This is a genomic window from Kitasatospora sp. NPDC050463 (genome assembly GCF_040655255.1).
GTDB lineage: Bacteria > Actinomycetota > Actinomycetes > Streptomycetales > Streptomycetaceae > Kitasatospora.
The window spans coordinates 1-115,343 of the sequence record NZ_JBFAJO010000004.1; the positions used below are offsets into that span (position 1 = coordinate 1).

A 115,343-nucleotide genomic window follows, 5' to 3' on the forward strand; every position below is an offset into this window, starting at 1 on the left:
AACAACCCGGCCGGCCCCGCCGCACACAGTGCGTCGGGCCCGGCCTTGTTGTGTAGTAGCGGGGACAGGATTTGAACCTGCGACCTCTGGGTTATGAGCCCAGCGAGCTACCGAGCTGCTCCACCCCGCGTCGGTGACACCGACCCTACGGCACAGCTCGCGCAGAACGAAATCTCCTTTCCGCCGCCGCCGAGAAAGCGCCTGCAGCAGGTGGCTGCGGCGGCCCAGGAATCAACGTCCGGGCCCCCGCCGAAGCGGACCATGTGATGTGGGGCCATGCGCGCCGCAGTCGGCCGGGAGCGTGCCCGCCGTGCCGCCCGCATTCGGGTTACCGAGTGGCCTCGGCCTCGTGCTTGAGGTTGGTGACCCAGTGGTGCAGGGAGTTGTCGAGGGCGGCCTGGAGCACGGCCTGGTTGGCGGTGACCGGCTCACCGGTCCAGGATTCCTCGGTGTGGACGAGGACGCCGTCGGGGGTGGGGGTGAAGGTCCAGACGTGGACGGCGGTGATGCCCTGGGCGGGGCCGCCCCAGACGAGGCGCCTGCCGGGATCGACCTGCTTGACGGTGGAGGTGATGTCGAGGCCTTCGGTGCTCCAGCGGAACACCGAGCCGGGGCGCAGGCGGCCGGGGGTGTCCTTGGCCATGCTCTCGACGTTCGGCTGCCAGGTGGGCCAGTTCTCGAGGTCGGTCTGGATCTTCCAGATGGTGTGCAGCGGGGCGTGGATGAGGATGCCGGTACGGGTGATGACCGGGGCCCGTTCGTCGATCCGCACGTCCGCCGGATGCTTCGCGGCCGCCTCGGCCACCGTGCTGGGGCGCTCTGCGGTGAGGGCGGAGGCGGCGGTGGGGGTGGTGAGGAGGAGTGCGAAGGTGACGGCCGCGGTCTTGGCTGCGGTGAGCGTACGCATGGCAGTGCTCTTTCTCGGAGGAGTGGGTCTGCTGGAGGTCCCGGGGGCGGCAGGCCGTTCCCGCGGGGGTTCGTCAGAGGGCGCTGTCGGGGATCCAGGAGCCGTGGATGCCGGCGGTGACCCGGCGGGGCAGGTGGACGGTGGCGATCCGGTCGAGGCCGGAGGCGTCGAGTACCAGCAGGTGGGAGGCGTCCTGCTTGAGGTCGGAGACGACGGTGAGGAGGTAGCCGTCGTCCTCGCGGGTGGCACCGGCCGCCGGGACGAAGACGGCTTCGCTGGGCAACCGGGCGTCGCCCGCCTGGTGGATGCGGCGCTCGCCGGTGCTGCGGTCGTACTTGACGACGCCGTAGCCGCCGACGCCGTGCTGGTCGGGGAAGGAGATTGCGTACTGGTAGCGGTTCTCGACGCCGAGGAAGTCCTCGTTGAGCGTGGGGAACTCGATGGCCAGGTCGTCGATGACGCGCTCGTCGACGCGGCCGGCGGCCAGGTCGATGACCCAGCGGCGGTTGTAGGAGCGGGTGTTGGGCTCGCTGCCGCGGCCGGGAGCACCGACCCACCAGTTCCAGGAGAGCTGGAAACCCTCGCGGTCGACGGTCGGGCCTTCCAGGACGATGCGGCCTGCGGCGTCCTCGTGGGCGTTGGCGGCGTGCAGCATGTTGCCCGGCTCGATGGGGAACCAGCGGATGTTTCCGGCACCGTCGGCGCCGCGCGGCATGACACCGATCCGGGCCGGCTGCGAGTCCTGCCAGGAGTAGGGGATACCGGAGTGCTCGGTGGGGTCGAAGGTCACGGTGCCCTCGATGAAGACCACGTGGTTGCGGGTGAGCGCGAAGTCGTGCTTCAGGGAGGCGGTGGCGCCGGGGATCTCGGCGCTGTGGGTGACGTGCCCGTGCGCGTCGGCGATGTAGTACGTCAGGAACGGCGGGAAGGGTGAGGAGCTGAAGAAGTGCAGCTCGCCGGTGACCGGGTCGCTCTTGGGGTGGGCGGTCATCGCGCTGCGCAGCTTGCCGTCGAAGTCGAAGGGGCCGACGGTGTCGAGGTCCCTGGTGAGTTCGAAGGGGAGGTTCGCCTCGCAGAGGGCGAGCAGCCGGCCGGCGTGCTCGATGACGTGGGTGCCGGCGGTGGAGGCGGTCAGGTCCGGGCCGTTGTCGGTCATGTAGGGCGCGCCGTCCAGGGCGGGCGTGCGCACCCAGCGGTTGCGGTACCACTCGGCGCGGCCCTCGCGCAGCCGGATGCCGTGCACCATGCCGCTGCCCTTGAACCAGTGGGTGGGGGTGACGCCGGGCTTGGGGTTGTGGCTGTTGCGGATCAGGCGGCCGGTCAGTTCCGGCGGCAGGGTGCCGTCGACGGTGAGTTCGGTGGCGGTCAGTTCGTCGGCGGCCGGTTCGTAGTGGCCGGTCAGGAAAGGCTTGGCGGTCATGGTTGGTTCCTTGCGGTCTCGGTGCGGGGGCGCAGGGGCGGTGTGGGGCGGGGGTGGGCCGGGCGTGGGCGTCTGGTCGTCAGGAGCGCTTCTCCGCACGGTTCTTGAGGCAGGTGAGCCAGTCCTCCAGGGAGGTGCGCAGGGCGTCGCGGAGCTGGTCGGCCGCGGCCTCGACGGGTGCGCCGCTCCAGGACTCCTCGGTGCGGACGAGCACGCGGTCGCCGCTCTGCTCGAAGGTCCACACGTGGATGCCCTCGATGCCGTTGGCCGGGCCGCCCCAGACGATCCGGGCGCCTGGCACGAGCTCGTGGACGGTGGAGGTGATGTCCAGTCCGTGGGTGCGCCAGGTGAACGAGGCGCCTTCGGCGAGCGGTCCCTCCAGCCGGGCCTGGTCGATGTCGGTGTTCCAGACCGGCCAGTCGTCGATGCGGGTGTGCAGGGACCAGACGGTCTCCAGCGGGGCGTCGATCTCGCTGGACAGGCGGACGATGACGGGCGCGGTCTTGTCGATGGTGAGCACGGGTGGTTCCTCTCGATAGGTGTGCTGGTGGAGTGCGGGTGGGTCGGGTGGTCAGTGCCGGGCGCGGGCAGCGGGTCGCGCAGCCGGGGCCCGGGTAGCCGCGGGGCCGGGGGGTGTGCGCCGGGCCAGGCGGGCCGCGAGCAGGGCGGTGCCGGCCAGGACGGCGGCGCAGAGGCCGAAGGCGGTGCGGTAGCCGGCGGTCAGTGCCTCCGGGTGGGTCTGGTGCCCGGTGGCGTGAGCGGTGACGGTTCCCGCGACGGTCGCCAGGACCGCGAGCCCGATGGCGCCACCGACCTGCCGGGTGGTGTTGACCAGGCCGCCCGCCAGACCCGCGTCCGCTCCGGTGGCGCCTTCGACGGACAGGGCGGTCAGCTGCACGAACGCGATGCTCAGACCGAGTCCCACGAGGACGCTGGGGCCGAGGATGTCGGTCAGAAAGCTTCCGTCGGCGCTGATCCGGGACAACCACAGCGTCCCGGCCGCCTCGGTCAGCAGGGCCCCGACCACCGCGGCCCGGTTGCCCACCCTCCGGGTGAGGGCTGGGGCGAGGGCGGCGCCGAGCATGTTCGCCCCGGCGAGCGGGAGTTGGCCGAGTCCGGTCGTCAGCGGGTCTTCGCCGAGGACCTGCTGCTGGTAGAGCGGCAGGAAGAAGAACAGTGCGATCCACGTCGAGCCGAACAGGCCCATCAGCAGGTTTCCGGCCGCCACACCACCGCCGGCGAACAGGCGTGGTGGCACCAGCGGGGCCGGGTTGCCGCGCTCGACCCGCAGGAAGAGCAGCGCGAGTGCGGTGGCGGCGGCGAACGCGGCGAGGACGCGGGTGTCGGTCCAGCCGAAGTGGCGGGCCGTGGTCAGGCCCCACACCAGGGCGGTCAGGGACAGGGCGCTGGCGGCGGTGCCGGCGAGGTCGAACCTGGCCGCCTCTCCGCGAGCGGTGGCCGGGACGAACGCGACCGTCGCCGCCAGGACCGCGAACGTCCCGATCGCCACGGTGTGGAAGATCCACGGCCAACCCCAGGCCTGGGTCAGGAGCCCTCCGAGGATCACTCCCGCCGCGCCTCCCGCACCGGACACCGCACCCCAGACCGCGAGCGCCTTGGTCCGGCCGGGGCCCGGTGGGTGGAGACCCATGGCCAGGGCGAGTGCGGCGGGGGCGACGGCCGCCGCGCCGGCGCCCTGGACGGCGCGGGCGGCGATGAGGACGCCGGGCGAGGTGGCCAGTGCGGCGGTGGCGGAGGCGATCCCGAACGTGCCCAGTCCGACGAGCAGCACGCGGCGCCGGCCCAGCAGGTCGGCGGCGCGCCCGCCGGCGAGCAGCAGCGCGCCGAAGGCCAGACCGTAGGCGTTGACCACCCAGGTGGTGGCGGTGTCGGAGAGCCCGACACCGTCGCGGATCTGCGGCAGCGCGACGTTCACGATCGAGGTGGCGAGCATGACGGTGAACTGGGCGGCGGCCAGTACCGCGAGGACGGCACCGTGAGGTGGTTTGCGCATGGGGGCTCCTGGCGGTCCGGTGGGCAATGAGAGCGGGCGGCGGAGTTCAGCGCGTGCTGCGCTCGGCGGCGGACTTCAGGTGGAGGAGCCACTGGAGCAGGGACTGGTCGAGTGCCTGCCTGATGCCGTCGGGGTCGGTCCGCACGGGCGCGCCGTCCCAGGACTCCTCCGTGACGACGAGGGTCGCTCCTGTCGAGGGCGTGAACGTCCACTGGTGGATCGCGTTGATGCCCTGGGACGGGCCGCCCCACAGGATCAGGCGGGGTGCGTCGACCGCGTACACGGTGGAGGTGATGTCCAGTCCGGCGGTCTGCCAGTGGAACTCCGCCCCCGGTGTCAGCGGGGTCAGCGCCCGGGCCTCGGCGATGTCCGGCTGCCAGCACGGCCAGTCGGGCACACAGGTCAGCAGATCCCAGACGGCAGTGGCCGGGGCGCTGATCGGCAGTTCACGACGGGCGACGACGGGAGCGGCCCGGTCGATGCCCGAGGGCGTGTTGTCCATGGGGTTGAGTCTCGTCCGGCGGCCCTTGGCCCCTCTTCGGTGAAAGTCGCCTAGACGGTTGCCTAAGTCACTCGGTGACGGGTGCCGAGGGCTCAGGGCGATGCTGCGCCGGAGGGCCGTGAGCCGTGCCGGGCTCGGTGCTCACATCGGACCGCCGAGGCCAAGACGGTGCTCGGGGCCTGAGCGGAGACGGTGCTCGGGGCTTGAGGAGCCGGACGGGCCCGGGCTCACGGGTCGTGCGATCCCGCCGCGGAGGATCGGCCACCGCCTCGCGTCCGATCCCTGCGGCACTGCTCGGTGTGCGGGGCGTCGGAGGGACAGCGCAGAGGGGAGAACGGCCGGGGCGCTAGGCCGCCCGGCCGAGGACGTCGGCGAGCTGGCGGCGGGAGGTGATGCCGAGCTTCTTGAAGACGCTCCGCAGATGGGCATCGATGGTGCGGGGGCTGAGGAACAGCCGGTCCGCGACCTCCCGGGAGGTCGCTCCGGTCGCCACGAGCCTGGCGATGTTCAACTCCTGGCCCGTCAGCATCTCCATGACACCGAGCGTGGAGGACCTGGCTTGTTCACCCGCGGCAGCCAGCTCGACCCGCGCCCGTTCAGCGAATCCCTCCGCCCCCATCGCGGTGAACAACTCGTGAGCCGCGCGCAGCGCGTCACGTGCCTCCAGGCGGCGGCCGTCACGGCGCAGCCACGCCCCTTGGTGCAGAAGGGCCCGGCCGTGCCACGCCCGCAGGCCGGCGGCGCCCAGTCTGGTCACCGCCTCGGCGTGGAGCGGCTCCGGGTCGTCCGACAGCAGAGCGGCGAGGCCCGCACGCATGCCCAGCGCCCAGTCGGTGCCTGCCGCGGACGCGTGGTCCGACAGTCGGGCGAACGCCTCGCGGGCAGCGTCGGCCTCGCCGCACCGGACGGCCGCCTCGATCAGTTCGGGCAGTGCGAGGCTGGAGACTCCCAGGTCGCCGTCGGTGAGAGCCAACCGGGCTGATGCCAGCGCCGCCCGGTGGTCGGCGACGCCGTTGGCGTAGAGCGCCGCTGCCGCATGGGCGGTCGCCGTCAGCATGCCCTTGTGCCGCGCGTGCGACTCGGCCAGGACCCGGTCGATCAGGGGTTCCGCCTCGGCGGCCTTTCCGCGTAGGGCGGCGGCGTAGAGACGGCCGTACCAGTGAGGCGGGACTCCGGTCGCCTCGGCTATGCCGTCGGCTTCGCTGTTCAGGGCCGAGGCTGCGACCAGGTCACCGCGTTGGACGGCCGCCAGGGCCTGCATCCAGAGTCCGACCGGGAGGATCATCAGTGCTCCGGCGAGGCGGGCGGACTCAACGGCCCGGGTGGCGAGCTGCTCCTCGAGGGTGACGTCCCACAGTTCGACGGCGAGGAGGGCCGCGAGCGACAGACGGTGCGCCCAGAGCGGATCGGTGACGTCCGACAGCAACTCCAACAGCCCCGGCACTGCCGCGAGGTCACCGTCGAGGTAGGCGACGAGCGCGTCCAGCAGGTCGTCGGCGGTGGAGCCGTCCCCCACCGCGGCGGGTGCCCGTCGGGCCGCTTCGAGTGCCTCGCGTGCGGCGGGGGAGGAGCGGCCGACGACGAGTCCCGCCTGCAGGGCGTCCAGCAGATGGAGTCGGGCCCGGTGAGGGTCGAGGCCGGCGGCCTTGACGAGATGACCGACCGCGTCGGCCGCGCCGTCGCGGAAGAACGCCGCTTGGCCGCGCACGAGTTCGGCCTCCACCCGGCCCGGGCCGTCGATCGGACCGCTGTCGGCCGCCTCGACCAGGGTGACCGCGTTCTCGAAGGAACCGGCCTCCAGCGCGGCCCGCGCCGCGGCGAGGCTGCGTCCGGCCCGTAGCCGAGGATCGGCCGTGAGGGCCGCGGCCTGTTCCAGGAACGCGGCCCCGGCCGCGGCACCGCCCCTGCTCCGTGCGCGCTCCGCGCAGCGCAGCAGATCGGCCGCGACCTCCTCGTCGGGGCGGGATGCGGCCTGCGCCCGGTGCCACGAACGCCGGTCGGGCGCCGCCAGCGGATCGGTGACGTCAGCGAGTGCTCCGTGAACACGGCGTCGCTCGGCCGACGACGCGGAGGTGTACACCGCCGAGCGCACCAGCGGGTGCCGGAACCGGGACTGCCCGCCCAGCTCGATCAGGTCCGTCGCTTCGGCCTCGGGTCCGGCTTCCGGTCCCACACCCAGCAAGTCGGCCGCCCGCCACAGCAGACCCGGATCACCAGTCGGCTCCGCGGCCGCGACGAGAAGCAGAGTGCGTGCGCTACCCGAGAGTTGGGAGAGCCGCTCCTGGTAGCTCCGCTCGATGCGGTTGGCCGGCGAGACCGGAGTCGGCAGCCCGAACCCGCCGGCCAGACCGGCGGGACCGAGCCGGCGCGGCAGCTCCAGCAACGCGAGCGGATTTCCGCGGGCCTCGGCGAGGATCCGTTCGCGGACCCGCTCGTCCAAGGGGCCCGGGAGGCTGGAGGAGAGCAGGACCCGGGCCGCCTGGTCGGGCAACCTCGACAGCGTCAGCGCCGTCAGCCCTTCGAGTTCCCCGACGGCGTGCGGGTCACGGACTCCGAAAACGATCGCGATCGGCTCGTCCGCGATCCGCCGGGCCACGAACGCCAGCACCTGCGCCGATGCCCTATCCAGCCAATGCGCGTCGTCCACGACGCACACCACGGGCTCCTCGCCCGCGGCGTCGGACAGCAGACCCAACAGGCCGAGTCCGACGGTGAAGCGGCTCGGCGCGCCACCATCCCGCAGCCCCATGGCCACGGCGAGATCCTCCCGGTGGGCGGAGGGCAGCCGCTCGATCCGGTCGTGCAACGAGCGGGTGAGCTGGTGTACCGCGGCGTAGGCGAAGTCCGCTTCGAACTCGGCCCCGTTCACCCACAGCAGTCGTACACCCTCCAGCCCTTCGGTGACGTGGCGCAGCAATGTGGTCTTGCCGATACCCGCTTCGCCGCGAACGACTGTCGCCCCGCCCCGCCCCACTCGCGCGCCGGCGAACAGTTCGGAAAGAGCGACGCGGTCGGCGGGCGGAAAGTACTCAGAGCCAGTCACAAGAGCCACGCCGGAATCATGTCACGCCCTCTGAGCTCGACGGATACGGGAGACCGGGAGCCGTGGAGAAGTGTTCCGCGCCCGTAGCTCTCGACAACACGCTCTTCATACGACTCGTCGAGACCGGCGTGATCGGCACCCCTGGCGCAATCACCGAGCTTCTCCGGCACCAGATCCATCAGGGCTTCGAGCACGGCCGCCTGCTGACCCGAGACATCGAGCGGGTCCGGCAGTTCGGTGAGGCAAACAACTACCCCGTCCTGCCGTGGCCGGGCTTCAACTACCCCCCGGAGCTCGTCGCTGAGCACGGATGCTCACCGCATCAGTGCTCGACGCCGAGGGGCGGTGGGCTGACTTGGCAGACGACCTTCAACTCCACTTTCTGGTCGACGACTTGGAGCTCGTCACTGAATCCCGGTGACGCTCGCCCCGCGCTCAGGCTGCCGTATCCGGTCGCCGGACGATAAACGTCAAGCTAAGCCTTGAGTGGTGCGGCGGACCGGGCGGCCTGCTCGATCTTCGCGCAGTGGGCTGCACGAGCTTCCTCGTCGATCTGCTTCTCGTATTCGGCGCGCAGCCCGGTCCGGCCGTCGATTCCCTCGCGCAGGATGTCGGCGTGCCCGGCATGCCGGATGGACTCGCCGAGGACATGGACCATGACGGCGAACAGGTTCGTGTTGGGAGAAGGCTCCGGCCACCACGGCACGTGGCCGGGGGCGTCGAGGGGAAGCTCGTTGATCGTCGCGTCCGCGTGTTCCCATGTGCGCCGGTAGAACCCGATGATCTGATCGCGGGTCTCGTCCTCGGTCGCCCACTGGTCACTGCCGTCGGAGTCCTGCCACCGGGGCAGCGGTTCCGGGGAAGGGCGCTCGAAGACCTCGCCGAAGTACCTGGCCTCGACGGTGGCCACGTGTTTGACCAGGCCGAGGAGGTTGGTCCCGGTCGCCGTCAAAGGTCGGCGGGCGTCGTACTCGGACAAGCCGTCGAGTTTCCAGAGCAGCGCCTCGCGGTCCCGCCGCAGTCTCCCGTGCAGGTTGGCCTTCGCGAATTCATCGATCATGCGGCATGAACCTTCCTTGGCTGTTCGTGGTCTCAAGGTCCCGTACGTGGTCCGCAACGGCCGGCAGAGCCGAGGCTTAGGACTTCTTGCACAATGAGCCACCGGGATGACTGCCGGTCAGAGCAACGTGGGGGGTGCGTGGCGGCTCGCGGCCGACCCGACCTGCCACGGTTACTGCGCAGGAGAATCTGGACGCATGCTGTTCGGTGCCGTTCTCTGCTCCCGTTGAGCAGTTCGGGACGGGGACCGGGGAGGTGGGCGGGTGCCAGCTGAGAATCCAGCCGGCGGTAAGCGCCGTCGCGCCGCCTGCCAGGGCGATTGCGCCGCCCGTTCCGATGCCCGCGGCCACCGAGCCGAAGCAGGCCGGCCCGACGCCCTGCAGCGTCATGCTGCCGGAGCCGAGCAGACCGAAGGCCTGGCCTTGGCCATCCTGCGGCAGGGCGTCCAGGAAGGGCCGTTGCAGGCCGAGACAGTAGGCGAATCCGAACCCGCAGAGCAGCAGCAGACAGGACGAGACACCCACTCCGGGCTCGGCGGCGAAGCCGACCAGCGGCAGCCCCATCAGTGCGATCAACGGGACCACCAGTCGCTCCCGGGCGGGTGGCCGTAGCAGTCGGCCCACCAGGAGGTCACCGACAAGCATGCCGACCGGCAGACAGCCCATCAGCACCGCGTACCAGCCGGGCGCGAAGTGGCGTCCTCCGGCGTAGGCGACGATCAGGCCTTCCGCGCCCGCTACGAACGCGGGCGGTAGCCACTGCGCCAGCATCAGTCGTCGTACCGTGTGTCCGCGCAGCAGCAGGCCGGCACCGTGCAGGCTCGCCCGGACGGCCCCGCCGTCGCCCCGAGCGCCGCCGGGTGCGCCGCCGAACTCTCGCAGCTCCAGCCGGGGTAGCCGGATGCGGACGGCGAGCGCGCAGCCGAGGTAGAGGGCGGCGCTTACCGTGAGCGCCCGGTGCGGGCCGAGTACCGCGACGACCGCACCTCCCAGCGCCAGACCGAACAATTGCGCGCCGGAGGAGGCGATGTTGTTCAGTGAACGGCCCAGGACATAGGCGTCGCCCTCCAGCCACTGCGCGACCAGCCGACTCGACGCGCCGCCGAACACCGGTGTGGCGAGGGCGACCAGCGCCACGACACCGAGGCTTGCCGCGATCGGCATCCGCACCAGGGCGAGCAGCAGGGCGGCGGCGCACTCCAAGGCGTAGCCGCAGGCGATGAGCGCGCGGGGCGGCAGTCGGTCGGCCAGTGAGCCCAGCAGCAGCGAGCCGAACAGCTGCGGGAGAAAGCCGATGCCGAAGGCCAGTGCGCTCAACAGCGCGGAGCCGGTGGCCGCGAAGACCAGCACCGAGAACGTGGTGATCCGCAGCGAGCCCGCAGTGATCGCGACGGCGCGGGTCGAGAAGAGCAGCCGGAATCGCGGCTCGGCCAGCACCTCCCGGTAGGTGGCACGGTGGTCGCCCTGCGCGGGTCCGGCGGTTGGGGTCATGACGCCCAGCCTCGCCGTGCGTCCACGCCACTCACCAATGATTCGTCGCTGGACGAATCGGAACTGACGTCCGGCGGTAGCATCGCAGGGTGCTCCGCTTCGAAGTCTCCGTCGAGGACCTGCTGCGCAGCCGGTTCGCACTGTCGCCCGCGATGGACCTCTGCTTGCTGCTACGCTCGCTCGCCGGCCAGAACCGGCCGCTGCCGCGAGCCTGGGCCACCCGGCTCGTGCCGGCCTTTGAACGGCTTCGCCGCGAGACCGAACTGGACGCCGCACTCGCCCTGCAGGCCCCGCGAGGCGGACCGAACTTCGTCGCCCCGCCTCCGCGCGGCCTCAACCAGACCTGGGCAGACGACCTGGCCATGATCCGGGCCACACCGCTGGAAGCGGCCCGCCACGAATTCGCCGCCACCGCGACCGGCCCGTCCGCCCGTGATCCCCGCGTACGCGCAGTGCTGGACTCCACGGATGCCGTCTCCAGGATCGCCGAGGCGATGGACCAGGCGTGGCACGAGCTGCTCGCCGCGGACTGGCCGCACCTGCGCGCGATCTGTGAGCGCGATGTCGTGCACCGGGTGGGTGTGATCGGCGAACACGGATGGGCCACGGCCATCGAGAGCCTGCACCCGAGTATCGCCTGGCGCGCCGGCGGTATCGAGATCGCCTACTTCCCCCCAGTCGGGAACGTCCGCCTCGCCGGCGACGGGCTACTGCTGATCCCTTCGGTCTTCGTCGGGAACATCGCCGCCCACCTGGAAGACCCCTGGCCCAGGACCTTGGTCTATCCTGCCCGCGGCACCGCCGCCCTGTGGGGCGAACAGGAGACCGTCCCCCGACCGGACGCGCTGACCGCTCTGGTGGGCCGGGCCCGGGCCCGGCTGCTGTTGGCGCTGGACGCCCCGGCCAGTACCAGCCAGCTCGCCCGAAGCCTGGCCATGGCACCCGGCGCGGTGGGAGACCACCTCGCCATCCTGCGAGGCGCGGGGCTGCTCGTCCGCGCCCGGTCCGGACGGTCGGTGCTCTACCGGCGCACCCCGCTCGGCGAGGCACTGGTCGGCGGTACGGGCTGAGGGCTCGGAGTCGTAGCCGGTCGGCGTGGCATCCGCCAACTGCCCCAGCCCCATTGACCCGCCTTGGAGAACGCCGGCAGCAGGAGCACCAGCCCCGCACCCAGCCCGCACGCCCCGAGCAGGTCGAAGCGCCCCGAGCGCGAGCAGCAGCATCCGCCGAGGCGGGCATGGTCTGGCGTCCGCTCCCACCCGACGCACCGCACGAACGCTCGTCCTGGCCGCACCGGCCGACAGCCGGTGGGCCGGTCTGCTCCGTACCCGGCCCGACCGGCCCTGACCGCCGCAGGCCTCAGCGCACGAGAGTCCGCACGATCGCCGCTCGGCCCCCGACCTGGATCCGGCGCTCCAGGCCGTCGTGGTGGACGGCCGCCGTGACGGTCGACGGACGGCCGAGGTGGTCGCCCATGTCGACGACGAGGCGGTCCATACCCGATCCGACCGTGTGCGCGGCCAGGCAGGCCGTGCTGTTGGCGTTGGCGATGTCCTCGGGGACGCCGATCGACGGTGCGAACATCCGGGCTGCCGTCCGGCCGTGCCGGTCCGGGGGCGAGTAGGCGTAGCAGCCGAGCAGGCCGTAGCGGTCACAGGCCGCGCGCAGCAGGGGGAAGTCCGGGGTGAGTCCGGCGAGCACGGCCCGGGACCGGACGGCCAGCAGAAGTCTCGGCCGCCCGTTCGACGCCACGCAGGCGTCCCCGGCGACTGCCTCCGGGGTCAGTCCGAGGCCCTGTGCGACCGCTTCCAGTTCGGGGCCTCGGACCTCGCGCAGGCTGACCGGGCCCGGGTCGAAGGAGGCTGTCAGGCCGTCACCGTTGCGGGTGGCCCGGCCGTCGAAGCTGCCGTGGGTCGTCCGCAGGACGGCGTGGTAGGCGTCGTCGCCGGCACGGTGGGCGAGCAGCGCGAGGGCGGCGACGGTGCCGTGGCCGCAGGCGGGCAGTTCGCCCGCGGCGGTGAAGAACCGGAGGGTGTACGAGGGGCGGGCGCGCTCGACTCCGGTCGCGCGGAGGAAGACGGCGTGCGACGTTCCCAGCTCCGTCGGAATGCGGCGTCGTTCCTCGCCGGTCAACGGCGCGTCGTCCAGAACGGCGGTCGGGCTGCCACCCCCGCGCCGTCGCTGGCACGCGTCGACGATCGCTACCTCGGGCACGGCACCGGACCGGTGGTCAGCAGCATCGTCAGGTCGAGTGCGGGCGCGCTGTGGGTCAACGCCCCGACCGAGATGAGGTCCACGCCCGTCCCGGCGATGGCGCGGACACTGTCCAGGCGGACGGTGCCCGACGCCTCCAGCAGGATCCGGGGAGCGTCGGCCCGTCCGGCCCGGGCGCTCACCACCTGCGCGATGTCGGCCGGCGGCATGTTGTCGAGCATGATCCAGCGGGCCCCGGCATCCAGCGCCTCGACTGCCTCTGCCACGGTCCGCACCTCGACATCGACCTCCACCGTCCGCCCGGTACGCGCCATCCCGAGGTGGACCGCCTCGATCGCCGCGGTCACCCCGCCCGCCGCGGCGATGTGGTTCTCCTTGAGCAGGACCATCGCCGCGAGGTCCAGCCGGTGGTTGTGGCCACCACCGACGGTCACCGCGTACTTGTCGAGGGCGCGCAGGCCCGGCGCCGTCTTGCGGGTGTCCAGAACGCGAGTCCCGGTCCCGGTTGCGGCCACGGCCTGGACGTAGCGGTCGGTCAGTGTCGCGATGCCGCAGAGGCGTTGCAGGAAGTTCAGTGCCGTGCGCTCTCCGGTGATCAGGCTGCGCGCCGGGCCGGACAGGCGCACCAGGAGGTCGCCGTCGGCCAGCCGGGTGCCGTCGGTGACGCTCGCCTCGATCCTGACCTCGGGATCGACCTGCGCGAAGACCTCGGCGACCACAGGGAGTCCGGCGGCGATGCCGCTCTGCCGGGTGCGGATCTCGGCCGTGGCCGCCAGGTCTTCGGGAACGCTCCACGCGGTGGTGATGTCGTTCTCCGCGGCGTCCTCGGCCAGGGCGGCGGCGACGGCGGTCCGTCCCGGCGCCGAGGGGAACTGGGTCGACGGGAACTGGGTCGACGGGGACTGTGTCGTCGTCATCCGGTCTCCACCTCTGAGTGGGCGCCCTGCCGGGCACTGATTCGTTTTCCGAAGCGATCGCCGATGGTAGCGTTTCGGAATCCGAAGCATCAACCTTGGAGGCTGGACTCCACGCCATGCCAACACCCAAGCCGGGCGAGCCAGTTCGCGGTTCGACCACCGGCCGTCCCCTCATGGCCGCACTCGACCTGTTCGGGCGGCGGTGGAGCCTGCGCATCCTCTGGGAGCTGAGCGGCGGCCCCCTCGGGTTCCGTCCGCTGCAGAAGCAGTGCGACGACATGTCCTCCAGCGTGATGCGCCAGCGCCTGGCCGAACTGCAGGATGCCCACGTGGTTCAGCAGCTGCCCGACAGCCGGTACGAGCTCACTCCGCTCGGGCGGGAAGCCTGCCTCTCGCTCGGCCCCCTCGCCCAGTGGTCGGAACGCTGGGCGGCGGCGCTCGAGAGCGGTGCCACGGGCTGACGTCCACGCGGGCCCGGGTGTTGACGGGGCGTTCGGACCTTCCGCCGGCACCTAGCGCTTCGGATTTCGAAGCGCTAGCATCTCGGACTGCGACAGTGCTTCGATATTCGAAGCGATTCGGCTCGGCCGTTCGACCCGAGGGGGCGGCATGACTCGGCAGGAAAGCGCCACAGAACGTTCCACGGTGCTCGGTTGGAGGGAGCCGGGCCCGCTCTTCGCCGCCAGGCCGGAGCAGAGCGGCCTGCAGTACCTGCGGGGCCTCGCGGACGGCGAGATCGTTCCACCACCCGTCATCCAGGTGCTCGGCATCACCGTGGAGAGTGCCGAACCCGGCCGGGTGCGGTTCACCATGCCGGCACCCGGATTCCTCGCCAACCACCTCGGCGTTCTCGCCGGCGGCATCCTGGCCACCGTCATCGACGCGGCCCTCGCTAGCGCCGTGCTGTCGGCCGTCGCCGCGGATCAGGACATCGTCACCCTCGACCTCGGCGTCGACTTCTTGCGCCCGGTGACGGCGCCCGGCGGCCCGGTGACGGTCGACGCGGAGGTGGTCCACCTCGGCCGCAATCGCGGACTGGCGACCTGCCGCGCGCTCGACGCGGACCAGCGACTGTGCGCCGTCGGCAGGAGCACCTGCCTGATCCGTCCCAAGCGATGACGGCCGGTGGGAGCGGATCGAGCCGCTGTTGCCGCAGGGGTGCGCTCGCTGGCAGCAGTGAATCCGGCGTCAGACGTGCACCTTCCGACGTGCATTCTCGGACGCGCACTTTCCGAACACTGGAGGTTCTCGTGGCCAAGGGCTACTGGGTCAGCGCCTACCGCACCATTTCCGACCCCGAGAAGCTGGCTGCCTACGACAAGCTGGCCGGTCCGGCCGTCAGGGCCGGAGGCGGACGGCTGCTCGCCCGCGACGGGCGGGTCGTCCCCCACGACGACGGCGTCGCCGAGCGCGTCGTCCTGATCGAGTTCGACAGCTTCGAACAGGCCGTCGCAGCTCACGCGAGTGAGGCCTACCAGCAGGCGCTGCTCGCCCTGTCCGACGGCGTCGAGCGCGACTTCCGCATCATCGAAAGCGTTTAGGACTCGGGGATGAGGATCAGCGGTCCTCCCGTCGAGGTGGGGCGGCGTTCACAGTGCTCTCCAAGGCTCGCCAACCGGACGCGACATCACCACCACGGGCTGCTCGGCCTGCGGATCGCTGCGCACCGGCGCCGCTGAGGGCTCGGGGGCCCACTTGGCGAGCAGAGTGAGAGCGCGCAGGGTCCGCGCGCAGCGGGCGGCGTCGGTAGGGGCGGCGAGCCCTCGAAGACGCCGCCCGCCTCGTTCAGGGCTGTCCCGACATGAGGCCTGCTCGCGGTGATTCCGTAGGCCCACGGCGCCTTGACGTGGTCGAGAGATGTCGTCCAGCCGGGGCGGTGTCCGCGATGACCGCGGGTACCGGGTTCGGTACCACGAAGAGGGCGTGTGACGTGGGCCCGGTAGGTCCACAGCAGACATTTCCCGCTGTTGGGGGGCGAGCTTCGCCCGGGGAGATCACCCGTTCGGCCGTGCAGGCGATCGCGGCCTCGGAATGGTTCACGCGAGGGATATATGCAACGCTTTTGTCAGCTTATCGTCGATTACGTCATAGGGCGGTCTGCTGGTGGACGAACGAGGTGAAGCTTCCCCCGGTGGCGGGTCGCCCCGGCAGGTCGCGGACAGCGCGGGCACGGCGGAGTGCATCGTCGACGCCCGAGGGTGTGTCACGCGCTGGAGCGAGGGTGCGCAGAGTCTGCTCGGCTACTCGGCCTCAGAGGTCCTGGGACGGCCCGCCGTGCTGCTGCTGGCCGAGTCCGTCTCGTCGGCGGAGGTGCGCGCGGTGGTCGCCGGTCGGCAACGGTGGAGTGGCGAGTTCGCGCTGCGGCACCGTGACGGCCAACGTGTGGAAGTGACCGCCGTCGCGCACCACAACGCGCCGGGATGCGGACCGGACACCTGGCGCGTCGTCTGCCCGTTGGGCGGTCGGCAGCCGCGGCGCGAGGACGACGACCTGGTGCGCTGGGCCTTCGACCAGCTGCCCGGCTGTTCCATCTCGATCTACGACGCAGACCTCGGCTACCGCCGCTCGAACCAGGCCATGGTGCCCGTCGTCGGCTTGTCGGACGATGCCATCCGGGGCCTTCACGTCCAGGACATCACCACGCAGCCGCAGACGGGGGATTTGGCCGACGGGTTGCGCAATGCGGTCGACAGCGGTGAGCCGAGCCACCTGGAGAGCTTCCAGCGCACTGGGGGCCAGCGACGTGTCCACGCGTGGTCTGTCGATTTCGTACCGCTGAGAGAACCGGGCGGGCGGGTGCGCGGGGTCGCGCTCGTCGCCCACGACATTACCGAGCAGCATTACGCACGCAAACGCCTCCTCCTGCTCAACGAGGCCGCCAGCCGCATCGGCAGCACGCTTGACCTCGCGCAGACCGCGCGGGAACTGATGGAGGTGACGGTTCCGGAGTTGGCGGACTTCGCGAGCGTCGACCTGCTCACCGCTTTGGAGACGGATGCCGAACTGGGTGAGGAGCCCTTGCACGGCACCGTGACCTTGCGACGGGTCGCGCACCGTTTCGCCCCCGGCAGCAGCCCTCGCCTGAAGACCGTGCTCGACATCGGCGTGGCGGACAGCTATCCGGATTTCACACCGCCCGCGCGTGCCCTCGCCACTGGGGCGGGTGTCCTCAGCAACGCCGAGGACACCGAATTCATCCAGTGGATGCGCGCCGACGCGGTACGTGCCTCACGGATCCGTGAGCAGGGCTACCACTCGATGATGGCGGTGCCTCTGCGCGCCCGAGGGGCGACTTTGGGAGTGGCGGTGTTCTACCGTCGCAGCCGTCCGGACCGGATGGAGCGCTTCGATCACGACGACCTGCTTCTCGCCGAGGAACTGACCGCCAGAGCGGCCGTGGCGATCGACAACGCCCGCAGATTCACGCGCGAACGCGACACCGCCCTTTCCCTGCAACGCAGCCTCCTGCCGCAGCGTATGCCGGAACAGAACGCGGTCGAGGTTGCCACCCGCTATCTCCCGGCGCGGACGCGGTCGGGACTCGGGGGCGACTGGTTCGACGTGATCCCGCTGTCCGGAGCCCGCGTCGCGCTGGTCGTCGGCGACGTCGTCGGCCACGGCATTCATGCCGCGGCGACGATGGGACGCCTGCGCACCGCGGTGCGCACCTTGGCCGACGTCGACCTGCCTCCCGATGAGCTTCTGACTCATCTCGACGACCTGGTCGTCCGCCTGTCCGCCGAGGTCGAGGCCGATCAGCCCGGCAGCGAGGCCGGCGCCACCTGCTGCTACACCGTGTACGACCCGCTGTCACGCACGCTCACCGCCGCCAGCGCCGGACATCCACCCCCGGTCATCGCGCCGCCGGCCGGCACCGCCACGGCGTTGCCGATCTCGGTCGGCCCGCCGCTCGGCATCGGCGGCCTGCCCTTCGAGGCGACCGTCGTGAAACTGCCGGAGCACAGCCTGCTGGCCCTGTATTCCGACGGCTTGATCGAAACCAGAGAGCGCGACGTCGACGAGGGGTTGGCGCAGTTGTGCGAGCTTCTCGGCGATGCCGACGCGTCGCTGGACGGCATCTGCGACGCCGTCCTGGGTGAGCTGATCAACGGCCGGGCGCAGGACGACGTCGCCCTCCTGCTCGCACGCACCCGGGCGCTGGACGCTGGACGTGTCGCCACGTGGTCTGTCCCATCCGATTCGATCGCGGTCACCCAGGCCCGTAAGGACGCTGCCGAACGCCTGTCCGCATGGGGACTGGCGCACTTGACCTACGCCACCGAGCTGATCGTCAGCGAACTCGTCACCAACGCGATCCGCTACGGGGCTCCCCCGATCATCCTGCGCTTGATCCAGGACCGCACGCTGATCTGCGAGGTGTCCGACAGCAGCGGCACCGCTCCGCACCTGCGTCGCGCGCGCGTCTTCGACGAGGGTGGCCGAGGCCTGATGCTCGTCGCCCAGATGGCCCAACGCTGGGGCACCCGTCACACGCCGGCCGGAAAGACCATCTGGGCCGAGCAGAGCCTTGTCCCCGGGAAGTGAACGACTTCGCGGGCTCTGCCACAGGGCCCTCGCCCATCAGCGGGAGCTGGTGCGCCGACCGCGAGCCCGTACCCGCCTGACCGCGATGTGACGATCCGTCAGGGTGACGGCCCGCGTCGCCGACCATCGGGACGGTCGGCGACGCGGCGGTCACCGGGAGGTGCTTTCGGCATCCGCACCACGGCACCCCGTGCCCAACCGGTTCCGCCAACTGCCGGCCCGGCCGGGCGGGCGGTGGTCCGCCGGTCGGCCGGGGCCGGCTGGCCGACCGGCGGGGCCGATACCGACGCCTGCCGGATGGTGGGCACGGCCACGGTTCGGCGAGATTCTCCTCATGAACCAGACCGATTCCCCGCAGGGAACGTCACCGCCGCAGACCGGCCTCCCGTCCGATCCCACCGTGCCGGTCGGCCCCGGTTCGTCGGTGGGACGGCTGGTCGGAGTGGACCTGGCCCGCGCGCTGGCCGTGTTCGGCATGTACGCCGTGCACCTCGGCCCCCCGCCGGCCTCCGCGAGCGGTGTCGAAGGCTGGCTGCTGGGGCTCGCGGAGGGCCGGTCGTCGGTGCTCTTCGCCACTCTCGCCGGGTTCTCCCTGATGCTGATCGCCGGGCGCCGGGAGCCGAAGACCGGCCTGGCGGGCCGTCAGGCGAGGGCCCGGATCGTGATCCGCGCCGTGGTCCTGGTGGCGCTGGGTACCGCGTTGGCGGCGGCCGGCGCCGGGTCCGTGGTGATCCTCGCCTACTACGGCGTGTACTTCCTGCTGGCGCTGCCCCTGCTGCGGCTGCGGGCCGGGACGCTCGCGGTCGTCGCGGCCGGGCTCGCGGTCGTCACACCGCTGGCGCAGGACGCTCTGCGGGCGCTGGTGAGCGGGCAGTTGGAGGAGACCCTCAACGCGTACGACCCGCTCAAGAAGCTCAGCGACGTGGGCGTACTCGACATCCTGCTGACCGGCTTCTACCCGACCATCACCTGGATGACGTACGTGGTCACCGGCATGGCGCTGGGCCGCCTGGACCTGTCCGCCGTCACGGTGCAGCGGCGACTGGCCGCGCTCGGCGCCGCGCTCATCACGGTCGGGTACGGTACGCCCTGGCTGCTGACGCGGCTGTTCGACGGCCTTCGAGCGGTCGCCCAGGAGCCCTGGGGCCGTGCCGCCGAGAAGGCCACGTCGGCGGCCGTCGAATCCGGCGTCGGCGACAAGTCGTCGCCGGCCCCCGGTGGAGCGGGGTGGGAGCTGCTGCTGGCCCGGCCGCACAGCGGCACCACCTTCGACATGCTCGGCAGTCTGGGTGTCGCCATCACTGTCCTGGTGGCCGCGACGGTAGCGATGACCCAACTGCCCTGGCTGCGGCGGCTGCTGACTCCGGTGATCGCCGTGGGCACCATGTCGCTGACGGCCTACGTCGGGCACTTCGTGGTGTCCATGATGCTGGGTGCGCCGATCGGAGACACCGCCGCTTCCAGCACACCACTGCTCGGATTCATCGTCGGGGCCGTCCTGTTCGCCGCGATCTGGTCTCGCTTCTTCCGGCGCGGGCCACTGGAGCACCTGCTCAACACCGCCACCAAGCCCGCGAGATTCGTCCGGTGAGGACCAGCGGATCCGTCCGTTGCCCGATCGTAGGAGAGGAAGTTCCATGAGTGAGACCCTGCGCAAGGGCGGCAACCTGTCGCTGAGCAAGAAGGCTCCGGGTGCCACGGCCGTACGGGTGGGGCTCGGCTGGCAGGTCGGCAGCGGCGGGTACGACCTCGACGCCAGCGCCCTGATGTGCGACGGATCGGGCCAGGTCGTCTCCGACCAGCACTTCGTCTTCTTCAACAACCTCGCCAGCCCGGACGACTCCGTACGGCACACGGGCGCTGCGAGCAGCCCCGACAGCGAACAGGTCCTGGTCGACCTGGAGCGGGTGCCGGCCACCGTCGAGAAGATCGTCTTCACCGTGGCGATCTACGAGGCCAGGCAGCGGGGCCAGCATTTCGGGCAGGTCCGCGCCGCTCACATCCGCGTGGTCGACGACGGGACGGGAGCCGAGTTGGCCCGGTACGACCTGGACGCGGACGCCGGGGCGACCGAGACCGCGATGGTCTTCGGCGAGCTCTATCGGCACGGTGCGGACTGGAAGTTCCGGGCCGTCGGACAGGGCTACGTCGCCGGGCTCGCCGGTATCGCGCGGGACTACGGGGTGTCCGTGCTGCAGGAAGCCACGCCCGCCCCACTGCCGGCACCCGCCGCAGTTCCTTCCGCTCCGCCGGTCGTGCGGGTTGCACCGGCGGCCTTCGATTCCAACCGGAAGGTATCGACGGCGAAGGCCGCGGTACCGCATTCACCAGGGAGTTCTTCCATGACGTGCTTCTTCGACGCCAACCACGGAGCCGGTGTGGCAACCGTGCTGTGGTACCCGCAGTGGGGCGTACCGCGACAGATCCAGGCCTGCGGCGGGTGCGCGCAGCGGGTGCAGACCACGCAGCCGCCGTTCTACCCGCCCGCGCAGCAGCAGGACTACCCGCCGGCCGGCTATCCCCAGCAGGGTTACCCGCAGCAGCAGGGGTACCAGCAGCAGGCTCCTCAGCACGACTACGGGTACCAGCCGGACCACGGGCAGGGCGGCGGCCGCCGGTTCGGCACAGGTGCGATGATCGGCGCGGGCGCGGCCGGACTCGTCGGCGGGGTCCTGCTGAACGAGGCTTTGGGCGACGACGACTGATCTGACGCATCGTCAACTCACCTGTCCGGTTGACCTCCGGGGCCGCGGCGCCCACCACGGCGGCGGCCCCGGTCTGCGCGCGGTCGGGCGGCTCCACGGGTCGCCGCTCACGGCTCGCACCAGCCGGTCGGCGGGGGTGCCACCACCGACCGGCTGGTCTGGAACGTCCCGGCCGGGTGACCGGTTCTGATCCTCCTCGCGATGATCGACCTCAACCACCTGACACCGAGTCGGGGATGAAAAGCCCGGAGAGGTCGCTGCGGCTGCTGGTCTAATACGAGGATGGAGAACATCCCGAACGCGGAAGCCCCGCTCTCCGACCCATGGCTTGTGCACTTCGCGGGCCGCGGGCACACGGGTGTCCGCCGTATCGGCGCCGGTGTCGAGGGTGTGGTCTACGGGCTGGGCGGGGGCCGGGTCGCCAAGGTGTGGAGCGGTCGGCCGCCAGCCGATCTCGGTCTCACCCGCCAGGTGTACGCGGACATCGCGCGGCACCCTCTGCCGTTCTCCACACCGGAGATCTTCGACATCGAGGACCACGAGGGCGTCCTGCTGACGTACGAGCGCGAGTTGCCCGGCGTCTCGATGCACGTCGACTCCGCCCACCCGGACCATGGTCGCGAAGTGCCAACCCAGCACCGTGAAGTGCTACTTGCCGTCCTGCGTGGCCTGTCCTCCGTGCCCGGAACCGACGCCATGCGCCAGTTGACCGTCCAGGGCGACGACCGTCCGCTGTGGCGGGATCACGACCGCTTCCGCAACGCGCTCGCAGCCCTGGTCACCCGCGCCGCAGCCCGGCACGGTGCCGCCTTGGCCGCCCACGTGCCGGACTTCAACGCGGGAGTCGAACGCACGCAGAAGGCACTGCGCTCGCTCCCCGACGCCCCGGTGACCGCGATCCACGGCGACCTCGTCCCGCCCAACATCCACCTCGACGCGGCCGGCAGGCCGGTCGCGGTGCTCGACTTCGGCTTCTACACGACCGCAGGCGACCCGGCCTTCGAGGCCGCCGTCACCGCTGCCATCTGGGACATGTACGGTCCGTACGCCGAGGAGCACACCGCGGAACTCACCGGGCTCTTCGCCCACGAGCTCGGGTACGCGCCGGCTACCCTCACCGCCTATCAGGCCGCGTACGCCCTCACCACCTACGACCTCTTCGGCCTGGACGACGGCGACTGGCACTTCCGGTGGTGCGCGGAACAGCTGCGCCGCAATGCCGTGTTCAATGCCTGAAGCGGACGTCCTTCACAACCACTCGTCGGCGGTGGCGGTGTCGACCACCGCGACAACCCCGGGGGCGCGGGGCACCGAGCGCGGCGGCCGGCTCCGGCCGGCGCAGTGCCCCGGCCCGGCCCGGGCCTCCGGGATGGCGGCTACGCGCATCATGCGGGTCGACGTGGCCGGATCCCGGGCATGCGCGGTCACGATGCGCGTCCGGGCCAGTGCTCTCAGCTCAGCTCTGTTCAGCGCGGTGACGCGGCGCGGTGGTGACCGACCGCCGGGACTGACAAGCTGGGAACAGGGCACGATGCCGTCGTCGTCCGTGGCCGCCGGGAGGGTCGCAAGCCGGGCATCTCACGCAGGGCGGTAGAGCGGACACGGCAGGGTTCGGCTTCCGGCAGCCCGCGGTCCGCGCAGGCTGGGCCGGCCGGGCATGCGGAGCCCGGAACGGAGGGTGCCGTCATGGCCGCCGCGGTCAACCGCGCGGAGATCGAGGCCGATATCAAGGACACACTGGGTCTCGTCCCGCACTTCTTCAGCAGGATTCCCACCGAGCTGCTGGGCCCGGAGTGGGAGATCTTCAAGCGGATCGAGCTTGGGGAGACGCTGATCCCGAACAAGTACAAGGAACTGATAGGCGTCGGGCTGCACTCGGAGACCAAGTGCCACTACTGCAGCCTGTTCCACACCGAGGCCGCGAAGCTCTTCGGAGCGACGGACGAGGAGATCCAGGAGGCCGTCCACTACGCCAAGGCCAGCCTCGGCTGGAGTGCCTACATCAACGGCATGCAGGAGGACTACGACCAGTTCAAGGCCGAGCTGGAGCAGGTCACCGACTACGTCCGGTCCAAGGCGACGTGATGCACCTGGAGCGGGTGCGGCCCATGGTGCTGCGAGGCACCTTTCACGCCTACGAGCTGGCTGCCCTGGCCGCAGCCGCCCGCTACGTGGTCGAGACCGCACCCACCGACATCCCCGCCGAGTCCCTCGACCAGCTGAAGCAGCTGCTGTCCGAGTACGACGAGCAGGTACGGAACCTGCCGAATCCCGCGCCGCGAAAGGACCCGTGACAGGATCACCCCGTCGAGACCGGCCAGTGGTCGTCGCTCCGGGCTGAGGACGGCGACCACGATCCGGTCAGCCCGATCCGGGTGGCCAACCGTCCCGACGGCCACCCCTGCACGGTTGTGCCCGGCGCGGGAAGCCGCCGGGCGGACCTGCCCGTGAGCCGACTCAGCCTGACCAGCCGCATGACCTCGCATTCAGGACGAACGTCTCCCAGGAGATGGGTTCCGAACCCATAACAGAAGACTGCGGCCCCGCTTGCCGACGGTGCGCTACCGGCTGCGCTGCGGCGGGTTCCAGGCCAGCCTCGACCAGCAGTAGTGCTCCAGCCCACCGGAGTCCTCAGGGCGCAAAAGGCCGGCAGCTCAACTTCTGGGTCGTGCGAAGATCACGGGCCATGGAGAACTGGGACGACCTGACCGTCACCGAGCAGGTGCTGATGCGCCGCGCGGTCGCGGGACACCGGCTTGCGGGCACCCCGCAGCACATCGCGGCGGTACTGCGCTGGTCGGGCTCGCCGGACGTTCCGGCGCTGCGCGGTGCGACTGTCCAGGAGCAGCGGGCGCGGGTGCCCGAGCTGGCTGCGGCGACCCTGCGGCTGGTCGGGGCCGGGTGGTTGACGGTCTGTCGCGGCCGGCCGATGTCGCTGGCGGACGACGATCCGGCCGTGTCCGGGCGGGAGTTGGAGCAGGTGGTGGCCGACGCGGCGACGTGGCTCCACGGGCCGGTCGGCGAGACGGTGCTGACCGTGCGGGCGTCCGGCGAGGGTCGGGCCCGCTGGGAGGCCCGGGCGTACCCGTCCGGCGGACCGGACGCCCTGGTCCGGGAAGTGCTCACCGAGGCCGAGGAGGCCGTCCGGCTCTGTGCCCTGGAGGCCAGCGGCTGGCTGACCGGCCCGTTCGGTATCTTCGCCGACCTGCCGCCGGAGCTGGCGGGCGATGAGCGGCGGGCCTACGTGGAGGCGGAGCTCGCTCCGTTGATCCGGTTCGTCCGTGACGGCTCGATCGAGGTGCACCACATCGCGCAACCGGGTTCTGCGGACCTCACGGTAGTCCCGCTGGATCGTCTGGTGGAGGCCTTCTGCGACCGGGAGTCGCGCTGCGACGACAGCGACGAGTGGGGCATCGGCTTCACCTGCGTCCTGACCCGGTCGCTGGCGACCGCGCTGCGGTAGGTCGTGCCCCGCGGCCCCGTCGTTGGCGTCGATCTGCGCCGGCCCCTCGCCTCTCGCGCGCGCCGCCGTCCCCGGCGTGGAGGGCGTTGGGGCGCGCCCGCCGGGCGGGGACCGGATGCTCGGGGTCGGACGGCTACCGGGTGACGGTCTACTTCTGGCCGGCCCGGGCCTGGACGTCGGCGACGTACCGCTTGGTGAACAACATCGGCACGACGAAGCCGGCGATCTGGACGAGGGTGGCGGCGGTGGAGTGGCCCTGGCCGGCGTGGGCCAGCACGGCCAGGACGGCGGCGGTCGCCGCGAAGGCGAGCGTCCAGGCGGCGGTGATGACGGTGTTGGTGCGGACGAATACCGGCTGGGCCCAGATCTCCGGCGGCGTGGACTGCTTGGCGATGCCGAGGGTGAACGGCCGGCCGAGTGCCAGCGAGGCCCCGGCGATCAGGGTGAGCACGCCGGAGGAGACGGCTGCTGAGTAGGGGTGCAGGGCCGAGTCGGGGTCGGTGAAGGCCAGGGCCGCGAGGGCGGCGAAGAAGAGGGCAGAACCGTACTCGATGATCAGCGCGTCCGGGCGGCACCCGGCGGCACGCTGCTTGACGATCACCCCGACCGCCACGAGCAGACCGGCGAGCGCCGCCCACTGCCAGTGGGCGGACGGCAGTACCGCGTAGACGATCCAGGGCAGGAAGGTGAGGACGTAGGTCATGGTGTGGTTCCCCCCGTTGGCGTCGCTAACTGACATGTCAAAACTAGAATGTCATAATCGACGTGTCAATACTGGAATGTAAGCTGGAGGGCATGAGCCTTCGACACGCACTGCTGGGACTCCTCTCGGACGGCCCCGCCAGCGGATACGACCTGCTGAAGCTGTTCGACACATCGCTCGCCAACGCCTGGCCCGCCACCCAGAGCCAGGTCTACACCGAGCTGGCCAGGCTGGCCGAGAGCGGGCTGATCACGGTCGCGGCCCAGGGTCCGCGCGGCCGCAAGGAGTACACGCTGACCGACACGGGACTGGCCGAGCTCCGGCACTGGCTCACCGAGACCACACCGGTGCTGCACGCCCGCAGCGACCTCCTGCTGCGCGTCTTCTTCCTCGGCGTCCTCACCACCGACCAGGCCCGGCAGTACCTGCGATGGCTGGCCGACATCTCCGCACAGGGCCACGACCGGCTGCGAGCCGTCCAGGAGTCCGTCGACTGGGACGACGACAACCTGTCCGCGCACGGCCGGATCGCCCTTGAGTACGGGCTCCGCTTCAACGCCATGCGCCGAGAGTGGGCCGAATGGGCGGCAGAACAGATCTAGCCCCGGGCCAATCGGCCCATCGACCCACCACAGCGCAGGCGGGAACCGCGAGCTGCCGGCAGGGCAGCTCCACCGTGATGGCAGCGGCCACGGTCCTCCCTGACGGGGGGAGGGGACGGAAAGTGCGGTGCTCCCGCGTCGAGCCGGGAGCACCGCACGGATGACCTGCGGGTCAGGCCCGGATCAGAGGGGTGTCGGCCAGATGGCCCGCCAGGAACCAGACCTGGGCCTCGCCGGTGCGGATGACCTGGGAGACCAACAGGTCGTTGGTCCCGTCGTCACCGAGTTCGGCGGCCCGGGCGGCCGCGTCGTGCGCATCGACAAGGATCGATTCGTGCGCCTTCAGCAGCCGTGCGAGCATCGCCGGAACCTCCTCGACGCCGTCCGGCGGACGGGGCACGGAGGTCAGTTCGGCGACGTGCCGCGGATCCCCGACGGCCACTCCTCCGAGGCTCTGGACTCGTTCGGCCAGCGCGTCCACCAGTGCCAGCTGCTCCGCCGCGTGCTCGTCGAACAGCTGGTGCAGCTGGAAGAAGGTCACGCCGCGCACCGTCCAGTGGTGCTTCTTGTAGAGCGAGTAAAGGATCTGGGTGTCCGCCAGGACCTGGTTCAGTCGCTGGCAGGAGTACATCCGGGCATCGTAGGAGAGACCCAGCGGGAGCTGCTTGACGGTACCGAAGCGCTGGATCTCGCCGCCGTTCTGATGCAGCAGCGGCCGGCTGCTGTGTTCGTTGGAGGGCTTGGTGGAGGTTTTCGAGGTCATGGGGGTCCTCACTGTCAGGTGGTGGGGGCGGCCGGCATTCCGCGATGCGGGAGCGGAGGGGTGAGCAGCAACCCGCTGCCCGAGCCGACGGCCCGGCTTAGCGACAGTCACCAAGCGGCTTGGGACGTGAGGCCGAAGGCGGTTTCCAGCCCGTTCCCGCCAGGATGGAGCGGCGGGAACGGGCGCACAGGCGGCTACTTGGCGAGGAAGGCCAGCAGGGCGTCGGTGACTTCCTGGGCGTGGGTCCACAGCAGGCCGTGCGGGGCGCCGTCTACGACGACGTAGTCGGCCTGCGGGAGGGCCTGGTGGAAGAGGTCACCGGTGGCCTCGATGGGCAGGATGCGGTCGGCGGTGCCGTGCAGGATCAGCGCGGGGACGTCGATCTTGGCGATGTCGGCGCGGAAGTCGGTGGTCCAGGTCGCCACGCATGCCAGGGAGGCATACCAGGAGGCGCCGGCGGCGACGTTCCAGCCGTTGCGGACGGCGTCCTCGCTGATGCGGGTGCCGAGGTTCTCGTCGAGGTTGTAGAAGTCCTGGTAGAAGGCGGTGAAGTAGGCGTAGCGGTCGGTGGTGACGGCCTGCTCGATGCCCTCGAAGACGGCACCGTCCACGCCGTTGGGGTTGTCGTCGGTCTTGAGCAGGAACGGCTCCAGGGAGGCGAGGAAGGCGGCCCTGGCGATGCGTGCGGAGCCGTAGGTGCCCAGGTAGCGGCCGACTTCGCCGGTGCCCATCGAGAAGCCGACGAGTACGGCGTCGGTGAGGTCGAGGGTGGTCAGGACGGTGTCGAGGTCGGCGGCGAAGGTGTCGTAGTCGTAGCCGGTGGTGGGCTGGCTGGAGCGGCCGAAGCCACGCCGGTCGTAGGTGATGACGCGGTAGCCGGCCTTGAGCAGGGCGGCGGACTGCTTCTCCCAGGAGTGGCCGTCGAGCGGGTAGCCGTGGATCAGCACGACCGGCTGTCCGGTGCCGTGGTCCTCGTAGTACAGCTCGATGTCGGTGGTGTTCTCCTGGCCGACGGTGATGAACGCCATGGTGGCTGCTGCCTTTCGGTGCGGGGTGTGGTGAGAGGAGGAGGTCTGAGGTGGGGTCAGCGGACGGTTCGGGCGGCGTCCTCCACGATGTGGGTGACGGCGTCGGGGCGGGACACCGGCACCGCGTGCGACGCGTTGATGACCGTGGTGCGGGCCCCGGCACGGGCGGACATGTAACGCTGGGCGGCCACGGGGATGTTGAGGTCCTCGGTGGTGACCAGGGACCAGGAGGGGATCGTCTTCCAGGCGGCCTGCGTGGACTTCTCCTCCAGTGCGGCGGCGGCGATCGGACGCTGTCCTGCCGCCATGAGCCTGGCCTTGCCCGCCGGTACGTCCGCGGCGAACTGGCCGCGGAACTTCTCCGCCTTGATGTACACGTCTGCGCCCTGGCTGCCGTCCGGCAGTGTGTGGTTGACGGACTCGATCGCCTGGCCGAGGGTGCTGCCGGGGAACTTGTCCGTCAGCCCGAGCGAGCTCTCGCCGGTGTCGGGCAGGAACGCGGCGATGTAGACCAGCGCCTTCACCTTGCCCTCCAGGCCCGCGGCGGCCTGGCTGATCACGGTGCCGCCGTAGGAGTGGCCGACCAGGACCACGGGCCCGTCGATGTGGTCGACGACGCTGCGCAGGTAGGCGGCATCGGTCGCCGGACCGCGCAGCGGGTTGGCGGCGGACACCACGGGGTAGCCCGCACGCTGCAGCCGCGTGACGACACCGTCCCAGCTCGCGCCGTCGGCGAACGCCCCGTGCTCCAGCACGATCGTCGGTCGTTCCGGGCGGACGGGCGCCGCACCGGCCGCCGCACCGGGCAGGGTGACGGCGGCCACGGACAGCCCTACGGCCGCTGTGACACCGAGCAGGGCGGATCGGCGGCTGAGATGGGTGGTGCGCATGCGTGAACGTCCTTCTTCCTTGGCCGTCGGCCCTGACCGGGCCCGGCGAAATGGGGCCGGTGCGTTCGAGAGACGAAGCACCGAGTTTCTTTGTCGACAACTGAGTTGGTGGGTTCGGTCCGCGTCGAGTGGCCGGCGCGGATCGGCGAGGGGTGGGGTGACGCGTCGCGACGGCTAGAAGGGCGGCTGTCCGGCCACGGCCCCACCTGGGCCTGGAGCACCACCGGCCCCGGCCGCCGGGGTGGGGTGTCCTGCGTCCTGTCCTACGACCGTAGGACCGACTCGGTTCACCCCGAGATCGGCGTTGTTCCCTCGCGGGCGTCGCACGGTGGTGCGGGGCGGCGACGTCCGGGCCGCCTCCCGATGTGATCGAGCCCCTGGTCGCGGGCAGGACGCGGTTCTCGAAGCGTCCTCCAGGGCGGACCGGCCAGCCCTCGGCCCGTGCTCGGTCCGCGCTCAGTCCGTGGCGTCCAGGACCTCGTAGACCTGCCTCAGGTAGCTGTGGGTGCGCTCCGAGCCGAGGATGCCGTCGCCCAGGCGGTTCATCGTGTACGAGAACGTGACGCGCCGGTCAAGGTCCATCATGACGATCGATCCGCCCCGGCCGACCCAGAAGCAGACCCTCCCGGTGGGCATGTGCGGCATCGTCCTCGGGTCGGCGAGCGCGAAGCCGATGCCCCAGCGCACGGGAACACCCAGAAACAGGTCGACTCCGTCGGACTGCACGTCGAGGACCTTGTCCACCGTGTCCGCGGAGAGGAGCCGGCGGCCGTTCACCTGGCCGCGTCGGGAGATCACGGAGAGGGCGCGGGCCATACCCCGTGCGTTGCCGTGTCCGTTGACGGCTCCGAGTTCGGCGCGGCGCCACTGCGGGGTGTCGACGTGCTCGTCCCGGGCGGGGCTGCCGAGCAGCGTCCTGGTGAAGATCCCCTCGGGATCCAGGCCGTCGGGTATCCCGGAGAGCTGCGACGGGGCCACCAGTTCGGCGATACGCGGCCAGTCGGCCTGCCGCGCACCGATCTGGACGTCGGCCTGTGACGGCTTGGCGATCTCGGTGTCGACGAACTCGGTCAGGGTCCGGCCGCTGACCCGCCGGACGAGCTCTCCGATCAGCTGCCCCTGTGTCTGCACGTGGTAGCCCGAGGCACTGCCCGGCTCCCACCAGGGTGCCTGCGCGGCCAGCCGGGCGCTCGCGGTCGGCCAGTCGTACAGGTCGTCCATGGTGAAGGGCTGCTGCCAGCCCGAGAGCCCCGAGGTGTGGGCCAGGACATGCCGCACCTCGATGTCCTGCTTGCCCTGGGCGGCGAACTCGGGCCAGTAGTGCGCGACCGGGCGGTGAAGATCGAGTGCGCCCCGGTCGACGAGGACGAGGGCTGCCAGACTGCTGAGGGTCTTGGTGGTCGACCACAGGCTGACCAACGTGTCCCGGCGCCACCGAACGGTCCGCGCCGCGTCGGTGTGCCCACCCCACAGATCGACTTCCATGACTCCGTCGACGTCGACGGCGATCGACGCCCCCAGCTCCTCGCCGGAATCCAGGTGCGCTGCCAGCGCCGCTCGGACCGGTTCGAACCGTGCGGTGCTCGTTCCTTCGACGGTGACCATGACTTTTCCCTACTCGTGACGACGACCGTTCGGTCACCCAACGGCAGGGGCCTCACGCCGGTTCACACCGCGTCGCGGGCGGGCGGGCCGCTGTCCGGCGCAGGGTTTTCTCGCCGCACGGAGCCACCTGCGACGTCATCGCGAATGCCTCCTGCTAGCATCCTGTCCGGTATGCGGGCAGCGGACGACGAGGTCCTCACCGCTCCGGACACCCGCACCGGCCACCCCCTTGTCCCGGCGGACAGCTCACCGCGGCGAAGATCGCGCGGAGGTCCGGGTGGGTCGGCGCCCGGTTTCCGTCACCGCGGGAGCGGTCGGCACATGTCCGCGGGCCATGGTCATGGGTGTGCCCCCGATGGTGGCGCGTCGAGCGGGATTCCGGGTGGATGCGATGACAGCTGTGGGGCAGGGGCTCGACTTCGGGCTGCTGGGTCCGCTGGTGGTACGGCGGGCGGGCGCGGTACTCGATCCGGGTCGGCGCAGGCAGCGGCTGCTGCTGATCCGCCTGCTGCTCGCCGACGGCCGGGCGGTCGCGCCCCAGACGCTGTGCGAGGAACTGTGGCCGCAGCAGCCGGGACGGACCCCGGGCGGAGCGATGAACTCCCTGCACGCCCACGTCAGCAAGCTGCGCGCGGTCCTGGAACCCCAGCACCTGCGTCGGCACGGCACTTTCGAATTGCTGGTCACCGAGCCTCTGGGCTACGCCCTGCGGGTGCCGCCCGAGAGCCGTGACACCGTACGCTTCGAGCGGTCCCTCGCCCAGGCGCTCCTGTTCATGGACCAGGGCCGGCCCGAACGCGTCGTCGAAGAGGCCAGACACGCCCTGGAGCTGTGGCGCGGCCCCGCGTTCGCCGACGCGGCACACCACCTCTTCGCCACCCACGAGACGGCCCGTCTGGAAGAACTGCGGCAGACCGCACGCGAGATCCGCACCACCGCACTGCTCATGCAAGGGCGGATCACCGAAGCCCTGGACGCGGCGCAGGAGTTGACCACGGAACACCCCCTGCGGGAAACCGGCTGGGCCCTGCTGCTGCGTGCCCTGTACCTCGCCGGCCGGCACCCCGAAGCGCTTCAGCGCTACACCGAACTGCGCCGGCTCCTCGCCGAGGAACTCGGCCTCGAACCCGGCCCGTCCCTGCGCGCCCTGCACCAGGGCATCCTCCACCACGACCTGCCACCCCTCCAGTCAGCCGGTGCGCTGAACGGATTCGGCGCGGCATCCGTCCCCGGCAGGGCCACCGAGCAGGGCTGCGATCCGATCGGGCCGGCCAGGTCCGGGGGGCCGGACGAGGGCGAGGCAGCTGCGCCCGCCGGCCCGGCCGCCGACGCGGCCGACCGGTCCGACCCACATCGCGCCCCGGCCGTGGAGGAGGAAACCACGCCGTCGCCCCTGGCACGTCCGGCTCAACTACCGGGGAGCCTCCCGGTGTTCGCGGGACGGGCCGCCGAAGGTGCGTGGCTGTCGGCGGTGAGCGGTGCACCGGACCGGCCCGGACCGACGACTGCCTCCGTCGTCGTCATCAGCGGCACTCCCGGTGTCGGCAAGACCACCTTCGCCGTCCACCACGCCCACCGCATCGCCCCGTCCTTCCCCGACGGACAGCTTTTCGTCAACCTCTGCGGATTCCACCCCCACGCACCCGCCATGGACCCCGGCGCCGTCCTGCACGGCTTCCTCACGGCCCTCGGCGTTCCCGCGCAGCGCATCCCGGAAGACACCCCGGGCCGCAGCACGCTCTTCCGCAGCCTCCTCGCCGACCGGCGGATCCTCCTGGTCCTGGACAACGCCCGTGACGAGCAGCAGGTACGCCCCCTGCTCCCGGCGGGAGCAGGCTGTCTCACCCTGATCACGAGCCGCAACCAGCTACCCGGCCTGATCACCAGCGACGGCGCCAAACCCCTCACGCTTCCGCTGCCCTCACCGACCGAGGCCCGCCAAGCCCTCGAACGACGTCTGGGAAGCGAGAGACTGGCCGCCGAGCCCACCGCCACAACCGAGATCATCCGTCTGTGCGGACGACTCCCACTGGCCATGGCCGTGGTCGCCGCCCGCGCCGAACTCGACCCGTCCTTCCCCCTTCAGGCCCTGGTCGACGACCTGCGGCAAACCCACGGCGACCTCGACGCGTTCACCGGCTTCGACAGCAGTACCGACGTGCGCACCGTCTTCTCCTGGTCCTACCGGTCCCTGGACGAGCACGCCGCCCGGCTCTTCCGCTTCCTGGCCCTGCACCCCGGCCCCCACATCACGGCCCCCGCCGCCGCCGGACTCGTCGGCCTCCCCCTCGCCCAGACCCGCCGCGCACTCGCCGCCCTGACCAGTTCCTGCCTCGTGGAACAACCCCTGCCCGGCCGCTACAGCCTGCACGACCTCCTCCGCTCCTACGGCGGCGAACTCGCCCGGATCCACGACACCGCCCGGGAACGCCACCACGCCACGCTGCGGGTCCTGGACCACTACATGTTCACCGCCTATGAGGCCAACCAACTCCTCAAGCAGGACACGACGGCTGAACTCGACCTCGGGGCGCCCCACCCGGGCGTCGCCCCGGAGAAGTTCACCGACGCCAAGCAGGCGACCCGGTGGTTCACCGCCGAGCACCGGGTACTGACCGGTCTGCTCCACTCCGCCGTGAACCAGGAGCTCGACCACCACACCACCGGGCTGGCCTGGTCGCTCAAGGAACATCTCCAACGCCAGGAGTTCTGGCCCGAAGCCATCGCCGCGCTGACCCCCGCCCTCGACGTGGCCCGGCGCCAGGGCAACCGGCTCGAAGAGGGCCGTTGCCTGCGCCATCTCGGCAGCATCCACGGCTATCTCGGCCACGAGGAAGAAGCCGTGCAGCACCTGCGACGCGCCACGACGATCTTCGAGCAGCTCGGCGCGACCGGCGAACAGGCGCGAGCCCACTACGTCATGGCGTGCGCGCTGTTCCTGTCCGGCCGGATCCAGGAGGCCGTGACCTTCTCCGAGCGGGGGCTGGAGCTGTCCCGGGAGACCGGTGAGGAGTTGTGGCTGGCCGAGTGCCTTCTCGAACTCGCCTGGTTCCAGGCGAACCTGGGGCAGCTGGAGAAGAGCCTTCAGTACAGCGAGGAGGGCATAGCCCTGTTCCAGCGCCTGGACGCGCCGTGGCAGCTGGCCCAGGGGTGGGACATCGTGGGCCACACCCTCCGTGCGCTCGGCCGGTACGAGGAATCGGTGGCCACCTACCAGCGGGCGACGCGGGCGTTCGAGGAACTGGGCGACCACAGGAACGCCATCGGCACACTGATGCGGCTCGGGGACACCCGGCTGGCCCAGGGCGACCGGCAAGGCGCACGAGCGGACTGGCTCACGGCCCTCGAGAACGCCGACGAGCGAGCCATGCGTCACAGCGCCCAGCAGGTCCGCGACCGGCTCACCGCCCTGGACATGGACGCGGACCCCACGCCCACCGTGCCGGAGAGGGTGGTCGGAAGCCATCGCCTACCGGTTCCGCGCAGCGGTGGTCCTGCGCACTAGGACTCCGTCCGGGGCGGTTCAGCGCATGGTCACTCGTCCGCGCGTGCGTGGTGGACCCGTGCCGCCGGGGCGTCGAACGACACCAGGGCGCCGGCCGGCACCCGGCGGTTCACCTCGCGTCGCGCCGACGGCCTCCCCCGGCCCGGGCGGGCGGGCGGTGGAAGACCCCGAGGAGCACGACAAGAAGACGACAAGGTTCGGCCAAGGGGCCCCCACGAGTGTTGAGCCACTCGACCGCGCAGGCGGGAGAGCAGGCCACAGAACACTTGAACAGGAACGGGCACCACCCATGAACGGGATCATCGAAGCGGGGACCACGCTCACTCCGTCTCGGGCGCACCCCCGGCACGTCACATCGGACGCCGACTGCGATGCCTTCGTGCGGGACGTCTACGACCGGTACGGGCCGCTGCTCGTCCGGTACGCCACGCGGCTGCTCGACGGCGACCGGCACAAGGCGGAGGACATCCTCCAGGAGACCGCGGTCCGCGCCTGGAAGCACGGCTGGTTCCTGGGCACCCGCGGCGACCACGTTCGGCCATGGCTGTACACGGTGACGAGGAACCTCGTCATCGACCACCATCGGGCCCGGCGGAACCGGCCGCTGGAGCTCATGCCGGTCGAGGACCTGGACGCGTCCTGGGACTGCACGGAATCCACCATCACCACCCATGCGGTGCTGAAGGCCCTGCGGGAGCTGAACGAGCAGCAGCGAACCGTCATCCGTCTCATGTACTACCTGGAATGCAGCGTCGCCCAGGCGGCCGAGCACCTCGGCGTCCCGCCCGGCACCGTGAAGAGCCGCGCCTTCTACGCCGTGCGGGCACTGCGCAAGGCGCTGGAGAAGCAGGGCGTTCTCGCGGGGTAGCCACGGCACGGCGGCGAAACCGTCCGTTTCGCACCGGGCCGGTCGCACTACCCGCGCCGGGCCCACTGCAGCTCATGGCTGCCGCTGACTGACGCTCAGGCCGTGGGCGATGGTGGCGGATTGTCGAGGAGGAGGTCGTGGCCGACGTCGGTGAGGGTGTGGCGGACCTGCTTGCCCTCGCGGCGGGTGGCGATCAGGCCGGCCGTGCGCAGGGCGACGGCATGGGCGGAGGCGGAGGGCGGGGTGACGCCGAGCCGCTGGGCGAGCTCGGTGGTGGAGCAGGCGCTGCCGGCGATGGCGCGCAGGACGCGGGCGCGGGCGGGGCCGAGCACAGCAGCGAGGCCGTCGGCAGCCGGTGTCCGGGTCGCAGGCTCGGCGGTCGGGGCGGCGATCGGGTGCAGCAGCAGGCTCTGGCGGTCCGGCCCGGCCAGCAGGCTGATGCTCCGCTGGACGAAGTAGTTGGGCCGCAGTTCCAGGCCCCGGCCGCCGAGTTCGAAGGAGCCCTCCAGTTCGCCGAGGGTGCACTCCAGTACTCCCTCGTCCCGCCAGACGGCCTTCGGGTGGAGCGAGTCGAGCATTTCGCCGATCCCGGAGCGGGCGGCGGTGCGGGCCCGGACGGCGATGTCGGCCTCCAGGGCGCGGCGGATGTCGGGCCAGTCCGGGGCGAGGCAGGACCGGAACAGCGCCCAGGCGCCGTCGCTGACCTCGCGCAGGCCACGGCTGCCGTCCTCGCGCAACCGGGCCAGGGCGGCCGGGACTTCCGGGCCGCTGCCGAACATCGCGACGCCCTCCTCCACGGCCTGCTGCGGGACGGAGAGGAGCGTGTCGAGCTCGTCGGTCAATTGCCGGCGGACGGCGTCGAGGTCCGCCACCATGAAGTCGGGGACGCCGATCGGGCTCGCGTTGACCACCTCGAGGAAGCGCACGGCCCGGTGGGGCACGTGGCGGCGGACGTCCCGCCACCAGCGCTCGCTTCGCGACCCGCTGCCCTGGTGAACGCCCAACCGGGCCGAGGCGGCCATCAGGTGGTCGAGCGGGGATATGACGAACCGGGTCCTCGCGAGGTCCGCGACCCCGAACCTCAGTGCGATCACGAACCTTCCTCCGGTTCCCCGCAGCCGTCCTGACCTGCCGCGTTGTTGACTATTAGGCCCAGAGGCTAATGCATGGCCGTCCGGCCGCCCCCGTTGGCATGCTTCCTCTCGTCGGCGCGACTCAGGCTCGCTCCGGCCCCCACCACGAGGGGAGTGGGGGCCGGAGCACGATCCTCGGCCGGGCGTTCGTTGAACCGAACGCCCGGCGTCGCCCGGCGAACCGTGCCTACCAGTGCCCGATTGGCTTCCGCTCAGTGCGCGCGCCCCGTGGCCCGAGAGCGATCACGTCGCAAGCCCTCCAGGGTCGATGACCACGGTGTGCCCGCGTCGCGGTGATCCGGCGGTGATGCTCGCCGACGGCGGCGAGGCGATCCGGGACCTGGCCGTGCCGCGAGACCAGGGCGACGTGTTCGGTCCGGTCGCCTCCACCTCCACCGCATGGCCGGTGCCGGCCGGTGTCACCCCTGGCCGGCACCGGCCTGCCGCTCACTCCACCGACCGCGCCCGGCGATTCGTTCTGTGAGGGCTATTGAAAGGCAATGTGACGTGTGCCATTTTACCACGTAGTCCCGTGGTTGACGGGACGTCCGCTCCCACCCCAGGAGTGAATCGTGCGTGCCATCGCCACCACACTGCTGATCGCAGCCATCGCGGCCACCCCCCTCCAGGCCGCCCAAGCCGCCCAGGTCTCCCAGGTCGCCCCCACACCGGAGCAGGTCCTCGCGGACCCGGGCCAGCGTCCGGCCCACGGCAACGCCAAGGGCGGTCCCGGTGCGGCCCTCGCCGGCGGCGGGCTGGAGTCGCGGATCCTGCCCGTCGTTCACACCTGCAGTCCGTCGCTGCGGATTCGGGCGCAGGAGATGACCGCCGACCAGCTGACGGCGACCTGCACAAGCCTCGCCAACCAGGACGCCTACTTCCACGGCCTGGTCAAGGACCCGGGTCCGGTCGCGAACGACTACAACACCACCCTGGAGGTCGACGTCTTCAACTCGAGCGCCGACTACAAGGCCTACGCGGGGAAGATCTACGGCATCGACACCAACAACGGCGGCATGTACCTGGAGGGGAACCCCTCGAAGTCAGGCAACCAGCCGCGGTTCATCTGCTACGAGCGCGCCGACGTGAGCCCCGGCTGGCAGATCTGGAACCTCAACCACGAGTACACCCACTACCTCGACGGCCGCTTCGACCTGTACGGCGACTTCAACGCGAGCCAGACCACTCCGACGGTGTGGTGGGGCGAGGGTTTCGCGGAGTACGTGTCCTACTCCTACCGCGGCGTCACCTACGCCAATGCGATAGCCGAGGCCGGCAAGCACACCTACGCCCTGCGCGCACTGTTCGACACCACCTACGACAACAGCGACGTCAACCGCACCTACAACTGGGGCTACCTCGCCGCCCGCTACATGGTCGAGCGGCACCCGGATGACGTCGCCGCCGTGCTCGGTCACTACCGCTCCGGAAACTGGACCGCCGCGCGCTCCCTCCTCACCTCGCTGAACTACGAGAGCGACTGGAACGCCTGGCTGACGGCCGTGGCAGCGGGCGCCTGACCGGTACGCCCGCCGTGGCCGGACCTCCCCTCCGGCCACGGCCGATCGGGGAACCCGGGGCGCGGTCTCGTCCGGTTGTCGGCAGTACGCGGATGGCGCCGGCGTCGCAGCCGGAGCAGGTCCCGAACGGGGCACCGTCGCCGCGGAGGTCGGTGAGCTGCCGGCTTCATCGGGCCCGACGGTTCACAGGTCGGGAACGCCGGGGAGCCCGCGGAGGGTGAGACCGAGGCCGACGGTCAGGACGACGCCGGCCGTGAGCAGGGAGCTGTACGGGGCGAGGCGGCGCAGGGTCGGCAGTCGGCGGCTGGTCAGGTCGGCCAGCCGGGTGCTGCCGCCGGCGAGCAGGGCGCCCGCCGCGGCGAGTGCGAGCGCCATGCCGGCGCCGTATCCGATGACCAACAGCACTCCGAACGCGGTGCGGCCGAGAGCGACGGCGCCGAGCAGGACGACCAGGGCGGAGGGGCTGGGGACCAGGCCGCCGGCCAGGCCGATCCCGAGCAGCGAGGCGAGGCCGCCGAGCCGCCGCCGGTGTGGGTGATGGTGGTGGTGATGCCCGTGATCGTGCGGGTGGTGGCGGTGCGGCGTTCCACCACGGAGAACCCGCACGGCGCGGTACAGCAGGCCACCGCCGATCACGGTGATCAGTACCCCGCCGAGCAGGCCGAGCCAGCCCAGTAGCCGCTCGCCCGCGAGGCCGACCGAGGCCGTGAGCAGGAGGCCGGTGAGCAGGACGCCCGCCGTGTGGGTCACGGTCACCGTCGCCCCGACGGCCAGCGCTGCCCGCAGTCCGCCGCGCCGCTGTGCCAGACAGGCGGCCACGGCGAGTTTGGCGTGGCCGGGCAGCGCGGCGTGGCCGGCGCCGAGCAGCAGGGCGAGGGCTACCGCGAGCAGGCCCACCGGGAGGGTGAGGTCGCGGGTGCCGACCAGAGCGCTCAGCCACCGTTCGAGCCCGGGGAAGGGCACCCAGCCGCCGGGAGCGGGCGGTGCCGCGCCGGTGCGGGCCGTCGTCGAGGCCGGCTCGCCGCTGTTCGGAGCTGTGCGAAGGTCGGCGGTGAGCGTGGCCGGCGGGCGGTCCAGCAGGCTCTGCGGATAGGTGCTCAGCCCGGCGCTGACGCTCTCGGCGGGGACGGACGAGGCGGTGAGGCGAAGCCCGTCGCCGGCAGCCGTGATCTCCTTCCAGCCGAGGCGGCCGCTGTCCGTGCCCGGGACGAACCGGACCTCGGCGGGCCGGTCCAGCGCGGCCGGCGCGGTCAGGGTGCAGGCGAGGCGGGTGGTCGGCAGGCCGGCGGCGCCCGGGTGGTACTCCAGCGCACTGCCGGCCACGCGCCAGCTCAGCGCCTGCCCGTCCGCGTCGGCCCGGATGGCCGCGGCCAGCTCCGTGCAGCGGGCGGCGGCCTCGGTCGGGCTGATCACGCCGTCGTGGTCGGTGTCGGCGGTCTCCCGGTCCTGGGCGGTCGGGATCTCGGCCGTGTCCACGACCGCGGCGTCCTCGATCCGGTCGGGCAGCAGCCGCAGTTGGTCGAGCCGGTTGACGGAGAAGTTGCCGAGCGGGTGGGCGTGCGCGGCGGCACCGGGGGCGAGGCCGAGCAGCAGCCCGGCGATCACGCCGAGGACGGCTCGCGGTGTTCGGTTCACGGGTGGGTTCCTGACGAGGAGCTCGTGGTCAGCCGTTGCCGCCCGGCAGGGACGCCAGCAACTGCCGGGCCTGCGGCGCGTGGTAGGGCGAGAAGTACGGGTTGAGGCGCAGCGCGGCTCGCAGGTCGGTGGCTGCCTCGGGGCGCCCGAGCGCGGCCTCGACCGTGCCGCGGTGGTAGGCGAAGGAGGCGGTGTGCCAGCCGGTGGCGGCGGCCTGGTCCAGCAGGCCGAGGGCCTCGGCGTCCTGGCCGGCTCGGTGCAGCGCCCAGCCGAGCGCGTCCGCGACCAGGACGCTCTTGCGCCTGTCCCACTCCGTGCGCAGCAGCCGGACGGCCACGGCCGGGTCGCCGTGGTCGGCCTGGTACAGCATCAATGTCGGGTCGACGGGGCCGCCGTCGGTGTCCAGCAGCCGGACCTCGGCCGCCAGTGCGGCCAGCTGCGGCTGCGCGTCCGCGTCCCGGTGCTGCGAGAGCTGCAACTCGGCCAGCTCCACCAGGAACTGGGGCTGCGGCGCGTGTTCGACGAGCGTCCGGTAGGTGGCCGTGGCTTCCTCGTTCTGGCCGTGGGCGGCCGCCGCCCTGGCTCGGCCGGCCTGGGCGTAGTGGTCGTCGGGGGTGGCGGCCAGGGCGCGCCGGTAGTGTTCGTCGGCTTCGTCCACCTGCCCCTGGTCCCAGGCGAGATCGCCGATGCGGTGCTCGCAGAAGGCGGTGTCACCGGGCGTGCTCGCGCTCTGCCGGGCGCGCTCCAGCGCGATCCGGGCCTCCTCGGGGCGGCCGTGGGTCTCCAGGTCGTAGGCGGCGCGGGTGTAGCCGGGGACGGTCGGGGCCAGGTCGAGCAGGCGTTGGGTGTCGGCGGTGGCGGCCGGGTAGTCGCCGAGCTGGATCTCGGCGTCCGCGAGGACCAGGTATCCGATCGGCCGGTCCGGGGCCATCGCGGTCGCGCGCCGGCCGGCCTCCCGGGCGGCGGCGAAGTCATGGCGGGCGTTGGCGAGCATGCCGGCGCCGGCGACGGCGTCGTAGTTGGCGTCGGGTTTGAGGGCGAGCGAGCGCTGGAAGGCCTGGTCGGCGTCGGCGAGGCGGGCCGCGTCCAGGGTGATCCGCGTCCGGTCGAGCTCGGCGAGGCCCAACTCGCTCCAGGCGTAAGGGTCCTGGGGTCGGCCGCGGACGGCTGAGCGGGCGGCGGCGAGGCGGTCCGTGGGGGGCGGAGGCGGTGCGGCGGTGACGGTGCGTCCCGCATCGGCGGAGGACGGCGGTCCGGACGGCCCGAGCGCGAGCAGTGCGCCCGCACAGGCCAGTACGGCCGCGCCACCGACTGCGGCCGTCACCGCCCGCCGCCACCCCGGGGAGCGCGGACGGCGGGCTGCGACGGCGTCCGGTGGCCGCGTCACGGCAGCGCGTGCGGCAGGTTGAGGTACGGGAACACGTCACCGGCCGGCTTCGGCTGGGCGTCGAACAGCGGCGCGGGCAGCAGGTCGGCCGCGGACGGGCTGCCCGGCTCGCCCTCCAGCATCCGCAGCAGCGAGTTGTCGATCATGTCGTTGGGGCGGCGACCGTTCGGGTAGCCCTGCAGGTCACCGGCGAGCACGCCGAGCCGGTCGGGGTCGGCGGTGACCGGTGTGCCGAGGTTCAGCCGCAGCTCGTCGGCGTAGGCGAGGGCGTTCGGGTCGGCGTCGGCGTTCATGGCCTGGGTGTTGAGGTCGAAGCCGAACTTGGCGCCGTTGTCCTTGCCGATCCCGCGCAGGAAGAGCGCCCGGATGTCGGTGCGCGGTCCGGCGGGCGCGGGGCGGCCTCCGGCGGCCTCGATCTTGTGCGGCGGGGCCGGGTCCAGAGCGGAGGCGAGGAAGGCCTGGTCGTTCCGGCCCTGGTCGGCCGGGCGGGTGTTGAACCGGTCCTCGGGTCCGCCGGGCGTGGCGATCCCGCCGAAGGTGCCCCAGAGCGCGAAGCCGATGTGCGGGTTGCCGAGCCGGCCGACCTGCCGGTACGTCGCGTCCTGGGTGCGCAGGTCGCGGGAGAGGTCCGCCCCGGGCCGGGACACCGTGGCCCACACGCCGACCACCGGGTTGCGCTTCGTGTCACCGTTCAACGCGAGTTCGGACTTGGGGACTTGGAGAATCAGACTGCTGACGTTGACCGCCGCCAGCGGGTTCGCGGCGGGTACGTATCCGGGCACCGGGCCGGCCGTGCCGGCGATGAAGTAGCCGAAGACGCGCGCGTCGGCCTGGAAGGACTCCGCGGTCTGGGCGGCCACCGTCCGTCCGCCTCCGGGCAGTGCGGTGGTGGCCTGGTCGCGCAGTGCGCCGTAGTCGGGCATCAGGGCGAGGCTCTGTCGGGTCGGCGCGACGGGGGCGTCCTTGACCAGGGTCTCGGGCGCCTGGCCGGACCGGATCCGCTCCAATGTGTAGTACTGGCGCAGCAGCAGCGTCGGGTCCTTCAGCGAGCGGACCGGGCCGGCCGCGATCGGGCCCGCGCCGAACAGGCGGCGGTCCTCGGTCCGGAAGGTCCACCGGTAGGTGAGGTCCGACCGGCCGGTGCCGCGGCCGTCGACGTGGATCTCGTAGCGGGCACCGCCGGTCGCGAAGGGATAGTTGACGGGCGTCGGCGTCGTGGCCGGCAGCTGGGTGGGCTGGACGTCGGCGATGATGGTCGCCATCGCCGGGTCGTCCGGGCTGGTGAAGGCGTAGACGTCGGTGACGTTGGCCTGCGGGTCGGCGATCACACCCGGCGCGTCGAAGTGCCCGCCGGCCGCCCCGGTACCGAGGTACGGGCCGGCCAGCGCCGCGCCGGTGAGCAGCGAGGTCGCCCCGACGAGCGCGAGCCGCTTGGGACGGCGGGAAGGCGGACGGGACACAGGCATCTCCAGGGCTGCGTAGGACGTTACGGGCGCGCCGGGCGGTGCGATAGCGCGGCCGGACCACGCGGTCTCGCCTGGCGGAACCGCCCGGGCGGGCTCACCCTAGGTGAGTTCCGGATCATGAAAAGGCCGGAACCGGGCGCGGCTGACCGAAGGGGTGGCGGACTTCCCTCGCCAGGGTGATCACCGTTGCACACGCCACGCGAAGTGCGTTACCCATGGCTGCGCTTCGCGCTCGAAGGATCAACTTCCTCACATTCCCGGAGAACTGACCATGCGTCTGTTTCGTTCGCTCGCCGCGCTCTCGCTGGCCGGTGTGATGGCCCTGTCGGCCGCCCCGGCCGACGCCTCCACCCCCGGCGCCGTCCCCGCCCCGCGCAGCGGCCCGTCCGCGTCCGGCCTGTACATCTCGCCGTGGGGCAGTGCCCACGTCAAGGTCAGCGACACCACGCGGCAGTGGCTCGACCGCAACGGCATCAAGCTCGGCGCGATCGCTCCGTTCGTGCTGGACCAGGACGGCTACGGCTTCGAGCTGCCGATCGGCTCGACGGCCGGCGACCACATCGACGAGAAGGGCCGGATCTACTACCCGGGCGGTATCACCTTCAACCAGCCGAGCAAGGGCACCACCGTCGAGCTCCAGGCCACCTGGATCCGGGTCATGCCGCAGCCGGGCTACGCGGCGGGCATCCGGATCAACGGCCAGCAGGTCAGCCCCGAGACCCTGATCGCCTACACCACCCCGGCCGAGGTCCTGGCCAACGGCCGCCCGACCCTGAAGGGCTTCACCCTCGACCGCGTGCCGTTCCACGTCACCCAGGACACGGCCGATCTGACCAAGTTCTGGTTCGGCGACGGCCTGGCCGCCGACTCCATGTTCGGCACGCTGACCCCGCGCTTCGACTACGTGCCGTAACGCCTCGACGCGGTCCCCCGCGCAGTGGCCGGGGGAGCGGTTCCCCATCCTTGCCAGGGCGTGCCGGACCCGCGCGGGTCGCGCGGGTCCGGCACCTCCGCGAACCGTTCCTGCAGCCCCGGGACCTCCTCGGCGCTGGGATCGGGCTGATGGCAGAGCTGGTCAAGAGCGGACGGGATCGGCGATGACGCGTCGGCAGGCGCGGTCTTCCACTCGGAGCACGGGACGTCGACCACTCCATGATCTTGGAAGCCCGTGCCGGATTCCGCTCCCGGAGCCACCGGCCCGACAAGCCGTCACGAACCCGACGCCACCCGACCATTACGAAGCGCCGGGCCGGCTCCCTCGTCGTGTTCGGTGACGTTCGTTCAGGCGGGTTGGAGGAATGCGAGCATCCTCCGGCTGGCGTCCGGCGAGGCCAGGACGTCCTGCATGTCCGCGGACTGCCGGCCGACGGCGCTGGTGCGTTCGAACATCTCGCGTTCATACTCCTGGACGGCGGCGGGGAAGTCGTCCGGGTGCGCGGCCAGCGCGAGGCCCAGCAGGGCGCCGTCGAGCATCGCCATGTTGGCGCCCTGCCCCACGGGCGGCATCAGGTGTGCGGCATCGCCGAGCAGTGTGACGCCTGGCGTCGACGGCCAGGTCAGGCCGACCGGGAGAGTGGTGATCGACCGGGGCAGGATCGTGTCCCCGCAGGCTGCGATCAGTGCGGTGAACCGTGAGTCCCAGCCGGTGAACAGGTCGATCAGCCGGGCCCGGGCGGCGGCTGGGTCGTCGAACGGGATCCCACTGGTGACGGACCAGTCCTCGGCGGTGTTGTGGAAGCTGAGGTAGACGCGTACCCGGCCGTCGCCGTTCCGCTGCGCCGACAGGGACTGTCCGTCGCCGAGCACCCAGTAGTTGCCGCGTCCGACCATTGCCGCGAGGTCGGGGTGGGTGCGGTCGATGTCGGGAATGGCGAGCTCGACGACATTCTGACCGGTGTGCGCCGGTCGGGCGTCGCTGAGCAGTTCGCGGACCCGGGAGTTCGCGCCGTCGGCGCCGACCAGCAGGTCATACGTCGCACCGCTGCCGTCGGCGAAATGCAGGAAGCCGTTGTCGGCCGATTCGAACACGTGCCCCCAGCGCACCGCGTGCAGGGGGAGGGAGTCCAGCAGCAGGTTGCGCAGATCGGCACGGTCGACCTCAGGCCGATCGAGCGGGGCGTCGTCCGGCGTGTCCTCCTGCAGCAGCAGGGTGCCGTCCGGTTCGAGGAGGCGCAGGTCCTGGCCCTGACGACGGGCGATCGCGTGGAACTGGTCGATCAGTCCGGCCTCGCGCAGCGCCCGCTGCCCGGTCCCGGCGTGCAGATCGAGCATGCCGCCCTGACTGCGCGCGCCGCGCAAGGATTCGCGTTCGTAAACGACGGCGTCGATGCCGTTCACGTGCAGTACGCGGGCGAGAGACAGGCCGCCCAGGCCGGCTCCGATGATGGCGATGGTCATGAGTGCCCCCGATTCACCGTATTGATCGATACACTGTATCGACGGCGTCACCGTATCACTCGCGCTGTATTCTCGGCGGCATGTTGGTGTGGGAGAGGCCGGAGCCGCCGGATCGACCGGTGCTGGGCCGGCTGAGCCGGGAGCGGATCGTACGAGCGGCGATCCGGCTGGCCGACGCGGACGGCCTGGAGGCGGTGTCGCTGCGCAAGCTCGCCGCCGCGCTGGAGGTCGGGCCGATGCGGCTGTACGGCTACATCGCCACCAAGGACGAGTTGCTCGACCTGATGGTCGATGCGGTACACGCCGAGATCAGGCCGGCCGGAGACGACTGGCGAGCGGTGCTGCACTCCCTTGCGCAAGCCACCCGGCAGGCCGCTCACCAGCACGAATGGTTCGCCGACCTGATCGGTGGGCGGCCGCAGCTCGGGCCGAACACGCTGGCGAGCGGGGAGGCCGTGGTGGCCGCGATGGGCGGCGTCGACCTGGACCTCACCGTGCCGGCGATCGCCGCGGTCAATGCGTACGTGATCGGCGCGGTGCGCCGGGAGATCACCGAGCGGCGCGCCGAGCGGGCCACCGGGGTGGACAAGAAGCAGTGGCAGGCCGCCTTGGGGCCGTATCTGGAGCGGACCTTCGCAACGGGCCGATTCCCCGCGCTGGCCACGGTCGTACGCGATGGTCCCCATCTGGACGCTGACCAGACCTTCCGGACCGGCCTCGATTTCCTCCTCGACGGGATCGAAGCCCGGTTCTCAAGCTGACGCGCGACCGGCGTGACCGACCATGCCGTTCGGCGGGTTCCGGCTGGGTCCAACGGCCCTACTGAAGTGGCCCGAGGCGCTCTGGTGGCCGTCAGCGGGCCACACGGAGGATGGACGTGAAAGTGAGGCGCCTTCCACCTGCGCCCACGGGCCGAGGACAGTGAGAACGATGGACGAGATCAGTCGAGCAGAGTGGTTCGCCATAGGCGTGGCCGGCTTGGCGTTGGCTGGAGCCGCCCACGCCGTGGCCGGAACGGCCCACATCGCCAGGGCGGCGGTGAGGCCCTCGGCCGCGCCGAACGGCGACGGCGCCCCGGGTGTCGAGGTGGACAGCGGGCCGGGAGGTTGGATCCTCTTCGGCGCCCTCGTCCTGGCGAGCGGAGCCGTCTACCGCGTCGTCGCCGACACCGGAGAGGTGGTGAAGGAGATCCTGAACGTCGCGGCCCGGCCCGCCATCTGAGACAGGCGGGCGGAGGGACTGGAGGGACTGAGCACCGGGTCCGGTACGTCGACGAGCACCGGAAGACGCCTCATCGCCGCCCGCGATCCGCCGGGACGACGGGCCGCGGGCGACGAATCGACGCCCGGCATCAGGCAGGGGGACCGCTGGTGGGGCGGTCGCTCACGCGTGGGCCGGCGGTGGTGCGCCGGGGGCTGCCGGGGGTGGAGCGCGGTCGCCGCCGGGGCCGGTGTCGAGGAACTCGCGGATGGCGAAGCCGAGGGCCACGAAGAAGGTGATCCACAGGACCACGGCCCAGGTCGGGTAGGACCAGGTGGCCAGGATCACGGCGGCGACCAGCAGGATCGCCGCACCGATCCAGCGCTTGAAGCGGTGCACGAAGCGCCCGACCGGGCCGAGCTTCATGCCGAGCGAGTACAGCTCGCCGCGCAGCGAGCCGATGATCCGCCGGCAGGCGGTGCGCACGGCGACGGCGGGCCGGGACGGGCCGATCAGGAAGGCGCCGACCGCGGTGACCACGGCGACCGCACCGACCGCCCGGATGGTGGCCCGCATGAAGCGGATGAGGGTGTCGTAGAGGGTGCCGGCGGCGGCCTCATTGGCGCCCGGTGGCAGGTGGTCGAGGTAGAACGCGCGGAAGACGGTGAGCACGATGCCGAGCAGCAGCATGGCCAGCGCCACCCCGACGGCGGCGCCGATCAGCGCGCGGCGGCGGTTGACGGCCAGGAACACGGCGCCGGCACCGATCAGGATGGTGACGATCGGCAGCCAGGCGCCCATGATCTCCAGTAGCCGGAAGTACGTTTTGACCTTGCCGACGTCCTTCGAGGCGAAGACCACGAAGTTCGTGTGAACGTCGGGGATCTTGGCGGCCGGGCCCAGACCGGCGCTGACGAGTTCGTCCTTCACCTTGGCGACGATCGGTGCGATGTCGATGGAGACCTGGTTGTTCTCGACCTTGACCGCGCCGCCGCCCTTGCCGGTGAGGGCCTTGTCCAGGGCGGTGTGGATTGCCCGGTTGGCGTCGACCCAGAGGGTGGCGAACTGGTCGCTGGTGACGACCTTGTTCACGGTCGAGCTGACCAGCTGGGTGAGGCCGCTCTTGATCGGCCCGCTCAGGTTGTTGATCAGGTTGGCGGCGTTCTGCGGCACGCCCTGTTCGGCGGCGGCGTCGGAGAGCTGTTTGACCAGGGCGTTGACGTCGATCTGTTCGAGGACGACGGTGGTGACCCGGTTGGTGACGGCCTGCTGGATGTCGGGGTCGGTGGCCAGTGGGGCCATGGTCTGGACGTAGCGGTCGGTGTCGCCGACGAAGTCGGAGGTCCAGACCGCCAGCACGGACAGCAGGGACAGCAGGGAGGTGATCACGATGAGCACCACGGCGCCCGAGGTCCGCCACCGGTGGTGTTCCTTCCTGCGCGGGGCGGCCTCCAGTACGGCGATCCGCTCGTGCAGCCGGGTGACCTCGTCCGCGTCCCCGGCCGCCGCGACCGGGGGCCGGCCGGGTTCGGGCGGTGTTGCGGGACGGTCGGAGGGCGGAGGCGGTGCCGGGGGCTGCTCGTGGGGACCTGCCTTGCCGGGCCCTTCGCCGCCGGCGGATTCGCCTGAGCCGGGCTCGGGTGGGGTCGCCGCCATTGCTCCTCCTCGGGTGGGCGGCCGGCCATCGGCTGCCGCATGCCCTTCCAGGAGAAGCGCAGGCCGGCGCGCGCACCACCGGGAGTCGGCGGTCCGGGTGGGTGCACCCGGATGTCCGGGTGACGGCACACACCTCGGCGCCTCGGCGCGGTTCACCCGCGTGGCGTTCGCGCCACGACGGATGCCGCCGGTGACCCGATGATCGGAGGGACACTGCCACCCGCCGAGGGGCAGGCAGGGCCGCCTCCCGGCTCCCGGGGCGGGCCGAATGCCGAGGAGGCGACACGCATGCCTGCTGAGCCCCCCGCGCCTGCCGAGCCGGCCGCGCCCGCGGTGGCGCCGCAGGATCCGTTCGCGATCGTCCGCAGCCGCAACTACATCGCGTTGCTGGTGATGGCGGCGGTGCTGGGCGTTCCGATCTCGGCCGCCGCGTACGGCTTCCTCGCCCTCGTCTCCGAACTCCAGTCCCTGGTCTATACCGACCTGCCCAAGGGCCTCGGCTTCACGACCACCCCGGACTGGTGGGCCATCCCTGTGCTGGCCGTCTCCGGCGTCCTGGTCGCCCTCACCATCCAGTACCTCCCCGGCCGGGGCGGGCACGAGCCGGCCGACGGGCTCAAGACCGGCGGCATCCCGTCGGTGGCCACCGTCCCCGGTGTCGCCCTCGCCGCGATCGCCTCGCTCGGCCTCGGCGTCGTCCTCGGCCCGGAGGCCCCACTGATCGCCCTCGGCGGCGGCCTGGCCGTCGGCGCGATCCGACTGCTCAAACGCGACGCCCCGCCCAACGCCCTCGCCGTCATCGGCGCGGCCGGCAGCTTCGCGGCGATCAGCGAACTCCTCGGATCTCCCGTCCTCGGCGCGTTCCTGCTGATGGAGGCCTCCGGCCTGGCCGGCCCGATGCTCGGCGTCGTCCTGGTGCCCGGCCTGCTCGCCGCCGGCATCGGCTCGCTCATCTTCACCGGCCTCGACTCCTGGACCGGCCTGGGCACCTACTCCCTGTCGCTGACGCAGGTGCCGACCGCCGACCGGCCCACCATCGCCGCGTTCGGCTGGGCGGTCCTCGCAGGCCTGGTCGCCCCGGTCCTCGGCGAAGCGATCCGCCGCCCGGCCCTGCGCCTGCGCACGCACATCCAGCGGCACAGAGTGCCGCTCACCGTGCTGACGGGCGCGCTCATCGGAGTACTCGCCCTGCTCTACACCACGATCACCGACAAGCCGATCTCCGGAGTGCTCTACTCGGGCGAGACCACCATCGGCCCGCTCCTCGCCGACCAGGCCAGCTACTCCGTCGGTGCGCTGCTGCTCCTCGTCGTCCTCAAGTCACTCGCCTACAGCGCCTCGCTCAGCGCCTTCCGCGGCGGCCCCGTCTTCCCCGCCCTGTTCGTCGGTGGCGCGGGCGGCCTGGCCATGTCCCACCTGCCCGGCCTGGACGTCACCACGGGCTTCGCCATCGGGGTGGGGGCGCTGAGCGTCGCCATGCTCAGACTCCCGATGACCTGCGTCCTGCTGGCCACCCTGCTGCTCGGCTCCCAGGGGCTGACCGTGATGCCACTGGTGATCGTCGCGGTGGTGGTCGCCTACGTGGGGACCCTGCGCCTCGCACGACGGAGCGCCCCGGTCAGCGCCGAACCCGGTCCCACCGGGGCACCCGCCTCGTGACGCGATCGGGCCAGGGCCCGCTTCCCGGCCGTCAAGCCGAGGAATCCGGTACGGCGGTGCCGTCGTCGGTTCCGCAACGCCGGGAGGCGGGGCGGTCTCGGAGAAGGCCGGCCACTCGCGCCGACCGGTCACGGCCGACCGCCCGCCGGAGGCGAGCCTCCGACGGGCGGTCGGTTCACTGCGAGAGACCGGAGTCGACGCCTGGGCTCGTGGGCGGATCGTTCTCGTTCACGATCCGCAGCATCTCCGCCGAGGGCCGGTACTGTTCTGTCACGATCTGCGGGCAGCGCCGGCAGAGCGAGGGCCCTTCCTGGCGGAACCAGCGGCACTGCGCACGGATCGGGCACCTCGGCAGGTCCTCGACCACCTCGTCCAGCAGCACGGCGCTGCGGGCGGCGATCTGGCAGGCCGCGTTCCTGAAGTGAATGCAGCCCGACGCCTGGCAGGCCCCTGCGAAGCGGAAGACCTCGCCGGGTGAGGCGGGCCGGGCCAGTTCGATGATCTCAAGGCTGACGGGCATCGCGTGCGCGGTCGGGACGACCCGCGGTGCCTCGGGTGTGCCCGAAACGACCCCGATCAGCACCGACCCGGTCGGGTCCGCCGGCGCGCTGGGGCAGAGCAGTCCCCCGCCGTCGTCGGCGTTTTCCTGCGGCATGGCGGGGTCTACCGCGGAGCCTTGAGCGGCTGGACGTTCTTCACCGCGAACTGTCCGTCGAAGCTCTGTGCCAGCGTCACTTCGAAGAGCTCCTCCGGGAAGAAGCCGGCGACGATGGGCCTGGAGATGTCGAACTCGCCTGCGCGGTGGCGGGCCGCGATCGCGATCGCGACGCCCTGCGCCGCGGCCGCGGCGAGCTGTTTCGGTTCGATACGTTCGGCGCTCATGAGGTTCTCCCGGTGTTGACGTGGCCACGGTTGGTGGCGTTGCCACGGTTGCACGGGGTTGCCGGCGTCGCACGATCTGTGACCTGTTCGGGTACGAAGGCCTTCTGTCGGGCCGGCTTCCGGGCGGCCGGGACGACCGGCGGGGTGTGCGTCTCCGGGGCGTCGAGCACCCGGCCGGGGAGCCCCGGCAGGGTGTCCCGGGAGGGGTGAACGGGGGCAGCGGCCACCGCAGGGCCAGCCGCTCCCGGGGCCGGACCTGCGGTGGGGGCCCGGCTCAGACCTGGATCTGCTGGATGTCGGAGGCCGTGCTGGTGAATCCGTTGGTGGTGATGATCCTCAGCTGGACCTGGTCACCCGGGCGGAACTGGCCGCGGTCCACCTGGACCAGAGGTTCCCTCAGGCCCACCCCGATCGTCTGCCAGGTGGCGCCGCCGTCGGTGCTGACCTGTGCGGCGAAGGTCTGGCCGGCCTCCGGTCCCCTGTCGAAGTCCAGCGCCAGCCCGAACGCCCCGGCTTCGGCGCTCGCGTGGCGGGCGGCGCGCAGGGCCGGCGGTGCGCCGCCGGGGCGGAAGGTGTCCACGACCTGGCCGCCGACGACCAGCTCGATCGCCTCCGGGCTGGCCCCGACCGGCACGACGGTGTCCACCAGGCCGGTGCGGTCGTCGTTCGGGCCCAGCTCGGAAGCGAGCCTGACGGCGACCGGGATCTCGCGCGGCGGTGCGCCGTCCGTCTGCCGGATCCGCAGGACCACCTCGGTCCCGCCGTTCGGGCCGGCGGCCGCACCGTCCGGACCGGCCGTGCCGCCGGTCCGGGTGGGCTGGGCGGCCGGGGTGGGCCGGGCGGCGAGCGGTGTCACCGGATTGACGAAGCGGATGTCGCCCTCGCGGCGGCTGAGGTTCACCGTGCCGACGACGCTGACGAACGGTTCGGCCTCCGGAGCCGCTCCGGCCGCCCGGAGGACGGTCGCGGCCGCCTGGGGAGGCGCAGGGGTGACGGCCAGCTTCGGGAAGCGCTCGTCGGGGCGCCCTCCGGCAGGCCCGGCAGGCCCGGGAGGCCCGGCGACCGGGACGACGGTGAGCGGGGCGGGGGCGGGTTCCGGGGCGCCCTCGGGCAGCGGGGCACCGGCCACGAGCGAGTCCTCGGCGATCAGCCGCCGGCGGATGCCCTCGTAGGTGTAACTGCTCATCCACTGGCGGTCGCAGTAGGTCATCACGTCGTGCCACCGCATGCCCGGCTTGGCCTTCATCGGCAGGTTCAGCGCGGGGTCGCCCACGTCGAACCCGACGAAGGTGTCCGGCCCGTCGGCGAGCTGCCCGCTCTGGAAGGGGTAGTTCTGCAGGTCGTCCGCGGACTCACCGCAGAAGCCGGGGTGCAGGCGGCCGAGGGTGTGACCGAGCTCGTGGCCGCCGTACCAGTCGCCGTAGGTGCCGTCGAAGTCCCAGCCGAAGGGGGCCGAACCGCACGGCGACGAGGCGACGACGCTCGGGTCGGCCGCCACGGGGAGGCCGGAGGAGCACCCCCGCAGGAAGAATCCGCCGTCGGCCACCTGGCCGACGTAGTGGGTGCGCCGGTCAGCGCCGGCGCTGATGTCCAGGTTGCGGATGGCCGCGAGCTGGGCGTTGGTGTCCTCGCAGGTGAAGGGAGGGGTGGCGGTGGCTTCGATGACGGCGTGTGAGCTGATGACGGTGGCCACCGGGTAGGCGCGTCTGAGCCAGCTGACCAGGGCGGTGAAGTCCAGGTCCCTCGGGGTGAAGGTGCCCGGCGGGTCCGTCGTGGTGTAGCGCAGTCCGAGGACGCGGATCCGCAGCGGGGGGCCGGTGTGGAACCGGACGGTCGGGCCGGCGCCCGTCGCGCCGAGCGGGAGGACGGCACCGGTCAGGGCATCGCTGAGGGTCACCGAGCTCACGGTGAGTGTCCCTTCCGCCGTGAGCGTGGGCGGCACGATGAAGTTGAGGCTCAGGTTCGCGTCGGCGCGGCGGGCGGCGAGTTCCTGGGCGGCGTCCGGGTCGAGGGCGATGGTGTTGACCGATGTCACCTTGACGCCGGGGTCCGTCGCCGACCGGATCAGCGTGACGGTACCGCGCACTCCGGCGGCGGGGCCGCTGCTGCCGCTCACGTAGACGCGGATCACGGTCACCTTGCCCGCGATCAGGGCGACGCGGTGTTGGAGGTCCTGCACCGACTGGGTGATCTCGGTGGCGTCCCAGACGGCATGCGTCGGAGCTGGAGCTGTCATGACTGCCCCCATGGACGTGTGGTCGGGTTCTTTCAGGCTATGCCGGACGGGGCCGCCGCGCCCACCCGCCGGCGCTGCCAGAAGGGGCTGAGAGGCCAACGCCGTTCCTGGTCGTACGAGTACGCATGGTTTCTCCGGTAGGCGTTCGCCACGCTGTCCAGGAACGCCGTGTAGTCGGCGAGCGCGGCGGCCGTCCGGCCCGGGGCGGCCAGGCACGCCGCACGGCCTGCCCGGCGCGGGCGCCGGTGTGCAGTGCGGTGAGGATGCCCTGCGAGGAGAGCGGGTCGAAGGCGAGGGCGGCGTCCCCGGCCGCCACCCAGCCCGGGCCGGCGGCCGGGCTCAGCCGCAGGCCGTGGGCGGGCGTCCAGCGCGGCACGGCGGTTGCGGCGGGGTCGTGGCCGGCCAGCCGCTGCCGTACGTGCTCGGTGTGGGTGATGCCGCGCCAGAAGCCCTGGGGGGTCCGCAGGGCAGGGTCGGCGAGGTCGGCGTCGGTCAGGTGGGCGACCAGGCGCCCGGCCGGGAGCAGGGTGGTGTACCACCAGCCGTGCGGGGCCGCCTCGACGAGGGTGCGGACCTCCGCGTCCTGCGGCTGCGTCCGTTCCGCGGCGCGGGGACCGCGGAACACGGCGTACGCGGCGAGGAGCCGGTCCTGCCGGTGACGGCGGCCGTACCGGCGGCCGATGACGCAGCGCCGGCCGGTGGCGTCGACCGTCCAGCGGGAGTGCAGGTCCGTCACGGTGCCGGTGTCGCGCTCACGGACGGTCAGGCGGTCGCCGGTCTGCGCCAGCACCGTGGCCCTGCGCAGTTCGGCGCCGGCCGCCACGGCCGCGTCCCGCAGGAAGGCGTCGAAGCGGAGCCGGTCGAGGTGCCAGCCGTGCCCGTACGGGTCGAAGAGGTGGCTGCGACCGTGCAGCGCGGCCGAACCCCAGGCGGCGTACGTGCCGGTGGAGGGGAGGTGCCCGGCGGCCAGGAAGCGGTCCAGCAGCCCGAGATCGCGCAGCAGCGGGCGGGCGGCGGGCGGCAGGGACTCGCCGATCTTGAACGCGTCCTGGCCGGCCGGCGGGGAAGGCCCGCCGGGGTCGAGGAGCAGGACGCGCCGGCCGGCGGCCGCCAGGACCAGCGCCGCGACCGCGCCCGCCGGGCCGCCGCCGGCCACGGCGGCATCGACGGGCCCGGACGGGCGCGGGGGAGCCGTCACCGGTTGCGCCGGAAGCGTTTGACCTTGTCGATGAAGCCCGCCGACACCTCCTCGTCGGGCAGCACCGCCATGGTGACGGCGGTGGACATCGCGGCCTCGCCGAGCACCGGGTCGGCGCCGAGCGGTACGTGCACGGCGACCAGGTTGCGCCGGGCCGGCGGAGCGGGCTCGGGCGGGAAGCTCACCTCGGACTCGACCAGCAGCTCCGCGGGGAGGCGGGGGTCGTCGGTGGGCCCCGGGCGGCGTTCGACCAGACCGAGCTTGCCGAAGTCCGTCACCATGGCGTTGATGGCGTCGAGGTAGCGCGGGGGGAGCCAGCGGAGCCAGGCCCGCCGGTTCCCGAAGGCCGCCAGGCGCTCCCCGATGGGCCGGGAGGTGTCCATGACGATCTCGTACTCCTCCTCGGCGATCACGTGGTTGGGCACCCGGGCCGGCCAGAAGGTGGGGAGGTACGGATCGTAGGTGCCGAAGCCGGAGAGGTACTCGTAGCCGGACCGGCAGCTCGCGGTGTCGGTCTGCCAGGGCACGGCCATCCACCGGGTCAGGTCGCCCGCCCGCTGGGCGTAGAGCGGGCCGTCGAAGGAGAGGGCGATCTGCGGGGTGAGCCTCGGACCGTAGGCGGGCGGGGGCGGCAGCTTCGGATCGCGCGGACGCACCCGCAACGGGCTGCTGTACAGGGTGGTGTGGCGCATCGGCCAGGTGAGTTCGCAGCCGGGGTGGAAGGCGTCGGCGAGACAGAACGACAGCGCCGCCCGGTCGAGGGTCTGGGGCCGCTCGGCGAACGGCACCTGGTCGAGGGAGCCGGGCGGCACGGCCTGCGGGTCGTGGTCGGCGAGGAAGTCTCCGCCGGCCCAGCGCTCCAGGAGGCGGTACTGGAGCGGGGAGAGCGTCACGTGCTGGCGCACCGACTCGGCCGGTACGTTCATCGCGTCGCCGTAGATCCCCGGCCACGGAATCGGGGACAGGCCGTCACGGTCGTAGTTGCGGATCGTGAGCCAGACCTGCCGGCGCAGTTCCTCGTGGACGGGCGAGGGGTCCGCCAGTGCGGTGAGGGTGTCGGGGGCGAGGAGGTCCTCCCGCCCGTCGTGCCCGAGCTGGACGGCCACACCCTGGTTGACCCACTGCAGGTCGCAGAGGCGGCGCAGGACGGGCAGCACGTCGCGGGTGAACGACGGCTGCCGCGGTTCGGGGAGGGTGCCTGCGGTGACGAAGACGTCGCGTACCAGGTCGTACATCGTGCGCACCGAGGTGAGTTCTGGCGCGTAGTTGGGCGGTGCGGTGACCACCCAGCCCGGCTCGACCGGGATCGGCCGCCCGTCGATGCTGACCTCGGCGGTGACCGGGCCGTCGGAGACGTCGTCGTGCCAGCCGTCGTTGTTGGCGAAGGTGTCGGCGGGGGTGTCGGTGGCCGACGCGGACACGCCCCGGCCGCCGAGGAAGATCAGCCGGCCGCTCTCGTCGGTGCGCAGCTCCCCGAGGTAGACGGGCCGGTCCATGAAGGTGCCGGTGTCGAAGAGGTGGTCGGGGCCGCCGGCCCGGTTGCGGCCCCGCACCGACCGGGAGCCGGGGTCGATGACGAGGCGGCTGCGCCGGTCGGCCGGGACCTTGGGATTGCGCAGGTTGCTGTCCTCGGTCCTGTCCGCCTCCGGAATGTCGAGGGCCAGCTGGAACTGGTACCAGGCGGCCTTCGAGTTGACGACGTGGACGGTCCAGCGCAGGTCCGCGTTGTCGGCGGTCAGCTCGGCGACCGGCTCGCCGGCGGCGTTGTAGCCGTAGACCCGGAACCGGACGGCCTGCCGCTTCAGGGCGCCGGTGGCGTCCTTGTAGCTCCCGATGGGCAGCGGGGCCGGGTGGTCGACCTCGGGGGCGAGCACGTACTCCTCCGCGCTGTCGCCGACCCGGGCCACCCCGATCGCCGGGTGCACGGCGGCCCGGACGATCCGGGTGTCGCGGGCGGGCGGCGGCGTGATCTGCGGCCGGGCCGGGCCGGGCTCGGCCGCCGGGACGCCGTTGACGTCGCGGCGCTGTCCGGCCGACGCCTGGTAGACGGTCCTGCGCACTTCGGAGATGCTGCCCACCGGCCGGTGCTCGGCGAGGCTGTGCCACGGGTTGTATGCGAGGTTCTCGCCGTAGGCGGCCTGGCCCCGGGCGGTGACGTCCTGTTGCTGGAAGGTCAGCCGGGCCACCTTCACCGGTTCGCTCTCGGACTCCTCCCAGCGCACGGTGGCCCGGTCCAGCGGCATGCGCTGCGGGTCGGTCCGGAACTGCAGCAGCAGGTCGAAGGCCGCCGGTCCCGCCGAGAGGCGGTGCCGCAGGTCGGCGCCCAGGTACGCGGGGTTCTCGTCGGGGGGCACCGCCGCCGGATCACCTGGCTCACAACCGGCCGGTACCAGCTTGTACTTGACGAAGCGTTCGGGGCCGAAGGCGTAGGGCAGCACGCCCCAGTACGTCGTCGTGAGCACGCTCTCCTCGAAGGTGGCCATCGCGTCGAGAATCTCCCGGGTGACCGGGTGGTCCCGCAGGTACCGTTCGTAGCTGCCGTCGACGACACCGGCCTTGGTGAACTCGCACATGTCCTGGGCGGTGTCGACGAAGAACACGTCGTGGTTCTGCATCAGCAGGTCCTGGGTGCCGGCCTCGTTGTCGCCGTCCAGCAGCTTCGGGCCGGGCACACCGAACAGCTTGATGCCGATGCCGAGGGTGGTGTTCAGGTCGGGGCTGCCGGGCACGGTGTCGCTGGAGAAACGCACCCAGGCGGTCAGGCCGCCGGTCTGTTCACGGGCGCTCTTGAGGAACCCGACGCGCAGGTCGGGCGGCAGGTCGGCGGGGACCGTGAGCACTCCGCGGGCCACACCGTGCGGCTTGAGGAACACCGGGCGTCTGACCGGGTCCTGGCCGCGGGTGATGCGGCCGCCCTGGGTGAGGTCGACGAACATCTGCTTCAGCGCGGCGGCGGCGTCCTCGGCGCAGCCCGGGAGCGGCGGAGGTCCTGCGTTCTCGTCGAAGGGTGCGGGAGTCCCGATCATGTTGTGCTCCGATCCGTGCCACGGTCTGCTGGTTCGGAGGCCGTGCCTCCGTCCGTCCCCGGTCCAGCGTGCACAAACCCGTGGGGACCAGCGCGCCGACGTACGCCCGAACCGAGCACAGAGCGGACCGTCGGCGGTCCGGCTCACTCCAATCGGCCAGCAGCGGTCGCACTTCCCGGGCCCGCTCCCCGGGGCGAATCAGCAGGAGGCGGCGCCGGCGGGCGGCACCAGCCCGGCAGTGCCGGTGCCGGTGTCAGTCGGTGGCCCGTTCCTGCCGGGCACCCGCGCCCGCCGGGGCGGCCCGTGCCGCCCCGGCAGGCGCCGGCCTGCGGTCAGACGCTCGCCGCCGGGACGCGGACGACCGCGGCTTCGCCGACCCGGTTGTGGCGTTCCTCCCAGGCCCCCAGCGCCGTCCGGCAGGCATGGTCGAGGTGGCGCAGGCCGGTCAGGTCCAGGTGGACGATCCGGCCGGTGGGCAGCTGCTCCAAGGCGTCCAGCAGCCGTGGCAGGCGCAGGAAGGTGGCGTTGCCGGCCAGCGTCACACCGACCGCGCCGTCCCCGCGCTCCTCGACGTCCACGTGCAGGTGCGAGGTGTCCCAGGCACTCTTCAGCACGGAGAGCAGCAGGCCGAGGAGTACGCCCTCGAACAGGTTGGTCGCGACGATGGCGATCGCCGTGACCACCAGGATCAGGGCCTCTCCGCGGTGCGTCCGCCACAGCGGCACGAGCGCCTTGGCGGGCACCAGTTTGGCCCCGGCGTGCACCAGGACGCCGGCCAGCGCGGCGAGTGGGATCACCGAGAGGGCGGCGGGGAACAACGCGGCGAACAACAGCAGCCAGAGGCCGTGCAGCACGCGGGAGGCCTTGGTCCGTGCCCCGGCCTGGACGTTGGCCGCGCTGCGCACGATGACGGCCGTCATCGGGAGGGCGCCGAGCACGCCACAGACGGTGTTGCCGACGCCCTGGGCGACCAGCTCCCGGTCGTAGTGGGTGCGCGGGCCGTCGTGCAGGCGGTCCACCGCGGCGGCGCTGAACAGGCTCTCGGCGGAGGCGATCAGCGCGAACGCGAGGACGGTGCCGAGGACGCCGGGGCTGCCGAGGGCCGCCAGCTCCGCGCCGCCCGGGAGGTCGATCACCCCGGCCAGGCCGGCGACCTCGACCTTGGCGACGGACAGGTCGAGCAGCGCGGTGGCGGCGGTGGCCGCGGCGACCGCCGCCAGCGGCGCGGGCACGACCCGGGCCCGGGCGGGCAGCCTGGGCCAGAGCACCAGGACGGCTATGGTGCCGGCGCCGATCGCTGCGGCGGTGAGTGCCTGTGGCGAGGAGACGGTGTCGGCGACCAGGCCCGGCAGGCCGGTGAGCTTGTCGAGTCCGCTCCGGGGTGCCTGGGCGTCGGCCAGGGCGTAGAGCTGGCCGGCGATCAGCACGAGGCCGATCCCTGCCAGCATGCCCTGGACGACCGAGACGGAGATGGCACGGAAGAGCCGTCCGAGCCGCAGGGTGCCCATGGCGACCTGGAGCAGTCCGGCGGTGGCGGTGATCACGCCGAGAGTGGCGAGCCCGTGCTCCTGGACGGCGCCGAACACCAGGACGGTGAGCCCCGCGGCGGGGCCGGACACCTGCAGGCTGCTGCCCGGCAGGAGCCCGGTGAGCAGCCCGCCCACGATGCCGGTGAGCAGGCCGAGTTCGGCCGGGACGCCGGAGGCGACGGCCACGCCGACGCAGAGCGGCAGCGCGACCAGGAAGACGACGAGGGAGGCGGCCAGATCGGCTCGCAGGTCGGCGGTCCGGGGCGGACCGGGGGAGTGGTCGGAGGCGGGCCGAAGGGCGGGACGACGAAGCATCAGGTCCTCGGATGGATGGAGGTGCGGACGGTGGGCAGGGGGCGGGTCACAGCGGGAGGAAGAGCCCGGAGTCGGCCCGGTGGGCGAGCACCAGCCCGGTGTGGACCTCGTAGAACCAGCCGTGGAGCCGGACCCGTCCGGCGAGCAGCCCCCGGGCGATGCCCGGGTAGCCGCGCAGCTGCTCCAGCTGGGCGAGGACGTGCCGTTGCACCGGCCCGGCCACGGTCGGGTCGAAGACGTCCGTCCCGTCGGCCCGCAGCACGCTGCGGTCGGCGTTGTCGAGCCAGGAGCGGACGGCGGGTGCCACGCTGAGGTCGTCGCCGCGGACGACCGCGCCGACCGCCCCGCAGTGCGAGTGGCCGCAGACCACGATGTCGCGCACGCCGAGGACGTTCACGGCGTACTCGATGGTGGCGGTCTCGCCGGAGGCGGAGTCCGCGCGGTACGCCGGGACTATGTTGCCCGCGGTGCGCAGCTCGAAGAGATCGCCGGGGTCGGCTCCGGTGATCAGAGTGGGCACCACCCGGGAGTCCGAGCAGCTGATGAAGAGCGCCTGCGGCGACTGGCCGGTGGCGAGGCCGTCGAGTTCGCGGCCGGCGCGGCCGGCGCGCTGCGGGAAGGCGCGGGCACGGTCGATCAACGGTTCCATGAGGGTGTGCCTCCTTCTGCCTCCTCACCGTGGACGGCGGGGGCGGTCGGGTCGGGCAGGGGGCCGTCAGAACAGGCCGTTCGGACCGGGGACCGATCCGGCCGCCGGGCACGGCGGACCCGCGCGCCGCTGACCGTCGGTGACCCCCGGGTGACCTGATGCTGCGTCAAGACTCAGTAAAACATGGGTATCGGACAGGCAAAAGCCGTGCCTGGAAGGAAGTTGTGCCGGTCCGGTTAACATCCTGTTACCGCACCGTGCTGGCGTACCGAGGGGGCGTCCGTTCGGATTCGGCGTACGGGTGTCCGAAGGTGGGGCCGCGGGCTCAGCGCGCGTCGGCGGGCAACTCCTCGACCGGCCGGGCGACGGCCGTCGGCTCGGGCAGGGTCGGGTAGGGGTGGGCGGCACGGCGCCCGCCGGTGGGCGCCCGCTACCGCGCGACCGCCTCGGAGAGAGGGGCCGGTCGACTGATCCGCGGCGAAATCACGAGACCACCGAGGGGTCAGACGCGGGTGAAGGTCACGTGCGTCACTCCGCTCGGGCTGGTCACCGACTCGGTGCGGAACCGCTCCTCCAGCCCTTCGAGCCCCTCCCACAGGTGCTCGCCGCGGCCGAGGACGATCGGCACCACGACGACGTGCAGATGGTCGACCAGGTCGGCGGCCAGAAAGGCGCGGACGGTGGTGGGCCCGCCGCCGATCCGGACGTCCAGGCCGCCGGCGGCCGCCCGGGCCTGGCGGAGCGCCTCTTCCGGGGTGGCGTCGACGAAGTGGAAGGTGGTGCCGCCCTCCATCTCCACCGTGGGCCGCGGGTGGTGGGTCAGTACGAAGACCGGGGTGTGGAACACCGGGTCGGGCCCCCACCAGCCGGTCCAGTCGTGATTCTCCCAGGGGCCTCGCTGGGGGCCGAACTTGTTCCGCCCCATGATCTCCGCACCGATGCCGTCGCCCCAGGCCCGGGCCATCGCATCGTCCACACCGGTGTCGCCGCCCTCCTTGCCCTGCATCCGCCGGAACGTCCTGGTGTGGAAGAACCAGCGGTGGAGGCGGTCACCGGCGTGGCCGAACGGGGCCTCCAGGCTCTGCCCCTCGCCCGTCCCGTAACCGTCGAGCGAGACCGAGAAGTTGTGGACGCGGACCAGGGACACGGGAAGACCTCCGGCGTTCGGTACTCCGGCGTGGGCGGGCCGCACCGGCCGGAGTCCGAGGCTACCGCGCCCCCGCACGGCCGCCCGGCGACCGACTCACCCATGAGGCGGCCGAGTTGGAACGGCGATTCGGCCGGGGTGACGAACGGGATCGTGCGGGCGTGACGTGCGAGGAAAACCTCGGCGGCCGGGCCGACGGCGGGGTGCGGGCGCCAGGCCGCATCCCACGGGTGTTCGAGCGCATGAATGACGTCGATGGCGGCAGGGTCCGTCGGTCCGGCCCAGGCGGCCGATATATACCCCAGGGGGTAAGCTGGGTCGGGGAACGACACTCTGGAGGTGTGGAAGTGCAGGTAGACGACGACGCGGTCGGCGCGGTCCTCAATCGCCTTCGCCGGGCGCAGGGGCAGCTCGCCGGCGTCATCGCGATGATCGAGGCCGGACGGGACTGCAAGGACATCGTGACCCAGCTCGCTGCCGTCTCCCGCGCGCTGGACCGGGCCGGATTCAAGATCGTGGCCAGCGGTATGCGCCAGTGCATGGCCACCGTCGACGGCGACGCGCCGCCGATGAGCGAAGCCGAACTCGAGAAGCTCTTCCTGGCGCTTGCCTGACCCTCGGCCGCCCGCCGACTCTCCCGGCCCGGCTTCGGCGACGCCTCCGTCCACGGAGGCGTCGCCGCCCGGTCGCTCTCCGGCCGCGACCTCACTGTCCGAACCGCTTGAACCGCCGCCACGAACGGAGTACAGCATGGACTACGGGATTCCCGTCACCCTCGACCTGCCCTTCACCGAGGCCGTCGAGCGGGTGCGCGCCGCACTCGCCGAGCAGGGCTTCGGCGTCCTTACCGAGATCGACGTCCGGGCCACCCTGCGGGCCAAGCTCGGCGAGGAGGTCGAGGACTACCTGATTCTCGGTGCCTGCAACCCGGCACTCGCGCACCGTGCGCTTCAGGTCGACCCCCGCATCGGGCTGCTGCTGCCGTGCAACGTCGTGGTCCGTGCGGCCGACGGGCGCACCGTGGTCGAGGCGATGGATCCGCAGATGATGGTCCAGGTCACCGGGCAGCCCGCGCTCGAGGCCGTCGCCGGCGAGGCGGCCGGCCGGCTGCGAGCGGCGCTGGACGCGCTCGCGGACTGACCGGGGTCGGTCCGGGCCCGCCGTGGCGGGCCCTTTTCTCCGGCCTCCGATATACCCCCACCCGTATTTTTGCGCCCAGTCGGACGCCTCAGGAACGGAGTATCACGTGAAGTACCCGGACACCGCCCTCACCCTGCCGTCCACCGCGACTCCCGCGGAACCGCCCGGCCCGCCGGGCCTGCTCGGCCGGCTCGGCGCCTGGTCGGTGCGGCACTTCAAGGCCGTCCTGGCCGGCTGGCTGCTGGTCGTGATCGGCCTCGGCGCGTTCGCTCCCCAGGTCACCACCGCGCTGTCCGGGGCCGGCTGGCAGGCCAACGGCTCCGAGTCCCTGAAGGTCCGCCAGGTCGCCGAACGGCACTTCGCCGGCAACGCCTCCACCGCCCTGCAGATCGTGGTCACCGCCGACCGGCCCGTCAGCGAGCCCGCCGTCCAGCAGGTGATCGCCAAGGCGGGCGACATCGCCGCCGCCGACCCCCGGATCTCCACCGTCGCCCCGCCGCAGCCCGGCGCGACCATCAGCCAGGACGGCCGCACCGCGATCCTGCTCGCCGGCGCCAACGCCTTCCCGGACGACATGGTCCGCGCCGCCGACGACCTCAAGGGCCCACTGAGCGAACTCTCCACCGACGGCGTCAGCGTCCACGCCACCGGCGCCTCGGTCCTGTGGAGCGACTTCAACAAGGCCAACCACGACGCCATGATGAAGTCCGAGATCATGTCCTGGCCGGTCACCCTGGCGATCCTGGTCCTCGCCTTCGGCTCCCTCGTCGCCGCCGGACTGCCGCTGCTGCTCACCATGGCCGGACTCGCCGCCTCCGCAGGATCGCTGGTACTGATCAGCCACCTGTTCCCGGTCTCCATCTGGGCGATGAACTTCGCCATGATGTTCGCCCTCGCGCTCGGCATCGACTACGCGCTCTTCCTGGTCGTTCGCTTCCGCAGTGCCAGGACCGGCCGCTCGCTGAGCAGCGTCGAGGCGGTCGCGGAGACCATGGACACCGCGGGCAAGGCCGTCCTGCTGTCCGGGGCGACCGTGCTGGTCAGCCTGTCCGCCGTGATGCTGGTGCCGTCCCCGGCGTTCCGGTCGATGGCCGGCGGCATCATGCTCGCCGTGCTGTTCGTCCTGGCCGCCACCCTCACCCTGCTGCCCGCCGTGCTCGGCAAGCTGGGCCACCGCGTCGACGCCCTCGCCCTGCCCTGGGTGAAGAGCGGCGGGCACCGCTCCCCGCGCTTCGCCGCCTGGGGCGAACGCCTGTGGAAGCAGCCGCTGCGCTACGGCGCCCTGGCCCTCGCGGCACTGATCGCGCTGGCCGCGCCGGTGATCGGGCTGCGCACGGCGATGCCCTCGATCACCGTCATCCCGAGCGACGCCAGCGCCCGCGCCGGCTACATCGCCGTCCAGCAGGCCTTCGGACCCGGCGCCCCCGGCACCCTGCAGATCATCACCCCCGGCGGGCAGGCCGCCGCGGTCGGCGCGCAGATCGCCCACACCCCCGGCATCGCCGGCGTGATGCCCGCCCAGAGCGCCGCCGACGGCACCGACTGGTCGATGATCCAGGCCATCCCCATCGTCGACCCGTCCAGCCCGCAGCTCGGCGCCACCGTCAGCACGCTGCGCGCCGAACTCCCGCACGACGCCCTTGTCGGCGGCGCGGCCGTGGAGAACCTCGACCTGCAGCACCTGCTCACCGAGAAGACCCCGCTGGTCATCGGCGTCGTCATGGCCCTCGGCTTCGTCCTGTTGCTCATCGCCCTGCGAGCGCCGCTGATCTCCGCGCTGGGGACCGTCGCGAGCCTGCTGTCCACCGGCGCCGCGTTCGGCGTCGCCCGGCTGGTCTTCCAGGACGGCCACGGCGCCGGCCTGCTCGGCTTCACACCGCAGGGCTTCCTGGACGGCTGGGCACCGGTGTTCTTCTTCGCGATGATCTTCGCGATCGCGATGGACTACACCGTCTTCCTGCTCGCTTCCGCCAAGGAGCACTACGAACGCAGCGGCGACCCGAAGGAGGCGATGGTCGGCGCCCTCGCCCACTCGGGCCGGGTGATCTTCGCGGCGGCCGGCGTCATGGTCGCGGTGTTCTCCACCTTCGCGCTCTCCGGGCCGCTGCCGCCCAAGGAGATGGGCATCGTCCTCGGCGTCGCCGTCCTGCTGGACGCCGCTCTGGTCCGCCTCGTCCTGCTCCCGGTCATCCTGCGGCTGACCGGCCGGGCCGCCTGGCACACCCCCGGCTGGCTCGACCGCATCCTGCCGAAGATCACCTTCAACCACGGCTGACCCGACCCGGCCGCCGGTGGCAGGAGCGCTGAACCGCGCTCCCGCCACCGGCGGGCCCGTTCGGGGCCGTCGACGCGCGGCCTCCAGGGCGCGGGGGTGCGGACGGAGCTGCTGGGCCGAATCGCCCACGTCCAGACGGTGGGCACTGCCGCCGGCCTGCGGCGGAGCACCTGCCGGTGGAGATGGATCGGGCCGTGCCGGGAATCCCGGCACGGCCCGATCAGGCGGCGCGTACTCGCTCAGCGGCGGCCCAGCAGCCTCGCCAGGAAGCCTCCGCCCTTGGCCGCGCTCCGGTCGCAGCTGCAGCGGTCGGCCTTGCGAACTCCGGCGAGCACCTGGTCGACGTGCATGCCGCACCCCGCGTAGGTGGCCTTGCCGCAGGTGCGGCACGTGGTACGTCGACACATGGCGGAACTCCTTGCGTTCGGTCGGGGGACGGCCTGCCCTCCGCTTCCAATATACCCCTAGGGGTATTCTCCCCACTGCGGTATGTCGGCCGCCCACCACGGCAAGAGGTCCGCAGGTGGGCTGCGGGCCACAACGTCATCCGTGCTGCCCCCCGACCGGCGCCTCGTGGGCGAATCCGATCGAGGCGCACTTCGGGCCGCTGCGGCAGTCCCTCGCCGGGTGATCAAGCACATGGTGAACCCGCGCGGTCATGGGCCGTCGCGTCCGGCTCAGTGGCCGGCCAGGTGTCGTGCGAAGAACGTACGGATCGTGCGGCGAACCCTGGGAACCGATGTGGTCGGGTCGACGGTGCCGATCAGCGCCTCCCGCTCCGCTGCCGTCATCAACCCGGCTGCCTGGAGCTGCGGGAGCATCGCGGCGTAGTCGGTGAAGATCCAGTGGTTGGCGTCGGCGACACGTGCGCTGCGGACCCATCGGCCGGAGTGCGCGGCCAGGGCCGACCACGATCGGCCCAGTTCCCGTCGGCGGTTGAACCCCTCGCTGCCGAGCAGGAGCAGCGGCCGGTCCACCCCCTGAGCTGCGACCGGGAACGGTTCGGCGACGGCGCCGGGGGCGGCGGGCGGGTAGTCCAGGTGGCCCTCCAGATTGACCCCGGCACGCACCCGTCGGTCCTCGTGCATCACCTCGGTCACCGCGCTCCCGCCGGCGGAGTGCCCGTACACGCCGAGGCGGCGCAGGTCGAGGGACTCGGCGAGCCCGCGCGGAAGGGGAAGCTCGGCCGCGTGCCCGAGCCGGTCGAGGACATGGCGCAGGTCGGCGATCCGCGCGTCGATCATCGTGCGTGCCACGGCCGGCTGGTCCCGCGGGTCGCCGCGGAAGACGGTCGTCCGCACGGTGTCCTCCCGGTACGGCCGGGCATCGGGGAACTCGACCGCTGCGGGGTCACCGGGGTGGTCGACCGAGACGACGACGGCGCCGTGGCTGGTCAGGTCTTCGGCCAGGGACGTCCCCAGGCCGCGCGGGTCGCCGCCGCCCGGGCTGTGCACCAGAACCGGCCATCGGCCCGGCAGCGGCGGCGCGTCCTCGAACGTGTGGGACCGGGTAGCACCCCAGTTCACGCCCGCAGCGGGCAGGTGGAGGGGAGTGAGCGGTGCGATCCTCCCGAACCAGTCCGCGGTCTGCGGCGGCAGCTGCGGGGCCGGGGCGAGGCGGGTGACGTCGCAAGCCGGGTAGTAGACCGTCAGCATGAGCTCTCGCACGGGGATCGTGGGGTCCCACGGGTCGCGCCGGGAGTCGTCGACGAGGTACAGCCGGCGGCACCCCGCGGGGTGGTGGCCCGTGGGCGCGGGCAGGGTGAGTACGACATCGCCCGGGGCCTGATCGGCGCCGGTGGCCGCGGATTCGGCGCGGGCGCGGCCACCGGCGCCGAGCACCAGGGCCGCGGAGCCCAGCAGCGCGAATCCGGTGACGGTGCGTCGGCTGATCGAGAAGTCGTGAGTCATGTCAGGCATGCTGACCCGCCCGGCCCGGCGCCGGCGATCGTTTAGGTTGGGGGCTCAAGGATGGCGCCCGGGACACTGCCGGGGCCGACGCGCAGGGGGAGTCGTGCTCCGGATCCACTTCACGCCGGACGACTTCGCCCGGGTCAGCCTCGCGCCTCGGCCGGCGCCACTGCTGGAGCTCAACGTGGCGCTGACGATGATGTGCCGCCGGGACGGCGAGCTTCTGCACGGCTCATGGCGGCGAAGGGCGTTGCGCGCGCTGCCGAAGGCGGCCTTCCCGCTCGCGGACCTCGTCCCGGCCGGGCAGGCGCCGAGCTTTCTGGATGTGCTGGCGGACTCCCTCCCGGACGCCCTGGAACAGGTACGTTCGGCCCCGGCCGAGCTGGTCCGTGCCGAACTGGAACGGGTCTACGCATCCGCGCGCACGCCCGCCCCGGGGTGGATCCACGACCTGCACCGGGGCGCCCCCGAGGCGTGGCGCTTGATCCGTCGTGCGCAGCACGCAGCCTTCGATGTGCTGCTCGGCCCGGTCTGGGCACAGGTGCAGGACCTGCACCACGCCGAGTTCGTGCGCCGGGCCGTGCAACTCGCCGAAGGCGGCGTCGGCTCGGTGCTGGCCGGGCTGCTGCCTGGCGGCCGCCTGCACGAAGGCGTCTGGGAGCTCCCGGGCGGGCCGCGGGAGGTCCACCTCGGCGGGCGCGGACTGCTCCTCCTGCCCAGCTTCCACTGGACCGGCGGGCCGCTGCTGTCCGATCTCCCGGACCGCCCGGTCGCCGTCACGTACCCGGCCGGTGCCGGCCTCCTTCCCCGGCCCGACGGCGCCGCCGGTCCGAAGGCGCTGGTCAAGGTGATGGGGAACACCCGCGTCGAGCTTCTGCACCTGCTGGCTGATGAGCGGACCACGACCGAGCTCGCCCGACGGCTCCGGATCAGCGCCGCCACGGTCTCGGCTCACACCGCAGCTCTTCGCGGCGCCGGACTGATCTCCACGGCGCGCGCCGGCAAGGCGGTCCTGCACCGGCGCACCACGCTCGGCAGTCTGCTGCTACGCCAGGATGCGTGGGGTCGGCCGCAAGCCCCGACCGGACCCTCCGGTTGAGGCGCCGCCACGCGTAGCGGCCGGAGCGGACGTGACGGACCGTTCGACCGGAGCCCCGGGGTGTGGCTTCGATGCCGGTAGCTCCAGCAGATGCGAGCGATGAAACCACTAGCGTGCTTGGTTGCTCGCAAGGGTGTGGGCACGCACACAGCGGAACTCGGCTCGTCGGCGAAGGCGCATATCCGTGTCACATCGACGCGACGCTGCGACCGCAGGTCGGGCCGGAGTCGTGTGACCTGCAACTCGATTCCTGCACGGGGCCGTTGGCGACCGCCGGGTACGGTGCCGGAGGCTGAGGGCGCCTTCGCGGCGTTCGGGTCGGCGAGCGGGCCGCCTCGGCGTCCGCCGGTAACGCGGATGCGACGGGCACGGCGTGGCGGCCCCGGTGAGGCGCACGCCGTTCCCCGTGCGGTCACCGCCGTGACAGGCGTTGGGATCGGGAAGCGACCCGCGGTCTGCGGTCGTCGACGGTCTGTGTGGTGGGCTCTGGTTCGCAGGCGTCATCCGGCATCGGATCGCTCCTGGCCCGGGTACGGGGCGAGCAGGCCGAGCAGGGTGCGGGTGAGCACGTCGACGGCCTGGCCGGAGGGCAGGTTCCCCTCCTCCACCTCGCTGATCAGGGCGTGGACGAGGGCGTAGATGGTGGTGATCAGCCAGGGGCGGGGCAGGTCGGTCCGAAAAGAGCCTTCGTGCTGGCCGCGGCTGATGAGCTGTTCGAGACGGTGGAAGACCGGCTCGTGGCGGCTGCGGACATGGTCCGGGCCGAGGTGGCGGACGGCGGCCGCGTACAGGCCGCGGAAGCGGTCGAGCAGCCACGGTGTGGCGAGGAAGCGGACCAGTGCGTCGGCCGCGGGTCCGGTCTCCGGGTCGGCGGCGTCGAGGGCGGAGTCGATCTCGGCGAGGGTGCGTTCCAGGAGGGCGTCCAGGACGGCCTCGCGGGAGTTGAAGTGGCCGTAGAGGGTGACCCGGCCGACGCCCGCGGCCCTGGCGATCTCCGCCATGGTCGTGTCCGGGCTGCGGCCGAAGCCGACGGCGGCCGCGTCGAGGATCGCGTTGATGCTGCGTTCCGCGTCGGCACGTCGTGCGGTCGGAGTGGGGCGCGGGCGGTCGGTGGGTGTCATGTCGGCAGCGTACGCGGCGTGTCAGTGCGCGAAGACCGGGCCGTCGGCGGCCTCCGGTCGACCCGGCGGCACCAGCCACAGGGCGAGGGCGGCCATGGCGAACGCGGCGACGGCGCAGGCGGTGAACGCGGTGCGGAAGCCGGACATACCGCCGGTGCCGGTCAGGCTCGATGCCGCGAGGGCGGACGCCAGTGCGACTCCGAGGGCACCGCCGAGCTCGTGGCCGGTGCTGACGATGCCGGAGACCAGCCCGGCCCGGTGGTGTTCGACACCGCGCATCGCGGTGGTCGTGGCGCAGACGAACCCGGCGCCCAGCCCGACGGAGAGCAGGACGAAGCCGGGCAGCAGGTCCATGAGAACACTGCCGTCGGCGGGCAGCCGCGCCAGCAGTGCCGCGCCCGCGCCGGCGACGGCGAAGCCGATGACGGCGGTCGGCCGGGGGCCGAGCCTGCCCAGCGCGTGGGCGGCCCCGTGGGCGCCCAGGATCGTGCCGACGGCGGCCGGGAGGAACACCAGCCCGTTGCGGAGGGGGGAGAGGCCGAGTCGGTGCTGTGCGTACCAGGAGGAGAGGAAGAACCCGGCCAGCAGCAGGCCGGAGGCCGCGAGCATCACCAGGGAACCCGCCAGGACGGGACGGCTCGTCAGTAGTGCGGGCGGCACCAGAGGTTCGCGCACCGTGCGTGCGAGGAGGACGAAGGCCGTCGCGCAGCCGGCGGCGGTGGCGAGCGTCAGCAGGACGAGAGGGCTGGTCCAGCCCGCGTCGCCCGCCCGGACCACACCGTAGACCAGCAGGGCGGCCGCCGCGGTTCCGGTGATCGTGCCGGGGACGTCGACGCCGGCCGGGCCGCGCTGGGGCGGCGTCGCGGGGACGAGGCCGGGCAGCACGGCCAGGACGGCGAGTCCCACGGGAACGTTGACGAAGAAGATCCACGCCCAGCCCGGCCCCGCGGTCAGGGCGCCGCCGAGGAGCACGCCGACGGCCGCCCCGGTGCCGCCGATCGCACCCCACACGCCGAGGGCGCGGTTGCGCTCCGGACCGTGGAACGTCGTCGTGATGATCGACATCGCGGCTGGGGAGAGGAGTGCCGCGCCCACCCCTTGGGCGGCGCGGGCGGCGATCAGCACCCCGCCCGTCCAGGCCAGGCCGGACAGCAGTGACGCCGCGGTGAAGACGGTGAGTCCGAGGAGGAACGCCCGACGCCGGCCGAGCCCGTCGGCCAGTCGGCCGCCGAGCAGCAGCAGGCCGCCGAAGGTCAGCGAGTACGCGGCGACCACCCACGTCAGGGCGGAGCGGGAGAGCGAGAGATCCGCGGCGATGGACGGAAGAGCGACGTTCACCACCGTCACGTCGACGATCAGCATGAACTGCGCGGCGCACAGCGCGGCCAGTGCGCGCCAGCGCCCCGATTGGACGGCATGCATGAGGAGACCCCTAACTCGTACAGAAGTGTACGAGTTAAGGTATGCCTACTCCGGGGATAAGTCGAACACTTCTGTTCGGGTTACTTGAAGGGCTGGTGGTGACCGGGGTGGCTGCGCCGGCGCCTCGCGATCATCCTTCGGGCCTGGCGGCCGTTCGGGCGGATCCGGCGAGGTCTTCTGTCGGTGTCCAGTCGGGCACTACGACGAGCACCCCGGCTGGGCATCGGCGTGTGAGGTGGCGTGTCGACGGGGCCGCCGTGGTCAGGCCCTGGCGCCCGCCGCGGCTTGCGGGGCCGGGGGTCCGCTGCGTCTCGCGTGGGGGCGTCGTACCGGTGGTCATTGGCGTGGACGGGGACGGCCGGGACGCGGTCTCCGATGACGTGGACGCGGTGGTCGGTGCCCGGGACGTAGGCCTCGACCTGGCCGGCGGGTGGTCACACGGGTGCCCGGCATCCGCTCTCTGGCGGGTGCCGGGCACCGGAGTCTGCCGTCGTGGTGTCAGTGCGTCAGCGGAAGGCACGCAGTCGGAGGCTGTTGCCGACGACGAAGACGGAGGAGAAGGCCATGGCGGCGCCGGCGATCATCGGGTTGAGGAGGCCGGCGGCGGCCAGCGGCAGGGCGGCGACGTTGTAGCCGAAGGCCCAGAAGAGGTTGCTCTTGATGGTGGCGAGCGTGCGGCGGGAGAGGCGGATGGCGTCGGCGGCGGAGTTGAGGTCGCCCCGGACGAGGGTGAGGTCGGCGGCCTCGATGGCGGCGTCGGTGCCGGTGCCCATGGCCAGGCCGAGGTCGGCCTGGGCGAGCGCGGCGGCGTCGTTCACGCCGTCGCCGACCATCGCGACGACCTTGCCCTCGGCCTGCAGCCGCTTGACGGTTTCCACCTTGTCCTGCGGCATGACCTCGGCGATCACGTGCTCCGGCGCGATGCCGACCTCGGCCGCGACCGCCTCGGCGACCAGCCGGTTGTCACCGGTCAGCAGCACCGGGGTCAGGCCCAGCCCGCGCAGCTTGCCGATCGCCTCGGCGCTGGTCGGCTTGACCGCGTCGGCGACCTCCAGGACGGCCCGCGCCTCGCCGTCCCAGCCGACCGCGATCGCGGTGCGGCCGGCGGCCTCGGCGGCGCGCTTGGCCTCGGCCAGGCCCGCCGGCAGGTACTGCGACCACTCGTTGAGCAGCGCCTCCCGGCCGGCCACCACCGCGTGCCCGTCCACCACGCCCTGGACGCCCGAGCCCGGGACGTTCTCGAACCCCTCGACGGCGGGCAGTTCGCCGGCCCTGGCGGCGGCGTCGGAGATCGCCCGGGCGATCGGATGCTCGGAGGCGTGCTCCAGGGCGCCCGCCAGGCGCAGCACCTCGGCCTCGGTGGTGGTCCCGGTGGTGTGCACGGCGAGCAGGGTCATCTGGCCGGTGGTGACGGTGCCGGTCTTGTCCAGGACGATGGTGTCGACCTTGCGGGTGGACTCCAGGACCTCCGGGCCCTTGAGCAGGACGCCCAGCTGGGCGCCGCGGCCCGTACCGACCAGCAGCGCGGTCGGGGTGGCCAGGCCCAGGGCGCACGGGCAGGCGATGATCAGCACGGCCACCGCGGCCGTGAAGGCGGCGGTCCAGCCCTCGCCGGTGCCGAGCCAGTAGCCGAGGGTGGCCACCGCGAGGGTGATCACGATCGGTACGAAGACCGCGGAGATCCGGTCGGCGAGACGCTGGGCGGCGGCCTTGCCGTTCTGCGCGTCCTCGACCAGCTTGGCCATCCGGGACAGCTGGGTGTCCGCGCCGACCCGGGTCGCCTCGACCACCAGCCGGCCGCCCGCGTTGACGGTGGCGCCGGTGACGTGGTTGCCGCTCCCGACCTCGACCGGGACGGACTCGCCGGTCAGCATCGAGGCGTCGACGGCGGAGGCACCCTCGACCACCACGCCGTCGGTGGCGATCTTCTCGCCGGGGCGGACGACGAAGCGGTCACCCACGGCCAGTTCGGCGATCGGGACGCGGACCTCGGTGCCGTCGCGCAGCACGGTGACGTCCTTGGCGCCCAGTTGCAGCAGTGCCTTCAGCGCGGCTCCGGCGGTGCGCTTGGAGCGGGCCTCGAAGTAGCGGCCGGCCAGGATGAACGCGGTGACGCCCGCGGCGGCCTCTAGGTAGATGTTGGACGAGCCGTCGCTGCGGGCGATGGTGAACTCGAAGCCGTGCCGCATGCCGGGCGTGCCGGCGTGGCCGAGGAACAGCGCCCAGAGCGACCAGAGGAACGCGGCGCCGGTGCCGAGCGAGACCAGGGTGTCCATCGTCGCGGCGCCGTGCCGGGCGTTGGTGAACGCGGCCCTGTGGAACGGCCAGGCGGCGTAGGTGACGACCGGGGCGGCCAGGGTCAGGGACAGCCACTGCCAGTTGTCGAACTGCAGGGCCGGCGCCATCGCCATGGCGATCACGGGGACGGCCAGGGCGAGCGCGGTGATCAGCCGCTGGCGCAGGGGGGCGAGCTCGTCCGGCGCGTCGGCCGGCGGCGTGTCGGTGATCTCGGTGACGGCCGGGCGGGGGAGGGCGGCGGTGTAGCCGGTGGCCTCGACGGTGGCGATCAGGTCGGCGACCTCGACGTCACCGCCGTCGATGATCACCTTGGCCTTCTCGGTGGCGTAGTTGACGGTGGCGGTGACGCCGTCCACGCGGTTGAGCTTCTTCTCGATCCGGGCGGCGCACGAGGCGCAGGTCATGCCGCCGATCTGGAGTTCCACCTCGGTCGAGGCGGGGGCCTGGGTGGTCATCTGTGCTCCTCGTGGTTCGCCCGGTGAGGGCGGAGGTGGGCGGGAGGCCGGGGCCCGGATACCCCCAGGGGGTTCCCGGGGGAGGTCCGGGCCCGGCGGCGGGTCCGTGGGTGGTGTCAGGCGCGGCCGGTGAGCTCGTAGCCGGCGTCGTCGATCGCGGCGCGGACGCTCTCGTCGTCGAGTTCGGCGTCGGAGGCGACGGTGACCAGGCCGGCCTTGACGTCGACGGTGACGGCGGTGACGCCGGCCAGGGCGCCGACGGCCTTGCCGACGGCCTGCTCGCAGTGGCCGCAGGTCATTCCGGCGACGGTGTAGACGGTGGTGGCGGCGGGGGCCTCGATGGTGGCGGTGGTGGAGCAGGTGCCGTCGGTGGAGCAGCAGGACATGGGTTCCTCCGTGGGTGCAGGTGCCTTCAGATACCCGGTGGGGGTATCTCGTCTCGTTCGACGAGCTCATTTATACCCCCAGGGGGTATGCGGCACAACCCCTCGGGTCCGACTGGTAGGGCGAGCGGGTCGGCCGAGACCGTGCGCCGCGCGTTCCAGTGCGCCCTGGCGCTCTCGGCTGCGGCCTGTCGCGAGCGCTTCCGGCGGGGCCCCGGCCCGGCGGACCACCCCGCTGCCGCGTCCGACGGCGCTCCCGGTCCGCGGCGGCACGGCTGTAGCGCGTCGGTGCACACGGGGACAGTGGGGTCCGCTCATTCTGAGAGCCCAGGGCCTGATACCCCCCACCCGTATTCTCGAACTGCTTGACGGATACCCCCCTGGGGTATGTAATCGCGGTGTCGGAACGCTCACCGAGACCCGAGGAGGCCCCAGCATGTCCGGCTACCACGACGGCAAGGGCCCGGTCCTGCGCAGGCTGCGCCGGGTGGAGGGTCAGGTCCGTGGTCTGCAGCGGATGGTCGAGGCGGACAGCTACTGCATCGACGTCCTCACCCAGGTGTCCGCCGCCACCAAGGCGCTGCAGTCCATCGCCCTCCACCTGTTGGACGACCACCTGACGCACTGCGTCCAGGACGCCATCGCCCGCGGCGGTACCGACGCCGACGCCAAAGTCACCGAGGCTTCCCAGGCCATCGCCCGCCTGGTGCGCGCCTGAGCCCCGCCCGCCGTCCCCGACCAGCTGAGGAGCAGCCATGAACACCGCCCTGAAGATCGCCGCCTTCACCGCCGGCCTTGCCACCGCCTTCGGTGCCGCGTACGGCGTCGGCCACGCCGCCGGGGGCGGCCCCGCCCCGCGTCCGGCCGCCGTCCACGCCGGCCACGGCTCCACGGGGACCGGGCTCCCGGCCACGGGCGCGGGGGCCGACCATCTGCCGGGCGGCCTGCAGGTCTCCGAACGCGGCTACACGCTCAGTCTCGACAGCCCGTTCGTCACCGCCGGCGCCCCCACCGACCTGCGGTTCCGGATCCTTGGCGCGGACGGCAGGCCCGTCACCGCCTACCAGCCCGCGCACGAGAAGGAACTCCACCTGATCGTCGCCCCGCGCGACCTCTCCACCTTCCAGCACCTGCACCCCACCCGCGCCGCCGACGGCACCTGGAGCGCCGCGGCGGCCCTGCCCGCCGCGGGCGACTACCGGGTGTTCACCGACTTCACCCCGGCCGGCGCCGGCGAGGGTCTCACCCTCGGCGCCGACCTGCACGCCGCGGGCGACCTGCGCCCCGCTCCGCTGCCGGACACCGGACGGACCGTCAGCGTGGACGGCTACACCGTCACCCTGAACGGCGACCTCACACCCGGCGGGCCCGCCCGGCTCAGCCTCGCCGTCGCCAGGGACGGCCGGCCGGTCACCGACCTCCAGCCGTACCTCGGCGCGTACGGCCACCTGGTGGCCCTGCGCGCCGGCGACCTCGCATATCTGCACGTCCACCCCGACACCACCACCCCCGGCCCCGAGGTCGCCTTCACCACCACCGCGCCCAGCCCGGGCACCTACCGCCTCTTCCTCGACTTCCGCCACGGCGACACCGTCCACACCGCCGCCTTCACCCTCGCCACCGGCGGCAGCGAGTCCGCCCCGGCCGCCACCTCCCCCGAGCCCGCCCCCACGGAGCACGGCGCGGACCACCAGCACTGAGACCGACCGGCCCCGCGCGCGGCGAGCGTCGCGCGTCCGCGGTCCCGCAATCGTCAGAACCACCCGTTCCGGTACAGGAGTCACGTCATGTCAGACATCAGTGCACCTCCCTCACCCCGCCGCTGGACGGCGCTCGCCCTGATCGCGCTCGCCCAGTTCATGGTGATCATGGACACCTCGATCATCGGCGTCGCCCTGCCGAAGATGCAGACCGCCCTCGGCTTCTCCCAGGAGAACCTGTCCTGGGTCTTCAACGCCTACGTCATCGCCTTCGGCGGGCTCCTGCTGCTCGGCGGCCGCCTGTCCGACCTGTTCGGCGCCAGGCGGATCTTCGCCACAGGCTGGACGGTCCTCGCCGCGGGTTCGCTGCTCGCCGGCCTGGCCCGGCAGGACTGGGTGGAACTCGTCGGCCGCGCCGTCCAGGGAGCCGGTTCCGCGCTGATCGCCCCCGCCTCGCTCACCCTGCTGATGACCCTCTTCGGCGCCCGCCCCCGGGAACTCACCAAGGCGTTCGCCCTCTACGGCGCGGCCGCGCCCGCCGGCGGCACCGCCGGTGTCTTCCTCGGCGGTCTGATCACCCAGTACGCCAGCTGGCAGTGGGTGTTCTACGTCAACCTGCCGGTCGCCCTCGGCGTCCTGGCCGCCACGCCCGCCGTGATGCCTGCCGGCGCCGCCCGCCGCGGGTCGGTCGACTGGCTCGGCGCGCTCACCGTCACCCTGGGCCTGGGGGTGGCCGTGTACGCCGTCGTCCGCGCCCCGGAGACCGGCTGGGGCTCGGCGAGCACCTGGCTGGTCCTGGCCGCCGGCCTGCTGCTGATCGGCGCGTTCGTCGCCCTGCAGGCCAAGCGCCGCGAGCCACTGATGCGCCCCGGCGTCTGGCGCAGCCCCAACCTGGCCGGCGCCAACCTCGCCCAGCTCCTGATGGCCGCCGCCTGGATCCCGATGTGGTTCTTCCTCAACCTCTACCTGCAGCAGGTCCTCGGCCTGGGGGCCTTCGCGTCCGGCGCCGCGCTGCTGCCGATGACCGCCGCCATGATGCTGATGATGATCGTCCTGGCGCCGCGCCTGATCGCCCGTTTCGGCCCCAAGCCGCTGATCGTCACCGGCCTGCTCGCCCTCGGGGCCGGGATGGCCTGGCTCTCGCTGGCCCGCCCCGACGGCAGCTTCGCCGTCGACGTCCTGCCCGCCTCGCTGCTCACCGCGGTCGGCATGTCGCTGGCCTTCATCCCCTCACTCGGCACCGCGCTCGCGGTCCCCGACCCCGCCGAGGGCGGCCTCGCCGCCGGCATCGTCAACACCAGCTACCAGGTCGGCTCGGCCCTCGGCCTCGCCGCCATGACCGCTGTCGCCGCCGCCAACGGCGCCCGCGAGCTCGGCAACCCCCAGGCCCTCACCGACGGCTTCTCCGCCGCCTTCCTCGGCGCCGCCGCCCTCGCCCTCGTCGGCGCCCTCGCCTCCGCGATCACCATCCGCACCCCTGCACCGGCCGCCCACGCGGCGCAGGAACCGGCGCAGGCCGCCGCCCACTGAACCGCGTCCCCCGTCTGAACCGCATCTCCCGTCGATCGGCCCGGAGCGCTCCGGGCCGATCGACGGCACTGCCCACGATGGCCTGCACACGCATCCGCTGGTCGACGGCCGGTGTCAGGACTCGGCATCGCGGGCTCGGCCGGCCCGGTGGTGCAGGAGCCGGCCGTGGGCGGCCTCGGTGTGGGTGACGACGTAGACGTCGATCTCGTCGCCGGAGCCCTCGATGATCGCCTCGCCGGTACCGCGGGTGAACAGGCCCTTGAGGCGGCTGCGCCGGGTGGCACCGATGACGATCTGGGTGGCGTTGATCTCTCGGGCGAAGGCGAGGACGGTCCGGGCCGGGTTGTCGCCGGTGAGTGTGTGCCAGGTGCCGCCGAGGCTCTCCGCCAGGGTCCGCTGGCGGGCCAGCACCTGTGGGGAGGGGCCGGTCAGGCCGTCGTCGCGTGCGACGTGTACGGCCAGGAACTCGCCGCCCGCGCCGCGGGAGGCGGTCCGCTTGGCCCGCCGGATGAGCGTGTCGCCCTCCGGGCCGCCGGACAGGGCGACCAGCACGCGTTCCCGGGTGCCCCAGGGCTGCTGGATGCCGTGGTCCTTGCGGTAGCGCAGCAGGGCCTCCTCGACCCGGTCCGCCGCCCAGAGCAGGGCGATCTCCCGCAGGGCGGTGAGGTTGCCGGGGCGGAAGAAGTGGGCGAGGGCGGCGTCGATCTTCTCGGGCGGGTAGATGTTGCCGTGGGCCATCCGGCGGCGCAGTGCCTCGGCGGACATGTCGACCAGCTCGATCTGGTCGGCGCCGCGTACCACGTCGTCGGGCACCGTCTCGTGCTGGCGCACGCCGGTGATCTGCTCGACGACGTCGTTGAGGGACTCCAGGTGCTGGATGTTCACTGTGGAGATGACGTCGATGCCCGCGTCCAGCAGTTCCTGGACGTCCTGCCAGCGCTTGGTGTTCCGGCAGCCTGGGACGTCGGTGTGCGCGAGCTCGTCGACCAGGGCCAGCCGGGGACGCCGGGCCAGGACCGCGTCCAGGTCCATCTCCGTGAAGGACGTGCCCCGGTACGGCACGGTCTTCCGGGGGACCGTCTCCAGGCCCTCGGCCATCAGACGGGTCAGGGGTCGCCCGTAGTCCTCCATGAAGGCGATGACCACGTCCGTGCCCCGCCCGGCGCGGCGCTGCCCCTCGCTGAGCATGTCGTAGGTCTTGCCCACCCCGGGGGCCGCCCCGAGGTAGACCCGTAGACGGCCGCGCGGCATGCCTCCTCCTCCCGGGCGGGCCGGTTCACGGACCTGGCCGCCCCGAGTACCCGGCCCGGGGTGCCGGAGCTGTGGCACCCGCCCTTCCATCGTCGTCCAGACCGGTGGGAGAACGTCGCGGGGCCACGCCGGCGAAAATGCTGTGCCGCTGCTCGCTAAAGTCCCGATAAAATGAGCCCAGGTGTGCCGGGAAGTCTGGTCGGCTCGGGGGACGATCGCGGCTATCGGGCGGCGGTGACCCCGCTCGTCGTGATGGGGTCCTTCCGCCGATGCGCGTCGTGGGAATCGTTCTCGTTCTGGTGGTTCTGGCCACCGCGGTGGCCACCTTCGCCCGGCGGTTGCGCATGCCGGCACCGTCCCTGCTGGTCCTCGCCGGCGTCGCGGTGGCGCTGATACCCGGCGTGCCCACGTTGCACGTCCCCCCGCAGGCCATCGCCATGGTGGTGCTTCCCCCGCTGCTGTACGCCTCCGCCGAAGAGCTGTCCCTGCGCGACCTGCGCACGGTGTGGCGACCGGTGACGATCCTCTCCTTCGGCCTGGTGTTCGCCTCCGCGGCCGCCGTCGGCTTCGCGGCCGTCGCCGTCGCTGGCCTGCCACCCGCGATGGCGTTCGTGCTGGGGGCCGTGCTGTCCAGCACCGACCCGGTGGCGGTGACCGCGCTCGGGCGCCGGCTGGCGCTGCCGGGGCGGGTGCAGGTCCTGGTGCAGGCGGAGAGCCTGTTCAACGACGCCACCTCACTGGTGCTGTTCAAGGTGGCCGTCGGCATCGCGGTTGCGGTCGGAGCCTCGGTGAGCCTGCCGTCCGCGGGCGGGGAGTTCCTGCTGCTCGGCGGCGGCGGAAGCCTGGTCGGCGCCGCCGTCGCCGGCCTGGTGTGGCTGGTCCGGCGCCGCACCACCGACCCGGTGCTGGAGACGGTCATCGCCCTGGTCACCCCGTACGCGGCCTACGTGCTGGCCGAGTCCGTCCACACCTCCGGCGTCACCTCCGTCGTGGTCGCCGGCGTCCTGCTCGGCCGCTCCAGCCACCGCCTCACCGACGCCCACATCCGCCTCCAGCTGCACGCCGTCTATGCCGTGGTGGTGTTCCTGCTGGAGAGCGTCGTGTTCAGCATCGTCGGCCTGGAGCTGCCGACGCTGGTGCGGGACCTACCGGCCGGCACCGGCTGGTGGCCTCTCCAGGCGCTGGCCCTCGCGGCCGTGCTGATCGCGGTGCGGGTGCTGTCCACCCTCCCGCTCACCCGCGCGGTCAAGCCCACCCGGGGCCGGCTGTCCTGGCGGGTCGCCGGCGTGGTGACCTGGGCCGGCACCCGCGGCGTGATGCCGCTGGCCGCCGCGCTGTCCATCCCCCTCGTCACCGACGACGGCACGGCACTCGCCGGACGACCGCTCGTCCTGGTGCTGACCACCGCCGTCGTGGTGTTCACCCTGGTCGTCCAGGGACTCACCCTGGCCGCCGTGGTCAACCGTTCCGGCCTCGCCCTCGAACCCGAGCACACCGCCCGCGAGGAGGACGACGCCCGCGACGCCCTCAACCACGCCGCCCTCGACCACGTCGAGCACCTCGCTGCCCTGGAGACGATGCCCGAGACCGCCATCGACCGGGTCCGGCGCGGACTGAACGCCCGCCTCGACCGCACCCCCGAGAGCCCCGACGGCAGCACCGCCGACGTCGCGTACCGGCAGCTGCGCCACGAGGTCATCGCCGTCCAGAGCAGCGAACTGCACCGCCTCTACGACGAGCACCGGATCAGCGACACCACTCGCCGTCGCCTGCAGCACGACCTCGACCGCGAGGAGGCCGCGCTCGGAGCCCCCTGACCGTGACACGGCCGCTGCCCGAGGGCCGTGTCCGGGCGCGGGCGGCAGACAGACGCCGCGGCCGGGGCGGACGCGGGACGGCGGGTCCCGACGCGGCTCTACGGATCGGACCCGAGGTTCCACGCGGTCCTGACGGGCCGCCCGTGTCAACGCCCCGTCAATCACCGCCGGCGGGGCATCAGGGATCCGTCAGTGTCCGACGATCGGCGCCGGGTGAGCGTTTGGCTGGGCTGCCGGCCTTCGGGGCGGGCCTCCAGCCATCCGTCCATGTCCGAGAAGGTCGGCCGCATGCTTCCCCTGGTTCCCGAGAAGGACATCGTCACGCCTGATCCGGTGGCACCGCCGTCCGCTCGGCGCCACCGCGCGGGTGGCGCCCTGTTCGATCCGAAGCAGCTGGTCGAGGCACTCCCGGAAGCGCTGCGCAAACTGCGTCCCCGGGTGATGGTGCGTAACCCCGTCATGTTCGTGGTCGAGGTCGGATCGGCGCTGACCACCCTGTCGGCGATCCTGTCGCCGAGTGCGTTCGCCTGGTTGATCAGCGTCTGGCTCTGGCTGACGGTGGTGTTCGCCAACCTGGCCGAGGCGGTCGCCGAGGGACGCGGCAAGGCGCAGGCGGCCTCGCTCCGCCGGGCCAGGACGGGCACCACGGCGCGGCGGCTGCGCAGCTGGCGGGTGGGGATGACCCGGTTCGAGGAGGAGACCGTCCCGGCCGAGAAGCTGCGGCTGCACGACTTCGTGGTGGTGGAGGCCGGGGAGACCATTCCCGGCGACGGCGATGTGGTGGACGGGATCGCGGCGGTCGACGAGTCGGCGATAACCGGGGAGTCCGCGCCGGTGATCCGGGAGGCCGGCGGCGACCGCTGCTCGGTGACCGGCGGCACGAAGGTGCTCTCCGACCGGATCGTGCTCCGGATCACCTCGAAGCCGGGGCTGACCTTCATCGACCGGATGATCGCGCTCGTGGAAGGGGCCGAGCGGAAGAAGACCCCGAACGAGATCGCGCTCAACCTGCTGCTCGCTTCGCTGACCGTCGCATTCGTTCTGTCCGTGGTCACCCTCCAGCCGGTGGCGATCTACGCCGGGGCCGAGCAGTCCACGGCGGTGCTGGTGGCACTGCTGGTGGCGCTGATCCCGACCACGATCGGGGCGCTGCTGTCGGCGATCGGCATCGCCGGGATGGACCGGCTGGTGCAGCGCAACGTGCTGGCGATGTCCGGGCGGGCGGTGGAGGCGGCGGGGGACGTGGACGTGCTGCTGCTCGACAAGACCGGCACCATCACCTTCGGCAACCGGCAGGCCGTCCGCTTCGTGCCCGCACCCGGCATTCCGGCCGACCGGCTCGCCGAGGCCGCGCAGCTGTCGTCCCTGGCCGACGAGACGCCGGAGGGCCGCTCGATCGTCGTCCTCGCCAAGCAGTACGGGCTGCGTGAGCGCGCCGCCGGCGAGCTGGGGCGGATGGAGTTCGTGCCGTTCAGCGCGCAGACCAGGATGAGCGGCGTCGATCTCAACTGGCCGGACGGGACGGTCATCCACGTCCGCAAGGGCGCCTCGGCGGCGATCTCGGCGTGGGTGTACGAGCGCGGCGGCCTGGTGCCCGGCGAGGCACTGGACGCCGTCGACATCGTCTCCGCCCACGGCGGCACCCCGCTGCTGGTCGCCGTCCACGACCGGCACGGCGCCCGGGTGATGGGCGTCGTCCAGCTCAAGGACGTCGTCAAGGACGGCATCCGCGAACGCTTCGCCGAGCTGCGCCGGATGGGCATCCGCACGGTGATGGTCACCGGCGACAATCCGCTGACCGCCCGGGCGATCGCGGCGGAGGCCGGCGTGGACGACTTCCTCGCCGAGGCCACCCCGGAGGACAAGCTCGCGCTGATCAAGCGGGAACAGGAGGGCGGGAAGCTGGTCGCGATGACCGGCGACGGCACCAACGACGCCCCCGCCCTCGCCCAGGCGGACGTGGGCGTCGCGATGAACACCGGTACCTCCGCCGCGAAGGAGGCCGGCAACATGGTGGATCTGGACTCCAGCCCGACGAAGCTGATCGACATCGTCGAGGTCGGCAAGCAACTGCTCATCACCCGCGGCGCGTTGACGACCTTCTCGATCGCCAACGACGTCGCCAAGTACTTCGCGATCATCCCCGCGATGTTCGCCGGCGCCTACCCCGGGCTGCGCCACCTCAACATCATGGCGCTGCACAGCCCGACCTCCGCCATCACCTCGGCGATCATCTTCAATGCGCTGATCATCGTGGCGCTGATCCCGCTCGCCCTGCGCGGCGTGCGCTACAGGCCCGCCTCCGCCTCCCAGCTGCTCGCTCGCAACCTGCGCGTCTTCGGGCTCGGTGGCCTGGTGCTGCCGTTCCTCGGGATCAAGTCGATCGATGTGCTGGTGGTGCAGTTCGTCTTCTGACCGGTCCGCCCGTCGAGGCTCGGCCGGTGCCGGTCCGGGGCGGAGTCACCTGGCTGCCGGCCGGCGGCGTTGAGGCTCGTCAAGGATTCATCTCCGAGCACGCCCGCGTGAAGAAGGCCGACCACGGCCGGAAGCCCGGCCGGCAGCGGCTCGCAGACCCACCCGGTGCCGCGTGCCACCGGCACCGGGTGACACACCACCACGGCCCCGGGAGGTCTCCGCCAGCCGCTCGGCGGAGACCTCCCGGGGCCGTGGTCCATCGCGAGACATCAAGATCGCGTCAAGCCGCCGGCTCCCCGCGTCAACGTCGCGTATGGCGGGCGGGAACGCACTTCCAAGCCGTCCAGGATCGGACCACAGCCGATTCCAGAAGGGCCGGACCACGATGTCGACGACCGACAGGCAGCAGACCGCGGCGGCGGAGTCCGCCGCCGCGGAACCCCCGGATACCGGGACCGGCGACGAGCGGCACCGGCTGACCTCGCTCGGCGGGCTCGCCGCGCTGTCGCTGGACGCGATGGCGTCGGTGGCGTACGGGCCGGAGGCGATCGTGCTGGTGCTGGCCGCGGCCGGCTCGTACGGGCTGGGGTTCACGCTGCCGGTGACGGGGGCGATCGCGGTGCTGCTGGCGGTGCTGGTGGCGTCCTACCGGCAGGTGATCGCAGCCTTTCCGGACGGCGGCGGCTCGTACGCGGTCGCCAAGGCCCACCTGGGACGGCGTACCGCGCTGACCGCGGCCGCCTCGCTGGTGATCGACTACATCCTGAACGTCGCGGTGTCGGTGACCGCCGGCGTGGCCGCGCTGACCTCCGCCTTCCCAGGCCTGTACGGGGAGCGGGTATGGCTGTGCCTGGGCGTGCTGGCCCTGGTCACGGCGGTCAACATGCGGGGGATCGCCGAGTCGGCGCGCTGGTTCATGGCGCCGACGGCGGTGTTCGTGCTGTCGATCCTGACGATCGTCGCGGCCGGACTGTTCCGGGGCGCGCCGGCTTCGACGGAGGCCGCCGCCGGGCACGCGTCCGCGCTGGCCGGGAACGCGACGACGGTGGGTGCGGTGCTGCTGCTCAAGGCGTTCGCGTCCGGCTGCTCGGCGCTGACCGGCGTGGAGGCGATCGCCAACGCGGTGCCCTCCTTCCGGACGCCCGGGGTCCGGCGGGCGCAGCGGACCGAGGTGGCGCTCGGCGCGCTGCTCGGTGTGATGCTGATCGGCCTGGCGGTGCTGATCGGCCGCTTCCACCTCCAGCCCGTGGAGGGGGTGACGGTGCTGGCCCAGCTGGCGGACGCCTCGCTCGGCCACGGCTTCGGCTTCTACCTGGTGCAGTTCTCCACCGTGATCCTGCTGGCACTGGCCGCCAACACCTCCTTCGGCGGCCTGCCGGTGCTGCTGCACCTGCTGGCCCGCGACAACCACCTGCCGCACGTGTTCGCGCTGCGCGCCGACCGCCAGGTGCACCGGCACGGCGTGCTGTTCCTGGCCGCCGTGTCGGCCGCGCTGCTGGTGGCCTCGGGCGGTGACGTGAACAGCCTGGTGCCGCTCTTCGCGATCGGCGTGTTCGTCGGCTTCACCATCTGCCAGGTCGGCATGGTCCGGCACTGGATGCGGGCGCGGTGCGAGGGCTGGCGCGCCAAGGCCGTACTCAACGGCTTCGGCGCCCTGCTCACCGGCATCGCCACGCTGGTCGTCGCCGGCACCAAGTTCACCGAGGGCGCCTGGGGCATCTGCCTGGCCCTGCCACTGCTGGTGCTGCTGTTCGAGCTGATCCACCGCGCGTACGCGCGGATCGGCGGCAACCTCGGGCTCGGCCGCATCCCCGGCCCGCTCACCCCGCAGCACTCGCTGGTCGTCGTCCCGGTCCACGTGATCACCCGGCTCACCCGCGACGCCCTCTCCGCCGCTCTCTCGCTCGGCGACGAGGTCCAGGCCGTGACCGTCGTCCACACCGCGCCGGACGCCGAGGACCGTCAGGCCGCCGAGACGCTGCGCCGCGACTGGGAACTGTGGCAGCCCGGCGTCCCGCTGGTCGAGGTCCCGGACGGCTACCGCCGGCTCGGCCAGCCCCTCGCCGCCTACGTCAACCGGCTCGCGGCGGAGAACGCCTACGACCGGATCACCGTCCTCATCCCCGAGGCCGAACCCCGTCGGCTGTGGCAGCGCGCCCTGCAGAACCAGCGTGGCGCCGTCATCGACCGCGCCCTACGCCGCCACACCGACGCCGTCGTCTGTCGGCTCCGGCTGCGGATGTGAGCGCCGGGTCGCCACCCTGGCGTCCAATTAGTCTGTTTTGCCGCATCCGGATTGCTGATATTGACGATTCCTTAACAGGTCGCCCTAACGCCCTCCAGGGGCCGTCGGACGATCATCACTGACCCAGCCTGACCTGGGCGAATGCCCGAACGAGCGGGGCGGTGGCAGAAACGGGACGGGCTCCGAGGACCGGTTGTCCCAACGCCCGTGCCCCCTACTCTCGCTTACGTGTTCAATCTGCCCCAGACGCTCAAGCGTCTCGTGATCGGCAAGGCCATGCGCAGCGAGGAGCTGGGCGAGACGCTGCTCCCCAAGCGGCTGGCCCTGCCGATCTTCGCTTCCGACCCGCTGTCCTCCGTCGCCTACGCCACCGGCGAGATCCTGCTCGTCCTGACCGTGGGCGGCACCGCCTTCCTGTACCTGACGCCGTGGATCGCCGCGGCGGTCGTGGCGCTGATGGCCGTGGTGGTGATGTCGTACCGCCAGGTGGTGCGCGCCTACCCGAGCGGTGGCGGCTCGTACGAGGTGGTGTCGAAGAACCTCGGCGCCAACTCGGGTCTGGTGGTCGCGGCCTCGCTGCTGGTCGACTACGTGATGACCGTCGCGGTGTCGGTGGCGTCCGGGGTGGACAACATCATCTCGGCGTTCAACGGGCTCGCGGACTACCGGGTCGTGCTGGCGCTGGCCTTCGTGGTCCTGCTGACGGCGATGAACCTGCGTGGTGTGCGCGAGTCCGGCCGGGCCTTCGCCGCGCCGACGTACCTGTTCATCGGCGGCATCCTGCTGATGGTGGTCACCGGCCTGATCCGGGTGGTCTTCGGCGACAACCCGCAGGCCCCGACCGCGGCCTTCGGGATCAACCCGGAGGACCACAAGGACACCCTGGCGGGCCTCGGCCTGCTGCTGCTCGGCCTGCGGGCGTTCGCCTCCGGCTGTACGGCGCTGACCGGCGTCGAGGCGATCTCCAACGGCGTGCCGGCCTTCCGCAAGCCGAAGGCGAAGAACGCCGCGACCACCATGGCCGTCATGGGCATCACCGCCGTGGTGATGTTCATCGGCGTCACCGTGCTGGCGATGACCTCGCACGTCCACTACGTCGAGGACGCCTGCCAGCTCGTCGGGATCACCGGTGACTGCGGCAGCTACACCCAGCAGACGGTGATCGCGCAGCTGGCCTCGACCTTCCTCGGCGGCGACAACGGCATCCTGTTCTACTTCATCCAGGCGGTCACCGCGCTGGTGCTGATCCTGGCCGCGAACACCGCGTTCAACGGCTTCCCGCTGCTGGCCTCGATCCTGGCCGAGCACCGCTACCTGCCCCGGCAGATGCACACCCGCGGCGACCGGCTGGCCTTCTCCAACGGCATCATCGCGCTGGCCGTGGTGGCCGGCGGCCTGCTGTGGTTCTACAAGGCGGATGTCACCAGCCTGATCCACCTGTACATCCTGGGCGTGTTCACCTCCTTCACGCTCTCCCAGATCGGCATGGTCCGGCACTGGAACCGCGCCCTGGCCACCGAGAGCGACCCGGCCGTGCGCGGCGCCGCCCAGCGTTCCCGGGTGATCAACGGGCTGGGCGCGGTCACCACCGCGCTGGTGCTGGTGATCGTGCTGATCACCAAGTTCACCCAGGGCGCCTGGCTGGCCGTGGTCGCCGCCGTCCTGCTGTGGCTGATGATGCGCGGCATCCGCCGGCACTACGACGCGGTCTCCGCCGAGCTGGCGATCGAGGACCCGCGCGAGGAGGCCGTCAAGCCGTCCAAGGTGCACGGTGTGGTGCTGGTGTCCAAGCTGCACAAGGCCACCCTGCGGGCGATCGGCTACGCGGAGGCGCTCCGGCCGGACACCCTGGAGGCGGTCACCGTCGCCGTGGAGAAGGACAGTACGGACGAGCTGCGCACGCTGTGGGACTCGTACGAGATCGAGGTGCCGCTGAAGGTGCTGGACTCGCCGTTCCGGGAGATCACCAAGCCGGTGGTGCAGTACGTGCGCGAGTACCGCAGGTCCAGCCCGCGTGAGGCGGTCGCGGTGTTCATCCCCGAGTACGTGGTCGGGCACTGGTGGGAGCACCTGCTGCACAACCAGTCGGCGCTGTGGCTGAAGTCCCGGCTGCTGTTCACTCCCGGCGTGATGGTGATCAGCGTGCCCTGGCAGCTCGCTTCCGCCCCGCGGGCGGACCGCCCGGCCCGCCGTGCCCCGGGCGCCATGCGGCGCGGTGAGCCGGCTCCGGTCCGGGACGTCGCCGAGCCCGAGCGCGTCTGACGGTGAACACGATGGCCCCCGGGGACGGCACCTGCTGTCCCCGGGGGCCATCGGCACGTTTCGGCCATGTGCCGATCTCGGGTGAATGACGCGGGCGTCAAGGCCGCGTCAATGTTGCCCGTGCACCCGTATGGAGGGCGTCAGGACCACGGAAACACCTGTGACCGGCTGATTTGCTGCTTGTCGCCGGTCATCCACCGGTGCCGTCAGGACATTCCGGGGGAAGCCGGCGGCGACATCCTCTGACCAGTTGGTGGAGCACCCATGCTCGATCTCGTGTTCGTCGGCATCACGGTCGCCGTGTTCGCCGTCATCGCCCTGATTGCGAAGGGGGTCGAGAAGCTGTGAGCGCCGAGAACATCGCAGGTCTCATCGTCGCCGTCGCGCTCGTCGGCTACCTCGTCGTCGCGCTGATCTACCCGGAGAAGTTCTGACCATGAGCAACACTCTTGCCGGGTGGCTGCAGGCCCTCGCCCTCGTGGGCGCGCTGGCCCTGTGCTACCGCCCGCTCGGCGACTACATCGCCAAGCTGCTCACCTCCGCCAGGCACCTGAGAGTCGAGAAGGGCCTCTACAAGCTGGTGGGCGTCGACGGTGACGCCGACCAGCGCTGGCCGGTCTACCTGCGCTCGGTGCTGGCCTTCTCCGCCCTCTCGGTCCTCTTCCTGTACGGCCTGATCCGCCTCCAGACGCACCTGCTGCTCAGCCTGGGCGTCCCCGAGATGGCCCCGCACCAGGCGTGGAACACCGCGATCTCGTTCACCACGAACACCAACTGGCAGTCGTACAGCGGCGAGACCGCGATGGGCCACCTGGTGCAGATGGCCGGTCTGGCGGTGCAGAACTTCGTCTCCGCCGCGGTCGGCATCGCGATCGTCGCGGCGCTGATCCGCGGTTTCACCCGCAACCGCACCGACCGGGTCGGCAACTTCTGGGTCGACCTCACCCGGATCGTGCTGCGCCTGCTGCTGCCGCTGTCGATCGTCTTCGCGCTCGTGCTGGTGGCCAACGGCGTGGTGCAGAACTTCCACGGCTTCCACGAGGTGGCCACCATCGCCGGTGACCCGCAGTCGATCCCGGGCGGTCCGGTGGCCTCGCAGGAGGTCATCAAGGAGCTGGGCACCAACGGCGGCGGCTTCTTCAACGCCAACTCGGCGCACCCGTTCGAGAGCCCGAACGGCTTCACCAACTGGCTGGAGATCTTCCTGCTGCTGGTGATCTCCTTCTCGCTGCCGCGGACCTTCGGCAAGATGGTCGGCGACAACCGCCAGGGCTACGCGATCGTCTCCGTGATGGCGCTGTTCTGGGTCGCCTCGGCGGCGCTGATCACTTTCGCCGAGCACCAGCACGCGGGCACCGCGATGCAGGCGGCCGGCGGCGCGATGGAGGGCAAGGAGCAGCGCTTCGGAGTCGCGGCGTCCAGCCTCTTCGCCGCGTCGACGACACTGACCTCGACCGGCGCGGTGGACTCCTTCCACGACTCGTACTCCGCCTTCGGCGGCGGGCTCACGATCTTCAACATGATGCTCGGCGAGATCGCCCCCGGCGGAACCGGCTCCGGCCTGTACGGCATGCTGATCCTGGCGATCGTCGCGGTCTTCGTGGCGGGCCTGATGGTCGGCCGCACCCCGGAGTACCTGGGCAAGAAGCTCGGCGGCCGGGAGATGAAGTTCGCCTCCCTCTACATCCTGACCACGCCGACGCTGGTGCTGGTCGGTACGGGTGTCGCGATGGCGCTGCCCGGGCAGCGGGCCGGGATGCTCAACTCCGGTGCGCACGGCTTCTCCGAGGTGCTGTACGCCTTCACCTCGGCGTCGAACAACAACGGCTCGGCGTTCGCCGGCATCACGGTGAACACGCCCTGGTACGACACGGCGCTGGGTCTGTGCATGGTCTTCGGCCGGTTCCTGCCGATGGTGTTCGTCCTGGCGCTGGCGGGCTCGCTCGCCCAGCAGCAGCCGGTCCCCGCGAGCGCGGGCACGCTGCCCACCCACAAGCCGCTGTTCGTCGGACTGCTGTCGGGCGTCGTCCTGATCGTCGTCGGCCTCACCTACTTCCCGGCTCTCGCTCTCGGGCCGATCGCGGAAGGTCTCCACTGATGTCCACCACCCTTACCCCCGCACCGGCCGAACCGGGCCAGGCGCCGCACAGAGTCTCGGCCGGTCTGCTCGACCCGAAGCTGATCGCCAAGTCCCTGCCGGACGCGGTGAAGAAGCTCGACCCCCGCGTCATGGTCAAGAACCCGGTCATGTTCGTGGTCGAGGTCGGCTCGGTGGTCACCACCGTCGCCGCCATCGCCGACCCGTCGGTGTTCGCCTGGTCGATCACCCTCTGGCTCTGGCTGACCACGGTCTTCGCCAACCTGGCCGAGGCCGTCGCCGAGGGCCGCGGCAAGGCCCAGGCCGACACCCTGCGCAAGACCAAGACCGAGTCCGTCGCCCGCCGCCTCACCGACTGGCCCGCCTCGCAGGCCGAGGAGGAGGTTCCCGGCACCGCGCTGCGGCTCGGCGACCACGTGGTGGTCGAGGCCGGGCAGGTCATCCCCGGTGACGGCGACGTGGTCGAGGGCGTCGCGTCGGTGGACGAGTCGGCGATCACCGGCGAGTCCGCGCCGGTGATCCGGGAGTCGGGCGGTGACCGCTCGGCCGTGACCGGCGGCACGAAGGTGCTGTCCGACCGCATCGTGGTGAAGATCGCCTCGGAGCCGGGCAAGTCCTTCATCGACCGGATGATCGCCCTGGTCGAGGGCGCCGCCCGGCAGAAGACCCCGAACGAGATCGCGCTCAACATCCTGCTGGCGTCCCTGACGATCGTCTTCCTGATCGCGGTCGTCACGCTGCAGCCGATGGCGACCTATGCCGGTGCTCCGCAGTCGATGATCGTGCTGGTCGCTCTGATCGTGGCGCTCATCCCGACCACCATCGGCGCGCTGCTCTCCGCGATCGGCATCGCCGGCATGGACCGCCTGGTCCAGCGCAATGTGCTCGCGATGTCCGGCCGCGCGGTCGAGGCTGCCGGCGACGTGAACACCCTGCTGCTCGACAAGACCGGCACCATCACGCTGGGCAACCGCCAGGCCGCCGAGTTCCTCCCGGCGACCGGTGTGGAGGTCGACGAGCTCGCGGATGCCGCCCAGCTCTCGTCCCTGGCCGACGAGACGCCCGAGGGCCGCTCGATCGTCGTCCTCGCCAAGACCGAGTACGGCCTGCGGGCCCGCGCCCAGGGCGAGCTGGCACACGCCACCTGGGTGCCGTTCACCGCCCAGACCCGCATGTCCGGCGTCGACCTGGACGAGGCCGACGGCATCCACCAGGTCCGCAAGGGCGCGGCCGGCTCGGTCGCCAACTGGGTCACCGAGAACGGTGGTTCGGTGGGCCCGGACGTGGCGGCACTGGTCGACGGGATCTCCGCGGCCGGCGGCACCCCGCTGGTCGTCGCCGCCAAGACCGGCGAGAAGGCTCCCCGCGTCCTGGGTGTGATCTACCTGAAGGACGTGGTGAAGGAGGGCATGCGCGAGCGCTTCGAGGAGCTGCGGCGCATGGGCATCAAGACCGTCATGATCACGGGCGACAACCCGCTGACCGCCAAGGCGATCGCGGACGAGGCCGGCGTGGACGACTTCCTCGCCGAGGCCACCCCCGAGGACAAGATGGCCCTGATCAAGAAGGAGCAGGAGGGCGGGAAGCTCGTCGCGATGACCGGCGACGGCACCAACGACGCTCCGGCGCTCGCCCAGGCCGACGTCGGTGTCGCGATGAACACCGGGACCATGGCGGCCAAGGAGGCCGGCAACATGGTCGACCTGGACTCCAACCCCACCAAGCTGATCGAGATCGTCGAGATCGGCAAGCAACTCCTCATCACCCGAGGAGCGCTGACCACCTTCTCGATCGCCAACGACGTCGCCAAGTACTTCGCGATCATCCCCGCGATGTTCGCCGGCGTGTACCCGGGCCTGAAGCACCTGAACCTCATGGGCCTGCACAGCCCGACCTCCGCGATCACCTCGGCGATCATCTTCAACGCGCTGGTCATCATCGGCCTCATCCCGCTCGCCCTTCGAGGCGTCAAGTACCGCCCATCGGACGCCAGTTCACTGCTGGCCCGGAACATCGGGGTCTACGGGCTCGGTGGCCTGGTCGTCCCGTTCATCGGGATCAAGGCGATCGATCTGATCGTCCAGTTCATCCCCGGCCTGAGCTGAGAGAGGCCAGAACCCACATGCCCACCATTGTGCGAACCCACCTCACCGCGCTGCGGATGCTGCTGGTGATGACCGTCGTCCTCGGCGTCGCCTACCCGCTGCTGGTCACCGGCATCGGCCAGATCGCCTTCGCCGACAAGGCCAACGGCTCGATCGTCGAGTCCGACGGCAAGGAGATCGGCTCCAGCCTGCTCGGCCAGAACTACAACCTCCCCCAGCAGAACCCCGACGACCCGGACGAGGAGGTGAAGCCGGACCCGAAGTTCTTCCAGCCGCGGTCCTCGGCCGGCTCCTACGACCCGAAGGCCTCCGGCGCCTCCAACCTCGGCCCGAACGACGAGAAGCTGACCCAGACCATCCAGGACCGCCGCGCCCGGGTCGCCGCCTTCGACGGCGTCGACCCGGCGAGCGTCCCGGTGGACGCGGTCACCGCCTCCGGCTCCGGCCTCGACCCGCACATCTCCGTCGCCTACGCGAAGGAACAGGTGGGCCGGGTCGCCAAGGCGCGCGGCCTGTCCACCGACACGTTGAACCGGCTGATCGACAAGTACACCGACGGCCGCGCGCTCGGCTTCCTCGGCCAGGACGGCGTCAACGTCGTCCTGCTGAACAAGGCGATCAGCGAGCACCGGTGACGATGTTCGGCGGAGCCACGGTGTCGATGTTCGACGGAGTCGAAGTGACGCCGCAGCAGACCGGCTGCTGACAGGTCGACCCGGGCGAGGGAAGTGGATCCCGCGCCCGGGTCGGCCTGCCACGTTCGGACCCCAGCCGGCACCAGCCCAGCGGAACAACGGAATCCGCGCAGATGCTGTCGCTGACAGACAGCCCCCTCCCAGGCCGCTTTCGTACGGAAAGAGCAGCGCCCATGTCCCGTGACCTCACCCCCGGCACCACCACGCGCCGCGGGCAGTTGAGGGTCTACCTCGGTTCGGCCCCCGGCGTCGGAAAGACCTACCGGATGCTGGACGAGGCGCACAGACGGCTCGACCGGGGCGCGGACGTGGTCGTCGGATACATCGAGTGCCACAGCCGACGGCACACCGAGAACATGCTGCAGGGCCTGGAGACCGTCCCGCGCCTGACCCGGACCTATCGGGACAGCGACTTCCAGGAGATGGACCTCGACGCGATCCTCGCCCGGCGCCCGCAGGTCGCCCTGGTGGACGAGCTCGCGCACACCAACATCCCCGGCGGACGCAACGCCAAGCGCTGGCAGGACATCGAGGAACTCCTCGCAGCCGGCATCGACGTCATCACCACGGTCAACGTCCAGCACCTGGAATCGCTGAACGACGTCGTCCAGAAGATCACCGGCATCCCGCAGCGCGAGACCGTCCCCGACGAGGTCGTGCGCCGCGCGGATCAGATCGAACTGGTCGACATGGCCCCCCAGGCCCTGCGCCGCCGGATGGCGCACGGCAACGTCTACAAGGCGGAGAAGGTGGACGCCGCGCTCTCCAACTACTTCCGCGTCGGCAACCTCACCGCGCTGCGCGAGCTCGCCCTGCTCTGGGTCGCCGGCCGGGTCGACGAAGGCCTGCGCGACTACCGCGCCACCCACAACATCGACCGCGTCTGGGAAACCCGCGAACGTGTCGTGGTCGCCCTCACCGGCGGCCCCGAGGGCGAGACCCTCGTCCGCCGCGCCGCCCGGATCGCCGACCGCACCGCCGGCGGCGAACTGCTCGCCGTGCACATCAGCCGCAGCGACGGCCTCGCGGGCGCCTCCCCGGGCGCCCTCGCCGAGCAGCGGCAACTGGTCGAGACCCTCGGCGGCAGCTACCACGTCGTGGTCGGCGACGACGTCCCGACCGCGCTGCTGGCCTTCGCCCGGGCGCACGACGCCACCCAGCTGGTGCTGGGCACCAGCCGCCGGGGGCGGCTGAACCGCTTCCTCACCGGCCCCGGCACCGGCCAGACCACCGTGGACGGCTCCGAGGACATCGACGTCCACATGGTCACCCACGAGTTCACCGGCCGCGGCCGGCTTCCCTCGCTCGGACGGCGCCACTCCCGGCGGCGCACCGTCGCGGGATTCCTCGCCGGCCTCGCGGTGCCCGCGGTCCTGACGGCGGTGCTCTCGCACTTCCACCGCCAGGTCAACCTGACCACCGACGCGCTCATCTTCCAACTGGGCGTCGTCGGTGTGGCGTTGCTGGGCGGGGCGACCTCCGCCCTGCTGGCGTCGCTGGTCGCCTCGCTTCTGCTCAACTACTACTTCATCCCCCCGGTACACACCTTCACCATCGGTGCACCCAACAACGTCCTCGCGCTGTTGGTGTTCGCGGTGGTCGCGCTGACGGTCTCCACCGTGGTGGACCACGCCGCCCGGCTCACCCAACGGGCCGCCCGCGCGACCGCCGAGGCCGAGACACTGTCCACGCTGGCGGGAAGCGTCCTGCGGGGCGCGGACGCGCTGCCCGAACTGCTGGACAAGACCCGGACCGCCTTCGCACTGGACTCGGTCGCCCTGCTCGACCGCGTGAGCGGTGAGGCACTGGGCCGCAGCGACGCCGAGGGCGACCCGGCCCCGGACCGCACGGTCACCGAACTGCCGGTAGGAGCAGGCGCGCTGCTCGTCCTGGCCGGGCGCCGCTTGCCCGCCGCGGACCAGCGCGTGCTCACCGCCTTCGCCGCCCACATCGCCGCCGCCCTGGAGCGGGACCGGCTCGCCACCGCCGCCGCCGAGGTCGAGCCGATCAAAGCCGCGGACCGGATGCGCACCGCGCTCCTCGCCGCCGTCAGCCACGACCTGCGCACCCCGCTCGCCGTCGCACTCGCCTCGGTCGGCTCGTTGCGCAGCCCCGACGTCGAGTTCTCGCCCGAGGACCAGGCCGAACTCCTCGCCACCGCCGACGAGTCCCTGGTCAAGCTCACCCGCCTGGTCGACAACCTGCTCGACATGAGCCGCCTGCAAGCCGGCGCCCTCACCCTCCACCTGGAGCCGACGCACCTGGACGAGGTGCTGCCCCGCGCCCTCGACTCGCTGCTCGACGCCTACGCGCCCGTCCAGCCGCTCGACCTCGACACCGCGCCGCCCGTGCTCGCCGACCCGCCGCTGCTGGAGCGGGTCCTGGCCAACGTCATCACCAACGCGCTTCGGTACAACGCACCCGGCGCGCCCGTCCTGGTCGCCGCCAGCCACCACCTCGACCGGGTCGAGATCCGGGTGATCGACCGCGGCCCCGGCATCGCGCCGGGCGACCGCGACCGGGTCTTCCTGCCGTTCCAGCGCCTCGGCGACACCGACAACACCACCGGAGTCGGCCTCGGTCTCGCCCTCTCGCGCGGCCTCGCCGAGGCGATGGGCGGCTCCCTGGAGGTGGAGGACACCCCCGGCGGCGGCACGACGATGCTGCTCACCCTGCCCGCGGCCGAGCTGTCCGATACCGCCCCGAGCCTGGACGACCTGGCGGCGCACGCGAGCGGAGGGCCGGGAGAGTGACGCGGATTCTGGTCGTGGACGACGAACCGCAGATGCTGCGCGCGCTGAAGATCAACCTGCACGCCCGTCGCTATACGGTGCTCACAGCGGCGACCGGGGCCGAGGCACTGGAAGCGGCGGGCCGCACGCCGCCGGATGCGGTGCTGCTCGATCTCGGCCTGCCCGACTTCGACGGCATGGACATCATCCGCGGGCTGCGCGCCTGGAGCGCCGTGCCGATCATCGTCCTGTCCGGCCGTACCGACGCCCACGAGAAGGTGCAGGCCCTGGACGCGGGCGCCGACGACTACCTGACCAAGCCGTTCGTCATGGACGAACTGCTCGCCCGCCTGCGGGCCGTCATGCGCCGGCCCGTGGGAGAGCCCGCCGTGCCGCACTTCACGATCGGCGACCACAGCGTCGACCTCGCCGCCGCCGTCGTCACGGGCCCGGACGGCCCGGTGCGGCTCACCCCCACCGAGTGGAAGATCGTGCGGCTGTTGCTGGCCAGCCCGGGCCGGCTCGTACCCGGCAAACAGCTGCTGCGCGAGGTCTGGGGCCCCGACGCCGAGAACCACGGCAACTACCTGCGGGTCTACCTGGCCGGCCTGCGCCGCAAGCTCGAACCCGACCCCGCCCGCCCCCGTCACCTGATCACCGAGCCCGGCATCGGCTACCGCTTCGAACCGTGAGGGACCGGCGGGCCCGTCAACGTGGCGTCAAGGCCCCTCCGGTCGGCGCAAAGAAGGCGTTAGGACAGCCGGGCGGCCCCTCCCGCCGGGCATAGCGTCAGCTGCGAGGAAACGGTTCCGACTCCGTGGGGGAGGACGGACCGCGTCCACGCCGGTGGAGACCTTCACCGATCAACCATCGGCGGCCAGGTGAAAAGGGGAGGGGGACGCGCGGCCATGGCAGCGGGTGCAACGGGCACAAGTGCCGTACCAGGAAAGACAGGAGGTTCGCCGGGGGTGGCGAACCAAGGTACGGCCGACCCGGCACCCGGGGCCCGCGTCCCCCGCACCTGGGAAGCGGGGGGAGTGGACGCGCGCAGCTCACCCGGACGCCCGGGCCCGGCGCTGCGCCGTCCGCCCCACCTCACCCGCGCCTGGTGGAACACCCCGCGCCTGGTCCGGGCGCTGACCGCACTCGTGCTCACCACCGGGCTGGCCTTCGCCGCCACCACCGCCACCGTCCTGACCGGCGCCAGGGACGGCACCGACACCATCGGCCACCGTTCCGGCCCCCAGGCCGCCCGGGCCGCCGACCTGTACTTCGCGCTCAACGACATGGACGCCCAGGCGGCCAACCTGCTGCTGCTCGGCGCCGACCCCGACTACGCGACGCTGCGGCGCCAGACCCTGGACACCTACGAGCAGCGCCGTGCCCAGGCCGACACCGACCTCCAACGCGCCGCCGAAGCCACCGCCGCCGACCCGGCCGGGCAACGGGCGGTCCAGACCGTGCTCGGCGAACTCGGCCGTTACGAGGCGCTGGTGGCGCGTGCCCAGCTCCTGGCGGAACAGTCCCACGCTCCGGCCGGAAAGCCCTCGGCGGAGGCGCTGGACGCCTACCGGCAGGCCACCGACCTCCTGCGGCAGCAACTGCTGCCCGCCGCCGACCAGGTCACCGCCGCCAACGCCACCACCGTCGAAGCCACCTACACCGAGCGGCGCGAGGCGCTCGCCGACGGCCGATGGTGGGTCCCCGCCACCGGGCTGCTCGCCCTGGCCGCCCTCGCCGTGCTGCAGCGCACCCTGACCCGGCGCTTCCGCCGCCTGCTCAACCTGCCACTCGCCGCCGCCACCCTGCTCGTGGCCGCCGGCCTGATCGGAGGCATCACACTCGCCTCGCGCGCCGCGGACCAGCTGACCGTCGCCAAGGCCAACGCCTACGACTCGGTCATCGCGCTCACCCGGGCCCGCGCCGTCGCCTACGACATGAACGCCGACGAGAGCCGGTACCTCACCGACCCGGCCCGCGCCGCCGCGTACGAGCAGAGCTTCCTCGACAAGTCCCAGACGTTCGCGCGCCTCGACGGCGCCACGCTCACCACCTACGACGACCGGCTGGCGAAGGCGGCCGAGCGGCACCGCGCCGACCGCACCCAGGTCCCGTTCGCCGGCTACCTCGGTACCGAGCTCGGCAACATCACCTTCGACGGAGAGCAGGACGCCGCCGAGCGGCTCCTGGCCGCCTACCAGCAGTACCAGCGCGACGACCGCGCCATGCGGGCCCTGCTCCACCAGGGACGCCTCAAGGACGCCGTCACCTTCAACACCGGCCTCGCCGACGGCCAGTCCAACGCCGACTTCGCAGCCCTCACCTCGGCCCTCGACGATGTCCTCGCCATCAACCTGCACGCCTTCGAGCAGGCCGTCGCCGACACCGACGCCGACCTGGGCGACACCACCGCGACCACCGGCGCACTCGCCTTCGCCGCGGTGCTCGCCCTGACCGCCCTCGGCGTCCGTCCCCGCCTGCGCGAGTACCGCTGAGCCGCCGCGACCACCCCACTTCCGGCGCTTCATCATCGAACCCGGACTCGGCTACCGGGTCGAGCCGTAGCCGGCCCGGCCCGGCCGCCGGGCCCCGGCGGCGATCGCGGGGAGCAGGTCGGTGCCGCACCGGAGTGGCGGAGCGAACGCCCTTTCGGTCGTCAAGGATGCGCCGAGCCGGCCGGGCCACCCCGCCTGATCAGCCGATATTCAGAAAAGAGGCCGTAGTCTCGGAGGCATGGTGCACACGGGCCGCGGCCGACTGCGGATCTACTTGGGAGTGGCCCCCGGTGTCGGCAAGACGTACGCGATGCTGGCCGAGGCGCATCGCCGGCTGGGCCGCGGTGCCGATCTGGTGGTCGGCTTCGTGGAACACCACGATCGGCCTCGCACCGCCGAGCTGTTGGAAGGGCTGGAGACCGTCCCACGCCGGACCATGACGCACCGCGGCGCCGAGTTCACCGAGATGGACCTGGATGCCGTGCTGGCGCGACGACCGGCCGTCGCGCTGGTGGACGAGCTCGCGCACACCAACGTGCCGGGTTCGCGTCACGCCAAGCGCTGGCAGGACGTGGAGGAGCTGCTGGCCGACGGCATCGACGTGATCTCCACGGTCAACGTCCAGCACCTGGAGTCGCTGGGCGACGTGGTGGAGGCGATCACAGGCGTCCGCCAGCGCGAGACGGTGCCGGACGAGGTGGTGCGCCGGGCCGAGCAGATCGAACTGGTCGACATGTCCCCGCAGGCCCTGCGCCGCCGGCTCGCGCACGGCAACGTGTACGCGCCGGAGAAGATCGACGCAGCACTCGCCAACTACTTCCGCCCCGGCAACCTCACCGCGCTGCGCGAGCTCGCCCTGCTGTGGACGGCCGACCGGGTCGACGAGTACCTCCAGCGCTACCGCGCCGAGCAGGGCATCGAGGGCACCTGGCAGGCCCGGGAGCGGATCGTGGTCGCGCTCAGCGGCGGACCCGAGGGCGCCACGCTGATCCGCCGCGCCGCCAGGATCGCCGCCCGTACCTCCGGCGGCGAGCTGATGGCCGTCCACATCTCCCGCTCGGACGGGCTGGCGGGCAGCTCCCCGCAGGCGCTGATCGAGCAGCGGGCACTGCTGGAGAGCCTCGGTGGCTCGTTCCACACCGTGCTCGGCGACGACCCGGCGGCCGGGCTGCTGGACTTCGCCCGGGGCGTCAACGCCACCCAGATCGTGATCGGGACCAGCCGCCGCAAGGTCTGGCAGTACCTGTACGGCCCCGGCGTCGGCTACACCGTCACCCGCGACTCGGGCGACATCGACGTCCACATGGTCACCCACGAGCACGCGGCCCGCGGGCTCGGCCGGGTTCCCATCCGCCGGGTCACCGACCTGGGCCGCACCAGGACGGTGGCCGGCTGGCTGATCGGCGTGCTCGGGCCGGTGCTGCTCGCCCTGCTGCTCACCCACTTCCGCGGGGTCGGTCTGCCCACCGACATGCTGCTGTTCCTGTCCCTGACGGTGGGCGCGGCACTGGTCGGCGGACTGTTCCCGGCGATCGCCTCCGCCCTGGTCGGCTCCACGGTGCTCAACTACTACTTCGCGCCGCCGCTCCACACCTTCACCATCGCCGAGCCGGAGAACATCCTCGCGGTGGGCATCTTCACGGCGGTCGGCATCGCGGTCGCCACCGTGGTGGACGTCGCCGCTCGCCGCAGCCACCAGGCCGCCCGCAGCCAGGCCGAGGCACAGGCCCTCAGCGTGCTCGCCGGCACGGTGCTGCGCGGCGCGCCCAGCGGCGAGGGGCTCCTCGCCGCGCTGCTCGACCAGGTCCGGGAGACCTTCCAGGTGGAGTCTGCGGCGCTGCTGGAGCGGCGGCACGAGTTCGACCCCTGGCACGCCCTGGCGGTCAGTGGCTCCCACCCGCCGGAGCACCCCGAGGACGGCCAGGTCGCCGTCCCCGCCGGCGCCACCCTCTCGCTGGTGCTGTCCGGCCGGATGCTGCCGGCCGCTGACCGGCGTCTGCTCGGGGCGTACGCCGCCCAGGCGGCCGTACTGGCCGAGCGCGAGCGCCTCGCCGCGGAAGCGGCCGCCGCCCGTCGGGAAGCGGAGGGCAACCGGATCCGCACCGCTCTGCTCGCCGCCGTATCGCACGACCTGCGCACCCCGCTGGCCGGCATCAAAGCCGCCGTCACCTCGCTGCGCGCGGTCGACGTGGAGTGGGACGAGGAGGACGAGGCCGAGCTGCTGGCCGGCATCGAGACCGGCGCCGACCGGCTCGACCACCTGATCAACAACCTGCTCGACATGAGCCGCCTGCAGACCGGCACCGTCACCCCGCTCATCAGGCCCACCGATCTGGACGAGGTCGTCCCGTACGCGCTCGGCGGGGTGGAGCCGTCCGCCGTCCAACTGGATGTACCGGAGAGCCTGCCGATGATCCACGCCGACGCGGGTCTTCTGGAACGTTCGCTCGCCAACCTGGTCGAAAACGCCGTGAAGTACAGCCCGGACGGGGTGCCGGTGCTGATCAAGGCCGACGCTCTGCTGCGGCCGGGTGAGCCGCCCAGGGTGGAGCTGCGGATCGTCGACCGCGGTCCCGGCGTCCCGGAGGAGGCCCGGGAGCGGATCTTCGCCCCGTTCCAGCGGTACGGCGACGCCCCGCGTGGCGCCGGCGTGGGCCTGGGCCTGGCCGTGGCCCGCGGCTTCGCCGAGGCGATGGACGGCACCGTCACCGCCGAGGACACCCCCGGCGGCGGGCTGACCATGGTGGTCTCGCTTCCCGCCGCCGGCCTGCCCGGCGTCGGCGACTCCGACGGGCAGCCGAGCGGCCCCGACCGCCACCAGACCGACCGCAACCTGAACGCCCCTGACGGGAACGGCCCTGACGGGAACGGCCCTGACGGGAACGGCCCTGACCGAAAAGCGGAGCCGGTATGACCCGGGTCCTCGTCGTGGACGACGAACCGCAGATCGTCCGCGCCCTGGTGATCAACCTCAAGGCCCGCACGTACGAGGTGGACTCCGCCCACGACGGCGCCAGCGCGCTGGAACCGGCCGCTGCCCGCCACCTCTGGGGGCCGGCGTACCGAAAGGAGACCGACTACCTGCGGGTCTACCTCGCGCAGCTGCGCCGCACGCTGGAGGCGGACCCCTCGCACCCGCGCCACTTCATCACCGAACCCGGCATGGGTTACCGGTTCGAACCGTAGGCGGGCTCTTCGGGGCCCACGCCGCCACGAGGCGGCGCCCGGCCGTGGCGCGGGCACACCCCATCAGGCGGGGGAGCCGGCGACGTCGCGCACGGCCTTGGCGACGGCCGCGAAGTCCTTCTTCAGGATCATGTCGTGGTTGCTCGCGACCTTCGCGCTGATCTTGATGTTCGGGTTCCGCTCGGTCACGGCCTGCAGGCTCGCGCGGATCCGCTCCTGCTCGTCGCCCTTGCTGCCGAGCGAGGACCCCGACGCGACCACATACCGCGCCGGCACCGTGATGGCGTCGAGGACCGGGCCCATCGCGCTCTCGCGGGCGATCCTGCCGAGTTCGATGTTGCACTCGGCCATCTCGTCGACGGTCATCCGCGGGGTCAGGCCGGTCGGGCGCATCAGCGCCATCAGCGGGCGAAACCGCTTGAACTGCTTGCGGATCCGCTGTTCCATCGCATCGTCCAGCCAGTCGTACGGCTGGGCGCCCTCGACCATGACGGCGCCCAGCGCCCGTTCCGGGTTGCGGCCGGCCCAGTGCGCCGCGACGAACGCCCCGTAGGACCAGCCCACCACCACCGCCCGGTCCACGTCCCGGGCGGCGAGCACCGCGTCGACGTCCGTGACCATGGTCTCGAAGGAGTAGTCCGCCGAGCGCCCCGACTTCCTGCCGCGGGCTCGCATGTCGTAGGTGACGTGCCGCCAGTCCGGGCCCAGTTCGGCGATGGTGTGCCGCCAGTAGCCCTGGGTGGCGAACTGGCCGTTGAGGTAGATCACCGGGGTGCCGGCGCCTCCGGTGTCCGTGACGGTCAAGGCCGTGTCGTCCACCGGCACCATGCCGGTCCACTGCGCGTTCGTCATGACTTCCTCCTGGTCGGGTTGGCCGACGTGTCGTCAGGCGACGTCGGGAGCAGCGGTGATCTTGCGGGTGATGTCGGCCGGGACCGGACCGGGCTCACCCTTGAGGCCTCGGGTGGCCGCGTCGATGGCGACCAGGGCGGTACTGCGGAATCTCTCGGCCTCGGCCGGCGCTCCTTCGGCCCGGCCGGTGACTGTTCGGAGATTCCTGAACTCCTACGACCGTACATTGCGTTTACTGATCACGCAACACTCGAAGAGTGTGAAGAGGCCTTTTTCAAGGGGTTTATGGCTCGCTATTGCAATGACAGTGACGCTAAACGCAAGGGGTGATCGAGTATCGCATTGCAATGACCACCGTCTGCTCGGATACGCTGCAGCAGAGTGCGGGCGCACCGCGCAGACCTTGAGGAGACGAGTACCGATGCCCGGAGGAAGACTCACCGACGAGGACCGTCGGCAGATCGCTGCCGGGCTGGCCGACGGGCTCGGGTACACGGAGATCGGCCGCCGCCTGTACCGGCCCGCCTCCACGATCATGCGCGAGGTCGCCCGGAACGGCGGGCCGAACGACTACCGGGCGGACCGGGCCAAGGAAGCCACCCTGCACCGCGCGCGCCGGCCCAAGCAGGATCCGCCCGGCGAACCGCTGCTGCCCACCGATGGTCAGGGTCGCGATCCACATGCGGTCCGGGAGGTCGCGGAGTCCGTCACCGCGCTCATCGAGCAGCAGGGCATGCCCACGATGACGGCCAAGGTGCTGGTCTGCCTGCTCGTCACCGACTCCGGCACCCTCACCGCCGCCGACCTGGTCCAGCAGCTCCGGGTCAGCCCGGCGTCCGTATCGCACGCCGTCGCCTTCCTTGAGCAACAGGGCCTGCTCCGGCGGGAACGGCTTTCCGGCGAGCGCCGCGAGCGCTACGTCATCGACGGCGAGATCTGGCTCCGGTCCACCCTGGCCGCGGTACAGATGCACAGGGCCCTGGTGACCGAACTCCGCAGCGCCGCCGAGGCCCTCGGACCCACCACCCCGGCCGGCGCCCGCTTCGGTGACTCCGCCGAGTTCCTGACCCTCATGGGCGAGACCCTCCAGCGGGTTGTCGACCAGTGGCAGCAGAGCCGGGCAGACCACGGCGCGGTTGGCGGTGCGCCCTGATCCGGGAGGCCTCGTAGGACCGAAGGGCCGTCGTCAGGTCGACCGTGGCGAGGGACCACCAGAGATCCAGTCGAGGAACGCCGGATCGTGGTCCTCCTGCGGGGAGGCGTCGCGGTGACGGGTCTCGAATGTGTGGGCGGTCACGAAGAGCGCGCCGCTCGGCGCTGTGGCGCAGGGAAGCCGCGGCCTGGTCCGGGGCCGGACCGGGAAGGCGGGCGACCTGCGGGAAGCGAGCTCAGCGGCGCTGGGTCATGTGGGCGAGGGCCTGGGTGGCGCTGTCGGGGGAGAAGGCGCTGCTGATGCCTTCCGCGGCTCCTTCGGCGGCCTGGACGGAGCGGGGCAGCAGGACGGATTCGTAGGCGCGGATGGCGTAGTCGAGGGTGGGGCCTTCGATGAGGGCGTGGGCGAGGTCGGCGCCGTCGAGCATGGCGAGGTTGGCGCCCATGCCGGAGAAGGGGGACATGAGGTGGGCGGCGTCCCCGAGGAGGGTGACGCCGGGGGTGTGGGTCCAGGTGTGGGGGACGGGCAGGGCGAACAGGGGTCGGTTGGTGTAGCCGGTGTCGGTGTCGGTGATGAAGCCCAGCAGGTCGGGGCTCCAGCCCGTGAACTTCTTGAGGAGGGCCTCGCGGACGGCGGCGGTGTCGGCCGGGGCGAGGCCGGCCTGTCGGTGCCAGTCCTGTGCGGTGCGCATGCCGATGTAGACGCGGATGTGCCCGCCGCTGTTGCGCTGGGAGATGAAGGCCTGATTGTCGTCGAGGGCCATCATGGTGCCGTTGCCGGTGAGCGCGGCGAGGCGGGGGTGGCGGGTGTCGGCGTCGCTCAGGCCGGTCTCGACGAAGGTGACGCCCGTGTAGAGGGGGGTTGCGTCGGACAGGAGACGGCGGACCTTGGACCAGGCGCCGTCGGCTCCGATGACGAGGTCGACGTCGGTGCTGGTGCCGCTGGCGAAGTGCAGGCGGTGGGCGTCGTCGCCGACCGGTTCGGCGCGGGTGAGCCGGTGTCCCCAGCGCACGGTGTCGGGCTTCAGGGGGTCGAGGAGGAGGTCGCGGAGCTGTCCGCGGTCGATCTCGGGGTTGCCTTCGGTGGTGTCGGCCTCGGGCGGGACGGCGTCGAACAGGACGCGGCCGTCGCGGCTGACAAGGCGCATCTGCTGACCTTCGGGGCGGGCCAGGGCGAGGAATTCGCCCCAGAGCCCGGCCGCGTGCAGCGCGTGCTGGCCGGAGTCGGGGTGCATGTCGAGGGTGCCGCCCTGGTCTCGGGCGGTGCGGGAGGCGTCCAGGTCGTAGACGGCTGCGGTGATGCCGTGCCGCTGCAGGATGCGGGCGCAGGTCAGGCCGCCGGGGCCGGCGCCGATGATCGCGATGCGGGGGGTGGGCATGGTTGATCGAACCTTTCGGGCGGAGGGAGGTCGCGGCAGGGGCGGGCGGTGCCGGGGCTGCGCCGGGCTGCCGCCAATCCAGAAGAGCACACCGGATCAATAAGTGCAACGGGTCAACTTTTGAAGTTGGGCAACTGAAGGGTGTACGGTCCTGGTATGAGCGAGACCACGACCGGCATTCCGGCGAAGGCCCCGGAGGGGCGTCGCGAACGCAAGAAGGCGGCCACACGCCGAGCCCTGGCCGAGGCTGCTCTGCGGCTCTTCTTCGAGCGCGGATACGAGCAGGTCGGCATCCGTGAGATCGCGGATGCCGCCGATGTCTCCACCACCACGCTGTTCAAGCACTTCCCGGTCAAAGAGGCCCTCGTCTTCGACGAGGACGCCCAGCAGGAAGCCCGCCTGCTCGCCGCCGTGGGCGACCGGCCCCCGGGCCAGTCGATCCCCGCGGCCCTGCGCGAGCATGCCCTGCGCTTCCGCATCGCAGCCGTGGACAGCGACGCCGACTTCCGCGCGTTCACGGAACTCGTGGACGGCACCCCCGCCCTGCGTGACTACGCCCAGCGCATGTGGCTGCGCCACGAAACGGCCCTCGCGCGCACCATCGCCGAGGAGAGCGGACTTCCGGCCGACGACCCGATCTGCGCCGCTCTGGCCCACTTCGCCCTGGAGGCGCCCCGTGCGGCTCGCGGCTGCGAGGATCCCCGCCAAGCCGTCACGCGTGCCTTCGACCTCCTGGAGAAGGGCTGGGGTGCCGTCGCCACCGGGGGGTGAGAGCCTGATGCCGATCACTCCTCCGGCCCGCACGGGCTCCCGTCTGCGGTCGTGACCTCAGTCTGCGTCCTGAGCCGTACGAGTCGAAGCCTCGGCTCCGCACACGGCTGGGGTGCGCTCGGCCGGCCGGTGGCACTCGCGCGCGCCGGGCCCGGTGTGCTGTCCTGGAAGTGCCTTCCAGGGAGAGCGCCATGCGTACCGTGACCGTGGAGAAGCAGCCGTTGCGTCCCGGGGTGTTGATGCCCGTGAGGGACCTGGCGGTGGGGTGGGGCCTGGTCGTGGTGATCGCCGCGCTGGCCTGGGTGATCACGGTCGCGCAGGCCGAGGACATGGGGATCGAGCCGGGCACGATGGGCATGGCGCTGCCGCTGTTCCTGCTGCTGTGGCTGGCGATGATGGCGGCGATGATGCTCCCCTCGGTGGCTCCGGTAGCCGTGACCTGGGCCCGTGGCATCGCCCGCCAGTCGAGCGGGTGGACCCGCGCACTGCGGACCACCGAGTTCCTCGGCGGCTACCTGCTGGCCTGGACGGCCTTCGGCCTGCTGGCGTACGCCGGGCTGTCGCTCACCGGACGCTGGGTGGACCGGCAGCCGGAGGCCGGGAAGTGGATCGGCGCGGCGGCGTTCGCGCTGGCCGGGCTCTACCAGCTGGGGCCGCTGAAGTACGTGTGCCTGCGGCACTGCCGCAGCCCGATGGCACAGCTGATGCGGTACGCGGGCTTCCGTCCGCCGGTGCGGGACCTGCGGGTGGGACTGCACCACGGCGGGTACTGCGTGGGTTGCTGCTGGGCGCTGATGGTGGTGCTGCTGCCGCTCGGGGTGATGAACGTGGCGGCGATGGCCGGAATCGCGGTGGTGATCTTCGTGGAGAAGCTGTGGCGGCGCGGCCCGGTACTGGCCAGGATCGCCGGTGTGGCGTTCCTGGTGCTGGCGGTGCTCGCGCCGTTCCAGGGCTGGCTGCTGCCGGGGCTGACCCCGAGCGGGATGACCACGATGTGATCAGCGACGTGATCGGACACGCCGCCGTCGCCGGTGCTGCTCGCGCCACACCGCCCGGGGAAGGCCGGTGCTTCACGCCAGGAGTTTGACAGCCGGGCCTGTGAACCGCCCGTGTCACGGTGCGTGCTCTGGACGCAGAGGGTCCGGCGCCTGATTCCTTTCCCTTCCCGTCCAGGGAGCGGCAGGCTGGAAGTGAGGCAGTTTGCGATTGCCGGGGAAGTGAGCGAGATGACTGAACAGACCACTGCTACGGGAACCCGCTGGCACATGGTCGGCGACTGGTTCGATACCTGCAAATGCGCCATCCCGTGCCCGTGCACCTTCGCCCAAGCGCCCACCTACGGTGACTGCGAAGGCGTCCTGGTCTGGCGGATACGCGAGGGCAACTACGGCGACGTCCGTCTCGACGGTCTCAGCGTCGTGATGCTCGGCTCCTTCGTGGGCAACGTGTGGGCCGGTGAGCACACGGAGCCCTACGCCGCCGTCTTCCTCGACGAACGCGCCGACGAGCAGCAGCGGGCCGCGCTGGGAACGATCTTCGGCGGGCAGGCCGGCGGGTGGCCCGCGCAGTTCGGCGAGATGTTCGGGGCCGAGATGCGCGGGATGGAGTTCGCGCCCATCCACGTGAGCATTGACGAGGATCTGGCCACCTGGAGCGCCGAGGTTCCCGGGCGGGTGCGGGCGAGCGCCGAAGCCCTCGCCGGGCCGACCACGCCGGAGGGCGCGCGGGTCCAGGTCCACAACGCGCCGGGTGCCGAGGTCGGCCCCGGCCAGATCGCGACCTGGGGGCGGGCCACCGTCGACCACGTGGACGCCTTCGGGTTCAGCTGGGACTGGGCCGGGCGATCGAGCAAGCATTTCCCGTTCGACTGGAGCGGGCCGTCCTGAACCCCGGGGGGCGAGGCCGGTTCGGCGATGGACGCCGAGCCGACTCTCACGCGGCGTCGGAGGGCGAGGGTCAGGGGCGCGGCTGCGGGAACCGATTCGATCGAACATGAGGCCTTGTCTGAAGGCCCAGCCCGGGGTCCGGCGGGCGACGGCGTCGAACCGGTTCCTTCGGGTAGGATGGCTTCCTGCCACAGGCCACAGGGAGCGGCGTGAACATCGAGGAGATCGCCCGGCGCGCGGGAGTCTCGCGCAGCACCGTTTCGTACACGCTGAGCGGCAAGCGGCAGGTCTCACCCGCCACGCGCAAGCGCATCCAGGACGTGATCGACGAGCTCGGCTACCGCCCGAACGCCTCCGCACGCGCCCTGGCCGAGGGCCGCACCCGGACCGTCGGCCTGGTCATCCCGCCGGCCGGCAAGCGCCTGACCCACATGCAGTTGGACTTCGTCGCCGGCGTCGTCGAGGCCGCGGCCCGAGTCGACCTGGACGTCCTGCTCTCACCGTCCGGTGGCGACCACGACCGGTCCTTCGAGCGTATGGTCTTCGAGAGCCGCGTCGACGGGGTCATCCTCATGGAGATACGTCTTGAGGACGCCCGCATCGACCGCCTGCGCGAGGCCCGCATGCCGTTCGTCGGGATCGGCCGCCCTTCCGATGACGAGCAGATGTGCTGGGTCGACGTCGACTACGCCGGTCTGATCAGCCACTGCGTGCGCCACCTGGCTGACCTCGGCCATCGGCGGATCGCCCTGCTCAACCGCTCGCCCGAGCTCCTCGCCTCCGGCTACGGCCCCGCCCACCGTGCCCGTTCCGGCTTCCTGCAGGCAGCCGAGGAACACCGGCTGCAGGGTATCGAGCTCCCGTGCGGGGACGACGCCCGCTCCGGCCAGGACTGCATCGCCCGGCTCCTGCAGGCGCACCCGGAGGTCACCGGCCTGGTCACCGTCAACGAGGCGGCCATGCCCGGCGTCCAGCGGGCCGTGGCCGAGGCCGGGCTCCGCATCCCCCACGACTTCTCCATCACCGGAGTCGTCGCCACCCACTGGGCGGAGGACTTCCGCCCGGCGCTCACCGCCGCCGACGTCCCTGCCGACGACCTGGCCGCGCGCGCGATGGCTCTGCTCAACGAGCGCATCAACGACCCTGCCACTCCCGCCCGGCACGTCCTGCTCAGCCCGCCCGTCACCCTGCGCCGCAGCACCGCTGCCGCGCCCTCCCGGGCCGCCGGCGACGGGGTCCCCGGAGCCTGAGCGAGCGCGACGGGGCGCCGGCGCCGATCGGGCGTTCCAGCGTCCTGTCACCGGTGGCCCGTTACTGCCGGCGTGGCCGGGTCAGGCCCGGTCAGGCCCGGTCGGTGCGCAGGGTGCTCCCAGCCGTGCCGGGAGCACCCGTGCTCAAGGGCAGGTCAGCGCATGCCCTGGAGGCGCCAGATCTGGTTCTTCTTGGTGCCGAGGGCGCTGCCGGAGTCGCAGGTCCACTGGTGGACCAGGGCTCGTGGCTGGGTGGAGACGCCGGAGACGTCGACGCACCTGCCGCTGTGGACGGCGACGAGCTGGTAGTCCTTGCTGTTGCCGAGCGCGCTGACGGGGCTGAGGGTGAACATCTGGTTGGTGGTGCCGCTGCAGGTCCATTGGATGACGGCGGCGCCGTCGGTGGTGGACGCCCCGGAGACGTCCAGGCACTTGCCGCTGAGCTCGTCGACCACGGTGTAGGTGTCGGCCCGGCCGGCGACCGGCTTGAGGTCGAGCATCTGCTGGTAGCCGCCGTCGCAGTGGTACTGCTGGTACTGGGTGCCGTCGGCGGTGCTGAGGTTGGTGTCGTCCAGGCACTGCCCGCTGTTCTCGCTCACCGCGACCGTGGAGACGGTGGTGTTGGACGGCGGGAGCAGGGTGATGGTGTAGCCGTCCTGGGCGTTGGCGTAGGGGACGGTCAGCGAGGCGGTGTTGCCGCTGACGGTCAGGTTGGTGTCGGACACGGTCGTCGGACCGGTCACGGCGGCGCCGTTGTCGTACGGGATGCGCTGGACGACGGCGCGGACCTGACCGTTCTCCACGACGGAGGTGGTGCCCAGGCCGGTGAGGTTGACGGTGACGTTGCCGGTGTTGCCGTTGCTACCGATCAGTACCTTGGCGTTCCTGGCGCTGTTGTCCTTGGTGGCGAGGCCGTCGGTGCTGGTGCCGGGGGTGAGCTTGACGATGCTGCCGGTCTGGGAGCCGTAGTAGCGGTACGTGAACCACTCGCCGAGCGGCAGGTACTGGCCGGAGCTGTTCTTGGTGAGCAGGTTTGCCTCGTAGTCGTGCAGGTTGGGGCCGCCGCCCCAGTTGGCGCGCATGCCGTCGGCGCCGGCCCGCTCCAGGCGGCTGATGAACCAGCCGCCGCCGCCGGGGTTCTGCTGCTCCAGCCCGGCGTACTCGTTGATCTGGTACGGGCGGGTGTTGGTCAGGCCCGCGGAGGCGAGGGTCGCGTTGGCGTTGCTGACGGACTGGACGGGGTCGTGCGGTATGGCGTGCCAGCTGTAGACGTCGGGGGCGACGTTGCCGGCCTTGACGTGGTTCAGGTAGGTGGTCCACCAGGTGTTGGACGAGTTGGGCGGGTTCGCGGTGCTGGGGCCGACGATGAGCTGCCCGGGGAGGCCGGCCCGCACGGCGGCGTGGAACCGCGACCACATCTGCAGGTACTGGTTCTGCGACCGGCCCCAGAAGCCGCTGAGGTCCGGCTCGTTCCACAGGTCCCACTCCACCGTCATGTTGTTGGCCTTGACGTCGGAGATGAGCTGGTTGACGAAGTTGTCGAACTGCGTCCAGTCGCCGTTGTCACCGGGAAAGCCCTGGTTGGTGGTGCCGTCGGCGCCCCACAGGTCGTGCGGCAGGATGACGAACGTGCCGCCGAGGGCGGCAGTGCGCCGGTACTGGGCGAGTGTGGCGTTCCAGCGGGTCCGGTAGTCGGCGAGGCTGGTGGCGTAGCCGCCACCGTTGAGCTGCGCGCCGCCGGCCCGCATGAGGTGCCACTTGATGTCCTTGAAGAAGTGGTCCGGCGGCAGCGACCCGTCGGGAGTCATCCCGTAGATCATGCCCGAGGCGCGGTAGGTGGGGGCGCCTGCGGCGGTCGCGAAGTCGACGGTGACGCTGGTGTCCGCGGCGTGGGACGGGCCGGCGGGCACCAGGGTCGTGGCCAGGGCGGCCAGGAGGACGGCCACGGACGAGGTCGCCCGGCGTCCGGTGCGGGTTGCGGCTCGGGGAAGTGACCAGCGGGATTTCATGGTGCGACTCCTGTGTGAGCGGGGGTGGTGGCCGGGGGTGGGAACGTCCCCGGGGCTGGGGGGAGGCGGCCGGTCAGCGGCTCTCTCGGTGTGCGTGTGCCTCGGCCAGCACGAGGTAGCTGCTGGCGGTCCAGGTGTAGGCGCGGTCGCGCAGGCCCGTTCCGGTGAGGGCGTCGAAGTTCTCGGCGAAGCCGTGGGTCTCGCACAGGGCGCGGAATCGGGCGCTGATGTCGTCCGCGAGGCGGTGGTGGCCGGCGCGGCGCAGGCCGTCCTCGATCAGGACGGTGGCGGGGGCCCAGATCGGGCCGCGCCAGTACCCGTCGGACAGGTAGTGGGGTGAGGTGGGCAGTTCGGTGGCCAAGCCGTAGGCGGTCAGGTGGGTCTCGATCCGGGCGGCCAGGGCCTTGCCGATGTGCTCGGGGAGGTGCTCGCCCAGTGCCATCGGCATCAGGTCCAGCAGGCTGGCGCTCGTCCAGGTCGCGGCGCTGTCCGCGCCGCGCGCCACGAACCGCTCTCCCTTCCACAGCTCGTCGAGCATCGCGGCCTGGGTCAGGTCGGCGGTACGGGTCCACCGGCGGGCCTCGTCGGGCAGGTCCAGTTCGGCGGCCAGGACGGCCAGTTCGCGGAGCTGGAGGGTGAGGAAGGCGGCCAGGTCGGCGGTGACGACCACGCGCTCGGGGTCGAAGGTGGTGGCGTTGTCCCAGCCGCTGTCGTTGCCGTGCTGGTAGTGCGGCAGGGCGGCGCCCGGTGCGCGGCGGGCGGTGAGCCAGAAGTCCGTCCACCGTGCCAACCTGCGGTAGGCCTCGGCCAGTTCGGTCGGGTTGAGGGGTTCGGACAGCCGGCTGCGCAGATGGGACAGGGTCCAGCCGTGGATGGGCGGTTTGACGAAGTTGTGGAGCACCTCGGAGTGGGTGACGGAATCGGGAAGGGCTCCGCTCTCGTCCTGGTGGTCGAAGGGCAGGGAGAACTGGTCCCAGGCCAGCCGCGGGAGTCCCGTGGCCAGGGCGAGGGCGTTGAAGCAGTGGTCCCAGCTCCAGACCTTGTCCATCCAGTGCTTGGACATCAGTACGGCGGGCCGGGTGACCAGGCCGGCCGGGCGGACGGTCGCCGACCACATGACGTAGGCGGCGAGTTCGGCGGCCGGGGTGTCGGCCGAGCGCCACGGGGCGACCGCGTCGACGAACTCGGCGAACGACTGCCGCGCGGCCGCCACGATGTCGTCGAACGCGGCCGACGAGCGGTAGGGCCGTCGCGCGCTGTCGAGTTCCTCGACCGCCACCTCCCACGATCCGTCGGCCCCGCCGGCGACCGTGAGACCGCGGTCGCCGGCGCCCAGGGCCTGGGCGCCGGACACCGCGGCGACTGTGCCGGACAGCAGGGTGATCCGGTAGCGGCGGCCGGTCTCGTACGAGGTGAAGACGTGGGCCCCGTTCACCGGGTCGCGGTAGAAGTACGTCCCGCTGAACGGGCCCAGGGCCTCGGCCGCCGCGGTGAGGCGCAGGCCCAGCCCCGCGCCGCGCACGCGCACGGTGTCCGGCGACTCGTAGGCGAGGTCGATGCGCGCGTCCGTACGGTGCCAGCCGAGTCGGCTCGGCGTCGCCTCGATACGGGTCTCCGCCCGCTCGCCCGTCGTCGGGTCGAGGGGGACCAGGCGCAGGACGGCGTGCATGCCGTTCTGGTGCGAGACGAGGTGCAGGTCCTCGGCGCGGATCTTCTCCGCCAGCACGGGAGAGACGCCGAACCAGGATCCGTACGTGCTGAAGGGCACCTCGTGGATGGAGAAGGCCGGGCCGGACGGGGCGACGGTCATGGACGCGACACTCATTTCTTCGGTGGGGGGGCGGTCGGCGTTCTGCCGGGGCGTCAGTCCTTGACGGCGCCGGCGGTGACACCGGCGGCGACGTAGCGCTGGGCGAGGACGAGGATGACCGCGGCGGGCAGTGAGGCCACGACGGCGGTGGCCATGATGGCGTTCCACTGCTGGTTGTTGTTGCCGATGTAGTGGTAGATGCCGAGGGTGATCGGCTCGTGGGCGCCGCCGCCCGCGAGGGTGCTGGCGAAGACGAAGTCCGACCAGGACCACAGGAACGCGAACAGCGACACCGTGACGACGGAGTTGCGGCTCATGGGCAGGACGATGGACCAGAAGGTGCGCAGGGGCCCGGCTCCGTCGATCTGCGCGGCCTGGAGCAGTTCGCCGGGGATGCCGGACATGAACGCGGTGAAGATGAGTACGGCGAAGGGGACGGCCAGCGTGGAGTCGGCGATGATCAGCCCGGGGACGGACTGGAGCAGGCCGACGCTGAGGTAGACGGCGTAGAAGCCCATCGCCATGATGATGCCGGGGATCATCTGGGCGGCCAGCAGGACGAAGTTCAGGGCTCCGCCGCCCCGCGGGCGCAGCTTGGCCAGGGCGAATCCGGCGGGCGCGGCCAGCGCCACGGTGAGCAGCACGGTGCCCAGGGCGACGACGAGGCTGGTGCCCAGATACGGCAACTGCTGGTCGAGGACGGCCTGGTAGCCCTCCAGGGTGGCGTGGGCGGGGAACAGGGCCGGCGGACTCTTGCGCATGTCCCGGTCGGGGGTGAAGGACACGTTCAGCATCCAGTAGACCGGGAAGAGCATGACCGCGGTCAGCAGCACGCCGATGGCCGTCTTCCCCCGGCTCCGGCGGCGCCGGTCGAGGACTGCCCGGGCACTCGTCATGACAGCGCCTGCTTCCGCTGGACCCGGAGGTAGATCAGACCGAAGACCAGGGCCGCGACGACGAGCAGGTTGCCGACGGCCGCGCCCGGGCCGAAAGCGGGCAGTAGGTTGCCGAAGCCGAGCTGGTAGGACCAGGTGGCGAAGGTGGCGGACGAGTCCGCCGGACCGCCCTTGGTCATGATCCAGATGATGTCGAAGACCTTCAGCGTGTAGACCAGGCCCAGCAGCAGCGTGATCGCGGACACCGGGCGCAGCAGCGGGAAGGTGATGTGCCGGAACCGCTGCCAGGCGTTCGCGCCGTCGAGGGCCGCCGCCTCGTACAGGCCGGCGGGGATGGACTGCAGACCGCTGTGGAGCAGCACGAGGTTGAACGGGACGCCGATCCAGATGTTCGCGATGATCACCGAGGCCAGCGACCAGTTCGGTGAGGTCAGCCAGTTCACTGGCCCGATGCCGACGGTGTGCAGGGCGGCGTTGACGATGCCCGAATCGCTGTTGAGCATCCACGACCAGGTGGACGCCGACACGATCAGCGGCAGCAGCCAGGGCACCAGGAACAGCGCGCGCAGGGTGGAGGAGAGCCGGAAGTGCTGGTTGAAGAAGACCGCGAGCGCCAGGCCGACGGCGTACTGGAAGGCCAGGCACACGGCGGTGAACACCACCGTGTGCAGCAGGGCCGGAGCGAACGTCGGATCGTCGAAGACCGTCAGGTAGTTCTGCAGGCCCGTGAAGGGCGCGTCGCCCCGGACGAAGGAGCGGACGGTGTAGTGCCGCAGGCTCAGATCGACGTTGCGGTAGAGCGGATAGGCGTAGAAGAGGACGAGGTAGACGGTCACCGGGGCGAGGAACGCCCAGGCGGCCCACTGCTGGGAGGAGGGCCGGCGGCCCGGCCCTTGCGTCGTGTGCTTCATGTGGCCGGAGTCCTGCTCACTTGACGGCAGACTGCGCCGAGTGGAGCGCGTCCTTCGGCGACGCCGATCCGCTGAGCGCGGACTGGACCGCCTTCCACAACTGCTCAGAGATCTTGGGGTACTTGGTGCCCAGGTCGTCACTGGTGCGGCCCTTGGCGGCCTGGACCGCGTCGACCCAGGGCTTGAGCTTGGCGTCGGCCGTCACCTGGGCGCCCTGGACCTCGGTGGTGGGGGCCACGTAGGACAGCGCCGTGTCGGTGACGAGCAGGTTCTGGCCGTCGCTCAGGCAGGCCACCAGCTTCTGCGAGGTGGCGTAGCGGCCGGTGTCGCCCTGCACCGGGACGGTGACGAACTCACCGCCCGTCGGAGCCGCGGCGGCGCCGCCCGAACTGGCCGGGACGGGGATGACCCCGTACTCGAAGCCGGTCTTCTCGGCGTTGGCGAGCTGCCAGGTGCCGTTCTCCGCGAAGGCGTAGTTGCCGCCGGCGAACTCCTGCCAGCTGGTCGTCTGGGTGTTGTTGATCACCGAGTTGGGCGCGTAACCCTTGTCCAGCCAGTTCTTCCAGAGCGACACCGCGGAGACCGCCTGGTCGGAGTCGAGTGCGGTCAGCTCGGCCCCGGATCCCCAGAACCAGGGCAGGAACTGGAAGCTGCCCTCCTCCGTGCCGATCGCGGAGAACGTGACGCCCTTCTTGCCCGCCGCCTTGACCTTCGCCAGCGCCGCGGTCAGCGACGCCCAGTCCTTGACCGAGGAGACGTCCACCCCGGCTTCCCGCAGCACCGCCTTGTTGTAGTACAGGGCGAGGGTGTTCGCGCCGATCGGCGTGCCGTACGTCTTCCCGCCCGCCTGGCCGGCTGCGAGGAGGTTGCGGTTGACCTTCGAGGTGTCCAGCTTGTTGTCGTCGGTCGTGGTCAGCACGCCGGCCTCGGCCAGCGTGGACACCACCGGGTTGTCGACGACGAGGACGTCCGCGGAGTTGTCCTGCTGCGCGGCCAGCAGCACCTTGTTGGTCAGGTCACCGGTGTCGAACGCGGTCCGCTTGATCTTCACGCCGGCCTTGCTGCCGCAGTCGTCCAGCAGCTTCGCCCACGCCGAGTCCTTGTCGAACTGCGGGTACGGGTCCCAGACGGTGTACGTGCCGCTGTCGGCGGACTTGGTGGAGCCGCCGCCCGCGCCGGAGGAACACGCGGTTGCGCCGGCGGTGACGGCGGCGACGGTCAGGACTGCGGCGATGAGCCGGCGTCCGGCAGATCTGTACATGGCAGGTTCCTCGGTGTCTGCGGCACGGGCGTGCCCGGGGATCGGCACGGTTGTGCTCTGGGCGGGGGTGTGCGGGGTGACGGTCAGGAGTTCGTGGGGTCGGCGGCCGTCCGGACGGCCGGCGCGGTACTCGCTCGCAAGGAGATCGGTGGCTCCAGCAGGTGGTGGCGGGCCGGTGCGTCGGGGTGGTCGAGCCGTTCGACGAGCAGCTCCACCGCGAGGCGGCCCATCTGTTCTGCCGGTACGTCAGCCGCGGTGAGCCGCGGGGTCACCGTCTCCGCCCACCGGTTCGCGACGATCCCGGTGACGGAGAAGTCGTGCGGCACCTGGCGGCCCGCCCGGGCCAGCCCGCGGTAGAGGCCGCCGAGCGCGGCCTCGTTCAGCGTGACCAGGGCCGTGATGGCGGGGTCGTCGTGCAGGATCCGCTCCAGGCAGGCCAGGCCGGAGGCGGCGTCGTCCCCGCAGCAGTACGTCCGGACGGTGAGGCCGCGGTCCGCCGCGGCCTTGGTGAACCCGTCCAGGCCGCGGTGGGCCGACTCGTACCCGGCCCGCAGGAGTTGCACGGGCCGGTTGACGAGGGCGACCCTGCGGTGGCCCAGATCGGCGAGGTGGTGCACGCAGGCCGCGGCCAGCGCCGTGTGGTCCAGTCCCACCCACCAGCCGCCCGCCGGGTGGGCGGTGCGGCCGATCGCGACGGCGGGGAAGTCCGCCGCGGTGAGGTGGTCGAGCCGGTCGTCCCGCAGCCGGATCTCCATCAGGATCGCGCCGTCGACCCGGCGCTCACCCATCAGCCGCTGGAAGGAGCGGTCGCGGTCGGCCCCGCTCGGGGAGAGCAGCACGTCGTAGTCGTAGACCGCGGCGGCCTCGGTGACGCTGCCGATGAAGTCCAGTTGCATGCCGGTGTAGTGGTTCCCGGCCGGCGGGAAGACCAGACCGATGGTGTTGGTCCGGCCGTTCGCCAGCGCCCGTGCGGTCGCGTTGGGCTGGTAGCCCAGTTCGTCGATGACCCGCTGGATCTTCTGGCGGGTGTCCTCGGACACGGGGCGTCTCCCGCTCAGGGTGTACGAGACGGTGCTCCGGGAGACACCGGCACGTTTGGCGATCTCACCGATGTTCACGGGACTCCTTTCCGAGGACAGTCGAACCGGTTCGCGTAGAGCGAACGTAGGAGTAACGCTGGTGGGTGTCAACGCCTCGTGCCGAACTTCCCGCAACGACGCGGAAACGTTCACGCGGAGCAGTAACGGCCTAATTGGGACCGTCTGACCGGGCGCGGCCGGAAGATCTGTGCCGGTGGGGCTTCTCGGTTGCCGAACTATCCGAACCGGTTCGACGATCACCGACCGGTCGATGCGCGCACCGCAGAACGTGAGCCCCGGCCGCCGGCGGGACGGCGGCCGGGGTCGGGGCCCGGCGGAGGCGGTGCCGGTCGCGCCGAAGCGCACCGGCCGGTCGGCCGGGAGCACGGCGACATGCAGGGGCAGCAGCTCGTCGGGCAGTGGCAGTGGCTTCGGCAGTGGCAGTGGCTTCGTCAGATCGCCATCGTTCGAGAGGCCACCGACAGGACGTCCTCCCGCAACTAGGCTGCGAAGATGACGATCAAGGCTGTGGTGTTCGATGTCGGCGAGTGCCTGGTGGACGAGACCCGGGAGTACGGCACCTGGGCGGACTGGCTGGGCGTCCCCGGCACACGTTCGTGGCCCAGTTCGGTGCCGTCATCGCGCAGGGTCTCGACTACAGGCAGACCTTCCAGGTGTTCCGGCCGGGCTTCGACCTGTACGAGGAGCGCGAGCGCCGCGCGGCCGCCGGCCGGCCGGAGTGGTTCGGCGAGGAGGACCTCTACCCTGACGTCCGTCCCGCGCTGGCTCAGCTCCGCGCCGACGGCTTGTGGCTGGCGATCGCCGGGAACCAGACGGTCAGGGCCGGCGGCTTGCTACGCGAGCTGTTCACCGCCGACGTCGATCTGATTGGCACGTCGGACGACTGGGGCGCGAGCAAGCCCGACCCGACGTTCTTCGAGCGGGTCGCCGAGGTCGTGCCGGCCGAACCGGGCGAAATCCTGTACGTCGGCGACCGCCTCGACAACGACGTGCTCCCCGCGCGGGCGGCCGGGATGCACACGGCGCTGATCCGGCGCGGGCCGTGGGGCTGGATCCAGCAGCACGACCCGGCCGCCGCGCAGGCTACGGTCCGGATCGACTCGCTGCTGGAGCTGCCCGAGCTGATCGCCAAGCTCAACGCTGCAGTGAACTGAGGGTCGCGCTCCAGGAGTAGAGGCGGTCGTCCACACGCTGGACGGCCGCCGAATCTTCCCACGGGACGAGGGCCCGTCGCGTCTCGCGCACACGCTCCACACCGGTGGCGTACCAGGTGCTGTCGAGCTGGTCGAGCGCCTGCCCCAGTAGGGCGCACGCCTCATCAGGCCGACGGGCCGCAGCCTCGACGGCGGCGAGGTCGGCGAGGATCACCGTCCGCTGCTTGCCGTCAGCTTCCGGGAGGTCGGTCAGCGCCTTCTCCAGGGTGGTGCGCGCCTGCGGGATCAGTCCGGCCGCCAGCTCCGTGTTGCCCTTGAACGCGCGCAAGCGGACCGTGGAGAACCAGGTGAACCAGTCGGGCAACGGCACGTCGCTGCCTGCGGCGAGCACGTCCTCAGCGTGCCGAAGCATCGCGAGAGCTCCACGGTGGTCGCTCCCCGGGCACGGCTGGCCAGTCGTCGCACATCCTGCCTGCCGCGCTACCGCCTCCGAGGAGCCGCAGTGGCCGACCGCACCATCTCATCGCCCGAGCAGCCCGAGGCCGAGTCCGGGAGCGCCGGCTACTGCCGCACCTGCGGCGACTACGGTTTCGGCACGTACGACGGCATTCGGACCGGGCTCACGGACTGGATCGCTGACCACATGGGGTGCCGCCTGGCGGAGAGTGCGGACTCGTCCCGGTCGGCGCGGGATCCCGGTGACATCTGGGCCTGATCTCCCCGGCCGGCGCATGGCGGTGCGCCGGCCGGGGGTGCGGGGCGCCGTGCTCGGAGCCCCGCCGATCCGCTGGCCGGTCGGGAGGACTTCAGGCCCTCTGATGCGGGTGACACCGAGGGGCCGCAGACCGAGGCCCTTCGCCGTCGTCCGGCGGATCCTCGACGAACCGGCAGGGGAGCGGACTACGGAAGAGTGGTCCACTTCTGGTTGTTCTGGCCGTTGCAGGTCCACAGGATGGCCGGGGTCCCGTTGACGGTCCCCGCGTGGTCGGCGTCCAGGCAC

At 71.9% G+C, this 115,343-nt stretch carries 93 protein-coding genes, 1 tRNA gene and 2 pseudogenes (1 of these 96 running past the window's edge); 47 read left to right on the forward strand and 49 right to left on the reverse strand.

Annotation, left to right across the window (positions count from 1 at the left end):
* Positions 1–56: 56 nt before the first annotated feature.
* The 10 genes from AB0J08_RS03920 to AB0J08_RS03965 form a co-directional block, all read right to left on the reverse strand.
* Positions 57–130 (reverse strand) — tRNA-Met (locus AB0J08_RS03920).
* Positions 131–328: 198 nt separating this feature from the next.
* Positions 329–907 carry an SRPBCC family protein gene (locus tag AB0J08_RS03925; RefSeq protein WP_360626420.1) on the reverse strand — a complete coding sequence of 193 codons (579 nt, stop codon included), beginning with the start codon at positions 905–907 and terminating at the stop codon, positions 329–331.
* Positions 908–980: 73 nt separating this feature from the next.
* Entirely contained in the window at positions 981–2,327 is a 1,347-nt protein-coding gene (locus AB0J08_RS03930; RefSeq protein ID WP_360626423.1) for a carotenoid oxygenase family protein, read from the reverse strand.
* 79 nt (positions 2,328–2,406) lie between these two features.
* Positions 2,407–2,847, reverse strand: coding sequence for an SRPBCC family protein (locus tag AB0J08_RS03935; RefSeq protein WP_360626426.1), 441 nt, complete (start codon positions 2,845–2,847; stop codon positions 2,407–2,409).
* Between the two features lie 51 nt (positions 2,848–2,898).
* The gene (locus AB0J08_RS03940) at positions 2,899–4,341 is read right to left on the reverse strand and encodes an MFS transporter (protein ID WP_360626429.1); all 1,443 of its coding nucleotides are present in this window, start codon (positions 4,339–4,341) and stop codon (positions 2,899–2,901) included.
* Positions 4,342–4,387: 46 nt separating this feature from the next.
* Complete coding sequence (locus tag AB0J08_RS03945) at positions 4,388–4,843, reverse strand: SRPBCC family protein (RefSeq protein ID WP_360626432.1); 456 nt, start codon at positions 4,841–4,843, stop codon at positions 4,388–4,390.
* Between the two features lie 346 nt (positions 4,844–5,189).
* Entirely contained in the window at positions 5,190–7,895 is a 2,706-nt protein-coding gene (locus tag AB0J08_RS03950; RefSeq protein WP_360626435.1) for an AAA family ATPase, read from the reverse strand.
* Positions 7,883–8,194, reverse strand: coding sequence for a hypothetical protein (locus AB0J08_RS03955; protein WP_360626438.1), 312 nt, complete (start codon positions 8,192–8,194; stop codon positions 7,883–7,885). Before AB0J08_RS03955 ends, AB0J08_RS03950 begins: the two co-directional genes overlap by 13 nt.
* A 167-nt stretch (positions 8,195–8,361) precedes the next feature.
* Positions 8,362–8,946, reverse strand: coding sequence for a DinB family protein (locus AB0J08_RS03960; RefSeq protein ID WP_360626441.1), 585 nt, complete (start codon positions 8,944–8,946; stop codon positions 8,362–8,364).
* Positions 8,947–9,022: 76 nt separating this feature from the next.
* Positions 9,023–10,435, reverse strand: coding sequence for an MFS transporter (locus tag AB0J08_RS03965; RefSeq protein ID WP_360626444.1), 1,413 nt, complete (start codon positions 10,433–10,435; stop codon positions 9,023–9,025).
* 89 nt (positions 10,436–10,524) lie between these two features.
* Between AB0J08_RS03965 and AB0J08_RS03970 the strand changes: the two genes are divergently transcribed.
* Positions 10,525–11,505 (forward strand): winged helix-turn-helix domain-containing protein, encoded by a 981-nt coding sequence (locus tag AB0J08_RS03970; RefSeq protein WP_360626447.1) that lies wholly within the window; start codon positions 10,525–10,527, stop codon positions 11,503–11,505.
* Between the two features lie 289 nt (positions 11,506–11,794).
* Here the strand turns inward: AB0J08_RS03970 and AB0J08_RS03975 are convergent, their stop codons facing one another.
* Both AB0J08_RS03975 and nadC read right to left on the reverse strand, forming a co-directional pair.
* A complete protein-coding gene (locus AB0J08_RS03975; RefSeq protein ID WP_360626450.1) occupies positions 11,795–12,649 on the reverse strand; it encodes a PhzF family phenazine biosynthesis isomerase in 855 nt (284 codons plus the stop codon).
* Positions 12,637–13,566 carry a carboxylating nicotinate-nucleotide diphosphorylase gene (nadC, locus tag AB0J08_RS03980; RefSeq protein ID WP_360626453.1) on the reverse strand — a complete coding sequence of 310 codons (930 nt, stop codon included), beginning with the start codon at positions 13,564–13,566 and terminating at the stop codon, positions 12,637–12,639. Before nadC ends, AB0J08_RS03975 begins: the two co-directional genes overlap by 13 nt.
* A 116-nt stretch (positions 13,567–13,682) precedes the next feature.
* On the opposite strand from nadC, the gene AB0J08_RS03985 reads away from it, so the two are divergent.
* The 7 genes from AB0J08_RS03985 (at position 13,683) to AB0J08_RS04015 (ending at position 22,052) form a co-directional block, all read left to right on the forward strand.
* A complete protein-coding gene (locus AB0J08_RS03985) occupies positions 13,683–14,027 on the forward strand; it encodes a helix-turn-helix domain-containing protein (RefSeq protein WP_360626456.1) in 345 nt (114 codons plus the stop codon).
* Between the two features lie 148 nt (positions 14,028–14,175).
* Positions 14,176–14,685, forward strand: coding sequence for a PaaI family thioesterase (locus AB0J08_RS03990; protein WP_360626459.1), 510 nt, complete (start codon positions 14,176–14,178; stop codon positions 14,683–14,685).
* Between the two features lie 131 nt (positions 14,686–14,816).
* Positions 14,817–15,107, forward strand: a complete 291-nt coding sequence (locus AB0J08_RS03995) for a DUF1330 domain-containing protein (RefSeq protein WP_360626462.1) — start codon at positions 14,817–14,819, stop codon at positions 15,105–15,107.
* Between the two features lie 562 nt (positions 15,108–15,669).
* On the forward strand, positions 15,670–18,111 hold the full coding sequence (locus AB0J08_RS04000; RefSeq protein WP_360626465.1) for a SpoIIE family protein phosphatase: 2,442 nt from the start codon (positions 15,670–15,672) through the stop codon (positions 18,109–18,111).
* Between the two features lie 334 nt (positions 18,112–18,445).
* The gene (locus tag AB0J08_RS04005; RefSeq protein WP_360626468.1) at positions 18,446–19,702 is read left to right on the forward strand and encodes a DUF418 domain-containing protein; all 1,257 of its coding nucleotides are present in this window, start codon (positions 18,446–18,448) and stop codon (positions 19,700–19,702) included.
* Positions 19,703–19,748: 46 nt separating this feature from the next.
* Positions 19,749–20,816, forward strand: a complete 1,068-nt coding sequence (locus AB0J08_RS04010; protein ID WP_360626471.1) for a TerD family protein — start codon at positions 19,749–19,751, stop codon at positions 20,814–20,816.
* 282 nt (positions 20,817–21,098) lie between these two features.
* Entirely contained in the window at positions 21,099–22,052 is a 954-nt protein-coding gene (locus tag AB0J08_RS04015) for an aminoglycoside phosphotransferase family protein (protein ID WP_360626474.1), read from the forward strand.
* A 12-nt stretch (positions 22,053–22,064) separates the two neighbouring features.
* Here the strand turns inward: AB0J08_RS04015 and AB0J08_RS04020 are convergent, their stop codons facing one another.
* Positions 22,065–22,205 carry a hypothetical protein gene (locus tag AB0J08_RS04020; RefSeq protein WP_360626477.1) on the reverse strand — a complete coding sequence of 47 codons (141 nt, stop codon included), beginning with the start codon at positions 22,203–22,205 and terminating at the stop codon, positions 22,065–22,067.
* Between the two features lie 297 nt (positions 22,206–22,502).
* On the opposite strand from AB0J08_RS04020, the gene AB0J08_RS04025 reads away from it, so the two are divergent.
* The 3 genes from AB0J08_RS04025 to AB0J08_RS04035 all read left to right on the forward strand — a co-directional run bounded on the left by AB0J08_RS04025 (position 22,503) and on the right by AB0J08_RS04035 (position 24,279).
* Positions 22,503–22,901: a carboxymuconolactone decarboxylase family protein gene (locus AB0J08_RS04025; RefSeq protein ID WP_360626480.1), complete on the forward strand. Its 399-nt coding sequence runs from the start codon at positions 22,503–22,505 to the stop codon at positions 22,899–22,901.
* A gap of 23 nt (positions 22,902–22,924) precedes the next feature.
* Positions 22,925–23,110 (forward strand): hypothetical protein, encoded by a 186-nt coding sequence (locus AB0J08_RS04030; protein WP_360626483.1) that lies wholly within the window; start codon positions 22,925–22,927, stop codon positions 23,108–23,110.
* A 392-nt stretch (positions 23,111–23,502) separates the two neighbouring features.
* Positions 23,503–24,279, forward strand: a complete 777-nt coding sequence (locus tag AB0J08_RS04035) for a hypothetical protein (RefSeq protein WP_360626486.1) — start codon at positions 23,503–23,505, stop codon at positions 24,277–24,279.
* 148 nt (positions 24,280–24,427) lie between these two features.
* Here AB0J08_RS04035 and AB0J08_RS04040 read toward each other — a convergent pair whose 3' ends face one another.
* Positions 24,428–25,018, reverse strand: coding sequence for a hypothetical protein (locus tag AB0J08_RS04040; protein ID WP_360626489.1), 591 nt, complete (start codon positions 25,016–25,018; stop codon positions 24,428–24,430).
* A gap of 56 nt (positions 25,019–25,074) precedes the next feature.
* On the opposite strand from AB0J08_RS04040, the gene AB0J08_RS04045 reads away from it, so the two are divergent.
* The gene (locus AB0J08_RS04045; protein WP_360626492.1) at positions 25,075–25,584 is read left to right on the forward strand and encodes a PadR family transcriptional regulator; all 510 of its coding nucleotides are present in this window, start codon (positions 25,075–25,077) and stop codon (positions 25,582–25,584) included.
* 172 nt (positions 25,585–25,756) lie between these two features.
* Here AB0J08_RS04045 and AB0J08_RS04050 read toward each other — a convergent pair whose 3' ends face one another.
* The 4 genes from AB0J08_RS04050 to AB0J08_RS04065 form a co-directional block, all read right to left on the reverse strand.
* Positions 25,757–26,347 carry a DNA starvation/stationary phase protection protein gene (locus AB0J08_RS04050; RefSeq protein WP_360626495.1) on the reverse strand — a complete coding sequence of 197 codons (591 nt, stop codon included), beginning with the start codon at positions 26,345–26,347 and terminating at the stop codon, positions 25,757–25,759.
* A gap of 194 nt (positions 26,348–26,541) precedes the next feature.
* Complete coding sequence (locus AB0J08_RS04055) at positions 26,542–27,375, reverse strand: alpha/beta hydrolase (protein ID WP_360626498.1); 834 nt, start codon at positions 27,373–27,375, stop codon at positions 26,542–26,544.
* A 56-nt stretch (positions 27,376–27,431) separates the two neighbouring features.
* On the reverse strand, positions 27,432–28,265 hold the full coding sequence (locus AB0J08_RS04060; protein ID WP_360626501.1) for an alpha/beta hydrolase: 834 nt from the start codon (positions 28,263–28,265) through the stop codon (positions 27,432–27,434).
* 456 nt (positions 28,266–28,721) lie between these two features.
* Positions 28,722–29,870 carry a serine hydrolase domain-containing protein gene (locus AB0J08_RS04065; protein WP_360626504.1) on the reverse strand — a complete coding sequence of 383 codons (1,149 nt, stop codon included), beginning with the start codon at positions 29,868–29,870 and terminating at the stop codon, positions 28,722–28,724.
* A gap of 391 nt (positions 29,871–30,261) precedes the next feature.
* On the opposite strand from AB0J08_RS04065, the gene AB0J08_RS04070 reads away from it, so the two are divergent.
* Both AB0J08_RS04070 and AB0J08_RS04075 read left to right on the forward strand, forming a co-directional pair.
* Positions 30,262–33,375 carry a BTAD domain-containing putative transcriptional regulator gene (locus tag AB0J08_RS04070; RefSeq protein WP_360626507.1) on the forward strand — a complete coding sequence of 1,038 codons (3,114 nt, stop codon included), beginning with the start codon at positions 30,262–30,264 and terminating at the stop codon, positions 33,373–33,375.
* Between the two features lie 289 nt (positions 33,376–33,664).
* A complete protein-coding gene (locus AB0J08_RS04075) occupies positions 33,665–34,243 on the forward strand; it encodes a sigma-70 family RNA polymerase sigma factor (protein WP_360626510.1) in 579 nt (192 codons plus the stop codon).
* Positions 34,244–34,338: 95 nt separating this feature from the next.
* Here the strand turns inward: AB0J08_RS04075 and AB0J08_RS04080 are convergent, their stop codons facing one another.
* Positions 34,339–35,337 carry a winged helix-turn-helix domain-containing protein gene (locus tag AB0J08_RS04080; protein WP_360626513.1) on the reverse strand — a complete coding sequence of 333 codons (999 nt, stop codon included), beginning with the start codon at positions 35,335–35,337 and terminating at the stop codon, positions 34,339–34,341.
* 307 nt (positions 35,338–35,644) lie between these two features.
* Here AB0J08_RS04080 and AB0J08_RS04085 point away from each other — a divergent pair, with 307 nt between their 5' ends.
* A complete protein-coding gene (locus tag AB0J08_RS04085) occupies positions 35,645–35,860 on the forward strand; it encodes a hypothetical protein (protein WP_360626866.1) in 216 nt (71 codons plus the stop codon).
* Between the two features lie 283 nt (positions 35,861–36,143).
* Positions 36,144–36,890: pseudogene (locus tag AB0J08_RS04090) on the forward strand (collagenase); the annotation flags it as partial.
* Positions 36,891–37,079: 189 nt separating this feature from the next.
* Here the strand turns inward: AB0J08_RS04090 and AB0J08_RS04095 are convergent.
* The 3 genes from AB0J08_RS04095 to AB0J08_RS04105 are packed head-to-tail and all read right to left on the reverse strand — an operon-like array spanning position 37,080 to position 41,378.
* The gene (locus AB0J08_RS04095; protein ID WP_360626516.1) at positions 37,080–38,531 is read right to left on the reverse strand and encodes a nickel transporter; all 1,452 of its coding nucleotides are present in this window, start codon (positions 38,529–38,531) and stop codon (positions 37,080–37,082) included.
* A gap of 28 nt (positions 38,532–38,559) precedes the next feature.
* On the reverse strand, positions 38,560–39,855 hold the full coding sequence (locus tag AB0J08_RS04100) for a tetratricopeptide repeat protein (protein ID WP_360626519.1): 1,296 nt from the start codon (positions 39,853–39,855) through the stop codon (positions 38,560–38,562).
* Positions 39,856–39,914: 59 nt separating this feature from the next.
* A complete protein-coding gene (locus AB0J08_RS04105; RefSeq protein WP_360626522.1) occupies positions 39,915–41,378 on the reverse strand; it encodes a DUF4331 domain-containing protein in 1,464 nt (487 codons plus the stop codon).
* A gap of 277 nt (positions 41,379–41,655) precedes the next feature.
* Between AB0J08_RS04105 and AB0J08_RS04110 the strand changes: the two genes are divergently transcribed.
* Positions 41,656–42,297, forward strand: coding sequence for a hypothetical protein (locus AB0J08_RS04110; RefSeq protein ID WP_360626525.1), 642 nt, complete (start codon positions 41,656–41,658; stop codon positions 42,295–42,297).
* A gap of 368 nt (positions 42,298–42,665) precedes the next feature.
* On the opposite strand, the gene AB0J08_RS04115 is transcribed toward AB0J08_RS04110, so the two are convergent.
* The gene (locus tag AB0J08_RS04115; RefSeq protein WP_360626528.1) at positions 42,666–43,781 is read right to left on the reverse strand and encodes an NAD(P)/FAD-dependent oxidoreductase; all 1,116 of its coding nucleotides are present in this window, start codon (positions 43,779–43,781) and stop codon (positions 42,666–42,668) included.
* Positions 43,782–43,861: 80 nt separating this feature from the next.
* Here AB0J08_RS04115 and AB0J08_RS04120 point away from each other — a divergent pair, with 80 nt between their 5' ends.
* Positions 43,862–44,542, forward strand: a complete 681-nt coding sequence (locus AB0J08_RS04120; RefSeq protein ID WP_360626858.1) for a TetR/AcrR family transcriptional regulator — start codon at positions 43,862–43,864, stop codon at positions 44,540–44,542.
* Positions 44,543–44,711: 169 nt separating this feature from the next.
* Positions 44,712–45,002, forward strand: coding sequence for a hypothetical protein (locus AB0J08_RS04125; RefSeq protein WP_360626531.1), 291 nt, complete (start codon positions 44,712–44,714; stop codon positions 45,000–45,002).
* Between the two features lie 162 nt (positions 45,003–45,164).
* Here AB0J08_RS04125 and AB0J08_RS04130 read toward each other — a convergent pair whose 3' ends face one another.
* Positions 45,165–46,637 carry a hypothetical protein gene (locus tag AB0J08_RS04130; protein WP_360626534.1) on the reverse strand — a complete coding sequence of 491 codons (1,473 nt, stop codon included), beginning with the start codon at positions 46,635–46,637 and terminating at the stop codon, positions 45,165–45,167.
* 288 nt (positions 46,638–46,925) lie between these two features.
* Between AB0J08_RS04130 and AB0J08_RS04135 the strand changes: the two genes are divergently transcribed.
* Positions 46,926–48,296, forward strand: coding sequence for a chloride channel protein (locus AB0J08_RS04135; protein ID WP_360626536.1), 1,371 nt, complete (start codon positions 46,926–46,928; stop codon positions 48,294–48,296).
* Between the two features lie 175 nt (positions 48,297–48,471).
* On the opposite strand, the gene AB0J08_RS04140 is transcribed toward AB0J08_RS04135, so the two are convergent.
* The 8 genes from AB0J08_RS04140 to AB0J08_RS04175 all read right to left on the reverse strand — a co-directional run bounded on the left by AB0J08_RS04140 (position 48,472) and on the right by AB0J08_RS04175 (position 59,278).
* Entirely contained in the window at positions 48,472–48,951 is a 480-nt protein-coding gene (locus AB0J08_RS04140; protein ID WP_360626539.1) for a hypothetical protein, read from the reverse strand.
* 8 nt (positions 48,952–48,959) lie between these two features.
* A complete protein-coding gene (locus AB0J08_RS04145) occupies positions 48,960–49,178 on the reverse strand; it encodes a hypothetical protein (protein ID WP_360626542.1) in 219 nt (72 codons plus the stop codon).
* Between the two features lie 274 nt (positions 49,179–49,452).
* Positions 49,453–51,414, reverse strand: coding sequence for a hypothetical protein (locus tag AB0J08_RS04150; RefSeq protein ID WP_360626545.1), 1,962 nt, complete (start codon positions 51,412–51,414; stop codon positions 49,453–49,455).
* A 37-nt stretch (positions 51,415–51,451) separates the two neighbouring features.
* A complete protein-coding gene (locus tag AB0J08_RS04155) occupies positions 51,452–52,612 on the reverse strand; it encodes an FAD-dependent monooxygenase (RefSeq protein ID WP_360626548.1) in 1,161 nt (386 codons plus the stop codon).
* Positions 52,609–55,638, reverse strand: a complete 3,030-nt coding sequence (locus AB0J08_RS04160; protein ID WP_360626551.1) for a LodA/GoxA family CTQ-dependent oxidase — start codon at positions 55,636–55,638, stop codon at positions 52,609–52,611. Before AB0J08_RS04160 ends, AB0J08_RS04155 begins: the two co-directional genes overlap by 4 nt.
* A 332-nt stretch (positions 55,639–55,970) precedes the next feature.
* Complete coding sequence (locus AB0J08_RS04165) at positions 55,971–57,482, reverse strand: SulP family inorganic anion transporter (RefSeq protein ID WP_360626554.1); 1,512 nt, start codon at positions 57,480–57,482, stop codon at positions 55,971–55,973.
* Positions 57,483–57,528: 46 nt separating this feature from the next.
* Positions 57,529–58,131: a carbonic anhydrase gene (locus AB0J08_RS04170; protein ID WP_360626557.1), complete on the reverse strand. Its 603-nt coding sequence runs from the start codon at positions 58,129–58,131 to the stop codon at positions 57,529–57,531.
* A 502-nt stretch (positions 58,132–58,633) separates the two neighbouring features.
* Positions 58,634–59,278, reverse strand: a complete 645-nt coding sequence (locus tag AB0J08_RS04175; RefSeq protein ID WP_360626560.1) for a dihydrofolate reductase family protein — start codon at positions 59,276–59,278, stop codon at positions 58,634–58,636.
* A 347-nt stretch (positions 59,279–59,625) separates the two neighbouring features.
* Between AB0J08_RS04175 and AB0J08_RS04180 the strand changes: the two genes are divergently transcribed.
* The 3 genes from AB0J08_RS04180 to AB0J08_RS04190 all read left to right on the forward strand — a co-directional run bounded on the left by AB0J08_RS04180 (position 59,626) and on the right by AB0J08_RS04190 (position 62,693).
* Positions 59,626–59,892, forward strand: a complete 267-nt coding sequence (locus AB0J08_RS04180) for a metal-sensitive transcriptional regulator (protein WP_360626860.1) — start codon at positions 59,626–59,628, stop codon at positions 59,890–59,892.
* Positions 59,893–60,028: 136 nt separating this feature from the next.
* Complete coding sequence (locus tag AB0J08_RS04185) at positions 60,029–60,418, forward strand: DUF302 domain-containing protein (RefSeq protein ID WP_360626563.1); 390 nt, start codon at positions 60,029–60,031, stop codon at positions 60,416–60,418.
* 106 nt (positions 60,419–60,524) lie between these two features.
* A complete protein-coding gene (locus AB0J08_RS04190; RefSeq protein ID WP_360626566.1) occupies positions 60,525–62,693 on the forward strand; it encodes an MMPL family transporter in 2,169 nt (722 codons plus the stop codon).
* 239 nt (positions 62,694–62,932) lie between these two features.
* On the opposite strand, the gene AB0J08_RS04195 is transcribed toward AB0J08_RS04190, so the two are convergent.
* Both AB0J08_RS04195 and AB0J08_RS04200 read right to left on the reverse strand, forming a co-directional pair.
* Positions 62,933–63,100 (reverse strand): hypothetical protein, encoded by a 168-nt coding sequence (locus tag AB0J08_RS04195; RefSeq protein WP_360626869.1) that lies wholly within the window; start codon positions 63,098–63,100, stop codon positions 62,933–62,935.
* A 270-nt stretch (positions 63,101–63,370) separates the two neighbouring features.
* Entirely contained in the window at positions 63,371–64,603 is a 1,233-nt protein-coding gene (locus AB0J08_RS04200; RefSeq protein WP_360626569.1) for an alpha/beta hydrolase, read from the reverse strand.
* Between the two features lie 103 nt (positions 64,604–64,706).
* Between AB0J08_RS04200 and AB0J08_RS04205 the strand changes: the two genes are divergently transcribed.
* A complete protein-coding gene (locus tag AB0J08_RS04205) occupies positions 64,707–65,702 on the forward strand; it encodes a winged helix-turn-helix domain-containing protein (RefSeq protein ID WP_360626572.1) in 996 nt (331 codons plus the stop codon).
* Between the two features lie 500 nt (positions 65,703–66,202).
* Here the strand turns inward: AB0J08_RS04205 and AB0J08_RS04210 are convergent, their stop codons facing one another.
* From AB0J08_RS04210 to AB0J08_RS04225, 4 genes are all read right to left on the reverse strand, one after another.
* Entirely contained in the window at positions 66,203–66,823 is a 621-nt protein-coding gene (locus AB0J08_RS04210) for a TetR/AcrR family transcriptional regulator (protein WP_360626575.1), read from the reverse strand.
* A gap of 21 nt (positions 66,824–66,844) precedes the next feature.
* On the reverse strand, positions 66,845–68,245 hold the full coding sequence (locus AB0J08_RS04215; protein WP_360626578.1) for an MFS transporter: 1,401 nt from the start codon (positions 68,243–68,245) through the stop codon (positions 66,845–66,847).
* Positions 68,246–68,751: 506 nt separating this feature from the next.
* Complete coding sequence (locus tag AB0J08_RS04220; protein WP_360626581.1) at positions 68,752–70,998, reverse strand: heavy metal translocating P-type ATPase; 2,247 nt, start codon at positions 70,996–70,998, stop codon at positions 68,752–68,754.
* Between the two features lie 116 nt (positions 70,999–71,114).
* Complete coding sequence (locus AB0J08_RS04225) at positions 71,115–71,384, reverse strand: cation transporter (RefSeq protein ID WP_360626584.1); 270 nt, start codon at positions 71,382–71,384, stop codon at positions 71,115–71,117.
* A gap of 433 nt (positions 71,385–71,817) precedes the next feature.
* Between AB0J08_RS04225 and AB0J08_RS04230 the strand changes: the two genes are divergently transcribed.
* From AB0J08_RS04230 to AB0J08_RS04240, 3 genes are all read left to right on the forward strand, one after another.
* Complete coding sequence (locus AB0J08_RS04230) at positions 71,818–72,099, forward strand: metal-sensitive transcriptional regulator (RefSeq protein WP_360626587.1); 282 nt, start codon at positions 71,818–71,820, stop codon at positions 72,097–72,099.
* A 37-nt stretch (positions 72,100–72,136) separates the two neighbouring features.
* Positions 72,137–73,081: a hypothetical protein gene (locus AB0J08_RS04235; RefSeq protein WP_360626590.1), complete on the forward strand. Its 945-nt coding sequence runs from the start codon at positions 72,137–72,139 to the stop codon at positions 73,079–73,081.
* Positions 73,082–73,168: 87 nt separating this feature from the next.
* Positions 73,169–74,611, forward strand: a complete 1,443-nt coding sequence (locus tag AB0J08_RS04240) for an MFS transporter (RefSeq protein ID WP_360626593.1) — start codon at positions 73,169–73,171, stop codon at positions 74,609–74,611.
* A gap of 114 nt (positions 74,612–74,725) precedes the next feature.
* Here the strand turns inward: AB0J08_RS04240 and AB0J08_RS04245 are convergent, their stop codons facing one another.
* Entirely contained in the window at positions 74,726–75,862 is a 1,137-nt protein-coding gene (locus tag AB0J08_RS04245) for a universal stress protein (RefSeq protein WP_360626596.1), read from the reverse strand.
* Positions 75,863–76,131: 269 nt separating this feature from the next.
* Between AB0J08_RS04245 and AB0J08_RS04250 the strand changes: the two genes are divergently transcribed.
* The 13 genes from AB0J08_RS04250 (at position 76,132) to AB0J08_RS04310 (ending at position 97,912) form a co-directional block, all read left to right on the forward strand.
* A complete protein-coding gene (locus AB0J08_RS04250; RefSeq protein WP_360626599.1) occupies positions 76,132–77,679 on the forward strand; it encodes a Na+/H+ antiporter in 1,548 nt (515 codons plus the stop codon).
* 267 nt (positions 77,680–77,946) lie between these two features.
* Complete coding sequence (kdpB, locus tag AB0J08_RS04255) at positions 77,947–80,094, forward strand: potassium-transporting ATPase subunit KdpB (protein WP_360626602.1); 2,148 nt, start codon at positions 77,947–77,949, stop codon at positions 80,092–80,094.
* Positions 80,095–80,479: 385 nt separating this feature from the next.
* Positions 80,480–82,339 (forward strand): APC family permease, encoded by a 1,860-nt coding sequence (locus tag AB0J08_RS04260; RefSeq protein ID WP_360626605.1) that lies wholly within the window; start codon positions 80,480–80,482, stop codon positions 82,337–82,339.
* Positions 82,340–82,615: 276 nt separating this feature from the next.
* Entirely contained in the window at positions 82,616–84,601 is a 1,986-nt protein-coding gene (locus AB0J08_RS04265; protein ID WP_360626863.1) for an APC family permease, read from the forward strand.
* 344 nt (positions 84,602–84,945) lie between these two features.
* Positions 84,946–85,035: a K(+)-transporting ATPase subunit F gene (kdpF, locus tag AB0J08_RS04270; RefSeq protein WP_097237446.1), complete on the forward strand. Its 90-nt coding sequence runs from the start codon at positions 84,946–84,948 to the stop codon at positions 85,033–85,035.
* Between the two features lie 2 nt (positions 85,036–85,037).
* Positions 85,038–86,699 carry a potassium-transporting ATPase subunit KdpA gene (kdpA, locus tag AB0J08_RS04275; RefSeq protein ID WP_360626608.1) on the forward strand — a complete coding sequence of 554 codons (1,662 nt, stop codon included), beginning with the start codon at positions 85,038–85,040 and terminating at the stop codon, positions 86,697–86,699.
* Complete coding sequence (kdpB, locus tag AB0J08_RS04280; protein WP_360626611.1) at positions 86,699–88,804, forward strand: potassium-transporting ATPase subunit KdpB; 2,106 nt, start codon at positions 86,699–86,701, stop codon at positions 88,802–88,804. The genes kdpA and kdpB (AB0J08_RS04280) overlap by 1 nt, the downstream gene beginning before the upstream one ends.
* A 17-nt stretch (positions 88,805–88,821) precedes the next feature.
* Complete coding sequence (kdpC, locus tag AB0J08_RS04285; RefSeq protein ID WP_360626614.1) at positions 88,822–89,439, forward strand: potassium-transporting ATPase subunit KdpC; 618 nt, start codon at positions 88,822–88,824, stop codon at positions 89,437–89,439.
* Between the two features lie 233 nt (positions 89,440–89,672).
* Positions 89,673–92,252 (forward strand): ATP-binding protein, encoded by a 2,580-nt coding sequence (locus tag AB0J08_RS04290; RefSeq protein WP_360626617.1) that lies wholly within the window; start codon positions 89,673–89,675, stop codon positions 92,250–92,252.
* Complete coding sequence (locus AB0J08_RS04295) at positions 92,249–92,923, forward strand: response regulator (RefSeq protein ID WP_360626620.1); 675 nt, start codon at positions 92,249–92,251, stop codon at positions 92,921–92,923. Before AB0J08_RS04290 ends, AB0J08_RS04295 begins: the two co-directional genes overlap by 4 nt.
* A gap of 345 nt (positions 92,924–93,268) precedes the next feature.
* Positions 93,269–94,726, forward strand: a complete 1,458-nt coding sequence (locus AB0J08_RS04300) for a hypothetical protein (RefSeq protein ID WP_360626623.1) — start codon at positions 93,269–93,271, stop codon at positions 94,724–94,726.
* Positions 94,727–94,964: 238 nt separating this feature from the next.
* Positions 94,965–97,640, forward strand: coding sequence for a sensor histidine kinase KdpD (locus AB0J08_RS04305; RefSeq protein ID WP_360626626.1), 2,676 nt, complete (start codon positions 94,965–94,967; stop codon positions 97,638–97,640).
* Positions 97,637–97,912 carry a winged helix-turn-helix domain-containing protein gene (locus tag AB0J08_RS04310; RefSeq protein ID WP_360626629.1) on the forward strand — a complete coding sequence of 92 codons (276 nt, stop codon included), beginning with the start codon at positions 97,637–97,639 and terminating at the stop codon, positions 97,910–97,912. Before AB0J08_RS04305 ends, AB0J08_RS04310 begins: the two co-directional genes overlap by 4 nt.
* A gap of 63 nt (positions 97,913–97,975) precedes the next feature.
* On the opposite strand, the gene AB0J08_RS04315 is transcribed toward AB0J08_RS04310, so the two are convergent.
* Positions 97,976–98,764 carry an alpha/beta fold hydrolase gene (locus tag AB0J08_RS04315; RefSeq protein WP_360626632.1) on the reverse strand — a complete coding sequence of 263 codons (789 nt, stop codon included), beginning with the start codon at positions 98,762–98,764 and terminating at the stop codon, positions 97,976–97,978.
* A gap of 421 nt (positions 98,765–99,185) precedes the next feature.
* On the opposite strand from AB0J08_RS04315, the gene AB0J08_RS04320 reads away from it, so the two are divergent.
* A complete protein-coding gene (locus tag AB0J08_RS04320; RefSeq protein WP_360626635.1) occupies positions 99,186–99,917 on the forward strand; it encodes a helix-turn-helix domain-containing protein in 732 nt (243 codons plus the stop codon).
* Positions 99,918–100,152: 235 nt separating this feature from the next.
* Here AB0J08_RS04320 and AB0J08_RS04325 read toward each other — a convergent pair whose 3' ends face one another.
* A complete protein-coding gene (locus AB0J08_RS04325) occupies positions 100,153–101,295 on the reverse strand; it encodes an NAD(P)/FAD-dependent oxidoreductase (protein WP_360626638.1) in 1,143 nt (380 codons plus the stop codon).
* Positions 101,296–101,451: 156 nt separating this feature from the next.
* On the opposite strand from AB0J08_RS04325, the gene AB0J08_RS04330 reads away from it, so the two are divergent.
* The 4 genes from AB0J08_RS04330 (at position 101,452) to AB0J08_RS04345 (ending at position 105,202) form a co-directional block, all read left to right on the forward strand.
* Positions 101,452–102,066 (forward strand): TetR family transcriptional regulator, encoded by a 615-nt coding sequence (locus AB0J08_RS04330; protein ID WP_360626641.1) that lies wholly within the window; start codon positions 101,452–101,454, stop codon positions 102,064–102,066.
* A 191-nt stretch (positions 102,067–102,257) separates the two neighbouring features.
* Positions 102,258–103,064: a DUF2182 domain-containing protein gene (locus AB0J08_RS04335; RefSeq protein WP_360626644.1), complete on the forward strand. Its 807-nt coding sequence runs from the start codon at positions 102,258–102,260 to the stop codon at positions 103,062–103,064.
* A 228-nt stretch (positions 103,065–103,292) separates the two neighbouring features.
* Positions 103,293–103,952: a DUF1326 domain-containing protein gene (locus tag AB0J08_RS04340; protein ID WP_360626647.1), complete on the forward strand. Its 660-nt coding sequence runs from the start codon at positions 103,293–103,295 to the stop codon at positions 103,950–103,952.
* 209 nt (positions 103,953–104,161) lie between these two features.
* The gene (locus AB0J08_RS04345; RefSeq protein ID WP_360626650.1) at positions 104,162–105,202 is read left to right on the forward strand and encodes a LacI family DNA-binding transcriptional regulator; all 1,041 of its coding nucleotides are present in this window, start codon (positions 104,162–104,164) and stop codon (positions 105,200–105,202) included.
* A gap of 155 nt (positions 105,203–105,357) precedes the next feature.
* Here the strand turns inward: AB0J08_RS04345 and AB0J08_RS04350 are convergent, their stop codons facing one another.
* From AB0J08_RS04350 to AB0J08_RS04375, 6 genes are all read right to left on the reverse strand, one after another.
* Positions 105,358–107,211, reverse strand: coding sequence for an RICIN domain-containing protein (locus AB0J08_RS04350; protein ID WP_360626653.1), 1,854 nt, complete (start codon positions 107,209–107,211; stop codon positions 105,358–105,360).
* A gap of 73 nt (positions 107,212–107,284) precedes the next feature.
* Positions 107,285–109,021 carry a trehalase family glycosidase gene (locus tag AB0J08_RS04355; protein WP_360626656.1) on the reverse strand — a complete coding sequence of 579 codons (1,737 nt, stop codon included), beginning with the start codon at positions 109,019–109,021 and terminating at the stop codon, positions 107,285–107,287.
* Between the two features lie 53 nt (positions 109,022–109,074).
* A complete protein-coding gene (locus AB0J08_RS04360) occupies positions 109,075–109,917 on the reverse strand; it encodes a carbohydrate ABC transporter permease (protein ID WP_360626659.1) in 843 nt (280 codons plus the stop codon).
* On the reverse strand, positions 109,914–110,828 hold the full coding sequence (locus AB0J08_RS04365; protein WP_360626662.1) for a sugar ABC transporter permease: 915 nt from the start codon (positions 110,826–110,828) through the stop codon (positions 109,914–109,916). Before AB0J08_RS04365 ends, AB0J08_RS04360 begins: the two co-directional genes overlap by 4 nt.
* Before the next feature lie 16 nt (positions 110,829–110,844).
* Positions 110,845–112,089: an extracellular solute-binding protein gene (locus AB0J08_RS04370; RefSeq protein WP_360626665.1), complete on the reverse strand. Its 1,245-nt coding sequence runs from the start codon at positions 112,087–112,089 to the stop codon at positions 110,845–110,847.
* An 83-nt stretch (positions 112,090–112,172) separates the two neighbouring features.
* Positions 112,173–113,207, reverse strand: coding sequence for a LacI family DNA-binding transcriptional regulator (locus AB0J08_RS04375; protein WP_360626668.1), 1,035 nt, complete (start codon positions 113,205–113,207; stop codon positions 112,173–112,175).
* A 474-nt stretch (positions 113,208–113,681) separates the two neighbouring features.
* On the opposite strand from AB0J08_RS04375, the pseudogene AB0J08_RS04380 reads away from it, so the two are divergent.
* Positions 113,682–114,343: pseudogene (locus AB0J08_RS04380) on the forward strand (HAD family hydrolase).
* On the opposite strand, the gene AB0J08_RS04385 reads toward AB0J08_RS04380, so the two are convergent.
* Positions 114,324–114,755, reverse strand: coding sequence for a hypothetical protein (locus AB0J08_RS04385; RefSeq protein ID WP_360626671.1), 432 nt, complete (start codon positions 114,753–114,755; stop codon positions 114,324–114,326). The pseudogene AB0J08_RS04380 and the gene AB0J08_RS04385 overlap by 20 nt on opposite strands.
* Positions 114,756–114,845: 90 nt before the next feature.
* On the opposite strand from AB0J08_RS04385, the gene AB0J08_RS04390 reads away from it, so the two are divergent.
* Positions 114,846–115,058, forward strand: coding sequence for a hypothetical protein (locus tag AB0J08_RS04390; RefSeq protein WP_360626674.1), 213 nt, complete (start codon positions 114,846–114,848; stop codon positions 115,056–115,058).
* Positions 115,059–115,243: 185 nt separating this feature from the next.
* Here the strand turns inward: AB0J08_RS04390 and AB0J08_RS04395 are convergent, their stop codons facing one another.
* On the reverse strand, positions 115,244–115,343 hold the 3' portion of the coding sequence (locus AB0J08_RS04395) for a ricin-type beta-trefoil lectin domain protein (RefSeq protein ID WP_360626677.1). The gene runs 1,598 nt beyond the window's last position; only the last 100 of its 1,698 coding nucleotides appear in the window; its start codon lies off the right edge, out of view; the stop codon is at positions 115,244–115,246.

Bases quoted from the DNA above. Each gene is read 5' to 3' on its own strand.
- AB0J08_RS04330 (WP_360626641.1), top strand. From the start codon at position 101,452: ATGAGCGAGACCACGACCGGCATTCCGGCGAAGGCCCCGGAGGGGCGT.
- AB0J08_RS04240 (WP_360626593.1), top strand. From the start codon at position 73,169: ATGTCAGACATCAGTGCACCTCCCTCACCCCGCCGCTGGACGGCGCTC.
- AB0J08_RS04325 (WP_360626638.1), bottom strand. From the start codon at position 101,295: ATGCCCACCCCCCGCATCGCGATCATCGGCGCCGGCCCCGGCGGCCTG.
- AB0J08_RS04110 (WP_360626525.1), top strand. From the start codon at position 41,656: ATGCGTCTGTTTCGTTCGCTCGCCGCGCTCTCGCTGGCCGGTGTGATG.
- AB0J08_RS04235 (WP_360626590.1), top strand. From the start codon at position 72,137: ATGAACACCGCCCTGAAGATCGCCGCCTTCACCGCCGGCCTTGCCACC.
- AB0J08_RS04225 (WP_360626584.1), bottom strand. From the start codon at position 71,384: ATGTCCTGCTGCTCCACCGACGGCACCTGCTCCACCACCGCCACCATC.
- AB0J08_RS04140 (WP_360626539.1), bottom strand. From the start codon at position 48,951: ATGCCGCAGGAAAACGCCGACGACGGCGGGGGACTGCTCTGCCCCAGC.
- AB0J08_RS04350 (WP_360626653.1), bottom strand. From the start codon at position 107,211: ATGAAATCCCGCTGGTCACTTCCCCGAGCCGCAACCCGCACCGGACGC.
- AB0J08_RS04010 (WP_360626471.1), top strand. From the start codon at position 19,749: ATGAGTGAGACCCTGCGCAAGGGCGGCAACCTGTCGCTGAGCAAGAAG.
- AB0J08_RS04355 (WP_360626656.1), bottom strand. From the start codon at position 109,021: ATGACCGTCGCCCCGTCCGGCCCGGCCTTCTCCATCCACGAGGTGCCC.
- AB0J08_RS04050 (WP_360626495.1), bottom strand. From the start codon at position 26,347: ATGACCTCGAAAACCTCCACCAAGCCCTCCAACGAACACAGCAGCCGG.
- AB0J08_RS04020 (WP_360626477.1), bottom strand. From the start codon at position 22,205: ATGATGCGCGTAGCCGCCATCCCGGAGGCCCGGGCCGGGCCGGGGCAC.
- AB0J08_RS04230 (WP_360626587.1), top strand. From the start codon at position 71,818: ATGTCCGGCTACCACGACGGCAAGGGCCCGGTCCTGCGCAGGCTGCGC.
- AB0J08_RS04185 (WP_360626563.1), top strand. From the start codon at position 60,029: ATGGACTACGGGATTCCCGTCACCCTCGACCTGCCCTTCACCGAGGCC.
- AB0J08_RS04215 (WP_360626578.1), bottom strand. From the start codon at position 68,245: ATGCATGCCGTCCAATCGGGGCGCTGGCGCGCACTGGCCGCGCTGTGC.
- AB0J08_RS04365 (WP_360626662.1), bottom strand. From the start codon at position 110,828: ATGAAGCACACGACGCAAGGGCCGGGCCGCCGGCCCTCCTCCCAGCAG.
- AB0J08_RS04065 (WP_360626504.1), bottom strand. From the start codon at position 29,870: ATGGTCACCGTCGAAGGAACGAGCACCGCACGGTTCGAACCGGTCCGA.
- AB0J08_RS04310 (WP_360626629.1), top strand. From the start codon at position 97,637: ATGACCCGGGTCCTCGTCGTGGACGACGAACCGCAGATCGTCCGCGCC.
- AB0J08_RS04115 (WP_360626528.1), bottom strand. From the start codon at position 43,781: ATGACCATCGCCATCATCGGAGCCGGCCTGGGCGGCCTGTCTCTCGCC.
- AB0J08_RS04210 (WP_360626575.1), bottom strand. From the start codon at position 66,823: ATGACACCCACCGACCGCCCGCGCCCCACTCCGACCGCACGACGTGCC.
- AB0J08_RS04075 (WP_360626510.1), top strand. From the start codon at position 33,665: ATGAACGGGATCATCGAAGCGGGGACCACGCTCACTCCGTCTCGGGCG.
- AB0J08_RS04165 (WP_360626554.1), bottom strand. From the start codon at position 57,482: ATGCTTCGTCGTCCCGCCCTTCGGCCCGCCTCCGACCACTCCCCCGGT.
- AB0J08_RS03990 (WP_360626459.1), top strand. From the start codon at position 14,176: ATGACTCGGCAGGAAAGCGCCACAGAACGTTCCACGGTGCTCGGTTGG.
- kdpB (WP_360626611.1), top strand. From the start codon at position 86,699: ATGTCCACCACCCTTACCCCCGCACCGGCCGAACCGGGCCAGGCGCCG.
- AB0J08_RS04340 (WP_360626647.1), top strand. From the start codon at position 103,293: ATGACTGAACAGACCACTGCTACGGGAACCCGCTGGCACATGGTCGGC.
- AB0J08_RS04040 (WP_360626489.1), bottom strand. From the start codon at position 25,018: ATGTCAGTTAGCGACGCCAACGGGGGGAACCACACCATGACCTACGTC.
- AB0J08_RS04320 (WP_360626635.1), top strand. From the start codon at position 99,186: ATGCCCGGAGGAAGACTCACCGACGAGGACCGTCGGCAGATCGCTGCC.
- nadC (WP_360626453.1), bottom strand. From the start codon at position 13,566: ATGACGACGACACAGTCCCCGTCGACCCAGTTCCCGTCGACCCAGTTC.
- AB0J08_RS04005 (WP_360626468.1), top strand. From the start codon at position 18,446: ATGAACCAGACCGATTCCCCGCAGGGAACGTCACCGCCGCAGACCGGC.
- AB0J08_RS04265 (WP_360626863.1), top strand. From the start codon at position 82,616: ATGCGCAGCGAGGAGCTGGGCGAGACGCTGCTCCCCAAGCGGCTGGCC.
- AB0J08_RS03960 (WP_360626441.1), bottom strand. From the start codon at position 8,946: ATGATCGATGAATTCGCGAAGGCCAACCTGCACGGGAGACTGCGGCGG.
- AB0J08_RS03985 (WP_360626456.1), top strand. From the start codon at position 13,683: ATGCCAACACCCAAGCCGGGCGAGCCAGTTCGCGGTTCGACCACCGGC.
- AB0J08_RS04290 (WP_360626617.1), top strand. From the start codon at position 89,673: ATGTCCCGTGACCTCACCCCCGGCACCACCACGCGCCGCGGGCAGTTG.
- AB0J08_RS04125 (WP_360626531.1), top strand. From the start codon at position 44,712: ATGGACGAGATCAGTCGAGCAGAGTGGTTCGCCATAGGCGTGGCCGGC.
- AB0J08_RS04015 (WP_360626474.1), top strand. From the start codon at position 21,099: ATGGAGAACATCCCGAACGCGGAAGCCCCGCTCTCCGACCCATGGCTT.
- AB0J08_RS04305 (WP_360626626.1), top strand. From the start codon at position 94,965: ATGGTGCACACGGGCCGCGGCCGACTGCGGATCTACTTGGGAGTGGCC.
- AB0J08_RS04055 (WP_360626498.1), bottom strand. From the start codon at position 27,375: ATGGCGTTCATCACCGTCGGCCAGGAGAACACCACCGACATCGAGCTG.
- AB0J08_RS04045 (WP_360626492.1), top strand. From the start codon at position 25,075: ATGAGCCTTCGACACGCACTGCTGGGACTCCTCTCGGACGGCCCCGCC.
- AB0J08_RS04135 (WP_360626536.1), top strand. From the start codon at position 46,926: ATGCCTGCTGAGCCCCCCGCGCCTGCCGAGCCGGCCGCGCCCGCGGTG.
- AB0J08_RS04220 (WP_360626581.1), bottom strand. From the start codon at position 70,998: ATGACCACCCAGGCCCCCGCCTCGACCGAGGTGGAACTCCAGATCGGC.
- AB0J08_RS04260 (WP_360626605.1), top strand. From the start codon at position 80,480: ATGTCGACGACCGACAGGCAGCAGACCGCGGCGGCGGAGTCCGCCGCC.
- kdpB (WP_360626602.1), top strand. From the start codon at position 77,947: ATGTCCGAGAAGGTCGGCCGCATGCTTCCCCTGGTTCCCGAGAAGGAC.
- AB0J08_RS04315 (WP_360626632.1), bottom strand. From the start codon at position 98,764: ATGACGAACGCGCAGTGGACCGGCATGGTGCCGGTGGACGACACGGCC.
- AB0J08_RS04030 (WP_360626483.1), top strand. From the start codon at position 22,925: ATGGTGCTGCGAGGCACCTTTCACGCCTACGAGCTGGCTGCCCTGGCC.
- AB0J08_RS04150 (WP_360626545.1), bottom strand. From the start codon at position 51,414: ATGACAGCTCCAGCTCCGACGCATGCCGTCTGGGACGCCACCGAGATC.
- AB0J08_RS04170 (WP_360626557.1), bottom strand. From the start codon at position 58,131: ATGGAACCGTTGATCGACCGTGCCCGCGCCTTCCCGCAGCGCGCCGGC.
- AB0J08_RS04335 (WP_360626644.1), top strand. From the start codon at position 102,258: ATGCGTACCGTGACCGTGGAGAAGCAGCCGTTGCGTCCCGGGGTGTTG.
- AB0J08_RS04120 (WP_360626858.1), top strand. From the start codon at position 43,862: ATGTTGGTGTGGGAGAGGCCGGAGCCGCCGGATCGACCGGTGCTGGGC.
- AB0J08_RS04070 (WP_360626507.1), top strand. From the start codon at position 30,262: ATGACAGCTGTGGGGCAGGGGCTCGACTTCGGGCTGCTGGGTCCGCTG.
- AB0J08_RS04250 (WP_360626599.1), top strand. From the start codon at position 76,132: ATGCGCGTCGTGGGAATCGTTCTCGTTCTGGTGGTTCTGGCCACCGCG.
- AB0J08_RS03940 (WP_360626429.1), bottom strand. From the start codon at position 4,341: ATGCGCAAACCACCTCACGGTGCCGTCCTCGCGGTACTGGCCGCCGCC.
- AB0J08_RS03930 (WP_360626423.1), bottom strand. From the start codon at position 2,327: ATGACCGCCAAGCCTTTCCTGACCGGCCACTACGAACCGGCCGCCGAC.
- AB0J08_RS04060 (WP_360626501.1), bottom strand. From the start codon at position 28,265: ATGCGCACCACCCATCTCAGCCGCCGATCCGCCCTGCTCGGTGTCACA.
- AB0J08_RS04370 (WP_360626665.1), bottom strand. From the start codon at position 112,089: ATGTACAGATCTGCCGGACGCCGGCTCATCGCCGCAGTCCTGACCGTC.
- AB0J08_RS03965 (WP_360626444.1), bottom strand. From the start codon at position 10,435: ATGACCCCAACCGCCGGACCCGCGCAGGGCGACCACCGTGCCACCTAC.
- kdpC (WP_360626614.1), top strand. From the start codon at position 88,822: ATGCCCACCATTGTGCGAACCCACCTCACCGCGCTGCGGATGCTGCTG.
- AB0J08_RS04035 (WP_360626486.1), top strand. From the start codon at position 23,503: ATGGAGAACTGGGACGACCTGACCGTCACCGAGCAGGTGCTGATGCGC.
- kdpA (WP_360626608.1), top strand. From the start codon at position 85,038: ATGAGCAACACTCTTGCCGGGTGGCTGCAGGCCCTCGCCCTCGTGGGC.
- AB0J08_RS03925 (WP_360626420.1), bottom strand. From the start codon at position 907: ATGCGTACGCTCACCGCAGCCAAGACCGCGGCCGTCACCTTCGCACTC.
- AB0J08_RS04245 (WP_360626596.1), bottom strand. From the start codon at position 75,862: ATGCCGCGCGGCCGTCTACGGGTCTACCTCGGGGCGGCCCCCGGGGTG.
- AB0J08_RS04195 (WP_360626869.1), bottom strand. From the start codon at position 63,100: ATGTGTCGACGTACCACGTGCCGCACCTGCGGCAAGGCCACCTACGCG.
- AB0J08_RS04025 (WP_360626480.1), top strand. From the start codon at position 22,503: ATGGCCGCCGCGGTCAACCGCGCGGAGATCGAGGCCGATATCAAGGAC.
- AB0J08_RS03945 (WP_360626432.1), bottom strand. From the start codon at position 4,843: ATGGACAACACGCCCTCGGGCATCGACCGGGCCGCTCCCGTCGTCGCC.
- AB0J08_RS04145 (WP_360626542.1), bottom strand. From the start codon at position 49,178: ATGAGCGCCGAACGTATCGAACCGAAACAGCTCGCCGCGGCCGCGGCG.
- AB0J08_RS04085 (WP_360626866.1), top strand. From the start codon at position 35,645: ATGACCACGGTGTGCCCGCGTCGCGGTGATCCGGCGGTGATGCTCGCC.
- AB0J08_RS04200 (WP_360626569.1), bottom strand. From the start codon at position 64,603: ATGACTCACGACTTCTCGATCAGCCGACGCACCGTCACCGGATTCGCG.
- AB0J08_RS04130 (WP_360626534.1), bottom strand. From the start codon at position 46,637: ATGGCGGCGACCCCACCCGAGCCCGGCTCAGGCGAATCCGCCGGCGGC.
- AB0J08_RS04160 (WP_360626551.1), bottom strand. From the start codon at position 55,638: ATGATCGGGACTCCCGCACCCTTCGACGAGAACGCAGGACCTCCGCCG.
- AB0J08_RS04385 (WP_360626671.1), bottom strand. From the start codon at position 114,755: ATGCTTCGGCACGCTGAGGACGTGCTCGCCGCAGGCAGCGACGTGCCG.
- AB0J08_RS04360 (WP_360626659.1), bottom strand. From the start codon at position 109,917: ATGACGAGTGCCCGGGCAGTCCTCGACCGGCGCCGCCGGAGCCGGGGG.